A 99,705-nucleotide genomic window follows, 5' to 3' on the forward strand; every position below is an offset into this window, starting at 1 on the left:
CGAAGAAGAACAGCGGCCCCAGCCAGAAGCGCCGGTCGCGCACGTGCACGCGCACGCCCGGCCAGCCGCGCGCCGCTGCAATCCCGGCCGGGATCAGCAGCAGCAGCGCGATGATGCCAACGCCCTTGGTGATCACGCCCAACCCGGCGGCGAACCAGCCCAGCGTCCACCAGCGCCAGGCAGGGCCCATCAGCAGATGCCGCAGCAAGCCGTAATTGGCCAGGGTGATCCAGAACACCACCAGCGGGTCGATCTGCGCCTTCTTGGCCTGGAAGGTGAAGTGCAGCGTAAACAGCAGCATCCAGGCCGCATACACGCCCACGCGCCGTGTCCACAGCCGCCGGCCCAGATCGTAAACGCAGGCCAGCGTGCCCAACGCGGCCAGCAACGACGGCAGCAGGAACGCCACCCGCCAATTGCCCAGCAGCGTGTAGAACAGCGCCTGCAGCCACATCAGCATCGGTGGCTTGTCCGAATACAGCTCGTTGCCGCGATGCGGGAACAACCAGTCGCCGCTCAACACCATCTGCTTGGCCACCAGCGCAAAGCGCGGCTCGTCCGCCGGCCACGGGTCACGCAAACCCAGGCCGGCTCCAATCACCAGCACGGCGGTCATGGCCAGCAACCAGACATCGGTGGAAGCGCGATTCTTGAACATGTCGGGCGGCAGTCGGACGCAGAGGGTGGAGCGCTGGACTTCGCGCGATCAGGAGGCTTTTAGCAAAAGCGCGTAGAAAAATCCGTCGCAGTGCGCTTCGCCTGGAAACCGCTGACGTCCGGCGCCGGCGGCATGCCCGAACTGCGCACCCAAAGGCTGCGCCTGTGCATCGGGAGTGCGCTGCAGGAATGCCTCGACCTGCGCCTGGTTCTCGCGCGCCAACAGCGAGCAGGTGGTGTACAGCAATTGTCCGCCCGGGCGCAGCGTGCGCCAGGTCGCATCCAGTAGCCGCGCCTGCAGCGCGCACAGCGCATCGATATCGTCGGCGCGCCGGTGCAGCAGCACATCCGGTTGACGACGCACCACGCCGGTGGCCGAACATGGCGCGTCCAGCAGCACCGCATCGAACGGCCGGCCGTCCCACCACGCGTCCGGATCGGCGGCGTCGGCCGCCTGCAATGCAACCTGCGCGTCGGGGACTGTGCGCTGCAAGGTCTGCTGCACGCGCTCCAGGCGGCGCGCATCCACATCCAGCGCAGTGAGCTGCAAGCCGGGGTGGCGCTCCAGCAGATGCGCCGCCTTGCCGCCCGGCGCCGCGCAGGCATCGAGCACGCGTGCCGACGGCGCCAGGGTCAACGCATCGGCCACCTGCTGGGCAGAGCCGTCCTGCACCGAAACATCGCCTTCGGCAAAGCCCGGCAACTGGCTCACCGGCACGGCGTTGTGCAGGCGCACCGCATCCGGCAGTACCGCGTCGGTGTGCGCGACGATATCCAGTTCGGCCAGTCGCGCGACATACCTCGCAGGGTCGGTGCGCGAACGCTGCACGCGAAGCCACATCGGCGCCATCTGCGCACTGGCGGTAAAAATGGCTTCGGCACGATCGCCCCAGTCCGCGCGCAGCTGCTTGCGCAGCCACGACGGCCAACCGGCATCGTCGGCCACCGCCGGAAATCCTTCGCGCTGGGCGCGCCGCAAGATCGCGTTGACCATGCCGGCCTGACGGGGCCGGCCCAATGCGCGGCACGCATCCACCGTGGCCGACAACGCGGCGTGCGCGGGCAGCTGCAGCACGTCGAGTTGGGCGAAACCGACCATCAGCAGCGCCTTGAGTTCGGCATCGCGGGGCGGCAACGCACGTTCCAGCCATTGCCGCAACGCGACGTCATAGGCCGGACGCCGGCGAATGACCGCAAAGCAGATCGCCTCCACCAGCGCACGATCGCGCGGATCGCCGATGCCGGGCAAGGTGGCGGCAAGTTCGGCCTTCAACGACCGGCCCCGATCGAACACCGCCGTCAGCACGCGTGCGGCGGCCAGACGCGAGGCAACGCCGGCGGTTGCGGTATCGGCCGACATCAGCGCAGCGCCGGCAGGTCGCGTCGCGCGTTGAGGTAATCGGCGGCGGTGATCGCCTTGCCGCCCTCGCGCTGGAGCACGCGCACCCGCAGCGCACCCTCACCGCAGGCGATATCGATGCCCTGCTTGCTGGCCGCCAGCAGGGTGCCCGGGGGGTGTTGATGGGCCAGTTCAAGCGCCACCGCGCCATGCAGGCGCACGCGCTCGCCAGCCAGGATCGCCTCGGCCACCGGCCACGGGTTGAACGCCCGCACGCGCCGCGCCAGTTCCTGTGCCGGCTGCGCCCAATCCAGCCGCGCCTGCGCCTTGTCCAGCTTGTGCGCATAGGTCACCCCGTCGGCCGGCTGCGGTTGCGCCACCGGACGGATGCCGGCGCGCAACAGACCCAGGCCATCGGACAGCACCTGCGCGCCCAGCGCGGCCAGCCGGTCGTGCAGCTGCCCGCCGGTTTCCTGCTCGCCAATTTCGATGCGCTGCGACAGCAGCACCGGGCCGGTGTCCAACCCGGCTTCCATCTGCATCAGGCACACCCCGGTCTCGGTGTCGCCGGCCTCGATCGCACGCTGGATCGGCGCGGCGCCACGCCAGCGCGGCAGCAACGAGGCATGCACGTTCCAGCAGCCGTGCGTCGGCGCGGCCAGCACTGCCTTTGGCAGGATCAACCCGTAAGCCACCACCACCATCAGGTCCGCATCCAGCTTGCGCAACGTCGCCAATGCTTCGGGCGAACGCAGCGTCTGCGGCTGGAACACGGGAATGCCGCGCGCGATCGCCTCCAGCTTGACCGGCGAGGGCGTCAACCCGCGGCCACGCCCGGCGGGGCGATCCGGCTGCGTGTACACCGCCACCACCTCATGCCGCTGCGCGGCGGCGCGTAGCGACGGAACGGCAAAATCCGGCGTACCGGCGAAGATGATTCTCATAAGGCTGGGAGTCGGGATTCGGGATTTGGGATTCGCAACGGCAGGTGTGCTGGCCGGGGCGCGAATGGCGTGGAGCTGAGAGGTAGGAGCAGATTTGTGGGGGATTTGGAAACCTGGCGCCAGAACCGGCGTTACCCGTCACCATCGAGCGCGAGGCGGGAATCGCAGCCGGCAATTCGATGCCTGCTACGGCAGTGCCTTATCCAATCCCGAATCCCGATCTTTAAGACCATCCGTCTACAGACGGGCCGGTATCGCGATGCGCGGGCAAAGCCCACGAGCCAGATCGCAGCAGACTTCGCATTCGAGGATTCGACACCAGCAGATTCAAAACACTGCAAAAACCCGCTTTTGCCAATCCAGAATCCGCAATTCCCAATCCCGGCCCTCAAGCCACATGCTTGCGCTGTTTGGCCAGCTTCTTGCGCACCATTTCGCGCTTGAGCGGCGAGAGATAATCCACGAACAGCTTGCCGTCCAGGTGGTCCATCTCGTGCTGGATGCACACGGCCAGCAGCCCGTCGGCCTGCAGTTCCTGCGCCTGGCCCTGGCGGTCGAGATAACGCACGGTAATCGCGTCGGCGCGGCTGACATCGGCATAGATGCCGGGCACCGACAGGCAGCCTTCCTGATACAGCTGCTCGCCCTGTTTGCTCACGATCTCGGGGTTGACGAACACCTGCGGCAGGTTTTTCTCGTCGCTGATGTCGATCACCATGAATCGCTTGTGCACGTCCACCTGACTGGCGGCCAGGCCAATGCCGGGCGCCTCGTACATGGTCTGGAACATGTCGTCCAGCAGCGTCTGGAACGCCTGGCTGGTGACCTCGGCAGCATCGACCGGCACCGCCTTGGTGCGCAGCCGCGGGTCGGGAAACTCAAGAATTGGGAGCAAAGCCATGGGGTTACCCGTCTGGAAACACCGGCGCGGCGCCGGCAAGACGCTGTCATTCTAGCGCAATGCTTGCGTGACGCCCCGGTTTCTAGACTATAGTGCGCAGACCTGTTGGGGAATCAGGCAAGAAGGCACCTATGTTGAACCGACTTCGTACGGTCGTCGCTGCGGCGATGCTGACCGTCGCGACCTACGCTGCCGCGCAAGCGGTGGGCGAGCATCCAGACACCTATGTGGTCCGCAAGGGCGATACCTTGTGGGACATCGCTGGGCGTTTCCTGCAAAAACCATGGCTGTGGCCGGAAATCTGGCAAGCCAATCCGCAGATTCAGAATCCGCACCTGATCTATCCGGGTGACGTGATCAGCCTGGCCTATCTGGACCGGGTCGGCAAAGGCACGATCCAGCCCGGCCCGCGCCAGGAAGCGCCGATCAACGCCATTCCGCTGGCAGACGTCGAGCCGTTCCTGAAGAACCTGCGCGTGGTCGACGATTTCGACCAGTTGCCGTATGTGGTGGGTCTGGAAGGCGGTCGCACGCGTGCCACCACCGGCCAGGTCGCCTACGTGGTCGGCCTGGAAAACGCGCAGCCGGGCCAGCGCTTCGCGGTGGTTCGCCCGACCGTGAAGTTCAGCCTGCCCAAGCACAACGAAGATCTGGACATGGCCGGCAACATCACCGCCGGCTCGGGCAACATCTGGAAGAACTTCATCGCGCCGAGCACGCGCCGCGAGTTCCTCGGCTACGAGATGGCGCAGGTCAATGTCGGCACCATCACCCGCAGCGCGGCAGGCGGCAACTCCAAGGCGGCGACCCTGCTGTTGCAGGACAGCGGCCGCGAAGTGCGCGCTGGCGATCGCATCGTTGCGGTCGAAGCGCAGCCGTACGATCTGCAGTTCATCCCGCATCCGCCGTCGGAACAGGCGCTGCAGACCGAACTGCGCGTGCTGGCCATCTCCGATGCCTTCATCGTCGGCGGCACGCGCGATGTGATCGCCATCTCCGGCGGCGCCCGCGAAGGCATCAACAACGGCACGGTGTTCTCGATCTGGCGCAAGGGGCGCACGGTCAGCGACCGCGTCAAGCACTCGCGCTTCTCGCGGACCGACGACGATTTCAGCGGCCCGTCCGGCTCCACCGTCGGCCTGCCCGACGAGTACGCCTCGCATGCGATGGTGTTCCGCACCTTCGACAAGGTCAGCTATGCGCTGGTGATGGAAAGCGTCAAGCCGACCGGCCTGGGCTATTTCGTCAAGCATCCTGACGCGCAATAAGCGAAAGATCCGATGCACCAACGCGACGGCGCCCGAGGGCGCCGTCGTCGTTTGCGGCCTAGCCTGGGTGTATGGCCCAAACCGCTCCCGACCTGCGCGCACTGCTGATCCTGCTGCTGGCAGGCGGCCGCAGCCCGCCGCGCCGAAAATTGCTGACCTCGTACGGGTCAGCGTCCGAAATGCTGGCAGCCGGGCCTGGGGCGTGGCGCGCCGCTGGTTGCGATGAGGTGCAGGCTGCGCTGCTGCAGGGCCCCGATCCACAGGCGCTGGAGGCCGCGCTGCGCTGGTGCGAACAGCCCGGCCACCACCTGATCGGCTGGTGCGATCCGGATTACCCGGCCCTGTTGCGGCATATCGCCAATCCGCCGATGGCCTTGTTCGTGGACGGCGACCCCAATGTCCTCTGGCACCCGGGCGTGGCGGTGGTCGGCAGCCGCTCGGCCACTGCCGGCGGCCGCGACCATACCCGCGCATTCGCCTCCAGCCTGGCCTGCGCCGGGCTGAGCATCGTCAGCGGCATGGCCGCCGGCGTGGATGCGATCGCACACGAGGCCGCATTGGCCCAGCACGACGGCATCACCGTGGCGGTGGTCGGCACAGGTGTCGATGTCGCCTATCCCGAGCGGCACCAAGGCTTGCGCGATCGCATCGCCGAACGCGGCGCGGTGGTCAGCGAATATCTGCCGGGCACTGCTCCGGTCGCGGCGCACTTTCCGGCCCGCAACCGGATCATTGCCGGGCTGGCACTGGGGACGCTGGTGGTCGAAGCGGCGATGCGTTCGGGCGCACTGATTACCGCCCGGCTGGCGGCCGAAGCAGGGCGCGAGGTGTTCGCCCTCCCCGGCTCGCTGCACAATCCGCTCGCGCGCGGCTGCCATCACCTGATCCGGCAGGGCGCCACGCTGGCGCAGGAGCCTGCACAGGTCATCGAAGGACTGGGCCAGCTGTCTGGCGAATTGGCCAGCGCCTTGCGCGAGCGCCTGGCCGCCCCCACTGAATTGCCCAGCAAGGCAACCACCAGTGCTGGCGCCGGTCCCGCCCGCTCCGATCCCGACTACCAGCGCTTGTGGCAAGCGCTGGGCCACGACCCAACCCCTATGGATTCATTGGTGCAGCGCACCGGATTGACGGCCGCCGCGCTGTCCTCCATGCTGCTCATCATGGAACTGGAGGGAGACGTGGTCACCGAGCACGGTCGCTATACCCGCAATCCTTAGTTTCTTCACCTCCACAGCGTCGCGCGACGCAGGCCGAGGGCAATGAAAGAGAGCATTCTCGATGTACTGCTGTACCTGTTTGAACATTACTTCAGCGAAGACGCGGACCTGGTCCGTGACCGTGACTCGCTTCAAAATGGCCTGATCCAGGCCGGTTTCAGTCCCGCAGAAATCAGCAAGGCCTTCGATTGGCTGGACGCGCTTTCCGAGCAGCGGCCCAGCGTCGCGCGCCCGCATGTCGATGGACCGGTGCGTATCTATCACGGGCCGGAGCTGGACAAGCTCGATGTCGACTGCCGCGGGTTTCTGCTGTTCCTCGAGCAACACCGCATTCTCGACGCCGACCAGCGCGAGTTGGTGCTGGACCGCGCCATGGCGCTGGATCAGGACGAACTGGATCTGGACGACCTCAAGTGGGTGGTGCTGATGGTGTTGTTCAACCAGCCCGGGGCGGAAGCGGCCTACGCCTGGATGGAAACCCAGATGTTCCTGGACGAGCCTGAACCCGTACACTGAGCGTTGAAGCCGCCACGGATGTGCGTGCAGGGGAACGGGGATGCGCAGTTGGTATTACGCCGATGGCCACCGCCATCGGCATGGTCCGGTGGCCGACGACGTCTTGCTGGGCCTGTATCGCGATCGCGTGATCGCCCTGGATACGCTGGTCTGGCGCGAAGGCCTGGACAACTGGTTGCCGCTGTCAGCGTGCGCCGACACCCTGGGCCCGCCAGTCTCCACGGATGTGCGTGCGGGCGCGGTTCCGCCGCCGTTGCCGCCTGCCGCGGCGCACATTGCGCCTGCCCAGTCGTCTGTCGCGCCACCAGTGCAGCCGCGTCGCAATGGCCCCGGCTGGCCGCTGGTTGCAGTGCTGGGTGCGCTGGCCGGTGTTTTCGTGATGGTGGGCGTCATCGGCATCCTCGCTGCGATCGCGTTCCCGGCCTACAACGATTACCTGAGTCGCGCCAAGGTCGCCGAGGCGGTCGGCGAGCTGGCCGCATTGAAGCCGCAGATCACCGAATTCCTGGCCAGTGAGGGCCGCTGCCCGGTCAATGACGACGCGGGGTTCAAGCCACCCGAGCATTACGCGAGCGAGCGGCTGAGCAGCGTGCGCATCGGCCGTTTCGAGGGCAGCGAATGCGGCATCGAAGCCGTGCTCCATGCACCCAAGTCGGCCCGAATCGACGGCAAGGCCGTGTGGCTGGAGCTGGATGCGGATGCCGGCAGCTGGCACTGCAGTTCCGAAATCGACGACACCCAACTTCCACCGGATTGCCGCGGCTGACTGCCTGCTGCATGCCGATCGCTACACGTTAAGGGGACAACATGACGCAGTGGTACTACGCCGACGCACAGCGGCAGCGCCAGGGGCCGGTGGACACGGACACGCTTCGCGCGCGCTTGTCGCAGGGCATCATCGACCGTTCCAGTCTGGTCTGGCGCGAAGGTCTGGCGCAGTGGGTGGCACTGCACGAGATCGAGCGCGAGCTGGGCTTGGATAGCGCGGCGGCGTCCGCGGCCCCGGAAGCCGGCGGGCAGATGCCGGCGGATGCGGCAAGCCATGCACCATTGTCGGCTGCGCACCCGGGCCACGACGCGCCGGCGACAGGTTCGCCTACCGCGACCCTGCCGATCGATGACCACGCCAGGGGGACATCGCACTGGCAACCGGCAGCTGCCGATGGCGGCATTGCCGGTGCGGGTGCGGATGCAGGCACCAGCGCCAGCGATACCGGCGCGGCTGCCGGTGCCGATCACCGCCCGGCAATCGCCTCATTACACCGGCCACACGATCAATCCCCTTCATCAGACACCTCAGCATGGTCCAACACGCCGCTGGCGTCAGATCCAAGCCCGACCACGCCCTCGGGCACCACGTCGCCACCGGGTTACACCGCGGCAGCGGCGACCACGCCACTTCCAGGGGCCTGGGATGCCCCGGCCCTCGCCGCGCCCGCCGCAGACACGGCGCTGCGGGATGCGCCAGTGGTCTACGCCGGGCTCTGGCGGCGCGTGGCCGCCAGCATTCTCGATAGCCTGATCACCACCTTTGCGGTGTACCTGATCGTGATTCCGCTGGTGTTCGTGGTGGCGCTGGTCACCACGCGCGGCGATTCGGGTTCGGCGCTGGACGACGGCAGTGCGCTCGGCATCGCCATCGTGGTGATGTCCTACGGCATCGGCCTGGCCATCCCGACGCTGTATTTCGCCTGGATGCAGTCCAGCCGGCATCAGGCCAGCCTGGGCAAGCTCGCCTGCGGCATCAAGCTGGTGCGCGCCGACAGCAACGGCGGGCGGGTCGGATTCTGGCGCAATGTGCTGCGCTATCTGGCCTACATGCTGATCAGCGTGCTCACCCTGGGCATCGGCGTGATCGTGGCGGCCTTCATGGCCGGCATGACCGCGCGCAAGCAGGCTCCGCACGACAAGGTCTGCGACACCCTGGTGGTGGACCGTTGGGCATTCACCGAGCATCCGGAGCGGCAATCCAGGGGTCTGGATACCGTGTCCATCGTGGTTCTGGCCATTTACGCGGTGATCCTGGTGCTCTCGGTGGTGGCCGTCGCCTTCATGCTGGCGGCGATCGGAATGAGCCAGCGCTAGCAATTCGCGGCGCCGGCCGCTTGACACGGCGGCGTCCGCCGTGATCTTTCTAATAAGAGAACTGAACGCCCGGGAGTCCTTCCCGGGCGTTAACGCGTGGGAAACGGTCGATCTGCTTCCCTCGACCGGCCAATTAGGCCACGCTACCCGCCCCCCGGGCTCCGCCCCAAGAAGTTGCCACCATGCCCAAGCACCTGCTCATCGTCGAATCGCCCGCCAAGGCCAAGACGATCAATAAATACCTCGGCAAGGACTTCACCGTCCTGGCCTCGTATGGGCACGTGCGCGACCTGGTCCCCAAGGAAGGCGCGGTTGATCCGGACAACGGCTTTGCGATGCGTTACGACCTGATCGAGAAGAACGAGAAGCACGTCGAAGCCATTGCGCGTGCCGCCAAGAGTGCCGACGACATCTTTCTGGCGACCGACCCGGACCGCGAGGGCGAGGCGATTAGCTGGCATATCGCCGAGATCCTGAAAGAGCGCGGCCTGCTCAAGGACAAGCCGATGCAGCGGGTGGTGTTCACCGAGATCACCCCGCGCGCGATCAAGGAGGCGATGGCCAAGCCACGCATGATCGCCGGCGACCTGGTGGATGCGCAGCAGGCGCGCCGCGCGCTCGATTACCTGGTCGGCTTCAACCTCTCGCCGGTGCTGTGGCGCAAGGTGCAGCGCGGCCTGTCCGCTGGCCGCGTGCAATCGCCGGCGCTGCGCATGATCGTCGAGCGCGAAGAAGAGATCGAAGCCTTCATCCCGCGCGAATACTGGTCCATCGATGCGCACTGCCGCCATCCCTCGCAGGCGTTCAATGCGCGGCTGATCAAGCTGGACGGGCAGAAGTTCGAGCAGTTCACCGTGACCGACGGCGACACCGCCGAGGCGGCGCGCCTGCGCATCCAGCAGGCCGCGCAAGGCGTGCTGCATGTCACCGACGTGGCCAGCAAGGAGCGCAAGCGCCGCCCCGCCCCGCCGTTCACCACCTCCACGCTGCAGCAGGAAGCCTCGCGCAAGCTCGGCTTCACCACCCGCAAGACCATGCAGGTGGCGCAGAAGTTGTACGAAGGCGTGGCGCTCGGCGACGAAGGCTCGGTCGGTCTGATCAGCTACATGCGTACCGACTCGGTGAACCTGTCGCAGGACGCGCTGGCGGAAATCCGCGATGTGATCGCGCGCGATTTCGGCACCGCTTCGCTGCCCGACCAGCCCAACGCCTACACCACCAAGTCCAAGAACGCGCAGGAAGCCCACGAAGCGGTGCGCCCGACCTCCGCACTGCGCACGCCTGCGCAAGTGGCGCGCTTCCTGTCCGAGGACGAGCGCCGCCTGTACGAGCTGATCTGGCGCCGCGCAGTGGCCTGCCAGATGATTCCGGCCACGCTCAATACGGTCAGCGTGGACCTGTCGGCCGGCAGCGAGCACGTGTTCCGCGCCAGCGGCACCACCGTGGTCGTCCCGGGCTTTCTGGCCGTGTACGAAGAAGGCAAGGACACCAAGAGCAGCGAGGACGAGGACGAAGGCCGCAAGCTGCCGCTGATGAAGGCCGGCGACAACGTCCCGCTGGACCGCATCGTCACCGATCAGCACTTCACCCAGCCGCCGCCGCGCTTCACCGAAGCGGCGCTGGTCAAGGCGCTGGAGGAATACGGCATCGGCCGTCCTTCCACCTATGCCTCGATCATCCAGACCCTGCAGTTCCGCAAATACGTCGAGATGGAAGGCCGCAGCTTCCGCCCCACCGACGTCGGCCGGGCGGTGTCCAAGTTCCTGTCCGGGCATTTCACCCGCTATGTCGATTACGACTTCACCGCCAATCTGGAAGACGACCTGGATGCGGTGTCGCGCGGCGAAGCCGAGTGGATCCCGTTGATGGAGAAGTTCTGGGGCCCGTTCAAGGAATTGGTCGAAGATAAGAAAGACTCGCTGGACAAGACCGATGCCGGCAGCGTGCGCGTGCTCGGCACCGACCCGAAAAGCGGCAAGGAAGTCAGCGCGCGCATCGGCCGCTTCGGCCCGATGGTGCAAATCGGCACAGTCGAAGACGAGGACAAGCCCACCTTCGCGTCGCTGCGTCCTGGCCAGAGCATCTATTCGATCTCGCTGGAAGACGCGCTGGAACTGTTCAAGATGCCGCGCCTGCTCGGCCAGGACCAGGACCAGGACGTCAGCGTGGGCATCGGCCGTTTCGGCCCGTTCGCGCGCCGCGGCAGCACCTATGCCTCGCTGAAGAAGGAAGACGACCCCTACACCATCGACCTGGCGCGCGCGGTCTTCCTGATCGAAGAGAAGGAAGAGATCGCACGCAACCGGGTGATCAAGGAATTCGACGGCAGCGACATCCAGGTACTCAACGGACGCTTCGGCCCGTACATCAGCGACGGCAAGCTCAATGGCAAGATCCCCAAGGATCGTGAGCCGGCGTCGTTGACGTTCGAAGAAGTGCAGCAGCTGCTGGCCGACACCGGCAAGCCCGTGCGCAAGGGCTTTGGCGCCAAGAAGGCCACCCTGAAGAAGAATACGGTCAAGGATTCGGCGCCGAAGAAGCCTGCCGTCAAGAAGACCGCGACCAAGACCGCAGCCAGCAAGACCGCCGTCAAGAAGGCGCCGGCCAAGAAGACCGCTGCCAAGAAGGCCGCCAAGCGCGTGGTCAAGAAAGTCGTGAGCAAGGCCGCAGGCTGAGAGGCGCAGCATGACCGACACACTCGACCTGGATCGCGCCGTCGCCGCACTGACGCAGGGCGGCGTGATCGCCTACCCGACCGAAGCGGTGTGGGGACTGGGATGCGACCCGCGCCAGGAGGCGGCCGTACTGCGGCTGCTGGAGATCAAGCGGCGCCCGGTGGAGAAAGGCGTGATCGTGGTGGCGTCGAGCGTGGACCTGCTGCGCGACTGGGTCGACATCGACGCACTGGAGCCGGCACGCCGGCAGGACGTGCTGGCCAGCTGGCCCGGCCCGCACACCTGGATCCTGCCGGTCACCGCTCGGGCGCCGCGATGGGTCACCGGCGAGCATGATGGGCTGGCGGTACGCATCAGCGCGCATCCCGTGGTGGCAGCGCTGTGCGCGGCCTGGGGGGCGCCGCTGGTGTCGACCAGCGCCAACCTGGCCGGCGAGCCGCCAGCGCGCAGCCGTGCCGCCCTGGATCCGGCATTGCTGGCGACAATCGACGGCGTGGTGGATGGCGAGACCGGCGCCCTGGCGCAGCCGACCCAGATCCGCGACGCACGCAGCGGGCAGATCCTGCGCGACTGAGTGCGGCCGAGAAACGGCCGCGCAGCCATGAGGCGCGCGCGGCGGGTCCATTGGTCGTCTATCCCCACGCCGAATGTTCCGGGCCGTCGCCCTTGGCGGCCTACCCGGCCACTGCTGGCATTCCGGAAGCAGGCCGCAGCCATCCGGCGCGTTGTCGCCTCGCCCCTGCACAGCGTTCGTTCAGCCGCACCCCCTTTGCGGCGGCCGCACAGACGCGCACACTGCAGCCATGCGTACCGTCCTGACTCTTCTGCTGCTCGCCGCGGCGCTGCCGGCGTCGGCCGCCACCACCGCGAGCAAACCCGACCCGAATGTGCGGGTCTATCGCTGCGTGAGCAGCACCGGCACTGTCGCCCTGCAGGATGCACCCTGCAGCAGCGGTCGCCAGCAGGTGCTGGATCTGCAACGGCCGCAAGACCCGCCGCCGCGTCCAGCGCGCGTGGAGCCGCCGGCACCGGTCGCCGCAGCGCCCACGCATGAGGTCCGCATCGTTACCGTGCAACCGCCACAGCCGATGTACGAGTGCACCACCGAAGACGGCAACCGCTACACAAGCGACAGCCCGGAAGGCAATCCGCGCTGGGTGCCGACCTGGGGGCCCGCCTATGTGGGCAACACCATTGCTCCCCCGGTCCGCGGCGGTGGCGGCATCCAGCGTCCACCGATCTCGGTGAGCCCGCGTCCGGCGATCTCGGTGCAGGGTGGCTCCGGACGAGGAAGCGTCCGCGGCAGCGCAAGCTTCGGCGTAGATAGCTACCAAAGCGGCTATCAGGGCGGTTACAACGGCGGCGGATACGGCGGCACGGTCATCGTGCCGTACGGCAACGTGCAGATCCGCGACGAATGCCACGCCCTGCCCGCACAGGAAGTCTGCGCGCGGCTGGCCGACCGCCGTTGGGAGCTGATCCGCCGCTACAACAGCGCGCTGCAGAGCGAGCGCGAGGATCTCAGCCGCGAACAGCGCGGCATCGAGGCACGCCAGCAACGCGACTGCGGCGGCGCATGAGGCGCTGGCCGTTATTGGGCGCAATGACGCTCAGCATGATGGCGCTCGGTTCGCTGGCCGGCGCGCAGGAAGTGGCCATCTATCGCTGTACCGATCCGACTGGCGCACTGACGGTGCAGAACATGCCGTGCCCAAAGGGCATGCAACAACAGAAGAAGCTGATGACCGCACCGGCGGCGGTGCCATTCGCGCCCGGCGGCGCTACCAACCCAGCGCCTGCACCTGCGATGCCAGCGGCGCAACCACGGGCTGCTGCGCAGGCGGCTGCATCGGCACCCGCCGCACCGGCCACGCCCGCCGCACCGCCAGCACCGACGGTTACCTCGACATCGACCCTGCCACCGCCGCCGCTGTTCGAATGCACCGCACACGACAACGGACGTTACTTTACCGAAGACCGCGAACCGGCCACGCGCTGCCTGCCGATGCAGACCACCAACCTGGCCGGCGGCCCGGCCACCGGGGGCGGCAGCGCCTGTGAGGTGGTCACCGACCGCTGCGCGCCGGTGCCGGACCAGAGCCTGTGCGAGGCCTGGCGAAAACGCGCCGAGCAGGCCGAATCCACCTGGCGCTTCTCCGATGAAGCGCAGTCGGCCGAACGCAAACAACGCTATGAGCAGATGCGCCGGGTTCTCGACGAGAGCCGTTGCGCCAATCCGGCCGCCACGCCCTGAGCACGCCTGTCGTGCGATGAGCCAACGGGTCTGGACGGTTGGCGGGCAATCGCCATTTGGCTGAAAGACGACGCGCAGCATGGGCGGGTGCATGAGCATGGTGCATGAACATGCCGGCTCTGCGTCCATGCGCATCCACTCGGAACCAGGCGGTATGTGTCGCCTGCGCTAGAACCCGTAGCGCAAGAAGCCGCCGTCCACCGCGATGCATTCGCCGGTGATGTAACTGGCAGCCGGCAGACATAAAAAACCCACCGCCGCGGCAACTTCTTCCGGTTCGCCAATGCGGCGCATCGGCGTGCGTTCGATGACCTGTTCGTAGTAGTCCGGATCCGACAACGGACCGGAGGTGCGGCGGGTACGGATGTACCACGGCGCCACCGCGTTGACGCGGATGCCGTCTTCGGCCCACTCCACCGCCAGGTTGCGCGTCATTTGCTGCAACGCCGCCTTGGTCATGCCGTACGGCGCGCCGCTGCGCACATGGGTGATGCCCGAGACGCTGCCGACGTTGACGATGGCCGAGGCTGCGTGTTGCGCCAACAACGGGTGCGCATAACGCGACAGTTCGAATGCGGAAAACACATTGGTTTCGAAGATGCCGCGCCACTCGTCTTCGGTGTAATCGATCGCGGCGCGGGTCACGTTGCCGCCGGCGTTGTTGATCAGCAGATGCAGGCCGTCGGCGTGGTCTTCCACCCAATCCAGGATCGCGCGGCGCTCTTCATCGTCGGAGACATCGGCGGCCAGCCCGTGCAGTTCGCGCTCGGGAAACTCGTCGGCAAGCTCATCGCGCGCCTGCGCCAGGGCATCGGCATCGCGCGCCACCATCAGCAGGTCGGCACCGAAGCCGAGCAGCTCGCGCGCGATGGCAAGACCAATCCCGGCACTGGCGCCGGTGATGAGGGCGGTCTGTCCATCCAGCCGCCAACGGTGCGTTGTCACGTGGTAATCCTCTTCAAAGCGCAGGAAACGGCCGCTGCAACGCAGTTGACGCGCATGCGTGGCCCGGGCGTTAGAGCGTGGTATGCACGTTGAGATGAGATGCGTTGGCCGTCAGCGGTGCGGAGCGGGTGCTGCACGGCGCCGACCTGGCTGGCGCCAAGGCAAGCCGCGCGGCGCCTGCTCCGTGCCGCTGGCGGCCAACCCGCCGGGAAGCGTCCTGTGGCGCACCGATACCGCGTTGCGCGCCTTGTCGCGACGCGCCAGGACGCTTCGCACTCACCTCAACGTACATAACACGCTCTAGGATAACGCCACCCCAAGCGAGGTCACGACGATGAAGATGCATTGGATGCTTGCGGTTGGTCTGGCGTTGTCGCTGGGCGCCTGTCAGCGGCCGCAGCCCGCGCCCACCGATCAGAAGCCCGATCCGCAAGCCACCGCCTTGCGCGACCACATCCAGCAACCGTTGAACAAGGCGCACGCGGTGCAGGCCGCAACCGACCAGGCGGCCGACGATCAGCGCAAGGCGATCGATGCCGCCACGCAGTAGCAAAACCTCGGCAACCGGTGAACTGGCGCCCTGAAGCGCCTGCAGTTGGTGCCAATCAGCGCACGGATGTGCCAATAGCCACCGGTGAACGCCTGCCAAGGCTGTAACTGCACTCAGCACGACATGCGCGATACGAGTGGCCGATGGTTGCGCGCTCGACGATTGCTGCGTGGGTCTTGCCGCCTGCTTCGTTCGTTCGGCCGTTCAAATCACCGCATCATCCGCGCGCACACAACAACGCCGGCACATCGCCGGCGTTGTCGATGCATCAAGTGCGCACTGAGCGCAACGCGTCAGAACCCGCAGAAGCAGTAGGCCAGCGACTTGACCGGCGTGCCGCCTGCCTTGCTGTCGTGCACGGCGCTTTCGACAAAGCGCAGCTGCGTATCCACTTCCGGCAACGAGCGGGCCAGCAGCGCGCGCGCCATGCCCGAGTCGCCCAGCATCCAGGCGCCCATGCGGCTGCCGGCAAACCCGCTCATGAACTGCGAGAACGGCGTGGCCGGCTTTTCCACATAGCGCACGCGGAACTTGCCGCGGCTCAGCTTGGCGCGGTCGGCCGCATCGGCCACCGCTTCGGACATGCCGCCGAACGCATCCACCAATCCACGCTCCTTGGCCTGCGCGCCGCTCCACACACGGCCACGCGCCACCTTGTCGATCGCCTCCACCGACTGGTGACGCGCCTGCGCCACCTTGCCGGTGAAGTCGGCGTAGCCCTTGTTGATCACCGCCTGGATGACCTGGCCGGCAGCCGGATCCAGCGGACGGGTGATGTCGAACGCACCGGCGAACCGCGTGGTGGCCACGCCGTCGGTGTGCACGCCGATCTTGTCCAGCGCGCGGGTCAGGTTCGGCACCATGCCGAAGATGCCGATGGAGCCGCTGATGGTCGACGGGTCGGCGTAGATGCGATCGGCATTCATGCTGATCCAGTAACCGCCGGACGCGGCCAGATCGCCCATCGACACCACCACCGGCTTGCCGGCCTGCTTGAGCGCAACCACTTCGCGGCGGATCTGCTCGGAGGCGAAGACTTCGCCACCGGGCGAATCCACGCGCAGCACCACCGCCTTCACTTCCTCGTCGTCGCGCGCCTGGCGCAGCAGCGCCGCCGTGGACTCGCCACCGATGCGTCCGGCCGGCTGTTCGCCACCGCTGATCTCGCCCGCCGCCACCACCACCGCCACCTGCGGGCGACTGTCCATCGGCGAACGCTGCGCCTGCAGCTGGCTCAGATAATCGTTGAACCCGATATTGCGGAAACCGCTGTCGGCATCGCTGTCGGCCACACCGCGCTTGACCAGCAGCGCATCGACTTCTTCGCGCGTCTTGAGCCCGTCCACCAGCTTCTGTTGCAGCGCGAACTTGGCCAGGTCGCCACCGGCGGCGGCCACGCCTTCGGGCAGCGTGTCGATGCCGGCAGCCAGCTGCGCCGGGCTCAGCTTGCGCGCGGTGCCCACGTCGGCCAGATAGCGCTGCCACACATCGTTCATCCAGAACAAATCCGCTTCCTTGGCATCGGCCGAGGCCGCGTCCAGGATGTACGGCTCGGCTGCAGACTTGTACTCGCCGACGCGGAACAGATGCACGTCCACGCCGAGCTTGTCCTGCAGGCCTTCGCGGAAGTACTGGCGATAGCGGCCAAGGCCTTCCAGCAACACGCTGCCCATCGGGTCCAGATACACCTCGTTGGCCTGTGCGGCGAGCAGGTACTGGCCCTGGCTCATGCTCTCGCTGAAGGCCACGATCTGCTTGCCGGAGGCGCGCAACTTCTGCAATGCGACGGCCACTTCGCGTTGGGAAGCAAATCCGGACGGTTGCAGCTTGTCCAGGTTCAACAGCACGCGCTCGATCTTGCGGTCCTTGCCCGCCGCCTCGATCACGCGCACCAGGTCGCGCAGTTGCACTTCTTCGGCGCTCTTGTCGCCGACCGCCTTGGCCAGCGACCGGCTGACCGGGTCTGCACTGAATTGTTCGACCAGCGTACCTTCCGGGTTGATCACCAGGGTGGTGCGCTCGGCCAACGGCTTGGTGCCATCGCCACGCGCCAGCGCCACCACGAACACCAGCAACAGCAGGAACAGGAACCCGAAGAACACCAGGTTGAAAATCAGGCGCCGGGTGAAATTCATCACATCCCACAGGCCGACGAAGAAGCTGGCGATGGGATTGCGACGCACGGGGTGGTTCATGGAAAGCTCCGTCGAAAGACGCTGCATACAGATCGATGGTGCCCAGCATACCGGCTGCGCAGCGCGCGCGGCATGCGCTGGAAGTCAGGGTGTCACGGTGGCGGTCAGCCGCCGGCTGGTCTGGCGGAAGCGCAGCCCCATCAGGATCGAGGCCACCGTCAGGCCCAGGATCAGGCCCACCCACATGCCCTTCGGTCCCCAGCCCAGCCCCAGGCCGAGCCCGGCGCCGATCGGCATGCCCACGCCCCAGTACGAAAACATCGCCAGGAACATCGGCACGCGGGTGTCCTTGAGCCCGCGCAGCGCGCCGGCCGACAGCACCTGGATGCCGTCGGGAAACTGGAACGTGGCGGCAAACAGCAGCAACACCGACGCCAGCGCGGCCACGGCCACGTCGTCGGTATAGACGCCGACGATGGCATCGTGGCCCAGCAACAGTGCGCTGGCCGACAGCGCTTGGGTGCCCAGCACGATCGCATAGCCGGCCCAGGCCGCGCGCCGCATCGCCAGCGGGTCGCCGCGGCCCACTGCGTGGCCCACGCGCACGGTGGTGGCCTCGGCCACGCCCATCGGGATCATGAAACACAACTGCGCGACGTTGATCGCGATCTGGTGCGCGGCCGCTTCGGTGGAGCCCAGCCGGCCGATCAACAACGCAGTGACGATGAACAACCCGCCTTCCATCAACACGGTGATGCCGATCGGCAAGCCGGTGCGTAGCAACTCGCCGATGGCGCGCCAGCGCGGTCCTTCCAGATGGGCAAACAAGTGCAGATGCGCAAACCGCCGTGCGCGCCACAGATACAGCGCAAACACGCTCGCCTGCACCCACATGGTGATGGCCGAGGCGATGCCCAGACCTTCGGCGCCGTGTTCGGCGAAGCCGAACTTGCCATAGGTCAGCGCATAGCCCACCGGTGCCAGCACCAGCAGGCCGCCAAAGCCCAGCAGCATGGTCGGCAGCGTCCAGTGCATGCCCTCGCTGAGATAGCGCATGCAGAAGTAGAAGGTCAGCGCCGGCACGCCCCAGCGCACCGCGTGCAGGAACGCGGTGGCGCCGGGCACGATGTCCGCTGCAATCCCGAAGGTGGGCAGCAACGGCGGCACCACGCTCAGGAACACGAACATCAGCGCACTCAGCCCCAGCGACAGCCACAGCGCCTGCCGGAACAGCGGCCCGATCTCGCGCTCGCGGCCGGCGCCGAGCAATTGCGAGACCGAGGCAGTCAACGAGATCAAGGTGCCGATCGGCACCAGCATCGGCAGCCACAGCAGCGAGGTGCCGATGGTGACTGCAGCCAGCGTGGCGGTGCCGTGGTGGCCGGCGATGACGTTGTCGACAAAACCGATCAGGCCGGTGGAAACGTGGCCGAGCACCAGCGGCAACGCAAGCAGGCCGGTGGTGCGCACTTCCGAGGCGAAGCCTGGCGTCGCGGACGGGGGTGCAGAAGAAACAGACATGACAACCGATCGCTGCGCGGACTACGGCCGTGCCGGGAGGCGCTGGCACCGGGTCGCGCGGGCCGGCTATCTTACGCCTACTTTCCGACTGCGGCCTTGCCGCGCAGCTGGGTAGAGCCCGCTGCGCGACTGCGCGCGCGGGCAAAACGCGAAGGCTGCTGCAACCGGGCCGGCGCGGGAGACAGTTGTACGCGTGCGCCAACGCCGTTCTTTCGGGATCAGGTCGACGGCAACGCGCCTTCCCCGACTCGCCAACCGGACCTGGCTCATGTCACCGCATTCGACCGCGCACCCTCCCACAGACTGCAAAAATTGTGCCTCTGCCTTGCAGGGGGCGTACTGCCACGCCTGCGGGCAAAGCGCGCACAACCCGGTGCGCAGCGTCGCCCATGCGGTGGAAGAAGTGTTCGAGTCGTTCTGGCATCTGGATGGGCGCATTTTCCGCACCCTGCGCGACCTGCTGGTGCCCGGACGCGTGGCCCAACGCTTCCTGGGCGGCCAACGCGTGCGGTACGTGGCGCCGATGCGGCTGTTCCTGGTACTGAGCCTGTTGACGTTCTTCATCGCGCGCATCGCCGTGCATGCGTCCGCCGCAGACAGCGATATCGCCGCCGCGCCCGGCACCAGCCAGACCACGGTTCCCAAGGATTTCGCACAGGCACGCACGCCGGCGCAGGTGGAAGCGGTACGCAGGCAGTTGGTCGACGCGCTGACGCAGACGCGCGCGGCCGTGCCGAGCGGCATCGCACGCGAGCGCGTGGACGCCGGCATCGCGCGTGCCAATGCGCAAGCGCAACGTCGTCTGACGCAGCTGCAGGCCGACGCGCGTCCGACCAGCGCCGTGCCCACCGCAGAGGCAGACAGCGATAGCACGTTCTTTTCGGTCATGGGCAAGCCGTGGGACCCGGTGAGCAACCCACTGCACTATGCGGCACTACCGCAGTTCGCCAACCGCTGGATCAATACCCAACTTCGCCATATCCGCGACAACCTGCCGCGGCTGCGCAGCGACCCGCAACTGCTCTACAACGCATTCTTCGCAGCGGTGCCGTCTGCATTGCTGGTGCTGGTGCCGCTGTTTGCACTGCTGTTGCGGGTGTTCTACGTGCGCAGCGGGCAGGTGTATCTGGAGCATCTGGTGGTGGCACTGTATAGCCACGCCTTCCTGTGCCTGAACCTGCTCACGCAACTGCTGTTGTCGCTGCTCAGCGATGCGCTGGCGCACGTCGCCAGCCCGATCACCTGGAGTATCGGAGTCGCGCAGTTCGGGCTGACGCTCTGGATGCCGGTGTATCTGCTGTGGATGCAGCGGCGTGTGTACGCGCAGTCCTGGCTGGTCACCGTGCTCAAGTACATCGGTCTGAGCGGGGTGTATCTGGTGTTGGTGACGGTGGCCGCTGCGCTGTTGATGGTGGCCAGTCTGGCGCGTCTTTGACGCGCTGACTGCGCAGACGGTTGCGCGAAGACAGCCGCATTGCAGCGCGACGCAGCGATGCCGGGCCTGGGTGCGGCGCGTCTGAAGCGGCGCTATGGGGCAGGCACCGCTAGAACGGATAACCGGCGCAACACTGAAAGGCATTGCGCGCGCCGACGGCACGCGAGCGATCAACGCGCCAGTTGGCGCTTCAACCAGATGCTGCGCGTGGCCGGCGCTTCGGCCAGGAAGGCCTCGCGCAGGCCGTCGCGCTCCTGGGGCGGGGTGCGCTGCGCCAGCACCGCCAGTTGCTCCAGCTGGCCGGCGTCCAGGCTGCGCAGCGCGGCCAGCATGGCCTCGCGCTGGGCGGGCTGCACGTAGCCGATCAACGGCTGCAACTGGGCATAGAACGCCCCCACCTGCGAGCCCAGGCGCCAGCCGTCGCGATGCAGGCGATCCATCGCGCCGAACTGGGTGCGCAGCGCGCGTTGCTGATCCTCGGGCAAGGCCTGCAGCCGCTCGCGTGCCTGGCGCAACACCACGCGGTCTGTGGCCGTCAGCCCCTTCCAGGCGGCATAGCGGGCACGCAGCTCGGCTTGCTGCGCAGGCGTCATCGCCGCCCAGCGTGTGCGTTGCTGCGCGGCGCTCGGCGATGTATTCGGCACTGCGGCAGCGGAGGTGGACGCGGCCGGCGCAGCGGCCGATTCTTCCAGCGGCGTCGGCAAGCGCTGCGCGCCGGCGACGCCGGCAAACGCGCAGAGCACCAGGCCGCACCAGTCAGTTGGTTTCATCATCGACCGTCTCCAGAGGGGCGGAAGGTTGCTCGGCTGCGGTGGCATGCGCACCGGATTCATCAACCGGCACCGGGTGGCCGGCGGCATACCAGGCGTAGAAGTCCGCAGCGCGGGCCAGCTCCAGATCCGGGTCGGCCAGCATCGCCTGGTCGCGCGGATCCAGGCCCGGCGTGGCCACGGCATCCGGCAGGTCGGCCGCCGGGAGTTCCTCCACCAGCACCGGCGCCGCGTCGGTCACGTGCAACACGCCGGCAGGCGCCTGCGAGACAGGCTCGGGAGGAAGCGCGGGCCGGCGGTGGGCCCACCACCAGCCCAACCCCGCCAGCAGCAGTGCCACCGCCAGCACGCCCAGCGCCATGCCGGCGTGGCGGCGCTCCAGCTGCGGCCACCGCCATTGCCGTCGGGCCCGGGCAGCGGCAGGACGGCGCGGCGCCGGTGCCGGCTCGGCCGGCGCGGCAGTGAGCGGCATTCCGGCCAGGGCCGAATCGCGGAGCTGGCTCAGCCGGGTCAACTGGGCCGGGCTCAGGTCGCGCAGTTCCACTTGCGCCGCTTCTGCCAGGGCCCGCCAGGCCTGGGCATCCGGATTGCCGGCGGCATCGCGCGGGCAGGCACGCGCCAGCGACTGCCGGTAGTCCGCCGCTTCGACGCCTTGCACCTCGCTGGCCACGCCTTCTTCCAGCCCGGCCACGATCCGCAGCAGCAGCGCCAGGCGGTCGGCAGTCTGCATCCGGCCCAAGACAGTGAATGGGGGCAGCCACGTGCCCGGCATCGGCTCGCGCCGCAGCGGGGGCGCGGTGGCCAGCAGGCTCCAGAAGCGCATCGGCCAGCCTGCCATCGGCCGACCTGCCGCCTGGCTGCTGAAGGCGCGCAAGGCCGCTGCGAGGGCGCGCTCGGCGGCGGCCACGTCGCCGCATTGCAATTGTGCGAGCACCAGACCCCGGCGTTCGACACCGCGCAAGAAGGCAGATAGCGCGGCAGGGGTCACGGGGGCGTCGGGGACTACGGTCATGAGAACTCCAGCATCGGCCGGCATGATACCGACGCGATTGGCCCCCGCCGACGGCTTGACAGATCGGCCCGGCCCCGCTCCGCCTTCACACCGGCCGTGCCTGCCGCCGCGGCGGGTTGTGCACAGCGGCAGACATACCGATACGCAAGCGTCTGTCAACTGTTGTTTTTTCTTTGTTGCATTCGTGTTTCACGCCTAAGTGATTGAAATTTATTGACTTATGCATGTTGGCTAAAAAATGTCCAAGAGGTTGCAGAGGCTAGTGAATCCATCGTCACAGCGTGGAGCACGACACTAATTCACAGGTTTATCCACAGCCAGTGTGGATAAACCCGTTTCCTTAACCCTCACATAGGTTTACGTCGTATTTATCACTTCCGTCACAGAACCGCGGCCGCTGGCTCGGGTTGGATTCGGGCCGATTTGGGGGCGGCCGCCGGCCTCTGGACAGGGTCGGTAGACTGGTCGGATGACTTCGACCGTCGCCACCCTGCGCGTCGCCTTGCCGGTGCCGCTGCCCCAATTGTTCGACTATCTGCCTCCGACCGATGCGCCGTTGACGGACCCGGCGCGGGTCGGCTGCCGGGTGCGGGTGCCGTTCGGGCCGCGCGAGTTGGTCGGGGTGGTGGTGGAGATCGGGCAACTGCCCGCGGCCGACGGCTTGCGCCCGGCACTGGCGTGGTGCGACCAGGCCCCGCTGCTGGTGGATGAACTGGCCCGCTCGCTGCACTGGCTGGCCCGCTACACCCACGCTCCGCTCGGCGAGGCCCAGACCAGCGCCCTGCCCGGCCCGCTGCGCCGCGGCGAACCGCTGGCCGACACCCACGCCTGGGCCTGGCAGCTGACCGAAGCCGGCCACAGCGGTGCCGCCAGCCTGCGCGCGGGCAGCCGTCCCGCCCTGTTGGCGACCCTGCTGCTCACCGGCGCAGTGGGCGAAGAGCAACTGGATCCACTACTGCCGCAATGGCGGCAGGCAGCGCGCAGCCTGGCCAAACGCCACTACGCCGAGCGCGTGGCGGTGCCGGCCGACAGCATCCCGCCCCGTCCCGGCAGCGGCCCGCCGCTCAACGACGAACAGCAGGCCGCCGCCACCGCGATCCGCGCGCATAGTGGCTTTGCCACCTACCTGCTCGACGGCGTCACCGGCAGCGGCAAGACCGAGGTCTACCTGCAGGCGATCGCCGACTGCCTGGCCGCCGGCAAGCAGGCGTTGGTGCTGGTACCGGAGATCGGCCTGACCCCGCAGACCCTGGGCCGCTTCCGTACCCGCCTGGGCGTGCCGGTGCACGCACTGCACTCGGGTCTGTCCGATGGCGAACGCGCGCGGGTGTGGGCGGCGGCCTGGCGCGGCGAGGCAAAGCTGATCGTCGGCACCCGCTCGGCGGTGTTCACCCCGCTGCCCAACGCCGGGCTGATCGTGATCGACGAAGAGCACGACGGCAGCTACAAGCAGCAGGACGGCATCCGCTATCACGCGCGCGATTTCGCCTTGGTACGCGGCAAGGCGCTGGATGTGCCGGTGATACTGGGCAGTGCAACGCCATCGCTGGAAAGCCTGCACAACGCCTATTCCGGCCGCTACCAGCATCTGCGCCTGTCGCGGCGCGCCGGCGAAGCGCGCCCGCCGCGCGTACGCGTGCTCGACGTGCGCAAGCGCCCGCTCAAGGACGGCCTGTCGCCCGAGGTGCTGGCCGGTATCGGCGCCACCCTGGCGCGCGGCGAACAGGTCCTGGTGTTCAAGAACCGCCGCGGCTATGCACCGGTGCTGCTGTGCCACGACTGCGGCTGGACCGCGGCCTGCCAGCGCTGCAGCACGCCGCTGCACCAGACCCCGATGACCGTGCATGCCGGCGGCCGCCGTCTGCAGTGCCACCATTGCGGCGCGCGCCAACCTGCACCGCTGGCCTGCCCGGCCTGCGCCAGCCTCGCGCTGCAGCCGCAGGGCATCGGCACCGAGCGACTGGAAGAACGCCTGACCGAGGCGTTTCCGGACGTCCCGGTGGTGCGCATCGACCGCAGCACCACCCAGCGTCGCGACGCACTGGAGACCCAGCTGGCGCGCCTGGGCAGCGAGGCCGGCATCCTGGTGGGCACGCAAATCCTGGCCAAGGGCCACGACCTGCCACGGCTGACCATGGTGGTGGTGGTCGGCATCGACGAAGGCCTGTTCTCGGCCGACTTCCGCGCCGCCGAAAAACTGGCCCAGCAGTTGATCCAGGTGGCCGGACGCGCCGGGCGTGCCGACCGGCCGGGCGAAGTCTGGTTGCAGACCCATCACCCCGAACACCCGTTGCTGCAGACCCTGGTCAATGGCGGCTACCACGCCTTCGCCGACGCCGAACTGCAGCAGCGCGAAGCGGCCGGATTCCCTCCCTTCGCGCACCTGGCCTTGTTCCGTGCCGAAGCCAAGGATGTGGCCGCAGCCAATCAATTCCTGCTGGCGGTGCGCGGTTTGACCAGCGCCGACCCCGGCACGCAATCGCCGGCGTTTGCCGCAGTGGAATGCTACGGCCCGATGCCGGCACCGATGCCGCGCCGCGCCGGTTTCCAGCGCACGCAGCTGCTGTTGTCGGCGCAACAACGCGCGGCATTGCATCGCCTGCTCGACACCCAACTGCCGGCCATCTATGCGCTACCGCAAGCCCGCCGTGTGCGCTGGTCGCTGGATGTGGACCCGATCGACTTGTATTAGCGCACGGCGTATCGACCATGGAGCAGAAGCCAGACCCACGTCTTGCGCGCTGTGCCCAGGTCATTGAGCGCACGTGGCGTGATCCTTGGTAGGAGCGCACCCGGGCGCGATGCGGCATGACGGGAATGCCCTCGCGCCCGGGTGCGCTCCTACAGCACTGCAGGCTACCTGTCTGCGTGATGTACAAGGCCCACTTGCTTGCAGCAACGTGCCGGGTCGGCAGCTCAGGCGGTGCCTGTCATGAATCGCATTGACTCAGCGTCGGCGCGACACTCAGGTCAGCGCGGTCATTACCGCGCGCCGGTACGCCGGCCGCGCACGCAGGCGCGCATACCACGCCTGCAGATGCGGCAATTCCGGTCGCTCGATCGGCATTTCGAACCACGCGTAGATGAAGCTGCCCAGCGGAATATCGCCCATCGCGAACTGCTCGCCGGACAGGTACGGCTGTTGCGCCAATGCCGCATCGGCACGTGCCAGCAACTCACCCGAGTGGGTCAACGCCGCAGCGATGCGTGCGTGATCGCGCTCGGCCTCGGGCGTGCGCAAAACGCCCCAGAACAGGTCGCGAAACACTCCAGCGAAAGTGGAAGTGGTCCAATCCATCCAGCGGTCGCCCAGCGCGCGCTCGGCCGGCGCATGCGGATACAACGCCGGCGCATATTGCGCGGCCAGATAGCGCACGATCGCGTTGGATTCCCACAACACCAGCGCGCCATCCTGCAGTGTCGGCACCAGCCCGTTCGGGTTCAGCGCGCGATATTCCGGCGTGGTGTTGCCCCCGAACGCGCCGCCCACTTCGATCGAGGCGTAGGCCACGCCGGCTTCTTCGGCGCACCACAGCACCTTGCGTACATTGCTGGAATTGCGCCGCCCCCACAGCGTGATCGTCGGCGGTGTGTGGTCGCTGGCTGCATGCGTCATCGTCATTTCCCCGGAGCAGGCTTGGCGGGTGCGCGCGCCGCGCGCTTGTTGGCCGGTGACGGCGCCGCTGCGGCAGGCACTGCGGTTTTCGCGCCGCTGCGTCCACCCTTGGGCGCGTCGCGCACCCACAACGCCTGTTCGTCCTGCCTGATCTCGAACAAGCCGATCGCGCGTACCAGATCGCTGAGTTTGCGATAGCCATAGTTGCGTGGATCGAACGAGGCCTGGTTGGCCACCTGCTTGCCGACCGCACTCAGCAGCGCCCAACCATCGTCTTCGCAGGCGCTGACGATCGCATTGCGTAGCATTTGGACCAGACGCGTATCGCTGCGTAATGCGGTGGCGTCCTTGCGACCGGCAGCCGTTTCGCTGGCCGCTGCAGCCTGTTGCCCGAGCGCCTCGACATAGGTGAACTTGGAGCACGCATTGACGAATGGCGCCGGTGTCTTCTTCTCGCCGAAGCCATAGACCTTCATGCCGTCGGTCAGCAGCCGCATCACCAGCGGCGTGAAATCGGCATCGCTGGAGACGATCGCAAATCCATCCAGATTGCGCGCGTACAACAGGTCCATCGCATCGATCACCATCGCCATGTCCGAGGCGTTCTTGCCGGAACTGTAGGCAAATTGCTGGATCGGCCGGATCGCGTAGTCGTGCAATGCCGCCTCCCAACCTTTCAAGTGCGGGCTCTTCCAGTTGCCGTAGGCGCGGCGCACGTTGGCCACGCCGTAGCGCGCCACTTCGGCCAGCACCACGTCGATCTTGCCGGCCGGCGCATTGTCCGCGTCGATCAGCAGCGCGATGCGTTTGTCGGGGTTGTCGATCATGCTCATTGCTCCAGGGAGTTCGCAGATTCGGTCTTGAAGTCGGTGTCGGTGTCCATCTCACTCTCCTCCACGTCGGTCTCGGCCGGCAATGTGTACTCGGTACCATCGCGCAGCGTGAGCACGCCCGTACTCAGGATCTCGCGTTCGGCACCGTCGCTGACCCAGGTGGCGTGCACGCGCCCGGTGCCGCGATCGCCTTGCACATCGAACACGAACTCATCGCTCCCCGGTGCCAGACTGGTGCGATACAGATCCACCCGCATGTCGCGGATCTGCCCGATATGTTCCTGCACCACGGCATCGGCCTGTAGCGCACTGCGCGCCTGATCGGCAAACAACGACCAACCGGTCGACATCAGCCAGATGAGCGCGCCAAACACCAGCATCGCCATCAGCACCACGCACGTCGCCACGCCAATCAGCCCGATCGCCACACTACTGAGCGACTTTGGGGCGACAGCTGCCGGCGACGGTGCAGCAGGTTGCACAGACGACAACGGCGGCAACGGCGGCGGGAGCGAGGACATGGGCTGGCCGGAAGCGGGAGATGCGACATGATGCCGCAGGCGGGCCGCGCTCACGCGGCATGTTCATTGCCGATGCGGCATCCTGATGGGCCCGCGTCGCACTCCATCGGACCTCACGATGACCTCTCCCCCCTCCCAAGCTCCGCTGCATCTGGTTGTGGTCGGCGGCGGATTCGCCGGCTTATGGGCGACCCGCGCGCTCGACGACCCCGGCATCCGCATCACCCTGGTCGACCGCCAGAACCACCACCTGTTCCAGCCGCTGCTGTACCAGGTGGCCACCGCCGGCCTGTCGGCACCGGACATCGCCGCGCCGCTCCGGCACATCCTGCGCGAGCAACGCAATGTCGAAGTACTGCTCGGCGATGTCACCGATATCGCACCAGACCGCCGCGAGGTGGTATTGGCCGATGGCAGCACGCTCGGCTACGACATGCTGCTGCTGGCCACCGGCGCCACCCATGCCTATTTCGGTAACGACCAGTGGGCCGAACACGCCCCCGGCCTGAAAACGCTGTACGACGCGCTGGTGCTGCGGCGCAAGCTGCTGCTGGCCTTCGAGCGCGCAGAAGCCGAATCCGACCCTGCCGCACGCGCCGCCTGGCTGAGCTTTGCCGTGGTCGGCGGCGGGCCCACCGGCGTCGAACTGGCCGGCACCCTGGCCGAAATCGCCCGCCACACGCTCAAGAACGAGTTCCGCCACATCGACCCGCGGCAGGCGCGCGTGCGCCTGGTCGAAGCCGGTCCGCGCGTGCTGCCCTCGTTTCCGGAAGATCTCACCGCCAAGGCGCGCAAGCAGCTGGAACGTCTGGGCGTGGAGGTGCACACCGGGACTCCGGTCACGCAGATCGATGCGCTGGGCTACCAGCTCGGCGACACCTTCGTGCCGGCACGCACCGTGGTCTGGGCCGCCGGCGTGGCCGCCTCGCCGCTGGCGCGTACGCTGGGCGTGCCGCTGGATCGCGCCGGCCGCGTGCTGGTCGAGGCCGACCTCAGCGTACCGGGCCACCCGGACATCTTCGTCGGCGGCGATCTGGCCTCGGTGCAGCAGGACGGCCGCCCGGTGCCGGGCGTGGCGCCGGCCGCCAAGCAGATGGGCAAGCACATCGCCAAGGCGATCCGGGCGCGGCAGCGCGGCCAGACCGCCCCGGCGTTTCGCTACCAGGACTACGGCAACCTGGCCACGATCGGCCGCATGGCCGCCATCGTGCATGTGGGCAAGCTCAAGTTGTCCGGCATCGTCGCCTGGTGGTTCTGGCTGGCTGCGCACGTGTACTTTCTGATCGGCTTCCGCAACCGGTTCGTGGTGCTGGTGAACTGGGCGATGGCGTACTGGAGCTACCAGCGCGCCGCACGCATCATCTTCGGCGGCGCCGCCGACGACCCGCCGCCCAGCAGCAAGGACGGGTGATAGCGGCGCAGGCCGTGCGATGCTGTGCGGCCTGATTCGACGACCCGATCGTGGCAACTGTCCTGTTCCTGCTGGATCTGCTCGGCACCTTCGTGTTCGCCCTGAGCGGAGCGACCTTGGCGGTGCGCAACCGCCTGGACCTGTTCGGCGTGCTGGTGCTCTCCTGCGCGGCAGCGGTGTCCGGCGGCATCGTGCGCGATGTGCTGATCGGCGCCACCCCGCCGGCCGCGCTGGTGCAGCCGCAGTATCTGCTGGTGGCCTGCCTGGCCGGCGTGGCCGGGTTCTATTGGCATGCAGCGGTGGAGCGGCTGCGCAACCCGGTGCAACTCTTCGATGCGGCCGGATTGGCGCTGTTTGCGGTCTACGGCACCAGCAAGGCGCTGGACTATCACCTCAGCCCACTCAGCGCGACGCTGCTGGGCATGCTCAGCGGCATCGGCGGAGGCATCGCGCGCGATCTGCTGGTGGCACGCACGCCGGTGGTGTTGCAGGCCGAACTGTATGCGGTCGCCGCGCTCGCCGGTGGCGGGCTGGTCGCGATCGGGCACGTCCTGGATGTGCCGCAGGCCTGGTCGTTGGCGACCGGCGCCGGCGTGTGTTTCGGCCTGCGCTTCATGGCCATCCGCTACGGCTGGCATCTGCCGGTGGCGCGCCCGCCGGAGTAGCAATCGCGTAACACCACATATGCAAACGGCCCGGAAAACCGGGCCGTCTGTACAACCACTCGCGCAAGACCGACAGGGTCAGGCGACGAACAGCGCCTTCATCTTCTTCAGCGCATTGGCTTCGATCTGGCGGATACGCTCGGCCGAGACGCCGTATTCGTCTGCCAGTTCCTGCAGCGTCACTTTCGAATCGGAATCCAGCCAACGGCGCTTGACGATGTCGCGCGAACGCACATCCAGTCCAGCCATGCCTTCGCGCAGCAGCTGCAGCTGGTTGTCTTCGCTGTCGTGACGCTCGTACGCCTGCGACGGGTCTTCTTCATTGGCGACCAGATAGCTCACCGGCGACGGCGGGCCGTGATCGTCGTCTTCGTCCGACGACGCGTCGAAACCGATATCGCGACCGGACAGGCGCGACTCCATCTCCATCACTTCACGCTCGGAGACGTTCAGGTCCTTGGCAACCGCAGTCACTTCCGACGCATTGAGCCAACCCAGACGGGTCTTGGACTTGCGCAGGTTGAAGAACAGCTTGCGCTGCGCCTTGGTGGTAGCGACCTTGACGATGCGCCAGTTCTTCAGGATGAACTCGTGCATCTCGGCACGGATCCAGTGCACCGCGAAGCTGACCAGGCGCACGCCCATGTCCGGGTCGAAGCGCTTGACCGCCTTCATCAGGCCGATATTGCCTTCCTGGATCAGGTCGCCCAGCGGCAGGCCGTAGCCGTTGTAGCCGCGGGCCACGTGCACCACGAAGCGCAGGTGGGAATGGACCAGTTCGCGCGCGGCGTCCAGGTCCAGCTCGTCGCGGAAGCGACGGGCCAGATCCTGCTCCTCATCGACCGACAGCACCGGGATCTGGTGCACGGCACCGATGTAGGCGTCCAGCGAACCGAGCGCACTGGGAATCGGGAGATTGTTTGCCACAAGGGCAGTCGAGGTAGTCTGGTTCATAGGCACCATCTTAGCAGTCGAACTATTGGACTGCCGGGTACAGAAAGAGTTCCCAGCATTCCATTTATAGAACGTTCGGGTCTTTGGCATCACCGGTGTTCTACAGCCCGGCACCCCAAATTCGAGGCTTACGGTATCACCAAGCCCCTGTGCAAACCGTGACAAATTGGTTGCGCACCAGGATGCCGCCAGCGTCGTTCAGGCGCCGGTGGAGGTGGTGTCCAGTGCGCTGCGCGGTGGCAGCGACCAGTCGATCGGGCTCAGACCACGCCGCCGCAAATGGTCGTTGGTCTTGGAAAAATGCCGGCAGCCCAGGAAGCCGCGGTGCGCCGACAGCGGCGAAGGATGCGGCGCCTTCAAGACCCGATGGCGTGCCTGGTCGATGACCTTGCCCTTGGACTGCGCATAGCTGCCCCACAGCAGAAACACCAGCCCTTCGCGCTCGCGATTGAGGGTGTCCACCACATGATCGGTGAAGCCTTCCCAGCCCTTGTTCTGGTGGGCGCCGGCGCGCCCCTGCTCCACCGTCAGCACGGCATTGAGCAGCAGCAGGCCCTGGCGCGCCCAGGGCATCAGGTAGCCGTGATCCGGCCGCGCGATCCCCAGGTCGTCCTGGATCTCTTTGTAGATGTTGAGCAGCGACGGCGGCACCGGCACGCCGGGCAATACCGAGAAGCACAGGCCATGCGCCTGACCTTCGCCGTGATACGGGTCCTGGCCCAGGATCACTACCTTGACCTGCTCGAACGGGGTGGCGTCGAAGGCGGCGAAGATCTGCGGGCCGGGCGGAAACACCCGCGCTCCGGCCGCCTTGCGCTGGCGCAGGAATGCCGACAACTCCTGCATCTGCGGGCGCAGCAGCCAGTCGCCCACTTTTGCCTTCCACGACGGTTCCAGCTGGATGCGTCCCTCCCCTTCAGTCATAGCGTGACAGCCTGATCCTCCAGGCGTGCCAGGCGCAGCTGGAACAACACCTTGGTCACCAGCAGGCGCTCTTCGATCGGTTTTTGCACCAGATCGTTGGCACCGGCGCGCAGCAAGTCGGATTGATTGCGCGGGTTGGTGTCGCCGGTCATCACCAGCACCGGCAGGCGGCGCTTGCCGTAGGCGAAATCGATGCGGATACGCTCGACCACGTCGCGGCCGTTGAGCTCGCCTTTCAGGGTCACGTCGGTCAGCACCACGTCGATGCGGCGCTCGGTGCGGCCCAGCGATTCGGCAGTGAGCAGCGCAAAGGCATCTTCGGCGGTGAGCACGTGCACCACTTTCAGGCTCTGGCGTTCGAGCATGCGCTTGGTCGCCTCGGCCACCACGCGGCTGTCTTCGATGTAGAGCACGGTCGCCCCCACCACCGGCTCGGGCTGCACGTAGCCGCGGATGAAGGTCGCCAGGGCTTCATGGCCCAGCGCCTTGTCGAAATAATCGGTGACGTACTCGGTGAATCGGCGCTCCACCAGATGCTGCTGCGCATCGCCGGAGACCACGATTACCGGTACATAGGCCTGCCCGGCGGTTTCGCGCACGCTGCGCGCCAGGGTCAGGCCGTCGCCATCGGGCAGCGACAGCGAGGTGGTGACCAGATCCACGGCGCCGGCTTCCAGCGCCTGCCGCGCTTCGGCAATGTTGGAACAGCCGATCACCTGCACATTGGGCAGGTCGCGCTTGAGCACGTCGGCAATCAGCTTGCGCACCAACTTGGAACCATCGACCACCATCACGCGCGGTGCGTCGCTGATCAGGTGTTTGAGATCTGGTGGATGCATGGCAGGCCTCAGGTCTCGGTAGGACGGGTCTGGCGAAGGAAATGGCCGGTCACCAGCCAGGCACCCAACCAACCCAGGACTAAGGTGCCGACCAGCACCATCGCAGAATGCAACAGATCCAGCCCGTGCAGGGTAAAAGAACTGCCGTAACTGTCGGCCAATGTCGCCAACGGCGCACGCAATGCCAGGCCCGAGGCGGCGATCAGAGCGAGCGCGACAGCACCGGCGCCGAGTCCGTACCACGCGCCCAGATACAAAAACGGGCGACGGATGAAGCCATCGCTGGCGCCGAGCAACTGCAGCACGCCGATTTCCTCGCGCCGCGACTGAATGTCCAGCCGTACGGTGTTGCCGACCACCAGCACCGCACCGATCCCGAGCAGGGCAGACAACACCTGGACCAGGCGCTCGCCGAAGTGCAACCAGCCATCCAGGCGCTTGCGCCACAGCGCATCGTGCTGCACCTGATCGGTCTGCGGCAGCGCCTGCAGCGCATTGGCCAGCTGCGCGTCGTCGGTCGCATCGGCGGGAGTGACGATCAGCAAGGTGGGCAGCGGGTTGTCGCCCAGCGCATCGGCCGCTTCATCGAGCTTGGCGCTCTCGCGCAGCTCGGCCAAGCCCTGCTCCGGCGTGCGCAGCGTGACCTTGGCGACATCCGGGCGTGCACGCAGCTCGCCGGCCAGCGCCTGCGCCGCCTCGGCAGCCACGTCGACCTTCAGAAACAGATTGATCTCGCGCGACTGCTGCACGCTGCCGGCCAGCAGCTTGACGTTATCCAGCGCGATCGACAGCCCCAGCGGCAGGGCCAGGGCCAGGGCCATCACCACGATGGTCAGCAACGTGGCCCACGGCTTGCGCATCGCACGGCCCAGGCTGAAGGCAATGCTGTGCAGATGGTGGTCGATCCAGACGCCGAGCCGCGACGGCGCGACGGTTTCGGTATTGGCGGGCTTGCTCATTCGGCCAGGTCCTGCGGCGAGATGTCGTCGACCAGGCGGCCGTGATCCAGGATCAGCACGCGCTTGCGCATCTGCTTGAGCAGCGCCAGGTCGTGGCTGACCACCAGCACGCTGGTGCCACGGGCCGGAAGTTCGGCGAACAACTGCATGATTTCCGCGGCCAGTGCCGGGTCGAGATTGCCGGTGGGCTCGTCGGCCACCAGCAGCCGCGGTTCGCCGACGATGGCGCGCGCGATGCCCACGCGTTGCTGCTCGCCGGCAGACAATTGCGACGGCAGGGCTTTCTCGCGATGGGCCAGACCGATGCGCTCCAATGCCGAGCGCACGCGCTTGCCGATCTCGGCACGCCGGGTGCCGCGCAAGATCAGCGGCAGGGCCACGTTCTCGGCGATGCTGCGGTCGTTGAGCAGACGGTGGTCCTGATAGACCGCACCCACCTGGCGCCGATGCAGCGGAATCTGCCGGCCACGTACCTTGAGCAGGTTACGTTCGCCCAGCAGTACCGCGCCCTGACTCGGGCGTTCGCTGAGGTGGATCAATTTGAGCAAGGTACTTTTGCCGGCGCCGGAGTGGCCGGTCACGAACAGCATCTCGCCATCGGCCACTTCGAAGCTGACATCGGTCAGCGCCTGGTGGCCACCGGCGTAGTGCTTGCTGACGTTGTCGAAACGCAGAACGGTCATTCAGCGATTATGCCGGAGCGTCAGTGCTTGCGTCGCATCGCCGATGCGCGGCGATGCGATCAGTGCCGCAAACGGTCAGTTGCCTGAGACCAGCGAACGCAGTCGGCGGCCGATCCGGCTGAGCAGCGAGGGGCTGCCCGACGGCTTGGCGGCGGCACGCACCGGCTTGGCAACCACCTGGGTGGGCTTGCGCGGTGCGGCAGGTGCGGGAACCGGCGTGGATGCCACTGCCGGCTCGGCACCCTCGACCGGACGACCGTTACGACGACGCCGACGCTTGCGTGGCGCGCGCTCGGCATCGGCCACGCCCGCGGAAGGTGCCTGTCCCGCCGCTGCGGCAACGACCGGATGTTCGGTCGACGCCGCAGTTGCAGGCGCCTGGCCTTCCACCCGTGGCTTGCGACGCGGACGCGGCTTGCCATCGGCACCGGCGCCTTCGCGGCGACCACCGCCACTGCCGCTGCGCGACCCGCCCGAGCCACTGCGCCCGCCACCGCGACGCTGTTCTTCGGCGGCGCGCTGCTCGCGCGCTTCGCGGAAGATCGTGCCCACGCTGTCGCCAGCGTCGTCGTCGGCCTCTTCGCCTTCCACCGGCACGCGTGGCGCACGCGGCAGCGGCGTCAACAGTTCGGACGTCACCGGCTCGACCGGGATCTTCTGCTCGATATAGGCCTCGATGTCCGGCAGGCTCATCGCATAGCGTTCGCAGGCGAAGCTGATCGCATCGCCTTCTTCGCCCAGGCGCGCGGTGCGGCCGATGCGATGGACGTAGTCTTCGGCGTCGAACGGCAGGTCGTAGTTGTAGACGTACTTGACGCCATCGATATGCAGACCGCGCGCAGCCACGTCGGTGGCGACCAGGATTTCGAGCTGGCCTTTCTGGAAGCGGTTGAGCAGCGACTCGCGCTTCTTCTGCGGCACATCGCCCGACAGCACGCCGACCCGGTAGCCGTGCCGCTCCAGGGTGCGCGCCACGCGCTCCACGAACGCCTTGGTATTGACGAACACCATGGTGCGCGCGCCTTCGCTGCGCGACAGCAAGCCCAACAGCAGCGTCTGCTTCTCTTCGTCGGAGGGGAAATAGATGCGCTGGCGCACCCGCGCAGCGGTGATGCTTTCGGTTTCGACGACCAGCTTTTCCGGCTCGTTCATGTGCTCGTAGGCCAGCTCCAGCACGCGGTGGCTGAGCGTGGCCGAGAACAACAACGTCTGCCGGGTGCCGCGCTCGGGCATGCGCCGCAGCAGGAAGCGGATGTCCTTGATGAAGCCCAGGTCGAACATGCGGTCGGCCTCGTCCAGCACGCAGATCTCGCAGGCGTGCAGCGAGACCACCTTGTGCTGCTTGACGTAGTCGATCAGGCGGCCCGGGGTGGCGATGATCACGTCCACGCCCTGCTGCAACAGTTCGCGCTGTTTGTCGTAATCCACCCCGCCATAGACCAGCGCAAAGCGCAGGCCAAGGTCGGCGCCGAACTTCACTGCGTCCTTGTGGATCTGGATCGCCAGCTCGCGGGTCGGCGCCAGGATCAGCGCGCGCGGGTCTTCCGGCTTGCGGTCGGCCAGGGCCGGGCGGATCAGCAGCCGATTCATCACCGCGACCAGGAACGCCAAGGTCTTGCCGGTACCGGTCTGGGCCTGGCCGGCGACATCGCCGCCCGGCAGCGCGACCGGCAAGGTCAGCGCCTGGATCGGGGTACAGCGGGTAAACCCGGCGCTCTCCAGCCCGGCGATCAAGGCCGGATGCAGATCGAACGAGGAAAAGGTCACATCGGTCAGCGGTTTGTCGCTCATTATTCCGTCTTCGTGAGGCGCCCTGGGCAGCCCGGGCGCGGCTTGCATCGATGCCGACAGCGTCGCAAACTGCGGCTGTTGTGGCGGACAGCGCGGCTTCAGGACTGACACTTGATTCAGTCGCGCAATGCCCCAGTTTAGCGCAATGTAGCGGCCTGCCCGTTCGGGTGGGCCGTTTTGGTTTCCAGGAGACCCAAGGTGAGCGATAAGGTTCAACATGTCGGCGATGCCGACTTCGACACAGCTGTACTGCAATCGGGCGAACCGGTTCTGGTGGATTTCTGGGCCGAGTGGTGCGGCCCGTGCAAGATGATCGCCCCGGTGCTGGACGATCTGGCCGACACCTATCAGGGCCGCCTCAAGGTCGCCAAGGTGAATGTGGACCAGAACCGTGCGCTGGCCATCAAGTACCATGTGCGCTCGATCCCGATGCTGTTGCTGTTCAAGGACGGGCAGGTGCAGGCGACCCAGATCGGTGCCGTCGGCAAGGGCCAGCTGACCCAGATGATCGACAAGACCCTGGGTGGCGCGGCCGCCTGAGCAAGCGGGCGTCCAGCAATGGGCGCCCGATGATGCGCCGGCAGTTAAATCATGCCCGGGAAGACGCTTGCGCGGTCACGCGCGGCGGTGATAGTGTCAGTTGGTCCGGCACACGTTCGTGCGCCGCCGCACCCCTCTAGAAGCTCTTCTAGACTCCCATCTACCACCAGTTCGCCCCCTAGTTGGGCGCTCGCACCTTAGCGAGGAATCACGCACTTGTCCGATCATCCTTCCTCCGATACCGGGAGCAGCGTCGACGCTCCCGTCGAGAAGCGCGTGCGCAAGCCGCGCGTGAGCAAGACCGCCGCCGCCACTGAAGAGGCTGGCGCACAGCAGCCCAACCTGCCCTTGCCCACCAGTCCCGCACCCGAAGCACCCCGTGCCCCGCAGGCACCGTCGCGCGCTGCCGATCCGGCACCGGCGCAGACGTCCAGCGATGGCGCACACGCCGGTCAGGCGCCCAGCGCCAGCCACGGCGGCGACACCCACGGCGAGCCCCGCGAGGGTGGCCAGTCGCAGCAGCAGCGCTTCAACCAGGCGCAGCAACAGCAGAACCAGAATCAAGGCCAGAACCAGGGCCAAGGTCAGCAGCAGGGCCAGAACCAGAACGCCGGCCAGAATCAGCAAGGCCAGGGCGGTCAGGGTCAGGGACAAAACCAGCAAGGCCAGAACCAGCAGGGCAACCGCCGTGACCGGTTCCGCAACCGCCGCGACCGCGGCCCGCGCGACCGCTTCGGCAACGACGGCGGCATGCCCTCGTCCGACGGCAACAACGAGCCGTTCATCGCGCGTCCGCATCCGGCCGTGCCGGAAGGTTTTCCGGTGTATTCGCTGAGCGACCTCAAGCGGATGCCGGCGCAGAAGCTGCTGGACATCGCCGACCAACTCAACATCCAGGAAGGCGTGGCGCGTGCGCGCAAGCAGGACGTGATCTTCGCCCTGCTCAAGGTGCTGACCCGTCACGGTGAAGGCGTTGCCGCCGATGGCGTGCTGGAAATCCTGCCCGACGGCTTCGGTTTCCTGCGTGCGGCAGAAGCCAGCTACCTGGCCGGCCCGGACGATACCTATATCTCGCCCAGCCAGATCCGTCGCTTCAACCTGCGCACCGGCGACCACCTGTCCGGCCGCATCCGCTTCCCCAAGGACGGCGAACGCTATTTCGCGCTGTCGATCGTCGACACCATCAACGGCGAGCCTCTGGAAGCGAGCAAGAACAAGGTCCTGTTCGAGAACCTGACCCCGCTGTTCCCGCGCCGCCGCTTCCGTCTGGAGCGTGGCGATGGCTCCACCGAGGACATCACCGGCCGCATCCTGGATCTGATGGCACCGCAGGGCAAGGGTCAGCGTGCGCTGATCGTCTCCCCGCCCAAGGCCGGTAAGACGATGATGATGCAGCAGGTGGCCACGGCCATCACCACCAATCATCCCGAAGTGCACATGATCGTGCTGCTCATCGACGAGCGTCCGGAAGAAGTGACCGAAATGCAGCGCACCGTGCGCGGCGAAGTCATCTCCTCCACGTTCGACGAGCCGGCTGCGCGTCACGTGCAGGTCGCCGAGATGGTGATCGAGCGGGCCAAGCGCCTGGTCGAGCACAAGAAGGACGTGGTGATCCTGCTGGACTCCATCACCCGCCTGGCGCGCGCTTACAACAACGTGGTGCCCAGCTCCGGCAAGGTGCTCACCGGCGGTGTGGACGCCAACGCCCTGCACCGCCCGAAGCGTTTCTTCGGTGCGGCGCGTAACGTGGAAGAAGGTGGCTCGCTGACCATCATCGCCACGGCGCTGGTGGAAACCGGCAGCAAGATGGACGAGGTGATCTACGAAGAGTTCAAGGGCACCGGCAACAGCGAAGTGCACCTGAACCGTCGCATCACCGAAAAGCGCGTGTACCCGGCAATCGACATCAACCGTTCGGGCACGCGCCGCGAAGATCTGTTGATCGAGCCGGAACTGCTGCAGAAGATCTGGATCCTGCGCAAGCTGCTGCACCCGATGGACGAAATCGCGGCAATGGAATTCCTGTTGGACAAGATGAAGACCACCAAGTCCAACGACGAGTTCTTCAGTTCGATGAAGCGCTGAGTCCAGTCGGTTCATCGAGACGAAAAAGCCCCGCATTGCGGGGCTTTTTTGTGCGAGGCGACCGTTGCGCAGGCTTTAGCCTTCTCTGTCAGCTCTGTGAGCCGCGCTCAACTTCCTTGCAGCGGCGTGACCAGGCGAACACCTTCCCCGCGTGCGGAGAACAACCCGCTGGCAGGCAGGGCATCCGGGCTGTCGCTCGATGTCGCTGCGCCGCGCTGTTCATCCCATGGGGCGGCCTGACGGGGGCCAGGCAGATACGAACGCCATTTCTGGGCCTGTTGTGCGGCGATCAGATCGGGTGGCGACGTTCCGATGTCGAAGCTGACCGGAACACGCATGACCCAGTACGGCGCCTTGACGTCCGGACCCTCTGTCGGCGGCAGAAACGTCCATGCACGCGCCTTCGTCGAGGCCGCATCGGCAAACGCCTGGCGCAACCGTGCACGTTTGGATTCCGGCACGAGGGATGTCAGGTTGACTTGCTCTGCGATCAGATCCTGGACCTTGCCGTCGCGCCCGATCTTGAGCATCAGATAGACCACGCCGGTGGCACCGGCCCGAAACGCCGCTTCGGGGTAGCGCGGCGGCCGCATGTCGTTGGTGCGCACACTCGTCGCGTCCTGCGCCTGGCCGCCAAAATGCGCGCTACGGATCGACACCAGATAATTTTCCCCTTCCCCCTGTTTGGCGACCAGCAGCAGGCTCATCGGCAACTGCGCGGGCAAGGCGCTTCCGTTGTCGCGCACAGGGTCGAAGCGCCACGATGCGACCGAACGCTTGATCCGCTCGCGCACTGCCGGCGGCAAACTCGCTTCGTCGGCAAGCTTCACTGCCGTGACCGTGCCGTCCGGGGTCAGGGTCAACTCGCCTGCCACATTCATGCTGGCCTCAATCTGCATGTGCGCCTGTTCTGCGCCTGGACTTGCGCGGGTCGCTGCGATGCTGCTCAATGCCAGCAAGATGCCAAGACTGAAACGCTGCTTCCATTGCATGACCGCACTCCCTGATGATGTAGCGTGCGTTGTACCAGTGTTGCCGCTGCCGGTAAATCACTAGAGCGTGTCATGCATGTTGAGAAGAGATGCGTTGGCCGCCCGCGGTGCGGAGCGGGTGCTGCGTAGCGCCGGCTTGGCTGGCGCCAAGGCAAGCTGCGCGGTGCGCGCTGCCGCTGACGACCAACCCTTCGGGAAGCGCCCGGTGGCGCGCCGATACCGCGTGGCGCGCCTTGTCTCGACGCGCCACGGGACGCTTCGCACTCATCTCAACGTACATCACACGCTCTAGGCCAGCCTGCGCGACTCCGCATAGGGCGGGGTGTCGGGATAATCGTCTTCGCGCAGCCGGCTCTGCAGGTCGCGCCACCAGCGTGGGTCGAACAGTTCCGGGTGCTGGTGCTTGACCGCTTCCAGTTGCGAGGCGGGCAGGCCCATGAACAAGGCGAAGCGCTCGGGAAAGACGTCGCGCGGGCCGACATGGAACCAGGGTTCTGCGGCCATCTGTTCTTCGTAAGTGGCGGGTACTGGCCAATCGCGGAAGTTGCATTCGGTGATCAGGCACAGCTCGTCGTAGTCGTAGAACACCGCGCGCTGATGGCGGGTAATGCCGAAATTCTTCAGCAACATGTCGCCGGGAAAGATGTTGTTGCGCGCCATGTCCTTGATGGCCTGGCCGTAGTCCAGCGCTGCGGCATGCGCGGCTTCGGGCAATTGTTCGCGCAGGTACAAATTCAACGGGCGCAACCGGCGCTGCACATAGCACAGTGCGATCAGGACATCGTCGCCGTCTTCGCTCAGGCTCATCGCGCAGCTGGTCTGCAGTTCCTGCAGCAACGCCGGTGAAAAGCGCGCCTTGGGGAAGCGCAGGAAGCGATACGGCTGCGCGTCGAGCAGGCGGCCGATGCGGTCGAGCTGGAAGACCAGTTCGTACTTGCCCTCTACCTGCGCGCGGCTCATGGTTTTGGGATACGCAAAGCGGTCGCGAATGAGTTTGAAGACCAGCGGATAACTGGGCAGCGTAAACACCACCATGACCATGCCGGGAGTGCCATCGGCGTGCACCAGCTGTTCGGACGGATGCGCCTGAAAATGGCTGAAAAACGTGCGGTAACGCTCGGTCTTGCCCTGCTTGGCGCGACCCAGCATCGTGTATAGCTCATCGACCGGCTTGTGGGTGAGCAGGCTGCGCAGGAACACCACCGCGTCGCCGACAGTGGACAGGTCGGCTTGAAAATAGCTACGCGAGTTACTGAACAATTGCGCGACATCGCTGCGCCGGGTCAACACCGCTTCGGCGCGCAGGCCTGCCTCGTCGTTGATCAGCGCGATCACGCACGGCGAAAAGCGATGTTCGCCGAACACGCGTCCGACCAGATACGCGCGCCGCTCGCGATAGAACACCGTCTCCAGTAATTCCACGCTGCGCACCGGATGCTCGCCCCAATGCGCAAGGTCGTCGAGCAGACGCACCGCGATGGCGGCCGCGCAGCGGGTGCGGTGCGCATACGGTACGGCGAACGCGTAGTCGCCGAGCACCCGCACCAGCATGTCGGTCAGGCGGCCGGGCGAGACCGCATAGGTGTGGCGCGCAACAGGCACGGTGATGGCGTCGGTCGGTTCGATATCCAGGGCGATGAATTCGATATCGGCATCGACGCCGTGGGTACCGAAGTAGCGCCGGGTCAGGGTGTTGTAGAACGTCTTGTACAACTCCTGGTCGATCAACCCGCTCAGCAAGGCGGCGTAATGATCGCGCGCGCGCATCCACAGCGCGCGATCGTGCGCCTGACCCAGCAGTACTGCGCGCAGGCGCAACATGCATTCGGCGATGTATTGGTCGTACAGCGCGATGCGCGCTACTGCGTCTTCGCGCGCGCCGCTCCAGTCACGTGTTTCGAACCGCTGTTTGGCGCGTGCGGTAATTTCGGAAAAGCGCGCGTGATAGTCCTCGAACGCTTCGTACACGGCCTGGGCGATCGCCAGCGCGCGGCGCTCGGATTGTGGTGGCAAGGGTGGATGACTCATGGCGGCAGTGTCCCGGAGCGCTTGCGGCGCGCGGCAAGTGGCATGGCGGTCGCCTGCTGCGCATGCGCGGCGTGTTCGCGCGCCTGGCCCTGCAGCCAGGTGCGAAACGCAAGAAACCCGCCATGCGTGCTGGAACGTGGCGGATACACCAGGTAATGCGACCAACTGGTCTTGAGCCGTTGCGTGGACAACGCCACCAGCTGGCCGGACGCCAGCAACAGACGTGCGCGCGTCACGCGGCCCAGTGCGACGCCGACGCCATCCAGGGCGGCACGGTGGTGTGCCTCCGATTCGTCGAGTACGGCGACATAGCGTCGCGGCACATCGCCGCCGAACGCGGCAAACCAGCGCAACCAGGCGTCATCCGGGTCGCCCAGCAATGGCCACTGATGCAATGGTGGCGCCTCCACGCCGCCCATGCGGGCGATCAGGGCCGGGCTTGCCATCGGCACCAGCCATTCGTCGAACAAGGGCTCGGCGATGACGCCAGGCCATTGCCCGGCGCCGATGCGCATGGCGGCATCCACCTGCTGCTGGCGCTCGAAATCCACCAGCCGCTCGCTCGACAGCAGGTTGATTTCGATGGTGGGATGAATGGCCAGAAATTCGCCCAGGCGTGGCACCAGCCAGGCCGATGCCATCGACGGCGTGAGACTCAGGGTCAGGGTATCTTCGCGACGCGCACCGAATGGCTCGAATGCCTCGGCGATGGCGTCCAGGTGCGGTGCGATGCGGTCGAGCAGTTGCTGGCCCTGCGGCGTGGCGGTGACGCCGCGCGCATGCCGTTGCAGCAGCGGATACCCCAGCCGTTGTTCGAGCGCGCGCATCTGGTGACTAAGTGCGCTGACGGTCAGATGCATCGCGCCAGCAGCGCGCGACAGGTTGCCCAGGCGTACCGCACTGACGAAGCCTTGCAATGCGTGAAGCGGCGGACGCGACATGGCCAACCCTTGAATGGATTTCAAGACTCACTTGTAAAAGTCTCGCTTTTACGTCCCCTAGCCTGCGCCTACCGTGGATTCCACTCAAGTGGAGGTGGGTCATGCGCATCTTTAGCGAACTGTTGTTTCAGCACGGCCACATTGCCGATGTGGCACTGGCCCAGCGCCTGTCGGAACCGGACACGGCAGTGGACGCGATGCAAGGGCAGACCTCAATGGAATCGCCGGAATCTCCCGCGGAGCCACGGCAAGACGTTCAGACAATGACCGATCCGCCTTCGCAACGCCGGCGCGAGCGACGCATGGCGCGGCTCAGCCGACGCCTGCTGCGTGGCGTGACGGCATTGTCGCCGTTTCGCTGAAACGACAAGGCCCGCCTCTTGCGAGACGGGCCTTGAACACGCCATGCGGAACCGCAGGCGGTGCGGCGACTCAGGCTTTCAGCGTGGCCAGGATGTCGTTGAAGGTCTTGCTCGGCCGCATCGCCTCGCTGACCTTGGCCAGGTCGGGATGGTAGTAACCGCCAATTTCCACCGGCCTGCCCTGCGCGCCGTTGAGTTCGCCCACGATGGTGGCTTCGTTCTCGGTCAGGGCCTTGGCCAGCGGCGCGAACTTGGCCTGCAACGCCGTGTCTTCGGTCTGCGCGGCCAGGGCCTGCGCCCAGTACATGGCCAGATAGAAGTGGCTGCCGCGGTTGTCGAGCTCGCCGACCTTGCGCGCAGGCGACTTGTTGTTGTCCAGGAACTGACCATTGGCGACATCCAACGCCTTGGCCAGCACCGTGGCCGACGGATTGTCGTAACGGTTGCCCAGATGCTCGAGCGACGCGGCCAGGGCCAGGAATTCACCCAGCGAATCCCAGCGCAGGCAGTTCTCTTCGACGAACTGCTGCACATGCTTGGGCGCCGAACCACCGGCACCGGTTTCGAACAGGCCGCCACCGGCCATCAGCGGCACGATGGAGAGCATCTTGGCGCTGGTGCCGAGCTCCATGATCGGGAACAAATCGGTGAGGTAGTCGCGCAGCACGTTGCCGGTGACCGAGATGGTGTCCTGACCCTTGCGGATGCGCTCCAGCGAGAACGTGGTCGCTTCCACCGGCGGCAGGATGCGGATATCCAGGCCGTTGGTGTCGTGATCCTTCAGATACTGCTCGACCTTGGCGATCACCTGCGCATCGTGTGCGCGCGCCTTGTCCAGCCAGAACACGGCCGGCGTCTCGCTCAGGCGGGCGCGCTCCACGGCCAGCTTCACCCAGTCCCGGATCGGCGCGTCCTTGACCTGGCACATGCGCCACAGATCGCCGGCTTCCACGGCGTGCTCGAACACCGTCTTGCCGTTGCCATCGGTGACCTTGACGGTGCCGGCAGCGGCCAGCTGGAAGGTCTTGTCGTGCGAGCCGTATTCTTCGGCCTTCTGCGCCATCAGCCCCACGTTGGGCACCGAACCCATCGTGGCCGGATCGAACGCACCATGCACCTTGCAGTCGTCGATCACCGCCTGGTACACGCCGGCATAGCAGCGGTCCGGAATCACCGCCTTGGTGTCCTGCAACTTGCCTTGGGTATTCCACATCTGGCCGGAGTCGCGAATCATCGCCGGCATGGAAGCATCGACGATCACGTCGCTGGGCACATGCAGGTTGGTGATGCCCTTGTCCGAATTGACCATCGCCAGGCCCGGGCGCTGCGCGTATTCGGCCTGGATATCGGCCTTGATTTCGGTTTGCTTCGCTTCCGGCAGCGACGTGATACGTGCGTACAGATCGCCGATGCCGTTGTTGGGATCGAAGCCGACCGACTTGAGCGCATCGGCATGCTTGCTCAGCGTGTCCTTGTAGAACTCGCCGACCACCACGCCGAACAGCACCGGATCGGAGACCTTCATCATGGTGGCTTTCAGATGCACCGAGAACAGCACGTCGCGGGCCTTGGCATCGGCAATCTGCGCGTCGATGAAGCTGGCCAGCGCACGCTTGCTCAATACGGCAGCGTCGACGATTTCGCCCGCCTTCACCGCCACCTTGTCTTTCAGCACGGTGCTGCTGCCATCGTTGTCCACGAACTCGATCTTCAGCGTGCCGGCGTCGGCCAGCGTGGTGGACTGTTCGCTACCGAAGAAATCGCCAGACTCCATGTGCGACACGTGCGACTTGGAATCGCGGCTCCACTTGCCCATGCGGTGCGGATGCTTGCGCGCATAGTTTTTTACCGACAGCGGTGCACGACGATCGGAATTGCCCTCGCGCAGCACCGGATTCACCGCGCTGCCCTTGACCTTGTCGTAGCGCGCCTTGATGTCTTTTTCCGCGGCATCCTTGGGTTCATCCGGATACGCCGGCAATGCATAGCCCTGGCCCTGCAGTTCCTTGATCGCGGCCTTGAGCTGCGGCACCGAGGCGCTGATGTTGGGCAGCTTGATGATGTTGGCTTCCGGCGTGGTGGCCAGCTCACCCAGTTCGGCCAGGTCGTCGGCGATCTTCTGCGTGTCGCTCAAATGCTCGGGAAACAGCGCCAGAATGCGGCCGGCCAGCGAGATATCGCGCGTTTCGACCACGATGCCGGCGGTATCGGTGTAGGCATCGATGATCGGCAGCAGCGACTGCGTGGCCAGGTAGGGTGCTTCGTCGGTGAGCGTGTACAGGATCTTCGGTGTCTTCGACATGAGGTGCGATGGCTCTTGTGGTCGGGAGGAGCGCCGGCATTCACGGACGATGGCAGTGGTGCGCGCGACGGGGTCGTTGATGCACACCGGTTAACCAGCGCGTTGGATGCGGCTATGGATCAGCACGGCATTGTCGCGTCTGAGCCGCGTCCGGGTAAAGCGACCACAGGCGGATGCTTCATCCCGTCACCAGGGCAATCGACATGGATGCAGCTGTAACAAATGCGATGCAACAAAAAGGCGCGACGTCATCGGTCGCGCCCTGCTTGGGTAGCTCGGTGCAACGTCGAGCCACTCGTTGACTGAAGCAGTGGCGACGCGCGGCCGAGGCTGCACATCGCCATTGCATCACCCATCCTTACTTGACGGTGATGGTCTGCGGATTACCTGCAGGCTTGCCGTCCACCATCACCTGCGCGGTGTAGGTGCCGGCCGGCCAGCCATCGGGCTTGCTGAAGCTCAGGTTGGTGGTTTCCGCACCGGTGGTATTCAACGTCGCATTCTGTTCGCCGGCCACCTGGCCATCCTGGTAGGTCAGCTTCGCCGACACGGCCACGTTGCTGGCGCTGCCGTCGGTCTTGACCGAGACGATGATGGTGTCCTTGCTGCCGACACTGGTGGCCGGCGTCACCGTCTTGTCCGCCGCGGCCTGGGTGCCGACCGCCACGCTGGACACCGTCACTGCGCTGCCCATCGCAGTACCGCCATCGGTGCTGGCCGCACCGGTGGAGCTACCCTGGGCGGCCTGATCGCTCGCCGGCGGGGTGGCAGCCGGGCCCGGCATCGCGTCGGTTGCGGCACCGGACGTGGGGTCCTTGGAAACGCTGTCGTCGTCGGCCTTCTTGCTGCAGCCGGACACTGCGAGAACGCCGGCCAGGGCAAGGGCCAAGCTGCTCGAAACAGAGGTGATACGCATAAATCGATTCTCCGGTAGCCAGAACATCTGCAGTCGCAGTGCTCGAGTGGGTGTCTAGGTGTGTTGAATCGTGCCGCCGCCAGCGAGACTGGACGCCGACCTGCGATTACGACTTTGCAGGCAGGCGCAGTACCTGCCCGGGAAAGATCTTGTCCGGATCCTGCAGCGTTTCGCGGTTGGCTTCGAAAATACGTGGCCACAGATTGCCGTCGCCCCGATGGCGCTTGGCAATACTGGAGAGGCTGTCGCCGGCCTGGACGGTGACCGATTCTTCAACAAGCTGCGCGGTGCTTTGCACACTGATGCGCACGTTGGAAAAATCCGGCGCAGGCGTCACTTTAGCGGTGCTATCGACCGATGAGGTGACGTTGGAGAAATCTGCTTTCTTGTCGACACTCATTGCTGCAATCCCTGTGCATCGCGGTGTCAGCAGGGTGCGCGGGGCGCTGTTAAGCGTGGATCGCGCCGCCGTGAAGCCCGCGCGATCCCGCATGGGCGCGATCTACTGGCGCAGGTCGCGGAAGATCGACAGCGGCGTCGGCACGCTGGCCGAACTGCGCAGCGGGTTGATGTCCAGGCCGCCACGACGTGTGTAGCGCGCTTCCACCACCAGCCACTGCGGCGCGCACTGGGTCAGCACGTCGTTGAAAATGCGCTCGACGCATTGCTCATGAAACTCGGCGTGGTCGCGGAAACTCACCAGATAACGCAGCAATCCCTCGCGATCGATCGGTGCGCCGCGGTAACGCAAGGTGACGCTGGCCCAATCCGGCTGACCAGTCACCGGGCAATTGGATTTGAGCAAGGCCGAGGTCAGCACTTCTTCCACCGCTGGCTGCGCGCGTGCGCAGAGATAGGCCGCGTTCGGCGGGCCGTAATCGTCGATGCTGACATCCAGCGCATCGATCGATTCGCCCTCGCCGACCGCATCGATCGGCGGCAGGCCGAACTCCACCGCCACATCGGCGCCGGCGCGCGTGGACAGGTCGGTGGCAATGCGCGCGCGTACCGCTTCGGCGCTGTTGAAGCGGGTGGCGTTGAGCGAGTTGAGATACAGCTTGAGCGACTTGGATTCGATCAGCGAAGGCGAATCGCAGGGCACATGCAAGGTGGCGGTGGCCACGCAGGGCTTGCCTTGTGCATCGAGCCAGCTGAGTTCGTAGGCGTGCCAGCGATCGCGGCCGATAAACGGCAGGTCGCCGGTCAGCCCGATGGCCTGGCGCCCGGCCGCACGCGGAATCGGAAACAGCAACGACGGGTCGTAGCCGCTCGGATAGGCGACCTCACGACCGAGGGTGGAATCTTCTGGGGTATTCATGCCGCCATTTTAGGCCGCACGGGCTGGCCGTGAGGTGTATGGCGAGGCGTATCACGGGCCAAGGGAGCACTCGCAGAGCATCGCTCGTGCCCAATCACCCCGCACCGCCGCCGGAAGCGAGAATCGCCCAGCCGCAGACGATTCCCGATTCCCCATTCCCGATTCCCAATTCACCCCTGCTGCAGATAATCCAGCGACACCTGCAACAGCGCGCGCAAGCCCACATCCAGCGACGACTCGTCCAGCAGGAACTGCGGCGAATGGTTGCTGGGTGCGGTGGCCGGATCGATACCCTTGGCGGTGGAGCCGACGAAGAAGAACATCGACGGCACCTGCTGGGCGTAGAAGGAGAAATCTTCCGCGCCCATCTGCAACGGCGGCTCGTACACATTGTCGGCACCCACCACGGCCTGCAGGCTGGGCAGCATCTTCGCAGTCAATGCAGGGTCGTTGACGGTAGCCGGGTTGCCTGGCTGATCCGGCACCTGCGCCTGGACCTTGGCCCCGTGCGCGGCGGCGGTGTGTTCGGCCACGTTCTTGAGATCGGCAAAGATCTGCTGCCGCATGCCCTCGTCGAAGGTGCGGATGGTGCCGACCATTTCCACATCGTCGGGGATGATGTTGTAGCGGATGCCGCCCTTGATCGCGCCGAAGCTGAGCACCGCCGGCTGCTTGGAGAGGTTGGCGCGGCGGCTGATCACCGTCTGCGCGGCGCCGATCAGGTCGGCGCTGGCCACGATCGGGTCGATGCCGTTCCACGGCGCCGAGCCGTGGGTCTGGCGGCCGATCATCTTGATCGCGAAGCGGTCCGAGGCCGCCATCAGCGGGCCGCTGCGCACCGCGATCTTGCCGGCCTGCACGCTGGAGAACACATGCAGGCCAAACACCGCCTGCGGCTTGAAATCGGCAAACAGGCCTTCCTTGAGCATCAGCGAGGCGCCGCCCTCTTCGTTGCCGGGCGCGCCTTCTTCGGAGGGCTGGAAGATCAGCATCACTTCGCCGGGCAACTGCTCGCGCATGCCCACCAGCGCTTCGGCCACGCCGAGCAAGATCGCGGTATGCGCATCGTGGCCGCAGGCGTGCATCACCCCGACCTGCTCGCCGCGGTATTCGGCGGTGGCCTTGGAAGCGAACGGCAGCCCGGTCTGTTCTTTCACCGGCAGCGCGTCCATGTCGGCACGCAGCGCGATCTTCGGCCCCGGCTTACCGCCCTTGATGATGGCCACCACGCCGTGATGGGCGATGCCGGTGCGCGGCTTGAGGCCCAGCTTGCGCAGCTGCGCGGCCACGGTGGCGGCAGTGCGCTCCTCGCGGTTGGACAACTCCGGATGCTGGTGGAAGTCGCGGCGCCATTGCACCAGCTTGGCCTGCAGCGGGGCGGCAGCGGCCTGAACTTCGGGCCGCTGCGCGGTCTGCGCGGTGGCGAGCGTGGGCAGGGCGAGCAGCAGCGCACTGGTCAGCAGGCGGGAGGGGCGCATCGGCAATCCTCGATAGATGGTTGCTTAATGTAGTGCAGGCGCGCGCCGGATGGGCTGCAGTGGGGCCCGATTCAGCCCGGCGGTCAACCGCGGCAGCCGTGGCGCGTTGCCGCTGCAGTGCACCTGTGACCGTTGCGGTCATTTCGCCAGCCGAGCCGTTACTTCAGTAACGCTCAATTGGCAGAGCGCAACGATATGCTTTGCACCGCCGCCCCCACGGTCGCATCCACGCGCCCGGCCCGCCCTCAGGAGTTGTCGCATGTCGCGTTTTTGGAAGATCACACTGCTGGTTGTCGCGGTGCTTGTCGTGGTGTTCGTCGCAATGCGGATGATGGGTGGGGGCAATCACGGCAAGCGCGCGGGCGCACCGGACGGCAATGACCCGGACAACAGCGGCCCGGTACCGGTGACGGTGGTGGCGGCCACCACGCAGGATGTTCCGGTCTATGCCAGCGCGCTGGGTACGGTCACCGCGCTCAATACGGTCACCGTCAGCCCGCAGGTGGGCGGCCAGCTGATGAGCCTGAACTTCAAGGAAGGCCAGGAAGTGAAGAAAGGCGATCTGCTCGCGCAGATCGATCCGCGCACGCTGCAGGCCAGCTACGACCAGGCGCTGGCGGCCAAACGCCAGAACCAGGCGCTGCTGGCGACCTCGCGGGTGAATTACCAGCGTTCCAACGACCCGGCCTACAAGCAGTACGTCTCGCGCACGGACCTGGATACCCAACGCAACCAGGTTGCCCAATACGAGGCCGCGGTTGCGGCCAACGATGCGCAGATGCGCTCGGCGCAGGTGCAATTGCAGTTCACTCGCGTCACTGCGCCGATCGACGGCATCGCTGGCATCCGTGGCGTGGACGTGGGCAACATCGTCACCAGCAGCTCCACGATCGTCACCCTGACCCAGATCCGCCCGATCTACGTGTCTTTCAACCTGCCCGAGCGTGAGTTGCAGGCAGTGCGTACCGGTCAGACGGCGGCGCCACTGGCCGTGGCGGCATTGGATCGTGGCGATGCGCATGTGATCAGCAGCGACGGCAAGCTGGATGTGATCGACAACCGCATCTCCGCCGACAGCGGCACGTTCGGCGCACGCGCGATCTTCAACAACACCGACAACGCGCTGTGGCCGGGCCAGTTCGTCAATGTGCGCCTGCAGCTGCGCACCATCGCCGGCGGCACCGTGGTGCCGTCCCAGTCGGTGCAGCGCGGCCCCGACGGCGATTACGTGTACGTGGTGGGCAGCGACAACACCGCACAGATGCGCACCGTGGTGCAGGGCGTGGAGGTGGACGACAGCCATGTGCAGATCACCAAGGGCCTCAAGCCCGGCGAGCGCGTGGTGACCGAAGGCCAGTTCCGCCTGAAACCGGGCAGCAAGGTCAGCGCGCTCAAGCCGGGCGAGACGCCGCCGGAACCGACCGAGGCCGAACTCAAGGCCGCGAAGGACAAACAGAGCCGTGGTGGTGGCCCAGGCGGCCGTCGTGGCGGCGGTCCGCGCTAATCCTCGATCACCGGCGGCGGAACCTCCGTCGCCGATGTGCGCCGGCGCTGCATGCGCCGGCTTCGCTTGACGTCTTCAGCAAGGACACCCCCCGTGGGCTTTTCGACCATTTTCATCCGCCGCCCGATCGCCACTTCGTTGTTGATGGCCGGCGTCCTGCTGCTGGGCATCCTGGGCTACCGTCAATTGCCGGTCTCGGCATTGCCGGAAATCGACGCGCCCAGCCTGGTCGTCACCACCCAGTACCCCGGCGCCAATGCGACCACCATGGCCTCGCTGGTGACCACGCCGCTGGAGCGCCAGTTCGGGCAGATTTCCGGCCTGCAGATGATGACCTCCGATTCGTCGGCGGGCCTGTCCACGATCATTCTGCAGTTCTCGATGGAGCGCGATATCGATATCGCCTCGCAGGACGTACAGGCGGCGATCCGCCAGGCCACCCTGCCCTCTTCGCTGCCGTACCAACCGGTCTATAACCGGGTCAATCCGGCCGATGCGGCCATTCTCACGCTCAAGCTCACCTCCGATTCGCTGCCGCTGCGCGAGGTCAACCGCTATGCGGATGCGATCCTGGCCCAGCGCCTGTCGCAGGTGCCCGGCGTGGGCCTGGTGTCGATCGCCGGCAACGTGCGCCCTGCGGTGCGCATCCAGGTCAACCCGGCGCAGCTGTCGAACATGGGCCTGACCATGGAGTCGCTGCGCAGCGCGCTGACCCAGACCAACGTCAGTGCGCCCAAGGGCTCGCTCAACGGCAAGACCCAGTCCTACAGCATCGGCACCAACGACCAGCTCACCGACGCGGCGCAGTACCGCGAGACCATCGTCAGCTACAAGGACGGCCGCCCGGTGCGGCTTGCCGACGTGGCCAACGTGGTCGATGGGGTGGAGAACGATCAGCTGGCCGCCTGGGCCGACGGCAAACAGGCGGTGCTGCTGGAGATCCGCCGCCAGCCCGGCGCCAACATCGTGCAGACGGTGGAGCAGATCCGCAACATCCTGCCGCAACTGCGATCGGTGTTGCCGGCCGATGTGCATCTGGAGGTGTTTTCCGACCGCACCGAAACCATCCGCGCCTCGGTGCATGAGGTGAAGTTCACCCTGGTGCTGACCATCGCCCTGGTGGTGGCGGTGATCTTCGTGTTCCTGCGCCGGTTGTGGGCCACCATCATTCCCTCGGTGGCGGTGCCGTTGTCGCTGGCAGGCACCTTCGGGGTGATGGCCTTCGCCGGCATGTCGCTGGACAACCTCTCGTTGATGGCGCTGGTGGTGGCCACCGGGTTCGTGGTCGACGATGCGATCGTGATGATCGAAAACATCGTGCGCTACATCGAACAGGGCAAGAGCGGGCCGGAAGCGGCCGAAATCGGCGCCAGGCAGATCGGCTTCACCGTGTTGTCGCTGACCGTGTCGCTGGTGGCGGTGTTCCTGCCGCTGCTGCTGATGCCGGGCGTCACCGGGCGGTTATTCCACGAGTTTGCCTGGGTGCTGTCGATCGCGGTGGTCATCTCGATGCTGGTGTCGCTGACGCTGACGCCGATGATGTGCGCCTACCTGCTCAAGCCCGATGCCTTGCCCGAAGGCGAAGACGCGCACGAGCGCGCAACCGCCGCCGGCAAGACCAATCTGTGGACGCGCACCGTGGGCGCCTATGAGCGCAGCCTGGACTGGGTGCTTGCCCATCAACCGCTGACCCTGGGCGTGGCGATCGCTGCGGTGGCGTTGACGGTGGTGCTGTATGTGGCCATTCCCAAGGGTTTGCTGCCCGAGCAGGACACCGGCCTGATCACCGGGGTGGTGCAGGCCGACCAGAACGTGGCGTTCCCGCAGATGGAGCAACGCACCCAGGCGGTGGCCGCCGCGTTGCGCAAGGACCCGGCGGTGACCGGCGTGGCAGCCTTCATCGGCGCCGGCACCATGAACCCCACGCTCAACCAGGGCCAGCTGTCGATCGTGCTGAAGACGCGCGGCGACCGCGAGGGCCTGGACGAGGTGCTGCCGCGGCTGCAGAACGCCGTGGCCGGCATTCCGGGCGTGGCCTTGTTCCTCAAGCCGGTGCAGGACGTCACCCTGGACACGCGGGTGGCCGCCACCGAATACCAGTATTCGATCTCGGACGTGGACAGCAGCGAGCTGGCCACCTGGGCCGGGCGCATGACCGAGGCAATGCGCAAGCTGCCCGAGCTGGCGGATGTGGACAACAACTTGGCCAACCAGGGACGTGCGCTGGAACTGAGCATCGACCGCGACAAGGCCAGCATGCTCGGCGTGCCGATGCAGACCATCGACGACACGCTGTACGACTCCTTCGGCCAGCGCCAGATCTCCACCATCTTCACCGAGCTCAACCAGTACCGCGTCGTACTGGAAGTGGCGCCGGAATTCCGCACCAGCACCGCCCTGATGAACCAGCTGGCCGTGGCCAGCAACGGCAGCGGCGCGCTCACCGGCACCAACGCCACCAGCTTCGGCCAGGTCACCTCGTCCAACTCGTCCACCGCCACCGGCGTGGGCGCGCAGAACACCGGCATCGTGGTCGGTGCCGGCAGCATCATTCCGCTGGCCGCGCTGGCCGAAGCCAAGGTCACCAATACACCGTTGGTGGTGAGCCACCAGCAGCAGCTGCCGGCCGTCACCATCTCGTTCAACCTGGCGCCGGGGCATTCGTTGTCGCAGGCGGTGGCGGCAATCGAGAAGGCGCGCGAAGAACTCAAGATTCCGACCCAGGTGCATGCGCAGTTCGTCGGCAAGGCCGCCGAATTCACCGGCAGCCAGACCGATATCGTGTGGCTGCTGCTGGCCTCGATCGTGGTGATCTACATCGTGCTGGGCGTGTTGTACGAAAGCTATATCCACCCGTTGACCATCATCTCCACGCTGCCGCCGGCCGGTGTCGGTGCGTTGCTGGCGCTGATGCTGTGCGGGCTGAGCCTGTCGGTGGACGGTATCGTCGGCATCGTGCTGCTGATCGGCATCGTCAAGAAGAACGCCATCATGATGATCGACTTCGCCATCGACGCACGCCGCGAAGGGGTGAGCGCGCACGATGCGATCCGGCGCGCCTGCCTGCTGCGCTTCCGCCCGATCATGATGACCACCGCTGCCGCCATGCTGGGCGCGTTGCCGCTGGCGCTGGGCACCGGCATCGGTTCGGAACTGCGCCGCCCGCTGGGCATCGCGATCGTCGGCGGGCTGCTGCTGTCGCAGCTGGTCACGCTGTACACCACCCCGGTGATCTACCTGTACATGGAACGCGCCGGCGAGCGGCTGCGCGCCTGGCGCGCGCGCCGCGCAGCGCGCCATGACGGCGCAACCCCGGCATCTACCTCGGAGCGATCGGCATGACGACTGCTGACGTCTTCGCTGATCGCTCTGCCTGCCCACGGCATCGCCTGCGCGCACGCACGCGTGGAGGCCGCGCTGGCTGTTGCCTTTACCGATTCCCGAATCCCGAATCCCGATTCCCGGCAGTCACCCGATGAACATCTCCGCGCCCTTCATCAAGCGCCCGATCGGCACCTCGCTGCTGGCGATCGGTTTGTTCGTGATCGGATTGATGTGCTACCTGCGGCTGGGCGTGGCGGCGCTGCCGAACATCCAGATTCCGATCATCTTCGTGCACGCCACCCAATCCGGTGCCGACGCCAGCACCATGGCCTCCACCGTCACCGCGCCGCTGGAACGTCACCTGGGCCAATTGCCCGGGATCGACCGCATGCGCTCGTCCAGTTCGGAGAGCAGCAGCCTGGTCGTGCTGGTGTTCCAGAGCAGCCGCAACATCGATTCGGCCGCGCAGGACATCCAGACCGCCATCAACGCATCGCAATCGGACCTGCCTTCCGGGCTCGGGACGCCGATGTACTCCAAGGCCAACCCGAACGACGACCCGGTGATCGCCATCGCGTTGACCTCGGAGACGCAATCGGCCGATGAGCTCTACAACGTGGCCGATTCGCTGCTGGCGCAGCGGCTGCGCCAGATCACCGGCATCAGCTCGGTGGACATCGCCGGTGCGTCCACCCCGGCAGTCCGCGTGGACGTGGACCTGCGCGCACTCAATGCGCTGGGCCTGACCCCGGACGATCTGCGCAATGCGGTGCGCGCGGCCAATGTGACCTCGCCGACCGGATTCCTGTCCGACGGCAACACCACCATGGCCATCATCTCCAACGATTCGGTGTCCAAGGCCGCCGATTTTGCGCAGCTGGCCATCTCCACCCAGTCCAACGGACGCATCGTGCGGCTGGGCGATGTGGCCACCGTTTACGACGGCCAGCAGGACGCCTATCAAGCCGCCTGGTTCGACGGCAAACCGGCGGTGGTGATGTACGCCTTCACCCGCGCCGGCGCCAACATCGTCGAAACCGTCGACCAGGTGAAGGCGCAGATTCCCGAACTGCGCAGCTATCTGCAGCCCGGCACCACGCTCACGCCCTATTTCGACCGCACGCCCACCATTCGCGCCTCGCTGCACGAGGTGCAGGCCACGCTGATGATCAGCCTGGCGATGGTGATCCTGACCATGGCGCTGTTCCTGCGCCGGCTGGCGCCCACCCTAATCGCCGCAGTCACCGTGCCGCTGTCGCTGGCCGGCTCGGCGCTGGTGATGTACGTGCTCGGCTTCACCTTGAATAACCTCAGCCTGCTGGCGTTGGTCATTGCGATTGGCTTTGTCGTCGACGATGCGATCGTGGTGATCGAAAACGTCATGCGGCATCTGGACGAAGGCATGTCGCGCCTGGACGCGGCGTTGGCCGGTGCGCGCGAGATCGGGTTCACCATCGTGTCGATCACCGCCTCGCTGGTGGCGGTGTTCATCCCGATGCTGTTCGCCAGCGGCATGATCGGTGCGTTCTTCCGCGAGTTCACCGTGACGTTGGTGGCGGCGATCGTGGTGTCGATGCTGGTGTCGCTGACCTTGACGCCGGCGCTGTGCAGCCGTTTCCTGTCGCCGCACACCGAGCCTGAAAAACCCGGCCGTTTCGGCGCCTGGCTGGACCGCATGCACGAACGCATGCTGCGCGTGTACACGGTGGCGCTGGATTTCTCGCTGCGCCATGCACTCCTGCTGTCGTTGACGCCGTTGTTGCTGATTGCCGCCACCCTCTTCCTGGGCAGTGCGGTCAAGAAGGGCTCGTTTCCCGCGCAGGACACCGGCCTGATCTGGGGCCGCGCCAATTCCAGCGCCACGGTGTCCTTCGCCGATATGGTCAGCCGCCAGCGCCGCATCACCGACATGCTGATGGCAGACCCGGCGGTGAAAACCGTCGGCGCACGCCTGGGCTCCGGCCGTCAGGGCTCCAGCGCATCGTTCAATATCGAGCTCAAAAAGCGCGATGAGGGCCGTCGCGACACCACCGCCGAAGTGGTCGCGCGCCTGAGCGCCAAGGCCGACCGTTACCCGGACCTGGACCTGCGCCTGCGTGCGATCCAGGACCTGCCCAGCGACGGCGGCGGCGGCACCAGCCAGGGCGCGCAATACCGCGTGTCGCTGCAGGGCAACGACCTGGCGCAACTGCAGGAATGGCTTCCCAAACTGCAGGCCGCGCTGAAAAAGAACCCGCACCTGCGCGATGTCGGTACCGACGTGGATACCGCCGGCCTGCGCCAGAACATCGTGATCGACCGTGCCAAGGCGGCGCGCCTGGGCATCTCGGTGGGCGCCATCGATGGTGCGCTGTATGGCGCGTTCGGCCAGCGCTCCATTTCCACCATCTATTCCGACCTCAATCAGTACAGCGTGGTGGTCAATGCATTGCCGTCGCAGACGGCCACCCCCAAGGCGCTGGATCAGATCTTCGTGCCCAACCGTGCCGGCCAGATGGTGCCGATCACCGCGGTCGCCACCCAGGTACCGGGCCTGGCGCCGCCGCAGATCATCCACGAAAACCAGTACACCACGATGGATCTGAGCTACAACCTGGCGCCGGGCGTCAGCACGGGCGAGGCGGATCTGATCATCAAATCCACCGTGGAGGGCCTGCGCATGCCCGACGGCATCCGCCTCAGTGGCGATGACAGCTTCAACGTGCAGCTCAGTCCCAATTCGATGGGCATCCTGCTGCTGGCCGCGGTCCTCACGGTCTACATCGTGCTGGGCATGCTCTACGAGAGCCTGATCCATCCGGTGACCATCCTGTCCACCTTGCCGGCCGCCGGCGTGGGCGCGCTGCTGGCGTTGTTCATCACCAACACCGAATTGTCGGTCATCTCGATGATTGCGCTGGTGCTGCTGATCGGCATCGTCAAGAAGAACGCCATCATGATGATCGACTTCGCGCTGGTGGCGCAGCGCGTGCACGGCATGGATGCGCGCGCAGCCGCACGCGAGGCCTCGATCGTGCGCTTCCGCCCGATCATGATGACCACGATGGTGGCGATCCTGGCCGCCGTGCCGCTGGCGGTGGGCCTGGGTGAAGGCTCGGAGCTGCGTCGTCCGCTGGGCATCGCGATGATCGGCGGGCTGGTGTTCTCGCAGAGCCTGACCCTGCTCAGCACCCCGGCGCTGTACGTGATCTTCTCGTGCCTGAGCGAGCGCTGGAAGGCGCGTCGCGCCCGTGCGCGCGCACGCCGTGCAGAACGCGCGGCAGCGCGTCGCCCGGCCACCCCGGCGCATTGAGGTTTCGCCTCGACTGACCCACCCGGCCCGGCAGCGAAGCAACCGGAAAACACGCAGGCGCTCGTCTGCGTGTGGACCCATGCCGTGGGGCGAGGACACCTGCGCAAAGCAAGCACGGACGCATGCGCTGAGCCCGGCTTGATACCGCCGACGCATGCGGCATGCGGCATGCCGCGATGCTACGCAAGCAACCCCTGCAAGGACTCCCGCTCCAGCTGCGCATACAGCGCGAATTCGTCGTGCACCTGCGCACCGAGCGCCTGCTCGAAACTGCGCTTGCTCGAATGGGCGGCATAGGCGCGTTGCTCGTCACCACCGAGGTTGGATTGGAAGATGCCGGCCGCGCTGACCGGCAAAAAATCTTCGTAAATGATCGGGTCGGCACTGACCAGGCCGAGCGCGATCGCGGTTTCTGCCGGCATGGCGGCCACCTGCGCGGGGTCGGCGCGGCCGGCATCGGTGAGCGCATAGCGGAAATAGCCCAGCCCTTCCTGCCGCAGCAACGCCTCGTCGTCGGGGAAGGCCACGAAGGCGGTCTGCAGCCGGGTGGCGTAATCGGTTCCGGTGCTGCCGGCGCCATCGGCATCGCGCGCCTGCGCCAGCAGCGCGTCGTACAGCGCGCGACCCTTTGGCGTGAGGGCAAGGCCGCGCTGCTCGATCTCGCCGAAGCGTGCGGTATGCGTGCCGTGTTCCGGTTGCCCGCCATCGCCGACAAAACGCACCGGCTCTTCCAGCGCCTTGAAACTGGTCTGCCGCAACAGGATCGGTACGCGTCGACGCGGCGGCCCCTCGATCACCGCCTTGGCATCGATACCGGCGCGCTGCATCTGTTCCTGCGCGGCATCGATATCCAGCGTGCGTGGCGTGAGGTGATTGATGTGCGGGCCGTGGAAGCTCACCACATCGGCAATCAACTTATGCGCCTGGCTCAGCGCGCGATAGGTCGGCAACGACACCGTGGCATCGCCATGCCAGCGGAAGGTTTCCAGCGCTTGGGCCACGAACTGCCGTGCCTGATCGGCATCCAGCCCGCCCTGCTGTTCGTAGCGCTCGATCAACTGCAAGGCGCCGGCGGTAAAGATCTGCCGCTGCTGCAGGATCTGCTCGGCCTGTGCGCGCAGGGCGGCGTCTTCGATCAGTTCCAGCCGCAGCAGCGAGGTGAACACGCGAAACGGATTTGCCGACAGCGCCGCCTCGTCGATCGGGCGGAATGCGGTGGAATGCACCGGCACGCCGGCCACCGACAGGTCGTAATAGCCCACCGGCTGCATGCCCATCACTGCGAACAACCGACGCAAGGTCGCCAGTTCGGCCGCCGTGCCGACGCGGATGGCGCCGTGCCGTTCCAGATCCAGCCGCGCGCGCTCGTCGTTGCGCTGCAGCCGTTGCGCCAGCGCCGGATTGGCTTGCAGCGTCTGCGCGTTGACCTGCGCCACCAGCGACATCAGGTCGCCATACAACGGCACCTCGGTGCGATACATGTCCGACATCGCCTGGGCGAACCAGCTGCGGATCTGATCGGGAGAGACAAAGGCGGTATCGCGCATGGGCTGGTCTTGGGCAGGTGCCGGCCGAACGCCAGCGGTAGCGCATTCTCGCCGACCGCGGCCTGGGTCGACCAGCGGCACGGCAGCATCGCAGGCGACGTGTTGTTGCGCAGACAGCCGCGCCATGCCGGCAAGTGCATGGCGCGACGACGCAGCGACCGCGTCAGAGCCCGGCCTGCACCGCCGCTTCGGCCGCTTCGCTCGCCTGGCGCGCCGCTTCCAGGCGCTGCGCATGATCGCCGAGCTGGCGCCGCAGCAATGCGTCCAGGGTGATCGGACGTTCCCAGCGGTCGTAGCTGGCCACGATGGCATGCCGCAGTGCGCGCATGTGCAGGTTGTCCGGTGCCACCGACAGCCGCGTGACCACACCCTCCCAGCCATCGCGATGGTCGCGGCTGTAAGCGCGTATCGTGTCCCGGCACGACAGCTGCACGGTCTGCGCCCAGAAGCACGCGAAATAGATGTCCCCGGCATGCCAGCCGTGCACCTGCAGCAGCGCCTGCACATACGCGCGCGGCGTGCCGGTATAGCGCGCCACCTCGTCGATGAAGCTGGCCGGATAGCGCTGCGCATAACTGCCCATATCGGCCAGATGCTGATCCACCCAGGCGTCGCCGGTGCCTGGCGTCACCGCTGGCGCCGCTTCTTCCGTTGCAGCTGCGGTCGCCGATGCCGGCGAGGCCTGCGCTGCGCACAGCGCCGGCCACAGCGAGGCCACCAGCAATGGCACGGAGCGCAACACGGATGAGCGGGTGACAGGCATGCAGCGATGATGCCGCATGCGTGCGGTGCTGTCAGGCGGGCGCCGGGTCAAGCGCCGCCGCTGGGCGCCTGGCACACCCGCGTATCAACGGCCCACGCCTGGCGAGGAAGCGCAGCGCAGTGCCCCAGGTGCACTATCGGGCATAGATCAGCGCGTCGGCCGCAGCGGCCCCGTGCGCACTGATTTCAACCAGCCATTGCAGTGGTCGTCAGCCGCGGCGCGCAGTCCAAGGTCCGGCGAAAGATCGGCCACGGCGATCTGCGCGGCAATGACACGGTACGTCCAATGGATGGCGTGGGCCGCGCCCTGACTCCTAGCGCAGCTCGTAAAACCCGAACTGGTGAACCTCGCGGCAACCGCTCAGATCGCAGGAACCGATGTAGCCGGGGCCGATGTAACGCTGGCGTGCGTCGCGATTGTGCGGACTGCTGTACGGATCCGGACCATACAGACCATTGCCATAATACATCTGGCCGTAGGGGCGGTTGCGCGAGGCACCAAGGCGAAGTGGGCCACCACCGGCCCGATATCCGCCATCGCCCACATACCGGTCGTCGTACCCGGCGCCGACAAACCCGTCGCTGCGATCGCGCTCGCTCGGTCGAGCCTGCAACCTGGCGACACTCTCGCCGTGCGCATCCACATAGCCCTGCTCGCGATCGAAGCGCACCTTACGGAAATACACCAGCTCACCGCCCACACGGCGCGTTTGCAGGCGTACGTAATCGCCGCCGTCGTCGTAGTAGTAAGGCTGCCCGTCGCGAAAGGTGACTTCGCTCGGGTTGATGATTTCCTCTTCCAGCTCAGCGGCAGCCAGCGGTGCGGCGCTCGCTAGCAGCCCGAGCAACAAGGCCAAACCGGCGCGCTGGGCAACGGACACCATGGTCATCGGCACTCCCTCCAAGCTCCGGCCGCGCACGCATGCACAGCCGTAAACATCCTGTCGTTAGGCGTGTGAGGCGCCCGCGCGTTGATGCATCAACTTACCAAATCAGCATAGCCGCAACAACGGCGCCCCACCCCAGCTTAGCCCTGCCGCCGCGCCAACGCATCCAGCGCCTGCACCGCTGCCGGCCAGCCGGCGGCGTCGGGCACTTCGCGCATGCGCGGTTCGTCGGCCGCGACCCCGTGCTCTTGTTCGTGCGCCCAGGTCACCGCGTACGGGGTGTAGATGCCCCAACCACCGATGGCCAGTACCGGTTCCACATCCGAACGCAGCGAATTGCCGATCATTGCAAACTGCTGCGCCGGCAAACCGAATTCGCCGAGCACGCGCGCATAAGTCCGGGGATCCTTTTCGGACACCACTTCCACCCGCGGGAACAGATCGGCCAAGCCAGATTGCTCGATCTTCTGCTCCTGGTGAAACAGGTCGCCCTTGGTGATCAGCACCACTTGGTACTCGGCGGCAATCGCACTGACTGCCTCGCGCACCCCGGCAATCACTTCCACCGGATGCTGCAGCGTGGCGCGGCCGATCTCGACGATGCGCTGGATATCGTGCGCGGCAATGCGCGCCTGGGTCAGTTCGATCGCGGTTTCGATCATCGACAGCGTCATGCCCTTGGCGCCATACCCGAAGACCTTGAGGTTGCGCCGCTCCACCGCCAGCAAATGCTGCTGCATGCGGCTGTCGCCCAGATCCAGGTACCCGGCCAGGACCGCTTCGAAATCCGCTTCGGCAGTGCGGTAATAGTCCTCGCTTTTCCAGAGGGTATCGTCGCCGTCGAAGCCGACCAGTTGGATCGCCTGGCCGTCGCGCTGTGCAAGTGAGCTCATCGGGCAAGTTTAGCAGCGCACCGGTATGGCGCCGTGCTCAATCGCCTGCAGCATCGCCCGGGCCAGGCTGATAGCTGGCGAATTCCTCGCGCGACAGACGCCCGTCGCCATTGCTGTCGAAGCTGGCGAAGTTTTCGCGCAACACCGGGTCGGCGCTTGCTTCGGCCAGCGTCAGCGATCCGTCGGCGTCTGTATCCAGGCTACGGAAACTGCGCGGTGCCAGGCTGCCGGCGGCGGCAGCGGACGCCTCGGCACCGCTCGTGGACTTGGCGGGCCCGGGTGCCGTCGGCAGCAGGGGCGTGGTGGCCGGAGCCGGCGGATCGATCGGCAACGGCGACATCGCCGGTGTGGTGCTGCCAGCGGTTGCCGGCACCGACGTCGTCGGGGTGGCGGGCGGCAACACCGGCGGTGCGGCGAGCGCAAGCACGGGATTCGCCAACCCGAGCAGAAGGGCAAGACGTAAGTGCGACATGATCGATGAGCGCTCGACACGGAACGGCTCACCCTAACGCGGCAGACGTCAACAAAACGGGAGCGACCCTGGCAGATCGCTCCCGCGTTTCCATCCTGTTGCTGGTGCAGGTCAAGCTGGTCGCTGAGCGCCGACGGGACTCTGTGCCGGCGCATTGCTTGCCTTACTTCCTCAAACCAGCGCTATGTTGAACGTGGCTTAGTTGCCCTGCGAACCGGTGGCACCGCCACCCTGCTGCTTGGCGACGAAGGCCTTGTACTCATCCGGGGTCAGCTTGCCATCGGTGTTGCCGTCGGCCTGATCGAAGATCTGCGCGAGGCCGGCGTTGACCTGCGCTTCCTGCTTGCTGATGGCGCCATCGCTGTCGGTGTCCACGCTGGCCCAGGTCTGGCCGCCACCGGAGCTTGCACCGCTCGATTGTGCGGAGGTGGCCGAACTGCCCGATTGCGCCGCTGCGTCCTGAGAAGTGCTTTGCGCCATCGCCGGCAGCGCCAGGGCGGCAGCAAGAGCGGCGGTAGCGGCGAGCAGCGAGGTGCGGTTGCGATTCTTCATTGGGGTGGTCTCCTTATGCTTGGGAATGCGCGGGTGTCGCCGCACATGGCACCACCCTAACCATCGCAAATGAACGCCCAACCCGGCGCAATTTCGCGCAAAACAGGCTTTTAACCACCGCCTGAATATTTGCGGCTAAGCGCCTGTTAGGCGTAAGTGAGTCAAACCGAAGCGCCTCATTCAATGCATGGAATTTTGCGACCTGCCCCGCACTTTATGCCGCACGCTCAGGCACTCGGCGGGTCGTTTTCCCAGCTCCCGGAACTGAACAGTTTCCAACCCAGCACCACGCCAGCGAGCGCGCCGGCCACTTCCAGCACCACGCGCGAGCCCAGTTCGTTGGGGTCGTGGATCTTGGCCAGCGCCAGGCGCGCATACAACGGCGATTCCAGCCGCACGATGCTGGTGTAGACGAGATGCCAGATGTCGTATCCGGCACCGATGGCCACGGCCAGCAGGCACGCAATGCCCAGCGTGTGGCCATGGTTGAACTGCAACCGTCGCCCGCCCCGCTCCACTGCCGCAAAGACCACCACGCCCAGGACGAGCGCAATCAGCCCGGCCTCCAGTGAACCGAGCAGGCCGAAATGCAGGGGCAGATTCATTGTGACGATCCAGGCAGCAGGCGCACCAGTCTAGCGGCTGCAGCGCCTGGATCCGCGCGCCTTGCAACGCGGGTGCCCTGAACGAACCGGAGGCTGCCAGGCCCATGGCGCGGCCGTGACGACCTGCAGATGACAGGCGATTGCCGGCATACGCATGCCACCGGGCGCGCTACTGTCGCGTATCACAATCACAGGCGGGCCAGATGCGGCCGCCCGCACAATGGCTCAGGCGTCGTCCTGACCACGCGCAGTCACCTGCGCTTCGCCTTCTTCGTCCCAGCGCACGCTTACCGCAATCGGCTTGCAGCAGACCTGGCAATCTTCGATGTAATGCTGATCGCCGCCCGTCAGGTCCAGCGCCAGCGTGATCCACTCCCCGCAGTACGGGCACGCGATATCGACAAAGCGTTCCGGGTCGGACATGACGGTTCCTTGGATCTATCGAAGCCAGTGACCGGACGTGGCGGGCGACCCCGGCCGATGCTGCTGGCGGACATCGGAGTGTACGACCGGCGCTGCGCTGGTGCTTGCGCCGTGCCGGTGAGGTGACCGATGCCAGCACGATCTGCATGAGGCGAGCGCGCGCCCGACCATGTAAGTGCGGCCGACGTCGACACGCTGCCTGCCTCCACGGCTCTCGCGAGCGGCCAACCGATCGCGAGCACGACCAGATCGATCAGCGACCAAGAGCGTGTTGCCTGGTCGCTGTCAGTCTACCGGAACATCGTAGGCCGTCTCGGGCGTGGGTTCGGGACGCAACGTGAAATGCCACCATTCCATCGGATAGTTGGAAAATCCTTCGGCCGCCATCGCCTGCAACAGGCGCTGGCGGTGCGCGCGTTGCGCTGCGCTGATGTCGGGCGCGTGGGTGTGCGCCCGCGCATCGAAGAAGTCGAATCCTGTGCCCATGTCCACTGCACGGCACCCGCCCGGCCGGCACTCCAGCAAGCCCAGGTCCAGCGTCGCGCCACGGCTGTGCCCGGAGGTGGGCGCAATGTAATCGCCCAGCAGTGCGCGCTTGTCCACCCGCGGGTAGTACTGCGCCTTGGTCGATTGATCCTGCAGATCCGCAGCCCAGGTGACGAATGCCTTCACCGACCGCACCGGCCGATAGCAATCGAACACCTGTAGCCGATAGCCCTCGGCCTTGAGCGTCTGCGCTACTCGCGCCAATGCGTCGGCAGCCGGCCGCAACAGGTAACACCGCGGCGCGTCATAGCCCGGTACCATCCGCCCAGTGAAGTTGTTGCTGCTCGCATACCGCATGTCCAATGCGATATCCGGCGCGAGGGCGTGCACGTCCACAAGGCCGGCCTCTGCCGCGGTCCTTGCCGAGGACATATGCACCTGGCCGGCGACCAGCGCAAATGGCGCCACGGCGCTCATCAGCAAAGCGCCTTGAACAAAGCACTGACGCCAGCAGCGCCCATTCCGGAACAGCAGGTTGTCGGTCATTTCGGTTCCCTTGCAAGAGGCCGCGTTTGCGCGGTAGATCAAGCCGCGCGTCTTTCGCCACCGGCTACAGCATGGCGCGATCCCCGCGGGCCTAGTGGTCGTCGCCTTCAGTTGGCTCAAGCGCCGGTCGCGGGCTGGAAGGTCTCGCGTGGTGGGTCAACGCAGACAAGATGCGCAGGTCTTCGGCATCCAGGGTGGTGGCGCTGTTGCCGCGATAGTGGTGGTGAAACGCCTGCAGGGTGGCGGCCGGATCGTCGATGCTGTAGCCGATCAGGGCAAGCGCCTGCCACGGATCGAAACCTTCTGGGGCAGCGGGCGCGTCGGCAGCGGGCCAGCGGCCGAAACCGGCGTCGGCCAGGCGCTTCCAGGGGAACAACGGTCCGGGGTCGTTCTTGCGCGTCGGGGCCACGTCTTCATGGCCGACGATCTGCGTGCGCGGGATACGCAGGCGCTGACACAGATCGTCCAGCAACACCAGCAGGCTGTCGATCTGCGCCGGCGCGAACGGCTCGCTACCGTCGTTGTCCAGTTCGATGCCGATCGAGGCCGAATTGATGTCGGTGATGGTGCCCCAGCGACCGGCCCCGCCGTGCCAGGCGCGCTGCCCATCGCTGACCAATTGGTAGCGCTGCCCGTCCTCCCCGATCAGGTAGTGCGCACTGACGCGCCCGCCACTGTTGCGGCCGCGCAGGGTACTCAGGCTTTGCCGGACTGACTGCTGGTCGGTGAAATGCAACACGATCAGGATCGGTCGCCGCGTGTCGTAGTTGGGCGATGGCACCCACTGCGCCAGCGGATTGCGCTGCGGTGCGTGGGCACAGGCGCCCAGCGACAGCGCGGCCAGGCAAACGGCTGCACGCAGCCAGGCCGATGACGAGAGAGAAAAGCTGGGCAGCACGGATTACTCCTGGGAAGGCCGGACGACCTGCGCAGCACCATTATCGGCCGAGTCGTGCTTGCGCGGCCGTCTGCCGATGGGACCGTCGGCAGCGCGGTGCCTTACGCGCTGCCATCGGTGAGTCGCAGGTGGTGTCTCCCAGCTTGGCAAGCATCGCCGTTGCGGAGACGGCAGTAGCGGCCACTCGCGTATCTACGGCTGCGGCAAGGAGGGTCATGGGCTTCCCGCACGCTCTGCACCAACGCGCCCCCAAACGTCCCCTGCCGGCAAGAGTCGCCACGCAGTTAGGACATGTGGATACGCTCTGCGCCGCATGCCACTATCGGCCTTGCCTCGCAGCGCGCCAGCGGCTGCCTTCCTCCCGAGCCCTGCATGCCATTGTCGCGCCACCTGCTGATGTTGCTGCTGATCGCGCTTGCCCGTTCCAGCGGCGCCGCACCAGCGCCTGCTGCCACGCCGGCCGCGCAAGCACCGCCCTTTGTCGTCAGCGATGCACAGCTCACCGCAGAGTATTGGATCCGGCGCAGCCGCAACGCGCAGATGCCGCGGATCGACCCCGCGCAGATTGCCGACGTCAATACACGCCTGCTGCGCGACGATGCATCGATGCATGACATCGCGCAACTTCCCCAGACGCTGCCCGCAGCCGATGTGAGAGCGCGTATCGACGCGTTATCGGCAATACCGACGCGTCCGCTCTACGACGCAGACGGGCGGCGTCTGGATACCGCACGCTTGGCGACATTGCGCACGGCCTTGGCATTGGATGCGATACCCGCACAGGTGCCACTGCGCTTTGCGCTGGTCGTCACACGTGGCGCATTGCGCACCTTCCCCACTGCGCAGCGTGTGTTCACCAGTACCGACGACCGCGATATCGACCGCTTCCAGGAATCGGCGCTATACCCCGGCACGCCGGTGGCGGTCCTGCACAGCAGTGCCGATGGCGCGTGGAAGTTCGTGATCGCCGCCAACTACGCTGCCTGGATCGCAAGCACGCAGCTTGCCGAAGGCAGCCGCACCGAGGTGCTGAATTACGCACAGCGCAGCCCGCGCCTGATCGTCACCGCAGCCCGCGGGCAGACCGTCTACACACCCGAACGTCCGGCAATTTCTGCACTGACCCTGGACATGGGCACCAGCCTGCCCTTGCTCGGCGACTGGCCGCCGCAGCAGCCAGTCAACGGACAGTTGCCGCTAGCGGCCCACGTGGTGCAATTGCCGGTGCGCAGTGCCGATGGGCGTCTGCAGCTGGTGCCCGCATTGATGCCGCGCGGTGCCGATGTGCGCATCGGCGCATTGCCCGCCACCGACGCCGCATTGCTCCGGCAGGCCTTCAAATTCCTTGGCGAACGCTATGGCTGGGGCAACGACTACGATGCGCGCGATTGCAGCGGCTTCGTGCTGGATGTCTATCGCAGCCTCGGTCTCGCGCTGCCTCGCAATACCGGCGATCAGGCGCGCAGCGCGGTGTTGCACGGTGTTGCGTTCGACGCTGGCGCGCCGTTGGCGCACCGCCTGCAACGGCTCGCACAGCTGCAGGTTGGCGATCTGATCTACATTCCAGGCCATGTGATGCTGGTCATCGGGCATGCAGATGGCACGCCATGGGTGATCCATGATGTGGCCGGGGCCAGTTACCGCGTCGTCGATGGCAGCGTGCAGCGCGCGCGTTTGAATGGTGTGTCGGTCACCCCGTTGCTGCCGTTGCTTGCCAGCGATGGCACTGCATTCATCGACCACATCACCCGCATTCAACGCGTTTTTCCAACGGCCACCTTATGAAGATCACCGGCTTTCGGCTTGGCATGCTGCGCGTGCCCTTGAAAACACCATTCAAGACCGCCGTGCGCACGGTGCAGGCAATCGAGGACGTGGTGGTGCTGTTGCAGACCGACAGCGGCCATATCGGGTACGGCGCCGCGCCCGCCACCGCGCCCATCACCGGCGACACCCATGGCAGCATCATTGCCGCGATCGAACACTGCATCGGCCCCAAGCTGATCGACCAGGACGTGGCCGATCTCAACCGGCTATGCGGGCGCGTTCAACACGCGATCGAACGCAATACCAGCGCCAAGGCCGCCGTGGAAATCGCACTGTACGACCTGTGGGCGCAGGCGTTTGGTGCGCCGCTGTACCGGTTACTCGGTGGCGGCACGCCGCGTATCACCACCGACATCACCATCAGTGCCGATGCGATCGACACCATGGTGGCGCAGGCGCAGGCCGCGCTCGCACGTGGCTATCGCGCACTGAAGATCAAGGTCGGCAAGGACATCGAGTCGGATGTCGAACGCGTCACGGCAATTCATGCGGCAGTGGCCGGGCGCGCATCGCTGCGGCTGGATGCCAATCAAGGTTGGACGCCCAAACAAGCGGTGCGCACCATGCGCACGCTGGAAGATGGCGGCATCGCGCTGGAGCTGCTGGAGCAGCCGGTCAAGGCCGCCGACCTCGACGGGCTCGCCTTCGTCACCGCACGCATCGACACGCCGGTGATGGCCGACGAGAGCGTCTTCTCGCCCACGCAGGTGATCGAGCTGATTCAGCGTCGCGCCGCCGACATCATCAACATCAAACTGATGAAGACCGGCGGGCTGTCCAATGCCATCCGCATCGCCGACACCGCCGGGGTGTACGGGCTGCCATGCATGATCGGCTGCATGATCGAATCCAGCATCAGCGTGGCTGCCGCGGTGCATCTGGCGGTGGCCAAGGCCGACAGCATCACCCTGGCCGATCTGGATGCACCTGCGCTCGGGCAGTTCGACCCCACCGAGGGCGGCGCGCATTTCGACGAGGCGCAGATACACATCGACGATTCGCCGGGACTGGGCATCCGCCGCATTCGTGGGCTGGAGCTGTTGCCGGCGTGAAAGCGGCGGACGCGGTGCAGCGCACGGCTCCCAAGTGGAGCAGACCGCGCTGAAACGTTGGTATGACCAGCGTTACTCGCCGATTCCGGGCAACGGACGCGCCTGCCTGCTGCGCGGCACGCATATGCACCACCGGGCGGCATTGCTGAGTACAGTAACGACAAGGCGGTGCGATCACGCGACACCAGCGTGGCCCCCGTCTTCAGCAACGTGTGTCGCCCCTAGATTCATCCCGCTCGACCCAACACCCGGAGCCTGCATGCGCCTTGCCACCGTGTTTCGATCCCTTGTGCTGTTGGCGCTGACAAGCTGTAGCAGTCTCTCCATTGCGGCCAGCCCGGTCGATGCGTTGAATCAGGCACGCACGTTGATCGTGGTGACCACCGCGGACTGGAACAGCACCCAGGCGCGTCTGCACACCTTCACCCGTGTGGATGGCAAATGGCAACCGGCTGCCCGGAGCTTTACCGTCGCGCTCGGGCGGCATGGCAGTGCCTGGGGCGAGGGCCTGCATCCGGCGCAGACGCAAGGCCCGCAGAAGCGCGAAGGCGATGGCCGCAGCCCTGCCGGCGTCTTCGCCATCGGCCCGGCGTTCGGCTATGCCTCGAAGATCGACAGCGCGATGCCGTACCAGGCGATGAGCGCCACCCACTACTGCATGGATGTGCCCAGCTCGCCGCTGTACAACCGCATCGTCGATGCCGCGCAAGTGGGCGAGGCCGCCGTCGCCGGCTCGACCGAGCCGATGCGTCTGGATCTGCGCCACCCAGGCGATGCGCGCTACAGCGAGGGTTTCGTGATCGCGCACAACCCCAAGGCCATTCCCGGGCGCGGCAGCTGCATCTTCGCGCACTTGTGGCGCACGCCGGGCCAGTTCACCGCCGGCTGCACTGCGATGGCGGCGGCCGACATGCAACGCCTGCTCGCCTGGCTGAAGCCGGAAGATCGCCCGTTGTTCGTGCTGCTGCCACGCACCGAATACGCACGCCTGCACACTGCATGGCAATTGCCTGCACTGACCGAGGACGCGCCATGAGCACGCCGCAACCTGCGCCGGACGCGACGGGGTTGGTCCGTGTCGTCAGCCGATGGCAGATCGTCGGCCTGTCGATCAACGATGTCATCGGCAGCGGCATCTACCTGCTGCCTGCCGCAACCGCCGCGCTGCTCGGGCCGATGAGCCTGTGGGCCGTGATGCTGGCCGGCCTCGCGGTCGCCTTGCTGGTGCTGTGCTACGCGCAGGCGGGCAGCTACTTCGATACGCCGGGCGGCAGCTATCTCTATACGCGCGAAGCATTCGGCCCGTTCGTCGGTTTTCAGATTGGCTGGATGATCTGGCTTACCCGCATCAGCTCGGCCGCTGCCTTGAGTAATGGCCTGGCCGACGCAGTGGCGCGGTTCTGGCCCACCGCCTCCACCGATCCCTGGGCGCGCTTGCTGGTCGTCGTCGGCTCGCTGGGACTGCTCACCGCCATCAACGTGATCGGCGTGAAGTCGGCCGCGCGCACCGGCATCGCGCTGGTCATCGGCAAGCTGGTGCCGTTGTTGCTGTTCGTGGCGATCGGCCTGTTCTATGTCGATTGGTCGTGGGCCTTTGCCGGCACCGCGCCCGATCTGCGCGACCTGGGCAATCTCGGTGAAGCGGCCTTGCTGCTGCTGTTCGCCTACGCAGGTTTCGAAAACATTCCGGCGGCCGCTGGCGAATACCGCAACCCGCGGCGCGATGTGCCATTTGCGTTGATCACCATGATCGTCACCGTCACCCTGATCTACGCCGCCGTGCAGGTGGTGGCGCAAGGCACCCTGCCCAACCTTGCGGCCTCGCCGACGCCGCTGGCAGATGCCGCAAGCCGATTCGGTGGCGAAGCGTTGGCACTGATCCTCACCGTGGGTGCCACCATTTCCATCCTCGGCACCACCAGCAACACCGTGATGCTCGGCCCGCGCTTTCTGTTTGCGCTTGCGCGCGATGGCTATGGCCCTGCGTTTCTCGCACGCGTGCATCCGCGCTTCCACACGCCCGCCGCGGCAGTGCTGACGCAGGGTGCGTTGTCGCTTGCATTGGCGTTGTCGGGATCGTTTACGCAGCTGGCATTGCTGTCGATGGTCACCCGCCTGTTCGCCTACATCGGCACCGCCGCAGCAGTGATCGTGCTGGCGCGCAGGTACCGGCAGCGCACCGACACGTTGCGCCTGCCCGGCGGCCCGGCCATCCCCATTGCCGCCTTGGTGCTGTCGCTGGGCCTGCTGGCCAGCGCCAGTTGGCAGAATCTGGCCGCAGCAGGCGTCGCACTTCTGGTCGGCTGGGTGTTTTATCTGTTTCCGCGCAAGCAGGTCGAAAGCGGCTGAGGGCACGACGAACTGCGGTTGAGCAGCCTTCGAGGCGGCATGCGCGCACGAACGCATGTTTGCTGCACGTTCCCGTCCATCGGGCAGTGAGCCGCGCGCCCGGCGATGACCTGCGATTTCGCGGCATGCTCGCGCAGCGCTCACGCACGCCTAACCGCGCGCACCCAACGCTGCGCTTCTACTTGCATGGGAGCTTGCGATGAAACTGCGCCATGTCTACAGCACCGTCGATCTCGACAGCGCCCAGCGCGTGCTGCAGGCCGCGCGCAGTACCGGCATCGACAATGATACGCTGTCGTTGATTGCCCGCTCCGATATCGAGCTGCAGGAGGTGCCGGACGAACGTAAGGACGTCAAGACCGACTTCCTTCCCGCTGCCGCACGCGGCGCCGCCACCGGCGGTGCCGCCGGCCTGGTGGCTGGCCTGGTCGCCATTGCAGTACCGCCGATCGGGCTGACCTTGGCCGGCGCGGGCGTCATGGCACTGGCTGGTGCGCTGGTCGGCAGTTGGTCGTCGGCGTTGATCGGCGCCACGGTGCCCGATCCGGTGCGTCGTCAGTTCGAAGATCAAATCCAGGCCGGGCGCGTGCTGGTGATCATCGACGCAGAGCAGCCGGCGCTCCAGGACGCCGAGGCCGCCATGGTGGCGGCAGGTGCCACCCCATTGCCGTATGAAGCGGCCTCAGCGACCACGTGAAGCGATCGACCAGAATCTGCCACGCAACGCTGCAGCGATAGCGCGTTGAAAAGCGTGGCCGACGCCGCCCTTTGAGCATGCTGCATTGATGTACTCCTCACCTGCCCTGGCAATGAAATTAACGGCGATCGGCCTAGGGTAACCCGCACATCCACCACGGAGACAGGCATGAACGTGCCGTATCAGATTCCGGGCCGGGCACCGGACGAAGACCGCAGTCAGAACGTATCGACGTATTGGCGCGAACGCTTCACCGAAGAGCCGTATTACACCGAAGGCGATCGCTACGAAGACTACGAAGGTGCTTATCTGGCAGGCCATGAAGCGCGTATCCGCGACAACGCGCGCGCGTACGATCAGGTCGAAGCCGAGTTGCATCGCGATTGGGAAGCCAAGCGCGGCACCTCGTCGCTGAGTTGGAGCAAGGCGCGACATGCCGTCAAGCGCGCCTGGGAAAACGCAGCCGATTTCGTCACCGGCGACGATACGCATAAGCGCTGAGACGACAACGCCACCGTCAAGGTGGCGTTGTTGCATCTTACGATCTGCAATGGTTCAGTCGAGTTCTGGCGGTACGCTACGCGCACTGCGCGGCGCGTCGGTGATCTCCATCGCATCGCGGGTATTGTTCTGCACCGCAACCGCACCGAACAGGCTCAAAGCATATGCCATGGCATAAAAGCTTTTTCGCTCAGCAACAGCGTGGCATTGATCAGGCCGATGGTCAGCAGCACCAATGCGACGATCAGCGAAAACCAGCAAATGGCGTAGTACAAGCCAGTGACCGGAATCCCATCGGCACGGTCACGCACGCTCTTCTGCAATGATACCGATGCGAATAAACCGAACAGTAGCAGCGTGAAGTAGTAACCCTTTTCGTTGAGCAACCTCTCGGCATTCCACAACTCGATCAGATATGCCGCACTGCCTAGCAACAAGGCGGTCCAGGATGCAGCGATAAAAGCAGGCGAGGTTTTTTGCGTGGCTATGGAAACGTCTTTCCATGGTGAAACGATGCACGACATACAACGATGTGAGACGCGGGCGTCGTGCAGACAGTGATCTGCAACAAGGGTGCCCCCGGCGACGTCGTGTAAGGTACTTGAAAACCCGACGCGGGACACGTTGCGGGAGGGCTGCAACGTACCGCGCCCATCCCCAGGAGGACCCCATGTCTGTCCGTCGTGTGCTTGCCCTGGCCTGCTCGGCCACCCTGTTTACTGCCGGCACTGCAGTTGCTGCGCCCGCAGCCGCCCCCGCGGCCTCCATTCCCAAGGCACAGTGGCCATTTCAGGCCACCACGGTCGCCGATTTCGACGAACCGTGGGCAATGACCTTTCTGCCCGATGGCAGCTTGCTGGTCAGCGAAAAGCGCGGCGCCTTGATGCGACTGGACTTAAAGACCAAGCGCAAGAGCGCCATTACCGGTATTCCGGCCGTTGCTTATGGTGGCCAGGGCGGTTTCGGCGATGTGCTGGCGCATCCGCGCTTCGCCAAGAACGGGCTGGTCTACGTGAGTTATGCCGAGCCCGGCGAGGGCGACACGCGGGGCGCCGCGGTGGCGCGCGCCAAACTCACGCTGGATGCAACCGGCGGCGGCACGCTGTCGGACCTGAAGGTGATCTGGCGCCAGGATCCCAAGGTCACCGGCAATGGCCACTTCGGGCATCGGCTCGCGTTCGGGCCCGATGGCAAACTGTGGATCAGCTCCAGCGAACGGCAGAAATTCACTCCTGCCCAGGACATGAAAGCCAACCTCGGCAAGCTGATCCGGCTCAACGACGACGGCAGCGTACCGACCGACAACCCGTTCGTTGCGCAAGGCGGCGTTGCTGCGCAGGTGTGGTCGTTGGGTCACCGCAATATTCTTGGCCTGGCCTTCGACAGCAGGGGCCGCCTGTGGGAACACGAAATGGGCCCGCTCGGCGGCGATGAGTTGAACCTGATCCAGCGTGGCGCCAACTATGGCTACCCGATCGTCTCCAACGGCGACAACTATGACGGCACGCCGATCCCCGACCACTACACGCGCCCGGAGTTCGCCGCGCCCAAGATCAGCTGGACACCGGTGATTTCGCCGGCAGGCTTTGTGATCTACAGCGGCAAGCAGTTCCCGGCGTGGCGCGGCAATGGCTTCGTCGGTGGGCTGTCGTCGATGGCGCTGGTGCAGGTGTCGCTGGGCGACCAGCCGCGCGAAGTGGCGCGTTACGACATGGGCGCACGCATCCGCGAAGTGGAACAAGGTCCGGACGGCGCGCTCTGGCTACTGGAAGACGAAGCCAGTGGCAGCACCGGACGTCTGCTGAAGCTGACGCCCAAGAGCAAGGCCGCGGTCGAGAACGACGCCTGATCGATTCCGCAGCATGAGCCGGTGTAGCTGACGCAGCGCACCGGCAGACGCGATGACGACATGAACAGTCGTCATCGCGTCTGAGCACCGCATCAGCGGGGGCTTCGTGTTGTAGCCGTGGTCATCCGTTCGCACGATAGCCGCTGGCTGTCGGTGCCAAGCGCGCCGCTATCAGCGTTCCAGCAGCTCGAAGCTGACGGCCTCGCCGCTCTTGGCCGACGCGCACACCCATAGATCGAACAGACCCGGCTCCGCACCGAAGATGCCCTTGTGGTTGGTGAATGCCAGCGCGTCGCGCTCCAGTGTGAACACCACCTCCTGGCTCTCGCCGGGCTGCAGCAACACCTTGCGAAATCCCTTGAGTTCGCGCACCGGGCGCACGCGGCTGGCCACGCGATCGTGCACATACAACTGCACCACTTCCTCGCCGGCGACCTTGCCGGTGTTGGTGACGCGCGTGGTAATGGTCAGTGTCTCATCCCAGCGCAGTTGCGCCGCGCTCAACTGCGGCTGCGCATACGCAAAGGTGGTGTAACTCAATCCATGTCCGAACGGATACAACGGTTCGTTTGGCATCTCGCGCCAACGCGCCTTGTACTCGGACAGGGCCGGCAATTCCGGGCGTCCGGTGCGCAGATGGTTATAGAAATACGGCTGTTGCCCGGTCACCTGCGGGAAGCTGATCGGCAGACGCGCCGACGGGTTGTAGTCGCCGAACAGCACATCGGCCACGCCGGTCCCGGTTTGCGTGCCCAGATACCAGGTCACGGCAATCGCGTCGGCATCGCGCACCGCACCACTCAAGGCCAGCGCGCGGCCATTGCGCAACAACACCACCATCGGGGTACCGGTCGCTGCAATCGCTTCGGCCAGTGCCTGTTGCGCCGGCGGCAAGGTGATCTCGGTGCGCGATTGTGCCTCGCCGCTGAAACGCTGCGGCTCGCCCAACGCCAGCACCACCACATCGGCCGCCTGCGCTGCATCGATCGCAGCGGAAATGCCACCCGGCAGCGCCTCTTCCAGTCCGCAACCGGCCACCACGCTCAGATCTTCGGTGCCGACCACCGCACGCACGCCCTGCTCCAGGGTCACGTAGCGTTCCTTGTCGCCGAACAAGGTCCAGCAGCCCTCGATGTTCTCGCGGTCCTGCACGAATGGGCCGATCAACGCGATGCGCTGGCCGCTCTTCTTCAGCGGCAACACGCCGCCTTCGTTTTTCAACAGCACGATCGAGCGCCGCGCCGCATCGCGCGACAGCGCATCGTGCGCCGGCAGGTGCGTGGTGTCGGCTTCGCGCGCCGGGTCCAGCGAGCGGTACGGATTGTCGAACAGCCCGATCGCGTCCTTCAGCTGCAGGATGCGCCGCACGCTGGCATCCAACGTGGCCATCGGCACCTCGCCGCTTTCCACCAGCGCAGGCAGATGCGCGGCATAAAAGCCGCTCTGCATGCTCAGGTCCAACCCGGCCAGGAAGGCTTTCTTGGTCGCGTCGCGCTCATCGGCGGCATAGCCATGGGCGATCAATTCCATGTCGGCGGTGTAATCGGAAATCACCACGCCTGGGAATTGCCATTCCCCGCGCAGGATCTCGGTCAGCAACTCATGGTTGGCGCTGGCCGGCACGCCGTTGATGTCGTTGAAGGACGACATCACGGTCAAGGCACCGGCCTCGAAAGCGGCCTTGAACGGCGGCAAGTGCACATCGCGCAGCGTCTGCGGCGCGATGTCGACGGTGTTGTATTCCATGCCCGCCGCCACTGCGCCATAGGCGGCGAAATGCTTGGGCGTGGCCAGCAGGCAATCGTGGGCGGTCAGGTCGCTGCCCTGAAACCCGCGCACACGGGCAGCGGCAAAGGCGGCGCCCAGCATCACGTCTTCGCCGGCACCCTCGGCACCACGGCCCCAGCGCTGGTCGCGGGCGATGTCCACGGCCGGCGCGTAGGTCCAGTGCAGGCCGGCAGCGGTGGCCTCGATCGCGGTGGCGCGCGCGGTGCGCTCGGCCAACGCCGGCTCGAAACTGGCCGCCTCGCCCAGCGGGATCGGGAACACCGTGCGCATGCCGTGGATCACGTCGGCGGCCAGGATCACCGGGATCCCCAGGCGACTCTCTTCCACCGCGACTTTCTGGATCTGCACGCCCAGCGCGGCGCCCACCCCGTTGAACAGCGAGCCGACCCGACCCAGGCGCACTTGCTGCAACACCTCGTCGGCATTGAGCACGTTGGCCTCGGGATTCACGTCCGGCGCGAACGGCCGCACCATGTCGGCGAACACACCCAACTGTCCGACCTTCTCTTCGACGGTCATCCGGGCAATCAGGGTTTCGATGCGATCAGCAGCCATGAGATCCTTGAGAAAACGTTTACATGGCCGTCAATTCTAGCCTGACGCACCTGCGCGCAGGCAAGTTTCGAGGGCCGGGAGTGGGATTTGGTGATTTGTAGAGGCCGGTTGCAACGCACAGTGCGCGCCAGAATGCCGCAGCGGCGCAGCCCTCTCCGCCAGGCGCCTCCAGCCCTCCCGGCTTCCGCCATGGAGTGAATGGCCGGCAGGCGGGTGCGCAGGCGGCGATCAGACCGCTCGTTCCCGTTCGATGATCACGCCCACCGCCTGCGCGCCGCGCACCGCCCCCGGCTTGCTCAGCTTCAAACGCAGCCAGTGCACGCCGAATTCGTCCAGCACGAGCGCCGCGCAGCGCTCGGCCAGCGTCTCCACCAGCCCGAAGTCCGAGGTTTGCACGAACTCGATCAAGCGCTTGCTCACCGCCTTGTAGTTCAGCGTATCGGCGATGTCGTCGCTGGCCGCCGGAATGCGGTTGTCGAACCCCATTTCCAGATCGAACCGCAAGGTCTGCCGGATGCGCCGTTCCCAATCGTAGATGCCGATCAGCGCATCGATATCGAGACCTTCAATAAACACTTTATCCATGGGGAATCGGGAGTCGGGAATAGGCAATGGGGAGGAGCAAAGGCAACAGCGCACGTACGGACAGGATCGGCGTAAAGATCTTCACTATTCCCGATTCCCCACTCCCGATTCCCGCGCCGCCGCCAGCGGCGGCAAGCACGCCATATCCCACCGCGGCGTCACATGCACCGCCGCATCCGCATGCTCGCCGGCCTGCAGCCGCAGCGCGCCGGCGAAGGCGATCATCGCGCCGTTGTCGGTGCACAACGCCGGGCGCGGGAAGCAGACCCGGCCGCCGCGGCGCTGGGCGGCCTCTTGCAGGCGCGCGCGCAAGCGCTTGTTTGCGCCCACGCCGCCGGCCACCACCAAGGTGTTGCAGCCGGCCGCGTCCAGCGCGCGCAGGCACTTGATGGCCAGGGTTTCCACCACCGCGTCTTCGAAGCCGCGCGCGATGTCCGCGCGGGTGGTGTCGGACTGGTCGCTGGACCGCCAGGCCAGCAGCACCTGGGTCTTGAGCCCGCTGAAACTGAAATCCAGGCCGGGCCGGTCGGTCATCGGACGCGCGAACTTATAGCGCCCCGGCGTACCGGTTTCGGCCAAGGCCGCCAGCTGCGGGCCGCCCGGGTACGGCAGGCCCATCATCTTGGCGGTCTTGTCGAAGGCTTCCCCGGCCGCGTCGTCCAGCGTCTCGCCCAGCACTTCGTAGCTGCCCAGCGCCTTCACCGACACCAATTGGGTATGCCCGCCGGAGACCAGCAAGGCCACGAACGGCGCCTGCGGCGGGTCGTCCTCCATCAACGGCGCCAGCAGGTGGCCTTCCATGTGATGCACGCCGATCGCCGGCACATCCAGTGCCCAGGCCAGCGAACGCGCCACCCCGGCACCGACCAGCAAGGCCCCGACCAGGCCCGGACCGGCGGTGTAGGCCACGCCATCGAGTTCGTCGATCCTCAACCCGGCTTCGCCCAGGGTCTGGCGGATCAGCGGCAGCAGTTTGCGCACATGGTCGCGGCTGGCCAGCTCGGGCACTACGCCGCCGTATTCGGCATGCAGCGCAATCTGGCTGTACACCGCGTGGGCGCGCAGCGCCGGCACGCCCGACAATGCGGTGTCGTAGACCGCCACACCGGTCTCATCGCACGATGATTCGATCCCAAGGACTTTCACGGCAGCTCGGCATGCAGGGAGATGCCACTATTTTCGCAGCTTTTGCACTGCGCAGATCGGCCGATTCCCAGATGCTGCTCGGCCCTGCCGTGCCGGCCGCATATGGCCCGGGCGCACGCTTTATCAGTGTCGCGGCGGGAAATTCTGCCGGGGGCTTGCAGGTCGTCGGCAAGTCGTTATAATGCGCGGCTCGCCGGGGCAACCCGGAAATTCCGTCACGCGAGTCCGCTCGCACCCGCCCGGGGCTCCCGGACGGAAATCCCATTTCTGGAGAACACATGCCCAGCGTTAAAGTCCGCGAGAACGAGCCCTTCGAATTTGCGCTCCGTCGTTTCAAGCGCACCTGCGAAAAGGCCGGCGTGCTGGCCGAAACCCGCAAGCGCGAGTTCTATGAAAAGCCGACCCAGGAGCGTAAGCGTAAGGCTGCCGCTGCCGTGAAGCGTCAGCTGCGTCGTTCCTCGCGCGACGTCACCAAGCGCCAGCGCTTGTACTGATCGAACGCGGTTCCTTGCCGGTAGGTCTGCGCTGAAGGCGCGACCTGGCGGGAGCGAACCCAAGAGCCGGCACGCGCAAGCGTTGCCGGCTTTTTGTGTTGGCCTGCCACAAGGCATTGCGCTGGAGACATCAGGCAGTCTGCGCCACGCGCGAGGCGCTGCAAGACATCTCTCCACGCACGCCCTGCCCCCGTTCGGCCGAGTACCCAGCCCGCTTGGGCGCCTTGGCCACCACTCGATCCCTACACTCAGGAGTTACCGCATGTCCCTGAAGCAGCAACTCACCGATGACATGAAGGCCGCGATGAAGTCCGGCGACAAGCACAGCCTGGGCGTGATCCGGCTGATCAACGCCGCCATCAAGCAGAAGGAAGTGGACGAGCGCATCGAGATGGACGATGCCGCCGTGATCGCCGTGCTGGACAAGATGGTCAAGCAGCGCAAGGACTCGGTCACCCAGTTCCAAGCCGCCGCGCGCGACGACCTGGCGCAGATCGAGCGCGAGGAGATCGTGGTGATCGAGCGCTATCTGCCGGCCAAGATGGGCGAAGCCGAGATCGTGGCCGCCATCCGGGCCGCGATCTCCGAGACCGGGGCAAGCAGCCCGGCCGATATCGGCAAGCTGATGGGCGCACTCAAGCCCAAGCTGGCCGGTCAGGCCGACATGGGCTTGGTCTCGACCCTGGTCAAGCAGCAGCTGGCAGGCTGATGGATCGCCGCAGCGCCCTGCCACGGCCAGGGCGCTGCGACCGGTGCGCAGCGCGCGCTGCGGCACTGCCTGCCGCATCACCGAGCGGCTTTTTCAGTGGAAGGCGGACCTTCCAACGAACAGTGATGGTGCAAGACGCCGCTGGAGCGCCACGGCCGTTGCACATCTGCCACACGCAACGCATCAGGCAAGGCGCAATGCCGTCTTCAGACGCGTCTGGCCCAGCATGCGGACCAAGCGCTCTGCACAGTGTGCGCTCTCGTCATCGCGTGGACAGCTGGCAGTGCCAGGCACGGACTGATACAGGTAGATCGGCATCTGGCGCACATTGAATGCGCTGACAGACACACCGCGCACCTTGCTCCCGACGAGCAACAGGACTGCGCCTACCAGATGCGCCGCCTCCTGCTTTACCCACACCGCGTGCGCGCTTTCACCCGTCCTTCGATCCGGCCCTGCTAGAACGGGTGCGCCAGCGCAGGCATGGGCAAGGTCCTTCCGCATACCGACCTTGCCCTGACGTCGCCTGCGCGCCAACGGTATGCGCCAAGGATTCTCCCGCCGGTGACGACGCTTTCCTCCGCCTATCTGCACAAGCATCTGAGCCGTCTGCAGCGCAGCGTGCCGATGGCGCTGCTGAACCGCTTCATCGAGATCGACGTGATGACGCAGGCAGCGTCGCTGTCGTTCTATGCGCTGCTGTCGCTGGCCCCGTTGCTGGTGCTGCTGTTGTGGCTGACCGCCTCGCTCTATCCGCCAGCGCAAGAAGCGTTGGTGCAGCAAATCGGGCAATTGGCCGGCGGCAGCGCGGCCGAAGTCGCCCAGACCATCATTCGCAATGCCACCGATCAACCTGGCGTTGGCTCGCTGGCCGGCGTGTGGAGCACGCTACTGCTGTTCATCGGCGCCACGGCGGTGTTTGCGCAGTTGCAGAACGCCTTGAACCTGATCTTTCGCACCGACAAGCAACGCCTGGACGGCTTGATGGCCTGGCTGCAGAAGCGGGTGTTCTCGTTCGGGGTGATCCTGGCGCTGGGCTTCTTGCTGATCGTGTCGATGATCGCCACCACCGCACTACAGGTGGTTTTTGCGCGCTTGCCCTCGGTCCTGCCGGCGGTCGGCTACGTGACCACGCTGGCCCTGTATTCGCTGGCGTTCGCGTTCCTGTATCGCTACCTGCCCGATCGCACCGTCGACTGGCGCCAGGCATTTTTGGGCGGCGTCATCACCGCGGTGTTGTTCGCGCTGGGCCGCTACGCCATCGGCGTGTACATCGCCACCGCAGCGCCGGGTAGCGCCTACGGTTCGATGGGGACATTGGTCATTTTGCTGGTGTGGATGTACTACGCCTCGGTGGTGTTCTTCGTCGGCGCCTTGATCACTGCGGTGATCGACGAGCGGGTGCGCTCGCATCGCAAGCTGCGCGAGGCGGGCGTGGACCCGGAGCATCCGCCGGTGATCGTGCCGCCTGCCGATGCGGCGCCTGCATCTTCAACGTCGGACTCGCACGCACTGCCACGCGGCTGAGGACTGCTGCAAAGCCTGTCTCGCCGGCCTCGTCAGCGAGGGCGACGAAGTGCTGGCAGGCCGCTGGGATATCCTATCGGGATGGCCCGCATCCCCGACGCGTTTATTGACGAACTGCTAGCACGCACCGACATCGTCGAGGTGGTGGGCGGTCGTGTGCCGCTCAAGCGTCAGGGCAAGGAATATTCGGCGCGCTGCCCGTTCCATGACGAGCGCTCGGCCTCGTTCACGGTCTCGCCGACCAAGCAGTTCTATCACTGCTTCGGCTGCGGTGCGCACGGTACCGCCATCAGTTTCCTGATGAATTACGACCGCCTCGAATTTCTCGATGCGGTCGACGAGCTGGCCAAGCGCGCCGGCATGGACATCCCGCGCGAGACCCAGCAACGCACCCCGCAACAGCAGGACGACAGCCGCGAGCTGTATTCGGCACTGGACGCGGCGACCAAGTTTTTCCAGCGCCAGCTCGAGGGCAGCGAACGCGCCCGCGACTATCTGGACGGTCGCGGCGTGGATGCCGACAACCGCGCGCGCTTCCAGATCGGTTACGCGCCCGATGGCTACAGCGCACTGAAGGACACCCTGGGCACCGATGCGCGCCGCATGAGCGTGCTCGAACGCGCCGGGCTGTTTTCCAAGAACGATCGCGGCCATGTGTACGACAAGTTCCGCGACCGGGTGATGTTCCCGATCTTCGACCGCCGCGGCCGCGTGATCGCCTTCGGCGGGCGCATCATGGGCGCGCCGGCCGATGGCCGCGACCCGGGTCCGAAGTATCTCAATTCGCCGGAAACCGCGCTGTTCCACAAGGGCCGCGAGCTGTATGGCCTGTGGCAGGTGCGCCAGGCCAATCAGAAGATCGAGCGGCTGATCGTGGTGGAGGGCTACATGGATGTGGTCTCACTATTCCAGTTCGGCGTGACCCAGGCGGTGGCCACGCTGGGCACCGCCACCACGCCCGAACATGCCGAGCTGCTGTTTCGCAACGCGCCGGATGTGTATTTCTGTTTCGATGGCGATAACGCCGGGCGCAAGGCCGGCTGGCGCGCGCTCGAATCGGTGCTGCCGCGCATGAAGGACGGCCGCCAGGCGTTTTTCCTGTTCCTGCCCGATGGCGAGGACCCGGACACCATCGTGCGCAAGGAAGGCGCGCAGGCCTTCGATCAGCGCCTGAAGCAGGCCACGCCGCTGTCGCAGTTCTTCTTCGACGAGATGTCGCGTGAGATCAACCTGCACACGCTCGACGGCAAGGCGCGCCTGGCCGAACGTGCGCGCCCGCTGTTGGCGCAGATCCCCGAAGGTGCGTTCGGCGATCTGATGAAACAGGAACTGGCGCGCCTGACCGGGGTCGGTGCCACCGCGTCTGCGCAGCAGTCCGCACCCAGGCCACGGCCGCCCGCGCGCATGGGTGCGCCCACGCAGAAACGCAGCCTGGTGCGTGCGTCCATCGCCATCCTGCTGCAACGGCCGTCCTTGGCGATGAGCCTGGAGGGCGTGCATGATTTTTCCGGGCTGCGCCTGCCCGGGATCGACTTGTTGATGGAGTTGCTGGACCTGGTGCGGCAACGCCCGGAAATCAGCACCGGCGCGCTGCTGGAGCACTTCGCCGAGCGCCAGGAGCTTGCTGCCTTGCAGAAGCTGGCGGCGCAGGAGCTTCCCGGCGACGAGCACAGTTGGACGCTTGAACTGCATGACGTCGTCGCGCAACTCGACAAGCAGTTGCTGCGTCAACGCGTGGAGGAGCTGCAGGCCAAACAGCGCGCGCAAGGGCTGGACGACACCGACAAATACGAAATGCGCGAACTGCTCAAGGCGCTCGCAGCGTTGTGATGCAGTGCTGCCTGGCCGAAGGCCGCGCAGGCCATCGCGCACTGCCGTGCCGTTTCAGGCCTGACCGGTGACGTCGATGCCACAGCCAGGGCCTGCACGCATCGTAGAATGGCCCATACCAGGCGCAAGATCGCGCGCTACCGTTGGACCTCGATGAAGAAGCTGCTGGCGCGGTTGCGCATTGACCCCTTCACCCTCGCGCTGCTGTGCACAGTTGCACTGGCCTCGTTTCTCCCGGTCACGGGCACGGCGGCGGCGGTCATGGACGATGTCACCGACGTGGCGATCGCGGCGCTGTTCTTCCTGCACGGCGCGCGGCTGTCGCGCGAAGCGGTGAAGGCCGGCGCGTTGCACTGGCGCCTGCATCTGGTGATTCTGGGCTGCACCTTCGTGCTGTTCCCGCTACTGGGGCTGTTGTTCAAACCACTGGCGCATCTGGCACTGACGCCGGAGCTGTATGTCGGCGTGCTGTTCCTGTGCGCGTTGCCGTCCACGGTGCAGTCCTCGATCGCGTTCACCTCGATGGCGCGCGGCAATGTGCCGGCCGCAGTCTGCGCCGCTTCGCTTTCCAGCCTGCTGGGCGTGTTTTTCACCCCGTTGCTGATGGGCGCACTGGTCGGCAGTCAGGGCGCCATGGCGCATCCGGCCGAAGCGATCGGCAAGATCCTGCTGCAGTTGCTGGTGCCGTTTCTGGCCGGCCATTTCATGCGTCCGTGGATCGGTGGCTGGGTCGAACGTCACCGCGCCGTGCTGCGTTACACCGATCAAGGCACCATCCTGCTGGTGGTCTATACCGCCTTCAGTGCATCGGTGAATGAAGGGCTGTGGCAGAAGACGCCGCTGCCTGCACTGCTGGCGGTACTCGGCGCTGCAGCGTTGTTGCTGGCCATGGCGATGCTTTCGATCACCTTCATCGCCCGGCGCCTGCACTTCAGCCGCGCCGATGAAATCGCCATCGTCTTCTGCGGCTCGAAAAAGAGTTTGGCCACCGGCGTGCCGATGGCCAAGGTGATGTTTGCCGGCGGCGGGCTGGGCGCGATCGTGTTGCCGATCATGCTGTATCACCAGTTGCAGCTGATCGTCTGCGCCGTTGTGGCCGCACGGTATGCGCGCAGTGCATCCGGCCAGCCGCAAGGCGCAGCCGAGCGTCATTGACGCTGCGCCACGCCAGCACCTGCCCGCTGCGTATCGCGTAACAGCAGTTCGCATCGCCGCACATCCAGGTTGTAAGCAGATGTACAACGGTGATGACGCACGCCCGCCCAGGTCCGCCAGCGGCCGCTAGAGTGCGCGATCGACCTTCTGCCGCCCCACGGTGATTTGCCATGACGCTGTCGCTGCCACGCCCTTCCCCTTCCTTGATCGCGCTGCTGGCCGTGCTGGCTGCGCTGACTGCCTGCGACAAGCCAGCACCGCCTGCGGCGCCCGCACCACCCAAGACGGCGTCCACGCCGGCACCCGTTGCCGGCATCGCCTGGCGCGAGGGCGACGTGGAAGATGCCTTTGCCGAAGCCAAGGACAGCGGCAAGCCGATCCTGTTGTATTGGGGCGCAGCCTGGTGCCCGCCCTGCAATCGCCTCAAGGCCACGCTGTTCAAGGATCCGGCCTTCATCGCGCGCACCCAGCAGTTCGTCGCCGTGCACCTGGACGGCGATTCGGAGGGCGCGCAGGCCTGGGGCGAGCGCTTCGGGGTCAAGGCGTATCCCACCATCATCGTGCTGCGCCCGGACCGCAGCGAAATCACCCGACTGGCCGGCAATGCCGATAACGCGCGCCTGGCCGAGGTGTTGCGGGTTGCGGCCAAGAGCACCAGTACCGCCCAGCAATTGCTCGACAAGGCGCTGCACACACCACAACAGCTCAGCGCGGACGATTGGGCCGTGCTCGGCAACTACGCCTGGGGCACCGACGATACGCTGGTCAAACCCGATGCCGCCGCCGACGTGCTCACCCGGCTCTCCACCTCGGCGCCACAGCCGGCACTGCAACGCAGCTTCGCCCTGGCCGCCATCAGTGCCGCCAGACACCCACCGGCTGCCAGCAGCGCCAACCGCACGCTGTTGGAAGCGGTGTTGGCCGACCCGGCAGAAGTGCGCGCCAATCTCGGCACGCTGAACTATGTGCCGGCACGCCTGGTCACCGCCGCCAGCAACGAGGCCGACGTGCGCAGCACGCTCTCCGACGCACTGAATCAGGCCTTGGACAAGGTCTACGCCGATCCTTCATTGCCGATCTCCGACCGGCTTGGCACCGCATACGCGCGCATCCAGCTGGCACGCCTGGCACAAGGCCAGCCCACCGAAACCGAAGCCGAAGGCCCGCAACCACCGTTGCCCAAAGACGTGGTGGAGGTGGTGCACCAGCGCGTGCAGTGGGCCACCGACACCGCCAAGACCGACGAGGAGCGGCAATCCACCATCAGCATGGCTGCCGCGTTGCTGAGCGAGGCGGGCGATCGCAGCGCGGCAGAGCAATTGCTGCTGGCCGAGTTGTCGCGCAGCAAGACGCCGTACTACTACATGCCCGAATTGGCGGATCTGGCCGAACAACGCGGCGACAAGAAGACCGCCCTGTTGTGGCTCAAACGGGCCTACGACAGCGCGCAAGGTCCCGCCACACGCGTGCAGTGGGGCGTGATGTACGTGGATGGGCTCATCCGGCTCAGCCCCGATGACAGCGCCGGCATCGAGGGCGCCGCCACCCAGGTGATCGGCGAGTTGGCCGGTCAACCGGATGGTTACCGGCAACGGACCCGTCAGCGCTTCGCCACCCTCGGCACCGCATTGAAGACCTGGAGCAAGCAGCATCGCCGCGAAGGCAGCGCAGTGCTGGCGCGTCTGCAACAGAAAATGCAGTCCAGCTGCGACAGCAAAGCTACCAGCGAGTGCGCCAGTTGGCTGAGTTGAGTCGACACAGTGCCGTGTGCCGGCAACGCATGATGATCAGAGCGTGGCAAGCCGCAAACCGCGGCGTCTGCTGACATGGACGCCGCTGGTGACCTCGACGCGGCGCACGCGGCACGCATCCGGCACCTTTCGCCACACGCGGCAGGCGCTGCAGGCGTGATCCATCCATCCGCCTGATTGCCACGCAAGTCATCGGGCAGAGCTACCGCATTGCCGCTCGTCTCGCTGCGGCGACTAGCGCACCCACGGCAGCAGCAGATGGTCGACCATCAGGAAGGCGAACAACGCCATCAGGTACACGATGGAGTACCCGAACATCTTCATTGAAAACAGTTCGTCCGGCGGGTTCAGCATGCGCCACGCGTACCAGAGGAACACCGCATTGAGCACGATCGCACCGCCCAGATAGAACACCCCGCTCATGCCCACCGCCACCGGCGCCAAGGTCACGATCGCCAGCAATACGGTGTACACCAGGATCTGCTTGCGCGTATGCGGCACGCCATGGGTCACCGGCAACATCGGGATCGCGGCCTTGGCGTAATCGGCACGGCGGAAGATCGCCAGCGCCCAGAAATGCGGCGGCGTCCAGATGAAGATGATCAGCACCAGCAGCGAGGCATTGATCCAGTCGGCGCTGGTCGGCAGCCCGGTCACCGCGGCCCAGCCCAGCATCGGCGGGGTGGCGCCGGCCAGGCCGCCAATCACGATGTTCTGCGAGGTCGCACGCTTCAGGTACACGGTGTAAATCACCGCGTACCCGATCAGCGAGGCGAAGGTCAGCACCGCGGTGATGACATTCACCCACACCACCAGAATGGTCATGGAGATCACGATCAGCGCGCCGGCGAACACCAGCACCTGCCAGGGCCGCACCTTGCCCACCACCAGCGGGCGCCATGAGGTGCGCGCCATCTGTGCGTCGATCTTGGCGTCGAGCAGTTGGTTGATCGCTGCCGCCGCTGAAGCCGCCAGCCAGATACCCAGGAAGCCCAGCGCGCCGGTGCGTACCTGCAGCCAGGTCGGCATGTCGGGAATGGCCAGGAACATGCCCACCAACGCGGTGAACACGATCAGTGCCACCACCTTGGGTTTGGTCAGATCCCAATAATCGCGTGCGCTGACAGCCATGCTCACTCCGGCGCGCGCAGCCGCGCCAGCAGCGAGACCAGCACGAACAGCAACGCCACCGCCCCGCCGTTATGCATGACCGAGACCTCCAGCGGCAGCGCCAGCTTCACGTTGAGCATGCCCAGGGTCACCTGCACGGCCACCAGCAGCGCCAATGCGCCGGCCCACACCCGCATGCCCGGCGAGCGCGACAAGCGCCAGGCCAGCCACCACAAGTACAGCGCGGTCGCAATTGCCCATAGCCGATGCGCCATCTGGATCGCGATACGCGCCGCACCGTCCAGCACGCCACCTTCGTAATCCACTCCGATGCCGCGCCACAGCGTGAAACCTTCACGGAAATCGTGCGGCGGCCACCACTGGCTGACACAGCGCGGGAAGTTGTCGGCCGACCAGCTGCCGCCGCCACACGCCAGCGCGGCGTAGTTGGCGCTGACCCAGCCACCAAGCGCGATCTGCAGGCCCAGCACCGCCACTCCCAGGCGCAGCAGCCACTTCAAGCGCGATGCATCGGCCAGGGTGATCGGCAAATGCGTCGCGCGCCAGGCCATCCACACCAGCAGCGAGAACATCAGCATGCCGCCCAGCAGGTGTCCCATCACCACGATCGGCTTGAGCAGCAACGTCACCGTCCACATGCCCAGCAACGCCTGGAAGATCACCACCGCCAGCGTCAGCACCGCTGCACGCGCCAGATCGATGTTGCTCCAGCGCAATGCCGCCAGCAGCAGGATGGCCTCGCCGGCGATCGCCACGCCGAAGGCCATGGCGTGCCAGCCGGACATATAGAGCGGGATCGACAACGCCACTAGCACCGCGGCCGACACCACCTGGGCAATGCCCATGCGACGGCGACGCACCGCCAGCAACGACAGCACCAGCACTTCCACGCCCAACGCACCGGCCAGGAAGCGGTGGACCTGTTCGCGCCAGGCCTTGTGCGATTCCAGCGGGCGGATCTTGCTGGCCACGTGCGTGTTGGCTTCGTCGCTGGTCTGCGGCCAGGTCACGCGGCCGTAGCAGGTCGGCCAGTCCGGGCAGCTCATGCCGGCATCGGACAAACGGACGAACGACCCGAACAGGATCGTGCTTGCAGTGAACAACGCGGCCAGCCAGGCCATGCGATGGAAGTGACGGAACAACGCCGGTGGCGCAAACAGGTTCATCGAAACGGGCTCACATCAGTTTCAGCAGCTTGACCAGATCCGACCGCAGGCCGGCCGGGTCGAAACCCGGGGCATACCGCAGGATCACAAAGCCATTGGGGTCGATCACATACACCGGCACGCCGGCCGCATCGGTGCCGCGCGGCAATGCCTGGCGCAGGCGGGCATCGTCGCGTAGCACGCGCAATGCAGGCATCGGCGGCAGCCCGGCCGGCGGCGGGCCGATCCACAGCACCTCCACCTTGTCGGCGCGGTGCCCGAGCAACTGCCACACCTTGTCCAGTTCCGCGGCCAACGCCACGCACTGCTGCGTGCAATCGGCCGGCGGCGCCACTGCAATGCGCCAGATGCGCTCGCTCGGGGCCCATGCATACGGTTGCCCGTTCGCACGGACCGGCACCAGCGCCCGCAGATCCGCGGGCGGCTTCAGCAGCTCGCCGTGATTGCGCATCGACGCCGGCTGCCATCCGGAGAAGCGCAGCACGCCGGCCAGCAACATCGAGCCGAAGAACAGCACCGCCAGGGCAATCAGCATCCTGCGGCCGCGTTTGACCGAATGCGGCGTGGCCGATGTGGAGGAGGTCATGCCGGCGATTTTCTCATGCCGCAGGCGTCAGTGCCCGCGGTCGCGGCGGCGCGCACGCCATGTCAGCAGCATTGCGGTCGCCAGGACCGCGACGGCCAACCCGAACCATTGCACCGCGTAACCCAAGTGCCGCGCGGGTGGTAGCGTGTTTGGCAGCATGTCCAGATCGCGCGCGTAGCCAACCGGCAGTGCAGGGTCCAGGCGCAGGACCTGCGACGAAATGTCGCGCCTGCCCAGCGTGCTGCGTAAGGCCTGCAGATCCAGTCGCGTGGCCAGCCAGGTCTGCGCCGCAGCCCCCGGCGCCAGCGCCGGTCCGATCGCCAGCCCCGCCGACGGCGGAGCGCTCAAGAGCCCCTGCACGGTCTGCACGCCTTTCAGCGCAACGATGCCGGGCAACTGCCGATCGGCCGGTAATGGCAGCCAGCCCAGATCCACCAGCACGTCTGTCGATCCACCTTCCGGCGCTGCCAGTTGATACACGCGCACACCGGCACGCCCGTCATGCAGCTGATTGTCCAGCAAGACCAGTTGCGGCAAAAAACGCACTTGCCCACGTACCCATGCCAACTCATTCTGCGTCGCCAGCGCCGGTGCCAAGGGCAGCGTGGTGTCGCGCACATGTGCGGCACGGTCCAGCAAGGCTTGCTTGCTCTGCATGCGCTGCAACTGCCAATGCCCAAGCGCCGCGAAACCCGCGCTCACCAGCAGCGCCAGACACCAGCCAAACACCGCCGTGTGCTTGCGCGTCATGACAAGCGGCGCAAAAAAGCGTGCAATGCCATGACCACGCCGACTGCACCCGGGGCTGTTGTGAACGATTCGCTCAAGACGCTGCTGATTGTCGCCTTCCTGATCGTGATCCTATGGAACCTGGGCGCTGGCCTCTACTACCTGCTGACCGACCGTGGCCAGACCAAGCGCACCGTCAACGCCCTGACCTGGCGCATCGGTCTATCGGTGGCATTGATCGCCATCGTGATCCTCGGCATCTACACCGGCTGGATCAAGCCGCATGGGCTTGGCCGCTGAGGAGCCGGGATTGGGGATTCGGCATTGGGGATTCGTGAAAACTAAAGCCTTCCGCTTTTACGAATCCCAAATCACCAATCCCGAATCCCCGCCTCAAAGGACATACACGAACAAAAACAGCGCCAGCCACACCACGTCGACGAAGTGCCAGTACCACGCGGCCGCTTCGAAAGCGAAGTGGTTGTCGCGGCTGAAATGCCCCTTCGCCGCGCGCAGCCACATCACCGCCAGCATGATGGTGCCCAGCAGCACATGCATGCCGTGGAAGCCGGTCAGCATGAAGAAGGTCGAACCATAGATGCCCGAGCCCAGGGTGAGATTGAGCTCGGTATAGGCGTGGATATATTCCTCGGCCTGCAGGAACAGGAACACGCAGCCCAGCAGCACGGTCAACCCCAGCCACAACAGCAGCGCGCCACGGCGCCCGCCCTTGAGCGCGTGGTGGGCGATGGTCAAGGTCACGCCGGAACTGAGCAGGATCAGCGTGTTGATCAGCGGCAGGCCCCAGGCCGGAATGGTCTGGAACTGCCCACCGATGGTGCCCGGGCCATTGGTCGGCCACGCAGCGGAATAACCATTCCATAGCAGCTCGTTGGTCATCACGCCGTCGCCTTCCCCGCCCAGCCAGGGCAGCGTCAGCACACGCGTGTAAAACAGCGCACCGAAGAAAGCGCAGAAAAACATCACCTCGGAGAAGATGAACCACACCATCCCCATGCGGAACGAGCCATCCACCTGGCGGTTGTAATGCCCGGCATTGGATTCGCGGATGACATCGCCAAACCACATGAACAACGTCGCCAGCAGCATCGCCACGCCGGCGAAGAAGGTCCAGCGCCCCCATGCCGCGTCGTTGAGCCAGCTGGCCACGCCGATCATCATCACGAACATCGCAATCGACCCGACAAAGGGCCATTTGCTCTGGCTCGGGACGAAATACGCATCGGCGTTGGGACTGTGATCGGCCATGGCGTTGCTTCCGTGTCGTGGTACGGGTGGATGGAAGGTTACGGCGCAGCGCGTGGCGCGCCAGCTGCGCCTCCGCCCTGCAGTTCGGAGGTCAGCGCGTCGTTGCGATAGAACGTGTAGGACAGGGTGATCGTAGTGACTTCCGGCGGCAGTGCCGGGTCGACGATGAAACGCAGCGGCATGTCGCGCGTTTCGCCGGCCTGCAAGGTCTGCGCGGTAAAGCAGAAGCACTCGGTTTTATTGAAGTAGCCCGACGCACGCGCAGGTGCAACCGAAGGCACCGCACTGCCCACCACCGCACGTGCACCATCGTTGCGCGCGAAATACAGCGCCTCGTTGAGCTCGCCCGGCACCACATCCATCGTCATCTGTTCCGGATGGAAGGTCCACGGCAGTTTGGAATTGACCCCTCCATCGAACTCCACGCGCACCGTGCGCTTGCCGGCGGCAGGCGGCGCGCCCGCGTTTGTGCGATTGCTCCCAGGCGCACGCTCCATGCGGATGCCAAACACTTTCTCGCAGGCGATGCGGTAGAGCGGCACCAGGGAAAACGTCAGCACGAACACGCCCAGCACCACGCCCAGCAGCTTGAACAAGCCGGCTGTGGGTGCGTGTGCGCGCGCGCGTGCACTCACCGCCCGATGACTCCCGAGGCGATGAAGCCCGCATAGATCAGCAACGCGATGATGCCGACCGTGATCGCGGTGCGGCGTACCGCACGGCGCTGCTGCGCCTGCCGTTCCGCAGCAGATAACAGACGCGTCACCGCCGGCTCCGAGGCGGACTCAGTGGCCGATGTCTTCATGTGCAAGATCTCCAGGCTTGATCACCGGCGGCACGGTGAAGGTATGCGCCGGGGCAGGTGACGGCACCGTCCATTCCAGACCCTTGGCACCTTCCCAGGAGCGGGCCTGTGCACGCGCGCCACTGCGCAGCGAGGACAGCAGGATCGCGGCCATCAGGAACGGCGTGACGAACATGCCGAACGCACCGATCGAACTGACCAGATTCCAGTCGGCAAACACCACGTTGTAGTCGGGAATGCGCCGCGGCATGCCGGCCAAGCCAAGGAAGTGCTGCGGGAAGAACAGCAGGTTGACGAACACCATCGTCCACCAGAAGTGCACCTTGGCCCAGGTCTCGTTGTACATCCGCCCGGTCCACTTGGGCCACCAGTAGTACACCGCCGCGATCAGCGCGAACACCGCACCGGTCACCAGCACGTAGTGGAAGTGCGCCACCACGAAGTAGGTGTCGTGGTACTGGAAGTCGGCCGGCACGATCGCCAGCATCAGGCCGGAGAACCCACCGATGCTGAAGAGGATCACGAACGCCACCGCCCACAACATCGGCGATTCGAAGGTCAGCGAGCCCTTCCACATCGTGCTGACCCAGTTGAACACCTTCACCCCGGTCGGGATGGAGATCAGCATGGTGGCGAACATGAAATAAATTTCGCCGCCCAGCGGCATGCCCACGGTGAACATGTGGTGGGCCCAGACGATGAAGCTCAGGAAGGCGATCGCGGCAATGGCGTAGACCATCGCCTGGTAACCGAACAGCGGCTTGCGGCTGAAGGTCGGAATGATCTCGCTGACCACGCCGAACGCCGGCAGGATCATGATGTACACCTCCGGGTGCCCGAAGAACCAGAAGATGTGCTGGTACATCACCGGGTCGCCGCCGCCGGCCGCGTTGAAGAAGCTGGTACCGAAGAACTTGTCGGTCAGCAGCATGGTCACCGCGCCGGCCAGCACCGGCATCACCGCGATCAGCAGGAACGCGGTGATCAGCCAGGCCCAGCAGAAGATCGGCATCTTGAGCAGATCGATGCCTGGCGCGCGCATGTTCAGCACGGTGGCGATGATGTTGATCGCGCCCATGATCGAGCTGACGCCGGCCACGTGGATCGCAAACACGCTGAAGGCGACGTTGTAGCCGCCCTGCAGCGACAGCGGCGGGTACAGCGTCCAGCCGCCTGCCGGCGCGCCGCCCGGCAGGAACAGCGTCAGCAGCAGCAGGGTAAAGGCGACCGGCAACAACCAGAACGACCAGTTGTTCATGCGCGGCAACGCCATGTCCGGCGCACCGATCTGCAACGGAATCATCCAGTTGGCCAGGCCGACGAAAGCCGGCATCACGCCGCCGAAGATCATCACCAGTGCATGCACGGTGGTCATCTGGTTGAAGAACTCCGGTTTGACGAACTGCAAGCCGGGCTGCATCAATTCGGCGCGAATCACCACGCTCATCGCCGCGCCGATGATGAACATCACGAAGGAAAACAGCAGATACAACGTGCCGATATCCTTGTGATTGGTCGAAAAGAACCAGCGCTCGACGAAACCGGGCTGGTGGTGTCCGTGGTGATCGACTGCGGTATGCGCCATGACGGAACGACCTCTGCGAAGCGAGCGGTTGCGGGCGATTAAAGAGCGGCGGTCGGTGTCGCGGCCTGGGCCGGTGCCGCCGCAGGCACGGCGTCACCTTGCGGAGCGGCCTGTGCACTGGTCGGCGTCGGTGCGGCCGCTGGCGCCGCTGCTGGAGCAGTGCCTGACGCACTACGACGCGACGCCAGCCAGCGCTGGAAGTCAGCCTTGGGCAGCGCCTCCACCACGATCGGCATGAAGCCATGATCCTTGCCGCACAACTCGGCGCACTGCCCGCGATACACGCCCGGTTGTTCGATGTTGGTCCAGGCTTCGTTGACGATGCCGGGAATGGCATCTTGCTTCCATCCCAGCGCCGGCACCCACCAGGCGTGGATCACATCGTCGGCGGTAATCACGAAGCGGATCTTGGTGTTGACCGGCAGCACCAGGCGGTTATCGACATCCAGCAGATAGTGCGGCTGCGAGGCCGCGGTGGGGCGCTCGCCGCTTTGGCGGATACGATCGGATTCGCGTGCCAGGCGGCTGGTGAATTCCACGCCCTGGCCCAGATATTCGTACTTCCACATCCACTGATAGCCGGTCACCTTGACCGTCATTTCCGATTCGCGGGTGTCGTACATCGCGATCAGTTTTGCCGTCGCCGGCCACGCCATCGCAATCAGCACCAGGACCGGAATCACCGTCCACAGCACTTCCGCGGTGGTGTTGTGACTGAATTGTGCGGCCACCGCGCCCTTGGACTTGCGGAACTTGAACATCGCATAGCCCATCGCCGAGAACACCAGCGCGCCAATCACCACGCACACCCACAGCGCCACCATGTGCGCCTCGTAGGCCATCCGCGCGGTCTGGGTCACTCCGCGCCCCATGTTGAGCTGCCATTCCTTGGGATCGGCCGATTGCGCCCAGGCCACCGGCGCGCTCAGCAGCGCCGCCATCGCCAGGCCCACGTGTGTGCAGGTGTTGATCGACTTCCAGCTGCTGCGTTGCGTCATTGCCTAGACCCTTACGTCATCGGTGACGGCCATTGGCGGCCGCGAGCAAGCGTTTGAGCGTTATTGCCAGTTCCACACGTTCGGCCGGCCCGAGAAAACTTCCGATCTCGATCTGCTTGCCGCTGCTGACCAGCAACACCCTGTCATCGCGTTCTATGCAAAGCCGCACCCAGTGCGGATGTGCCTGAAACGCTGGTGGCGCATGCCCGGACGGAAACACCTCGACAACGGCTTCCCCCACCCGGATCGCTTCTTCGCGCTCGCCACTTCGCCACAACTGCCGTAGCGCCAGCGCCACCACACCACTGTGCACCAGGGCAAAGACCGGCGCGAACGCATTGCCGGTCCACCACCCCAGGCCTGCAAATAACCACATCGTTCCCGCCAGCACTGCGAACAGCTGCACGAATTGCCTGGCCGACAGTGCCCGCGGAGGCCGCAACCGCAGCTGCGTCCCAACCCCTTCGGACATCAACGGCAGCACTTCGATCATAAACGGCACGCAGCGCACTGCGGGAATAGCCCGATGGTAGACCCGCGCCAACGCATGCGGCAAGCATTTCCGGCGATCAAGAATTTGCTGCAGTGCAGCTAAAAGTGCGCACAAATCAATCACTTCCGCGTTGTTCGCCAATGGCCGTGCCGTCACTCTGCGCGATGGCGGCATGCACAAAACGGCGGGAAAGCCGCCGCTTCCACACAAGTGCGCAAGCCGTCTGGCTCACTAGAATGAGCACGGAATCCAAGGCACCTTTCGCATGAACGCACAGCTCGACCCGCTTGCCTCCACCTCAGTTGCGCGCCCGCTGTTGGCGCCCGAACTGCCCGCCGCACCTGGCGCGTTGCGTGCCGCCATCACCGCGGCCTGGCTCAAGGACGAAGCCGAACACGTGCGCGAATTGCTCGACCAGGCACGCCTGCCCGCCGCTGAGCAAGCCAAGGTGCAGGCGGTCGCGGCCGACCTGGTTACCCGTGTGCGGGCACGCGCGCAGGACCAGGGCGCCATCGAAGCCTTCATGCGCCAATACGACCTGGGCAGCGAAGAAGGCGTGCTGCTGATGTGCGTGGCCGAGGCACTGCTGCGCATTCCCGACCAGGACACCGCCGACAAGCTGATCCGCGACAAGCTCGGCGATGCGGATTGGAAGAAGCATATGGGCGGCAGCGATTCGGTGCTGGTCAACGCCTCCACCTGGGGCCTGATGCTGACCGGCCAGCTAGTGCAGCTCAACGACCTCACCCGCGCCGATGTGCCGGGCGCCTTCAAACGCCTGATCGGCCGCGTCGGCGAGCCGGTGATTCGCCTGGCCGTGCGCCAGGCCATGAAGATCATGGGCCATCAGTTCGTCATGGGCCGCACCATCGGCGAAGCGCTGTCGCGTTCGCGCAAGGGCGACAACGCCAACTACCGTTATTCGTTCGACATGCTGGGCGAAGGCGCGCTCACCATGAAGGATGCGCAGCGCTATCTGCAGGCGTATCGGGATGCGATTCATGCGATCGGCCGCAGCGGCAACTTCGTCGGTACCGATGTATTTGCCGCGCCCAGCATCTCGATCAAGTTGTCGGCGCTGTATCCGCGCTACGAACATGCCAAGCGTGCGCGAGTGATGGCCGAGCTAGTTCCGGGCGTACTGGAGTTGGCGCAGCTAGCCAAGTCCTATGGCATCGGCTACACCGTCGACGCCGAGGAAGCCGACCGGCTGGAACTGTCGCTAGACATCATCGAGGCCACCTTCTCCGACCCGTCATTGGATGGCTGGGAAGGCTATGGCCTGGCCGTGCAGGCCTATCAAAAACGCACGCCGTACACGATCGATTTTCTTGCCGATCTGGCGCGCCGTGTCGGGCGACGCATTCCGGTGCGCCTGGTCAAAGGCGCGTACTGGGACGCAGAGATCAAGCGCGCGCAGATCGAAGGGCATCCCGGCTACCCGGTGTTTACGCGTAAGCAGAACACCGACGTGTCGTACCTGGCATGCGCACGTCGCATGTTCGCGCACAGCGACGCGCTTTACCCGATGTTCGCCACGCACAACGCGCAGACCATTGCGGCGGTACGTGCGATTGCGGCAGGCAAGACCTACGAGCACCAGAAACTGCACGGCATGGGCGACGACCTGTATGCCGAGGTGATTCCTGCCGATCGTCTCGATCTGCCGTGCCGCGTCTATGCACCGGTCGGCTCGCACGAAGATCTGCTGCCGTATCTGGTACGTCGCCTGCTCGAAAACGGCGCCAATTCCAGCTTCGTCAATCGCATCACCGACGAGGATGTCGCCATCGAGGACCTCATCCGCGACCCGGTCGAGGCAGTGACGTCATTTACTTCCATCCCGCATCCCAAGATTCCGCTGCCAGCCGATTTGCTGCGTAGCCAGAACCAGAACAGGAAAAACTCCATGGGCGCCAATCTCGCCAACGACAACGATCTGCGCCAGCTGGCCGAGCAACTCAACGCCGCGATCAAGCCGTGGAAGGCCACGCCCCTGGTACCCGGTGCGCTGATCAGCACGCCCGGCCAGGCGGTGTTGAATCCGGCAGATCGTCGCGAGACGGTTGGACAGTGGCACCCGGCCGATCCGGATACCGTCCAGAAGTCGCTGGTCAGCGCTGCGGCCGCGCAACCGGCCTGGAACCGCACGCCTGCAGCGAGCCGCGCCACCATCCTTGAACATGCAGCCGATCTGCTCGAAACGCGCATGCCCGACTTCATGGCGATCTGCGTCAAGGAAGCCGGCAAGACGCTGCCCGACGCAGTGGCCGAAGTCCGCGAGGCCGTCGATTTCCTGCGCTACTACGCCGGCCAGGCACGTGCGCAGTTCGGTGCGCCGGAGCGTCTGCCCGGACCGACCGGCGAATCCAACGAGCTGCAGCTGCACGGGCGCGGCGTCTTTGTCTGCATCAGCCCGTGGAACTTCCCGTTGGCGATCTTCCTCGGTCAGGTCGCCGCAGCGCTGGCGGCCGGCAATACGGTCATCGCCAAGCCGGCCGAGCAGACCAACCTGATCGGCTTTGCAGCGGTCAAGCTGCTGCATGAAGCCGGCGTACCGGAAGCGGTCGTGCAGTTCCTGCCAGGCGATGGCGCTACCGTTGGCGCTGCGCTGACCAACAACCCGCGCGTTGCCGGCGTAGCCTTCACCGGCTCTACCGAAACCGCACGCATCATCAACCGCACCCTGGCCGCACGCGATGCTGCCATCGGCGTCTTGATCGCCGAAACCGGCGGCCAGAATGCCTTCATCGCCGACTCGTCCTCGCTGCCCGAAGCAGTGGTCAAAGACGCCATTTCCAGTGCCTTCATCTCGGCCGGGCAGCGCTGCTCCGCGGCGCGCGTCCTGTTCGTCCAGGACGACATCGCCGACAAGGTCATGACGATGCTGGCCGGCGCGATGGGCGAGTTGAAGATCGGCGATCCGGGCCTGCTCTCGACCGACGTTGGCCCCGTCATAGATGCTGATGCACTCAGGATTCTCGACGATCATGCGGCACGCATGGATCGCCAAGCGCGTCTGATCGGCAGCACCAACCTGGACGCCAGCACCGCGCATGGCAGCTTTTTCGCTCCACGCGCCTATGAGCTGACATCGCTGTCCCAGCTGCAGCGCGAGATTTTCGGGCCGGTGCTGCACGTGATTCGCTGGAAAGCCAATCAGCTCGATGCCGTCATCGAGCAGATCAACGCGACCGGTTACGGCCTCACGTTGGGTGTCCACTCGCGTATCGATGAGACGATCGACCGCATCACCTCGCGCGTGGCGGTAGGCAACGTCTACGTCAATCGCAACCAGATCGGCGCCGTGGTCGGCGTACAACCGTTCGGCGGGCAGGGCCTGTCCGGCACCGGTCCCAAGGCGGGCGGCCCGCATTACTTGCTGCGCTTCGCAACCGAGAAGGTCGTCACCGTCAACACTACCGCGGCAGGCGGCAACGCCTCGCTATTGACGTTGGGTGACTGATACCGGCCAGCAGATAGCGGCGTCCGCCCGCTGGTCGGTCCGTCATGACCCGATTGCAGCCAGATGTACCGGCAGTACCAACAAAAACCCCGCTCAGGCGGGGGTTTTTGTTGGTTGGGCGCAATGTTTCAAGCCGTCAATCGTGGTGAGTATCCCAACGACATAAATCATCGCCCCCAACCTGGCGACAACGGCGCGCCTTCGCGGTGCGCTTCGCCGGCTGTTCGAGTCGACGGCTTCGGGCGTGCGCCCCGCGATACACATCGCTGGCTTCGAACCGAGATTTATCGAACGCCTTCACCGCGCCTGGCGCTGCCACTGGTCTTGCATTTGGTCTCAACAGAGATGTGTGAAACATCTGCCTCGCATCTTGTCTCACCAAGGATGTGGGACCCATCACTGATGCCGTGATCGACCGCTCCAGGCCGTTCTTTGTATCGAGGATATGCGCACTAGGACGTCGGCCGAGCGAGGCTGTCATGGGCGATGTCTGTTATCGGCTTCAGCCACTACCGCACCCGTGCATCTGGCATTGGCCAGGCAGGTTTTTGGCCAACAGATGGATCGCGCCCTTTTCTCCAAGAGATGGGCGCGTGGCGTGTGTGGCGAGGCTTGGTGCCAGCGTCCTGACGGGCTACCGGCTCCGGCGGTACTGCACGCACAGCACGACATCGGTACCGGTCGGCAAGCGGCGCAGATGCGCCAGCGCCTTGCGTGGTAACGCGGGGCGGATGCAAGGCGCGTTTGCGCGCGGCGCTATGCAGCGCTTGCGCAAAAAAGAAACCCTCAGTCCGTTTGGACTGAGGGTTTCGGGGTAAAGCCCCTGGCGATGACCTACTCTCGCATGGCTTGAGCCACACTACCATCGGCGCAGCTGCGTTTCACTTCCGAGTTCGGGATGGGATCGGGTGGTTCCACAGCGCTAATTTCACCAGGGAGACGGTTGGAGCGTCGCCATCCAAGAAACGGATTAAGGCGCCCAGTCTCGCAGAGTTAACTTGTGACGTAGCTTGCATTTGATGATCTACCAACGTTCGTTGGGACCAAGGCAACTTGAGGTTATATGGTCAAGCCGCACGGATCATTAGTATCAGTTAGCTCAATACATTGCTGTACTTACACACCTGACCTATCAACCACGTAGTCTACATGGTTCCTTTAGGGGGCTTGTGCCCCGGGAAGTCTCATCTTGAGGCGCGCTTCCCGCTTAGATGCTTTCAGCGGTTATCGCTTCCGAACATAGCTACCCGGCAATGCCACTGGCGTGACAACCGGAACACCAGAGGTTCGTCCACTCCGGTCCTCTCGTACTAGGAGCAGCCCCTCTCAAACTTCCAACGCCCATGGCAGATAGGGACCGAACTGTCTCACGACGTTCTGAACCCAGCTCGCGTACCACTTTAAATGGCGAACAGCCATACCCTTGGGACCGACTACAGCCCCAGGATGTGATGAGCCGACATCGAGGTGCCAAACACCGCCGTCGATATGAACTCTTGGGCGGTATCAGCCTGTTATCCCCGGAGTACCTTTTATCCGTTGAGCGATGGCCCTTCCATACAGAACCACCGGATCACTAAGACCTACTTTCGTACCTGCTTGATCCGTCGATCTTGCAGTCAAGCACGCTTATGCCTTTGCACACAGTGCGCGATGTCCGACCGCGCTGAGCGTACCTTCGTGCTCCTCCGTTACTCTTTAGGAGGAGACCGCCCCAGTCAAACTACCCACCATACACGGTCCCTGATCCGGATAACGGACCTAGGTTAGAACGTCAAGCACGACAGGGTGGTATTTCAAGGATGGCTCCACTGCAGCTAGCGCCACAGTTTCATAGCCTCCCACCTATCCTACACAGACGAACTCAACGTTCAGTGTAAAGCTATAGTAAAGGTTCACGGGGTCTTTCCGTCTTGCCACGGGAACGCTGCATCTTCACAGCGATTTCAATTTCACTGAGTCTCGGGTGGAGACAGCGCCGCTGTCGTTACGCCATTCGTGCAGGTCGGAACTTACCCGACAAGGAATTTCGCTACCTTAGGACCGTTATAGTTACGGCCGCCGTTTACTGGGGCTTCGATCAAGAGCTTCGCCTTGCGGCTGACCCCATCAATTAACCTTCCAGCACCGGGCAGGCGTCACACCCTATACGTCCACTTTCGTGTTTGCAGAGTGCTGTGTTTTTGATAAACAGTCGCAGCGGCCTGGTTTCTGCGACCCTCTTCAGCTATAGCTCGCACGAGCCACCAAAAAGGGTGCACCTTCTCCCGAAGTTACGGTGCCATGTTGCCTAGTTCCTTCACCCGAGTTCTCTCAAGCGCCTGAGAATTCTCATCCTACCCACCTGTGTCGGTTTACGGTACGGTCTTCGTGAGCTGAAGCTTAGGAGCTTTTCCTGGAAGCGTGGTATCAGTGACTTCGCCATAAAGGCTCGTCTCGGTGCTCGGTCTTAAAGGATCCCGGATTTGCCAAAGATCCAAACCTACCGCCTTTCCCCGGGACAACCAACGCCCGGTACACCTAACCTTCTCCGTCCCTCCATCGCACTCACGCGAGGTGCAGGAATATTAACCTGCTTCCCATCGACTACGGCTTTCGCCCTCGCCTTAGGGACCGACTAACCCTGCGTCGATTAACGTTGCGCAAGGAAACCTTGGGCTTTCGGCGTGCGGGCTTTTCACCCGCATTATCGTTACTCATGTCAGCATTCGCACTTCCGATACCTCCAGCAGACTTCTCAATCCACCTTCGCAGGCTTACGGAACGCTCCTCTACCGCGCATAAAACAAGTTTTATGCACCCCAAGCTTCGGTTCACTGCTTAGCCCCGTTAAATCTTCCGCGCAGACCGACTCGACCAGTGAGCTATTACGCTTTCTTTAAAGGGTGGCTGCTTCTAAGCCAACCTCCTGGCTGTCTATGCCTTTCCACATCGTTTTCCACTTAGCAGTGAATTTGGGACCTTAGCTGTGGGTCTGGGTTGTTTCCCTTTTCACGACGGACGTTAGCACCCGCCGTGTGTCTCCCATACAGTCCGTCTCGGTATTCGGAGTTTGCAATGGTTTGGTAAGTCGCGATGACCCCCTAGCC

At 65.6% G+C, this 99,705-nt stretch carries 84 protein-coding genes, 2 rRNA genes and 1 pseudogene (2 of these 87 running past the window's edge); 35 read left to right on the forward strand and 52 right to left on the reverse strand.

The window, feature by feature from the left end; genetic code table 11:
* The 4 genes from ACCQ16_RS18145 to def form a co-directional block, all read right to left on the reverse strand.
* Positions 1-658, reverse strand: partial view of an ArnT family glycosyltransferase gene (locus ACCQ16_RS18145; protein ID WP_127165553.1) — the 5' end (the start) only. It extends 1,064 nt beyond the left edge of the window; only the first 658 of its 1,722 coding nucleotides appear in the window; it begins with the start codon at positions 656-658; the stop codon falls past the left edge of the window.
* A gap of 48 nt (positions 659-706) precedes the next feature.
* Entirely contained in the window at positions 707-2,017 is a 1,311-nt protein-coding gene (gene rsmB, locus ACCQ16_RS18150) for a 16S rRNA (cytosine(967)-C(5))-methyltransferase RsmB (RefSeq protein WP_277573231.1), read from the reverse strand.
* Positions 2,017-2,940, reverse strand: a complete 924-nt coding sequence (fmt, locus tag ACCQ16_RS18155; RefSeq protein ID WP_014091217.1) for a methionyl-tRNA formyltransferase — start codon at positions 2,938-2,940, stop codon at positions 2,017-2,019. Before fmt ends, rsmB begins: the two co-directional genes overlap by 1 nt.
* A 388-nt stretch (positions 2,941-3,328) precedes the next feature.
* Positions 3,329-3,841: a peptide deformylase gene (def, locus tag ACCQ16_RS18160; protein WP_008572823.1), complete on the reverse strand. Its 513-nt coding sequence runs from the start codon at positions 3,839-3,841 to the stop codon at positions 3,329-3,331.
* A 131-nt stretch (positions 3,842-3,972) separates the two neighbouring features.
* On the opposite strand from def, the gene ACCQ16_RS18165 reads away from it, so the two are divergent.
* From ACCQ16_RS18165 to ACCQ16_RS18205, 9 genes are all read left to right on the forward strand, one after another.
* Positions 3,973-5,109, forward strand: coding sequence for a LysM peptidoglycan-binding domain-containing protein (locus tag ACCQ16_RS18165; RefSeq protein WP_029820474.1), 1,137 nt, complete (start codon positions 3,973-3,975; stop codon positions 5,107-5,109).
* A 71-nt stretch (positions 5,110-5,180) separates the two neighbouring features.
* The gene (dprA, locus tag ACCQ16_RS18170; RefSeq protein ID WP_029820475.1) at positions 5,181-6,326 is read left to right on the forward strand and encodes a DNA-processing protein DprA; all 1,146 of its coding nucleotides are present in this window, start codon (positions 5,181-5,183) and stop codon (positions 6,324-6,326) included.
* A gap of 42 nt (positions 6,327-6,368) precedes the next feature.
* Complete coding sequence (locus ACCQ16_RS18175) at positions 6,369-6,842, forward strand: DUF494 family protein (RefSeq protein ID WP_003484452.1); 474 nt, start codon at positions 6,369-6,371, stop codon at positions 6,840-6,842.
* A 40-nt stretch (positions 6,843-6,882) separates the two neighbouring features.
* The gene (locus ACCQ16_RS18180; RefSeq protein WP_372380064.1) at positions 6,883-7,608 is read left to right on the forward strand and encodes a pilin; all 726 of its coding nucleotides are present in this window, start codon (positions 6,883-6,885) and stop codon (positions 7,606-7,608) included.
* 41 nt (positions 7,609-7,649) lie between these two features.
* Positions 7,650-8,927, forward strand: a complete 1,278-nt coding sequence (locus tag ACCQ16_RS18185; RefSeq protein WP_029820478.1) for an RDD family protein — start codon at positions 7,650-7,652, stop codon at positions 8,925-8,927.
* A 182-nt stretch (positions 8,928-9,109) separates the two neighbouring features.
* Positions 9,110-11,602, forward strand: coding sequence for a DNA topoisomerase I (locus tag ACCQ16_RS18190; RefSeq protein WP_014091221.1), 2,493 nt, complete (start codon positions 9,110-9,112; stop codon positions 11,600-11,602).
* Positions 11,603-11,612: 10 nt separating this feature from the next.
* Positions 11,613-12,176: an L-threonylcarbamoyladenylate synthase type 1 TsaC gene (gene tsaC / locus ACCQ16_RS18195; RefSeq protein ID WP_014091222.1), complete on the forward strand. Its 564-nt coding sequence runs from the start codon at positions 11,613-11,615 to the stop codon at positions 12,174-12,176.
* Between the two features lie 229 nt (positions 12,177-12,405).
* On the forward strand, positions 12,406-13,182 hold the full coding sequence (locus tag ACCQ16_RS18200; protein ID WP_039418756.1) for a hypothetical protein: 777 nt from the start codon (positions 12,406-12,408) through the stop codon (positions 13,180-13,182).
* A gap of 23 nt (positions 13,183-13,205) precedes the next feature.
* Positions 13,206-13,856 carry a DUF4124 domain-containing protein gene (locus tag ACCQ16_RS18205; protein WP_170922849.1) on the forward strand — a complete coding sequence of 217 codons (651 nt, stop codon included), beginning with the start codon at positions 13,206-13,208 and terminating at the stop codon, positions 13,854-13,856.
* Between the two features lie 168 nt (positions 13,857-14,024).
* Here ACCQ16_RS18205 and ACCQ16_RS18210 read toward each other — a convergent pair whose 3' ends face one another.
* Positions 14,025-14,801 carry an SDR family oxidoreductase gene (locus ACCQ16_RS18210; protein WP_005911403.1) on the reverse strand — a complete coding sequence of 259 codons (777 nt, stop codon included), beginning with the start codon at positions 14,799-14,801 and terminating at the stop codon, positions 14,025-14,027.
* A 334-nt stretch (positions 14,802-15,135) separates the two neighbouring features.
* Here ACCQ16_RS18210 and ACCQ16_RS18215 point away from each other — a divergent pair, with 334 nt between their 5' ends.
* Complete coding sequence (locus ACCQ16_RS18215; protein ID WP_003484467.1) at positions 15,136-15,351, forward strand: hypothetical protein; 216 nt, start codon at positions 15,136-15,138, stop codon at positions 15,349-15,351.
* A gap of 293 nt (positions 15,352-15,644) precedes the next feature.
* Here the strand turns inward: ACCQ16_RS18215 and sppA are convergent, their stop codons facing one another.
* Complete coding sequence (gene sppA, locus ACCQ16_RS18220; RefSeq protein ID WP_014091225.1) at positions 15,645-17,546, reverse strand: signal peptide peptidase SppA; 1,902 nt, start codon at positions 17,544-17,546, stop codon at positions 15,645-15,647.
* 84 nt (positions 17,547-17,630) lie between these two features.
* On the reverse strand, positions 17,631-19,007 hold the full coding sequence (locus tag ACCQ16_RS18225; protein ID WP_029820482.1) for an MATE family efflux transporter: 1,377 nt from the start codon (positions 19,005-19,007) through the stop codon (positions 17,631-17,633).
* 268 nt (positions 19,008-19,275) lie between these two features.
* Between ACCQ16_RS18225 and ACCQ16_RS18230 the strand changes: the two genes are divergently transcribed.
* Entirely contained in the window at positions 19,276-20,442 is a 1,167-nt protein-coding gene (locus ACCQ16_RS18230) for a DUF3667 domain-containing protein (protein ID WP_228735551.1), read from the forward strand.
* 170 nt (positions 20,443-20,612) lie between these two features.
* On the opposite strand, the gene ACCQ16_RS18235 is transcribed toward ACCQ16_RS18230, so the two are convergent.
* Both ACCQ16_RS18235 and ACCQ16_RS18240 read right to left on the reverse strand, forming a co-directional pair.
* Positions 20,613-21,215, reverse strand: coding sequence for a DUF3106 domain-containing protein (locus tag ACCQ16_RS18235; protein WP_122272257.1), 603 nt, complete (start codon positions 21,213-21,215; stop codon positions 20,613-20,615).
* On the reverse strand, positions 21,199-22,224 hold the full coding sequence (locus ACCQ16_RS18240) for a hypothetical protein (protein ID WP_057680854.1): 1,026 nt from the start codon (positions 22,222-22,224) through the stop codon (positions 21,199-21,201). The genes ACCQ16_RS18235 and ACCQ16_RS18240 overlap by 17 nt, the downstream gene beginning before the upstream one ends.
* A gap of 469 nt (positions 22,225-22,693) precedes the next feature.
* Between ACCQ16_RS18240 and ACCQ16_RS18245 the strand changes: the two genes are divergently transcribed.
* Complete coding sequence (locus tag ACCQ16_RS18245; protein ID WP_008577170.1) at positions 22,694-24,916, forward strand: primosomal protein N'; 2,223 nt, start codon at positions 22,694-22,696, stop codon at positions 24,914-24,916.
* Between the two features lie 273 nt (positions 24,917-25,189).
* Here the strand turns inward: ACCQ16_RS18245 and ACCQ16_RS18250 are convergent, their stop codons facing one another.
* From ACCQ16_RS18250 to ACCQ16_RS18260, 3 genes are read right to left on the reverse strand one after another with little or no spacing between them, the layout of a single operon-like run.
* Positions 25,190-25,846 carry a glutathione S-transferase family protein gene (locus tag ACCQ16_RS18250; protein ID WP_008577169.1) on the reverse strand — a complete coding sequence of 219 codons (657 nt, stop codon included), beginning with the start codon at positions 25,844-25,846 and terminating at the stop codon, positions 25,190-25,192.
* Positions 25,843-26,673: an NYN domain-containing protein gene (locus ACCQ16_RS18255; protein ID WP_031425101.1), complete on the reverse strand. Its 831-nt coding sequence runs from the start codon at positions 26,671-26,673 to the stop codon at positions 25,843-25,845. Before ACCQ16_RS18255 ends, ACCQ16_RS18250 begins: the two co-directional genes overlap by 4 nt.
* Complete coding sequence (locus tag ACCQ16_RS18260) at positions 26,670-27,194, reverse strand: hypothetical protein (protein ID WP_041469847.1); 525 nt, start codon at positions 27,192-27,194, stop codon at positions 26,670-26,672. Before ACCQ16_RS18260 ends, ACCQ16_RS18255 begins: the two co-directional genes overlap by 4 nt.
* 118 nt (positions 27,195-27,312) lie before the next feature.
* Here ACCQ16_RS18260 and ACCQ16_RS18265 point away from each other — a divergent pair, with 118 nt between their 5' ends.
* Both ACCQ16_RS18265 and ACCQ16_RS18270 read left to right on the forward strand, forming a co-directional pair.
* A complete protein-coding gene (locus ACCQ16_RS18265) occupies positions 27,313-28,605 on the forward strand; it encodes an NAD(P)/FAD-dependent oxidoreductase (protein ID WP_008577165.1) in 1,293 nt (430 codons plus the stop codon).
* A gap of 50 nt (positions 28,606-28,655) precedes the next feature.
* Complete coding sequence (locus tag ACCQ16_RS18270) at positions 28,656-29,270, forward strand: trimeric intracellular cation channel family protein (RefSeq protein ID WP_011348802.1); 615 nt, start codon at positions 28,656-28,658, stop codon at positions 29,268-29,270.
* A 78-nt stretch (positions 29,271-29,348) separates the two neighbouring features.
* Here the strand turns inward: ACCQ16_RS18270 and rpoH are convergent, their stop codons facing one another.
* From rpoH to rhlB, 6 genes are all read right to left on the reverse strand, one after another.
* Complete coding sequence (gene rpoH / locus ACCQ16_RS18275; RefSeq protein WP_014091236.1) at positions 29,349-30,224, reverse strand: RNA polymerase sigma factor RpoH; 876 nt, start codon at positions 30,222-30,224, stop codon at positions 29,349-29,351.
* A gap of 198 nt (positions 30,225-30,422) precedes the next feature.
* Entirely contained in the window at positions 30,423-31,148 is a 726-nt protein-coding gene (gene ung / locus ACCQ16_RS18280) for a uracil-DNA glycosylase (RefSeq protein WP_277573232.1), read from the reverse strand.
* Complete coding sequence (locus tag ACCQ16_RS18285; RefSeq protein WP_003484494.1) at positions 31,145-31,987, reverse strand: response regulator; 843 nt, start codon at positions 31,985-31,987, stop codon at positions 31,145-31,147. Before ACCQ16_RS18285 ends, ung begins: the two co-directional genes overlap by 4 nt.
* Before the next feature lie 8 nt (positions 31,988-31,995).
* Positions 31,996-32,946 (reverse strand): permease-like cell division protein FtsX, encoded by a 951-nt coding sequence (ftsX, locus tag ACCQ16_RS18290; RefSeq protein WP_029820491.1) that lies wholly within the window; start codon positions 32,944-32,946, stop codon positions 31,996-31,998.
* The gene (gene ftsE / locus ACCQ16_RS18295; RefSeq protein ID WP_003484499.1) at positions 32,943-33,629 is read right to left on the reverse strand and encodes a cell division ATP-binding protein FtsE; all 687 of its coding nucleotides are present in this window, start codon (positions 33,627-33,629) and stop codon (positions 32,943-32,945) included. The genes ftsX and ftsE overlap by 4 nt, the downstream gene beginning before the upstream one ends.
* Before the next feature lie 75 nt (positions 33,630-33,704).
* Entirely contained in the window at positions 33,705-35,420 is a 1,716-nt protein-coding gene (gene rhlB / locus ACCQ16_RS18300; RefSeq protein ID WP_008577362.1) for an ATP-dependent RNA helicase RhlB, read from the reverse strand.
* 198 nt (positions 35,421-35,618) lie between these two features.
* Here rhlB and trxA point away from each other — a divergent pair, with 198 nt between their 5' ends.
* Together trxA and rho are read left to right on the forward strand one after the other, a co-directional pair.
* Positions 35,619-35,960, forward strand: a complete 342-nt coding sequence (gene trxA / locus ACCQ16_RS18305; protein ID WP_005923050.1) for a thioredoxin TrxA — start codon at positions 35,619-35,621, stop codon at positions 35,958-35,960.
* Between the two features lie 216 nt (positions 35,961-36,176).
* Positions 36,177-38,045, forward strand: coding sequence for a transcription termination factor Rho (rho, locus tag ACCQ16_RS18310; RefSeq protein ID WP_031425112.1), 1,869 nt, complete (start codon positions 36,177-36,179; stop codon positions 38,043-38,045).
* Positions 38,046-38,152: 107 nt separating this feature from the next.
* Here rho and ACCQ16_RS18315 read toward each other — a convergent pair whose 3' ends face one another.
* The 3 genes from ACCQ16_RS18315 to ACCQ16_RS18325 all read right to left on the reverse strand — a co-directional run bounded on the left by ACCQ16_RS18315 (position 38,153) and on the right by ACCQ16_RS18325 (position 42,006).
* The gene (locus ACCQ16_RS18315) at positions 38,153-39,037 is read right to left on the reverse strand and encodes a TonB C-terminal domain-containing protein (protein WP_277573233.1); all 885 of its coding nucleotides are present in this window, start codon (positions 39,035-39,037) and stop codon (positions 38,153-38,155) included.
* A 288-nt stretch (positions 39,038-39,325) separates the two neighbouring features.
* A complete protein-coding gene (aceK, locus tag ACCQ16_RS18320) occupies positions 39,326-41,065 on the reverse strand; it encodes a bifunctional isocitrate dehydrogenase kinase/phosphatase (protein WP_209261743.1) in 1,740 nt (579 codons plus the stop codon).
* On the reverse strand, positions 41,062-42,006 hold the full coding sequence (locus tag ACCQ16_RS18325) for a LysR substrate-binding domain-containing protein (RefSeq protein WP_218489110.1): 945 nt from the start codon (positions 42,004-42,006) through the stop codon (positions 41,062-41,064). Before ACCQ16_RS18325 ends, aceK begins: the two co-directional genes overlap by 4 nt.
* 101 nt (positions 42,007-42,107) lie before the next feature.
* Here ACCQ16_RS18325 and ACCQ16_RS18330 point away from each other — a divergent pair, with 101 nt between their 5' ends.
* Positions 42,108-42,368, forward strand: coding sequence for a hypothetical protein (locus tag ACCQ16_RS18330; RefSeq protein WP_372380066.1), 261 nt, complete (start codon positions 42,108-42,110; stop codon positions 42,366-42,368).
* Positions 42,369-42,438: 70 nt separating this feature from the next.
* Here ACCQ16_RS18330 and ACCQ16_RS18335 read toward each other — a convergent pair whose 3' ends face one another.
* The 5 genes from ACCQ16_RS18335 to ACCQ16_RS18355 form a co-directional block, all read right to left on the reverse strand.
* Entirely contained in the window at positions 42,439-44,670 is a 2,232-nt protein-coding gene (locus ACCQ16_RS18335) for an NADP-dependent isocitrate dehydrogenase (RefSeq protein ID WP_218489108.1), read from the reverse strand.
* 358 nt (positions 44,671-45,028) lie between these two features.
* Positions 45,029-45,586 carry a hypothetical protein gene (locus ACCQ16_RS18340; protein ID WP_136733299.1) on the reverse strand — a complete coding sequence of 186 codons (558 nt, stop codon included), beginning with the start codon at positions 45,584-45,586 and terminating at the stop codon, positions 45,029-45,031.
* 106 nt (positions 45,587-45,692) lie between these two features.
* Entirely contained in the window at positions 45,693-45,986 is a 294-nt protein-coding gene (locus ACCQ16_RS18345; protein ID WP_372380361.1) for a LysM peptidoglycan-binding domain-containing protein, read from the reverse strand.
* A gap of 102 nt (positions 45,987-46,088) precedes the next feature.
* Positions 46,089-46,904, reverse strand: coding sequence for an NADPH-dependent 7-cyano-7-deazaguanine reductase QueF (queF, locus tag ACCQ16_RS18350; RefSeq protein WP_372380067.1), 816 nt, complete (start codon positions 46,902-46,904; stop codon positions 46,089-46,091).
* A 170-nt stretch (positions 46,905-47,074) separates the two neighbouring features.
* Positions 47,075-48,382: a M20 family metallopeptidase gene (locus ACCQ16_RS18355; RefSeq protein ID WP_277573235.1), complete on the reverse strand. Its 1,308-nt coding sequence runs from the start codon at positions 48,380-48,382 to the stop codon at positions 47,075-47,077.
* A gap of 259 nt (positions 48,383-48,641) precedes the next feature.
* Between ACCQ16_RS18355 and ACCQ16_RS18360 the strand changes: the two genes are divergently transcribed.
* The 3 genes from ACCQ16_RS18360 (at position 48,642) to ACCQ16_RS18370 (ending at position 56,502) form a co-directional block, all read left to right on the forward strand.
* On the forward strand, positions 48,642-49,886 hold the full coding sequence (locus ACCQ16_RS18360) for an efflux RND transporter periplasmic adaptor subunit (protein ID WP_008577384.1): 1,245 nt from the start codon (positions 48,642-48,644) through the stop codon (positions 49,884-49,886).
* Between the two features lie 93 nt (positions 49,887-49,979).
* Positions 49,980-53,228: an efflux RND transporter permease subunit gene (locus ACCQ16_RS18365; protein WP_277573236.1), complete on the forward strand. Its 3,249-nt coding sequence runs from the start codon at positions 49,980-49,982 to the stop codon at positions 53,226-53,228.
* A 133-nt stretch (positions 53,229-53,361) separates the two neighbouring features.
* Positions 53,362-56,502 (forward strand): efflux RND transporter permease subunit, encoded by a 3,141-nt coding sequence (locus tag ACCQ16_RS18370; protein WP_277573237.1) that lies wholly within the window; start codon positions 53,362-53,364, stop codon positions 56,500-56,502.
* Between the two features lie 179 nt (positions 56,503-56,681).
* On the opposite strand, the gene hglS is transcribed toward ACCQ16_RS18370, so the two are convergent.
* The 10 genes from hglS to ACCQ16_RS18420 form a co-directional block, all read right to left on the reverse strand.
* Positions 56,682-58,049: a 2-oxoadipate dioxygenase/decarboxylase HglS gene (gene hglS, locus ACCQ16_RS18375; protein ID WP_372380069.1), complete on the reverse strand. Its 1,368-nt coding sequence runs from the start codon at positions 58,047-58,049 to the stop codon at positions 56,682-56,684.
* A 163-nt stretch (positions 58,050-58,212) separates the two neighbouring features.
* Positions 58,213-58,830, reverse strand: coding sequence for a hypothetical protein (locus ACCQ16_RS18380; protein ID WP_277573238.1), 618 nt, complete (start codon positions 58,828-58,830; stop codon positions 58,213-58,215).
* 295 nt (positions 58,831-59,125) lie between these two features.
* Complete coding sequence (locus tag ACCQ16_RS18385; protein ID WP_127166317.1) at positions 59,126-59,701, reverse strand: hypothetical protein; 576 nt, start codon at positions 59,699-59,701, stop codon at positions 59,126-59,128.
* A gap of 137 nt (positions 59,702-59,838) precedes the next feature.
* Entirely contained in the window at positions 59,839-60,591 is a 753-nt protein-coding gene (locus ACCQ16_RS18390) for an HAD family hydrolase (protein ID WP_071117254.1), read from the reverse strand.
* A gap of 37 nt (positions 60,592-60,628) precedes the next feature.
* Positions 60,629-61,030 (reverse strand): EF-hand domain-containing protein, encoded by a 402-nt coding sequence (locus tag ACCQ16_RS18395; protein ID WP_029820509.1) that lies wholly within the window; start codon positions 61,028-61,030, stop codon positions 60,629-60,631.
* Positions 61,031-61,261: 231 nt separating this feature from the next.
* Positions 61,262-61,615: an EF-hand domain-containing protein gene (locus ACCQ16_RS18400; protein WP_005911460.1), complete on the reverse strand. Its 354-nt coding sequence runs from the start codon at positions 61,613-61,615 to the stop codon at positions 61,262-61,264.
* 227 nt (positions 61,616-61,842) lie between these two features.
* Entirely contained in the window at positions 61,843-62,220 is a 378-nt protein-coding gene (locus tag ACCQ16_RS18405; RefSeq protein ID WP_031425131.1) for a hypothetical protein, read from the reverse strand.
* A gap of 225 nt (positions 62,221-62,445) precedes the next feature.
* Positions 62,446-62,643 carry a CPXCG motif-containing cysteine-rich protein gene (locus ACCQ16_RS18410; protein WP_008577403.1) on the reverse strand — a complete coding sequence of 66 codons (198 nt, stop codon included), beginning with the start codon at positions 62,641-62,643 and terminating at the stop codon, positions 62,446-62,448.
* Between the two features lie 285 nt (positions 62,644-62,928).
* Positions 62,929-63,675, reverse strand: coding sequence for a M15 family metallopeptidase (locus ACCQ16_RS18415; RefSeq protein ID WP_031425132.1), 747 nt, complete (start codon positions 63,673-63,675; stop codon positions 62,929-62,931).
* Positions 63,676-63,766: 91 nt separating this feature from the next.
* Entirely contained in the window at positions 63,767-64,573 is an 807-nt protein-coding gene (locus ACCQ16_RS18420) for an N-acetylmuramoyl-L-alanine amidase (protein WP_011348821.1), read from the reverse strand.
* 372 nt (positions 64,574-64,945) lie between these two features.
* Between ACCQ16_RS18420 and ACCQ16_RS18425 the strand changes: the two genes are divergently transcribed.
* The 6 genes from ACCQ16_RS18425 (at position 64,946) to ACCQ16_RS18450 (ending at position 70,999) form a co-directional block, all read left to right on the forward strand.
* Positions 64,946-66,358 (forward strand): C40 family peptidase, encoded by a 1,413-nt coding sequence (locus ACCQ16_RS18425; protein WP_372380070.1) that lies wholly within the window; start codon positions 64,946-64,948, stop codon positions 66,356-66,358.
* Positions 66,355-67,452, forward strand: coding sequence for a dipeptide epimerase (locus ACCQ16_RS18430; protein WP_372167025.1), 1,098 nt, complete (start codon positions 66,355-66,357; stop codon positions 67,450-67,452). Before ACCQ16_RS18425 ends, ACCQ16_RS18430 begins: the two co-directional genes overlap by 4 nt.
* Positions 67,453-67,711: 259 nt before the next feature.
* Complete coding sequence (locus tag ACCQ16_RS18435; RefSeq protein WP_218502695.1) at positions 67,712-68,488, forward strand: L,D-transpeptidase family protein; 777 nt, start codon at positions 67,712-67,714, stop codon at positions 68,486-68,488.
* A complete protein-coding gene (locus ACCQ16_RS18440) occupies positions 68,485-69,801 on the forward strand; it encodes an APC family permease (protein ID WP_014091259.1) in 1,317 nt (438 codons plus the stop codon). The genes ACCQ16_RS18435 and ACCQ16_RS18440 overlap by 4 nt, the downstream gene beginning before the upstream one ends.
* Positions 69,802-70,000: 199 nt before the next feature.
* Entirely contained in the window at positions 70,001-70,498 is a 498-nt protein-coding gene (locus tag ACCQ16_RS18445; RefSeq protein ID WP_372380071.1) for a hypothetical protein, read from the forward strand.
* A 168-nt stretch (positions 70,499-70,666) separates the two neighbouring features.
* Positions 70,667-70,999 carry a hypothetical protein gene (locus tag ACCQ16_RS18450; protein WP_003484585.1) on the forward strand — a complete coding sequence of 111 codons (333 nt, stop codon included), beginning with the start codon at positions 70,667-70,669 and terminating at the stop codon, positions 70,997-70,999.
* Between the two features lie 54 nt (positions 71,000-71,053).
* Here ACCQ16_RS18450 and yiaA read toward each other — a convergent pair.
* Positions 71,054-71,487: pseudogene (yiaA, locus tag ACCQ16_RS18455) on the reverse strand (inner membrane protein YiaA).
* 182 nt (positions 71,488-71,669) lie between these two features.
* On the opposite strand from yiaA, the gene ACCQ16_RS18460 reads away from it, so the two are divergent.
* Positions 71,670-72,848, forward strand: a complete 1,179-nt coding sequence (locus tag ACCQ16_RS18460; protein ID WP_372380072.1) for a PQQ-dependent sugar dehydrogenase — start codon at positions 71,670-71,672, stop codon at positions 72,846-72,848.
* Between the two features lie 171 nt (positions 72,849-73,019).
* Here ACCQ16_RS18460 and ACCQ16_RS18465 read toward each other — a convergent pair whose 3' ends face one another.
* The 3 genes from ACCQ16_RS18465 to tsaD all read right to left on the reverse strand — a co-directional run bounded on the left by ACCQ16_RS18465 (position 73,020) and on the right by tsaD (position 76,922).
* Positions 73,020-75,191: a glycoside hydrolase family 3 N-terminal domain-containing protein gene (locus ACCQ16_RS18465; RefSeq protein ID WP_071117261.1), complete on the reverse strand. Its 2,172-nt coding sequence runs from the start codon at positions 75,189-75,191 to the stop codon at positions 73,020-73,022.
* 228 nt (positions 75,192-75,419) lie between these two features.
* Entirely contained in the window at positions 75,420-75,776 is a 357-nt protein-coding gene (gene folB / locus ACCQ16_RS18470) for a dihydroneopterin aldolase (RefSeq protein WP_008577426.1), read from the reverse strand.
* A gap of 84 nt (positions 75,777-75,860) precedes the next feature.
* Positions 75,861-76,922: a tRNA (adenosine(37)-N6)-threonylcarbamoyltransferase complex transferase subunit TsaD gene (gene tsaD, locus ACCQ16_RS18475; RefSeq protein WP_011348831.1), complete on the reverse strand. Its 1,062-nt coding sequence runs from the start codon at positions 76,920-76,922 to the stop codon at positions 75,861-75,863.
* 278 nt (positions 76,923-77,200) lie between these two features.
* Between tsaD and rpsU the strand changes: the two genes are divergently transcribed.
* The 6 genes from rpsU to ACCQ16_RS18505 all read left to right on the forward strand — a co-directional run bounded on the left by rpsU (position 77,201) and on the right by ACCQ16_RS18505 (position 84,388).
* Entirely contained in the window at positions 77,201-77,416 is a 216-nt protein-coding gene (gene rpsU, locus ACCQ16_RS18480) for a 30S ribosomal protein S21 (RefSeq protein WP_002808376.1), read from the forward strand.
* 262 nt (positions 77,417-77,678) lie between these two features.
* Positions 77,679-78,125, forward strand: a complete 447-nt coding sequence (locus ACCQ16_RS18485) for a GatB/YqeY domain-containing protein (RefSeq protein ID WP_011348832.1) — start codon at positions 77,679-77,681, stop codon at positions 78,123-78,125.
* A 564-nt stretch (positions 78,126-78,689) separates the two neighbouring features.
* A complete protein-coding gene (locus ACCQ16_RS18490; RefSeq protein ID WP_033479312.1) occupies positions 78,690-79,652 on the forward strand; it encodes a YihY/virulence factor BrkB family protein in 963 nt (320 codons plus the stop codon).
* A gap of 81 nt (positions 79,653-79,733) precedes the next feature.
* The gene (gene dnaG / locus ACCQ16_RS18495) at positions 79,734-81,482 is read left to right on the forward strand and encodes a DNA primase (protein ID WP_008577436.1); all 1,749 of its coding nucleotides are present in this window, start codon (positions 79,734-79,736) and stop codon (positions 81,480-81,482) included.
* Between the two features lie 108 nt (positions 81,483-81,590).
* A complete protein-coding gene (locus ACCQ16_RS18500) occupies positions 81,591-82,637 on the forward strand; it encodes a bile acid:sodium symporter family protein (protein WP_057680838.1) in 1,047 nt (348 codons plus the stop codon).
* A gap of 170 nt (positions 82,638-82,807) precedes the next feature.
* A complete protein-coding gene (locus ACCQ16_RS18505) occupies positions 82,808-84,388 on the forward strand; it encodes a thioredoxin family protein (RefSeq protein WP_209261733.1) in 1,581 nt (526 codons plus the stop codon).
* 234 nt (positions 84,389-84,622) lie between these two features.
* On the opposite strand, the gene cyoE is transcribed toward ACCQ16_RS18505, so the two are convergent.
* From cyoE to ACCQ16_RS18525, 4 genes are read right to left on the reverse strand one after another with little or no spacing between them, the layout of a single operon-like run.
* Entirely contained in the window at positions 84,623-85,519 is an 897-nt protein-coding gene (gene cyoE, locus ACCQ16_RS18510; protein ID WP_011348837.1) for a heme o synthase, read from the reverse strand.
* Positions 85,520-85,521: 2 nt separating this feature from the next.
* Entirely contained in the window at positions 85,522-86,685 is a 1,164-nt protein-coding gene (locus tag ACCQ16_RS18515) for a COX15/CtaA family protein (RefSeq protein WP_011348838.1), read from the reverse strand.
* Positions 86,686-86,695: 10 nt separating this feature from the next.
* The gene (locus ACCQ16_RS18520; protein WP_011348839.1) at positions 86,696-87,271 is read right to left on the reverse strand and encodes a redox-active disulfide-containing membrane protein; all 576 of its coding nucleotides are present in this window, start codon (positions 87,269-87,271) and stop codon (positions 86,696-86,698) included.
* A 27-nt stretch (positions 87,272-87,298) separates the two neighbouring features.
* Positions 87,299-88,021 carry an SURF1 family protein gene (locus ACCQ16_RS18525; RefSeq protein WP_071117266.1) on the reverse strand — a complete coding sequence of 241 codons (723 nt, stop codon included), beginning with the start codon at positions 88,019-88,021 and terminating at the stop codon, positions 87,299-87,301.
* A 60-nt stretch (positions 88,022-88,081) separates the two neighbouring features.
* Here ACCQ16_RS18525 and ACCQ16_RS18530 point away from each other — a divergent pair, with 60 nt between their 5' ends.
* The gene (locus ACCQ16_RS18530; RefSeq protein ID WP_003484642.1) at positions 88,082-88,300 is read left to right on the forward strand and encodes a twin transmembrane helix small protein; all 219 of its coding nucleotides are present in this window, start codon (positions 88,082-88,084) and stop codon (positions 88,298-88,300) included.
* A 93-nt stretch (positions 88,301-88,393) separates the two neighbouring features.
* On the opposite strand, the gene ACCQ16_RS18535 is transcribed toward ACCQ16_RS18530, so the two are convergent.
* The 6 genes from ACCQ16_RS18535 to ACCQ16_RS18560 are packed head-to-tail and all read right to left on the reverse strand — an operon-like array spanning position 88,394 to position 93,150.
* On the reverse strand, positions 88,394-89,269 hold the full coding sequence (locus ACCQ16_RS18535) for a cytochrome c oxidase subunit 3 (protein ID WP_005911522.1): 876 nt from the start codon (positions 89,267-89,269) through the stop codon (positions 88,394-88,396).
* 38 nt (positions 89,270-89,307) lie between these two features.
* On the reverse strand, positions 89,308-89,904 hold the full coding sequence (locus ACCQ16_RS18540; RefSeq protein WP_277573241.1) for a cytochrome c oxidase assembly protein: 597 nt from the start codon (positions 89,902-89,904) through the stop codon (positions 89,308-89,310).
* The gene (locus tag ACCQ16_RS18545; protein WP_003484652.1) at positions 89,901-90,074 is read right to left on the reverse strand and encodes a hypothetical protein; all 174 of its coding nucleotides are present in this window, start codon (positions 90,072-90,074) and stop codon (positions 89,901-89,903) included. Before ACCQ16_RS18545 ends, ACCQ16_RS18540 begins: the two co-directional genes overlap by 4 nt.
* On the reverse strand, positions 90,055-91,659 hold the full coding sequence (gene ctaD / locus ACCQ16_RS18550) for a cytochrome c oxidase subunit I (protein WP_005911527.1): 1,605 nt from the start codon (positions 91,657-91,659) through the stop codon (positions 90,055-90,057). The genes ACCQ16_RS18545 and ctaD overlap by 20 nt, the downstream gene beginning before the upstream one ends.
* Before the next feature lie 38 nt (positions 91,660-91,697).
* Positions 91,698-92,657, reverse strand: a complete 960-nt coding sequence (coxB, locus tag ACCQ16_RS18555) for a cytochrome c oxidase subunit II (RefSeq protein ID WP_031425150.1) — start codon at positions 92,655-92,657, stop codon at positions 91,698-91,700.
* A gap of 16 nt (positions 92,658-92,673) precedes the next feature.
* Positions 92,674-93,150, reverse strand: coding sequence for a DUF2244 domain-containing protein (locus tag ACCQ16_RS18560; RefSeq protein WP_039417578.1), 477 nt, complete (start codon positions 93,148-93,150; stop codon positions 92,674-92,676).
* A 265-nt stretch (positions 93,151-93,415) separates the two neighbouring features.
* On the opposite strand from ACCQ16_RS18560, the gene putA reads away from it, so the two are divergent.
* Positions 93,416-96,616, forward strand: coding sequence for a bifunctional proline dehydrogenase/L-glutamate gamma-semialdehyde dehydrogenase PutA (putA, locus tag ACCQ16_RS18565; RefSeq protein WP_372380074.1), 3,201 nt, complete (start codon positions 93,416-93,418; stop codon positions 96,614-96,616).
* A gap of 821 nt (positions 96,617-97,437) precedes the next feature.
* Here the strand turns inward: putA and rrf are convergent.
* Positions 97,438-97,552, reverse strand: a 5S ribosomal RNA gene (rrf, locus tag ACCQ16_RS18570).
* Between the two features lie 127 nt (positions 97,553-97,679).
* Positions 97,680-99,705 (reverse strand): 23S ribosomal RNA (locus ACCQ16_RS18575); it runs 855 nt beyond the window's last position.

It is taken from the genome of Xanthomonas sp. NCPPB 1062, from assembly GCF_041481705.2.
Classification (GTDB): Bacteria; Pseudomonadota; Gammaproteobacteria; order Xanthomonadales; family Xanthomonadaceae; genus Xanthomonas; species Xanthomonas euvesicatoria.

Bases quoted from the DNA above. Each gene is read 5' to 3' on its own strand.
- ftsE (WP_003484499.1), bottom strand. From the start codon at position 33,629: ATGACCGTTCTGCGTTTCGACAACGTCAGCAAGCACTACGCCGGTGGC.
- ACCQ16_RS18185 (WP_029820478.1), top strand. From the start codon at position 7,650: ATGACGCAGTGGTACTACGCCGACGCACAGCGGCAGCGCCAGGGGCCG.
- fmt (WP_014091217.1), bottom strand. From the start codon at position 2,940: ATGAGAATCATCTTCGCCGGTACGCCGGATTTTGCCGTTCCGTCGCTA.
- ACCQ16_RS18355 (WP_277573235.1), bottom strand. From the start codon at position 48,382: ATGCGCCCCTCCCGCCTGCTGACCAGTGCGCTGCTGCTCGCCCTGCCC.
- ACCQ16_RS18535 (WP_005911522.1), bottom strand. From the start codon at position 89,269: ATGGCCGATCACAGTCCCAACGCCGATGCGTATTTCGTCCCGAGCCAG.
- ACCQ16_RS18485 (WP_011348832.1), top strand. From the start codon at position 77,679: ATGTCCCTGAAGCAGCAACTCACCGATGACATGAAGGCCGCGATGAAG.
- ACCQ16_RS18380 (WP_277573238.1), bottom strand. From the start codon at position 58,830: ATGCGGCATCATCGCTGCATGCCTGTCACCCGCTCATCCGTGTTGCGC.
- ACCQ16_RS18390 (WP_071117254.1), bottom strand. From the start codon at position 60,591: ATGAGCTCACTTGCACAGCGCGACGGCCAGGCGATCCAACTGGTCGGC.
- aceK (WP_209261743.1), bottom strand. From the start codon at position 41,065: ATGAGTCATCCACCCTTGCCACCACAATCCGAGCGCCGCGCGCTGGCG.
- ACCQ16_RS18245 (WP_008577170.1), top strand. From the start codon at position 22,694: ATGACTTCGACCGTCGCCACCCTGCGCGTCGCCTTGCCGGTGCCGCTG.
- ACCQ16_RS18175 (WP_003484452.1), top strand. From the start codon at position 6,369: ATGAAAGAGAGCATTCTCGATGTACTGCTGTACCTGTTTGAACATTAC.
- ACCQ16_RS18345 (WP_372380361.1), bottom strand. From the start codon at position 45,986: ATGAGTGTCGACAAGAAAGCAGATTTCTCCAACGTCACCTCATCGGTC.
- ACCQ16_RS18190 (WP_014091221.1), top strand. From the start codon at position 9,110: ATGCCCAAGCACCTGCTCATCGTCGAATCGCCCGCCAAGGCCAAGACG.
- ACCQ16_RS18325 (WP_218489110.1), bottom strand. From the start codon at position 42,006: ATGTCGCGTCCGCCGCTTCACGCATTGCAAGGCTTCGTCAGTGCGGTA.
- ACCQ16_RS18545 (WP_003484652.1), bottom strand. From the start codon at position 90,074: ATGAAGACATCGGCCACTGAGTCCGCCTCGGAGCCGGCGGTGACGCGT.
- rhlB (WP_008577362.1), bottom strand. From the start codon at position 35,420: ATGAGCGACAAACCGCTGACCGATGTGACCTTTTCCTCGTTCGATCTG.
- ACCQ16_RS18265 (WP_008577165.1), top strand. From the start codon at position 27,313: ATGACCTCTCCCCCCTCCCAAGCTCCGCTGCATCTGGTTGTGGTCGGC.
- putA (WP_372380074.1), top strand. From the start codon at position 93,416: ATGAACGCACAGCTCGACCCGCTTGCCTCCACCTCAGTTGCGCGCCCG.
- cyoE (WP_011348837.1), bottom strand. From the start codon at position 85,519: ATGGCTGTCAGCGCACGCGATTATTGGGATCTGACCAAACCCAAGGTG.
- ACCQ16_RS18340 (WP_136733299.1), bottom strand. From the start codon at position 45,586: ATGCGTATCACCTCTGTTTCGAGCAGCTTGGCCCTTGCCCTGGCCGGC.
- ACCQ16_RS18250 (WP_008577169.1), bottom strand. From the start codon at position 25,846: ATGACGATGACGCATGCAGCCAGCGACCACACACCGCCGACGATCACG.
- rsmB (WP_277573231.1), bottom strand. From the start codon at position 2,017: ATGTCGGCCGATACCGCAACCGCCGGCGTTGCCTCGCGTCTGGCCGCC.
- ACCQ16_RS18430 (WP_372167025.1), top strand. From the start codon at position 66,355: ATGAAGATCACCGGCTTTCGGCTTGGCATGCTGCGCGTGCCCTTGAAA.
- queF (WP_372380067.1), bottom strand. From the start codon at position 46,904: ATGAATACCCCAGAAGATTCCACCCTCGGTCGTGAGGTCGCCTATCCG.
- rpoH (WP_014091236.1), bottom strand. From the start codon at position 30,224: ATGAACCAGACTACCTCGACTGCCCTTGTGGCAAACAATCTCCCGATT.
- sppA (WP_014091225.1), bottom strand. From the start codon at position 17,546: ATGAACCACCCCGTGCGTCGCAATCCCATCGCCAGCTTCTTCGTCGGC.
- ACCQ16_RS18525 (WP_071117266.1), bottom strand. From the start codon at position 88,021: ATGACGCGCAAGCACACGGCGGTGTTTGGCTGGTGTCTGGCGCTGCTG.
- ACCQ16_RS18445 (WP_372380071.1), top strand. From the start codon at position 70,001: ATGAAACTGCGCCATGTCTACAGCACCGTCGATCTCGACAGCGCCCAG.
- ACCQ16_RS18335 (WP_218489108.1), bottom strand. From the start codon at position 44,670: ATGTCGAAGACACCGAAGATCCTGTACACGCTCACCGACGAAGCACCC.
- ACCQ16_RS18240 (WP_057680854.1), bottom strand. From the start codon at position 22,224: ATGACCGTAGTCCCCGACGCCCCCGTGACCCCTGCCGCGCTATCTGCC.
- hglS (WP_372380069.1), bottom strand. From the start codon at position 58,049: ATGCGCGATACCGCCTTTGTCTCTCCCGATCAGATCCGCAGCTGGTTC.
- ACCQ16_RS18440 (WP_014091259.1), top strand. From the start codon at position 68,485: ATGAGCACGCCGCAACCTGCGCCGGACGCGACGGGGTTGGTCCGTGTC.
- ACCQ16_RS18415 (WP_031425132.1), bottom strand. From the start codon at position 63,675: ATGACCGACAACCTGCTGTTCCGGAATGGGCGCTGCTGGCGTCAGTGC.
- ACCQ16_RS18465 (WP_071117261.1), bottom strand. From the start codon at position 75,191: ATGGCTGCTGATCGCATCGAAACCCTGATTGCCCGGATGACCGTCGAA.
- ACCQ16_RS18330 (WP_372380066.1), top strand. From the start codon at position 42,108: ATGCGCATCTTTAGCGAACTGTTGTTTCAGCACGGCCACATTGCCGAT.
- ACCQ16_RS18460 (WP_372380072.1), top strand. From the start codon at position 71,670: ATGTCTGTCCGTCGTGTGCTTGCCCTGGCCTGCTCGGCCACCCTGTTT.
- ACCQ16_RS18410 (WP_008577403.1), bottom strand. From the start codon at position 62,643: ATGTCCGACCCGGAACGCTTTGTCGATATCGCGTGCCCGTACTGCGGG.
- ftsX (WP_029820491.1), bottom strand. From the start codon at position 32,946: ATGAGCAAGCCCGCCAATACCGAAACCGTCGCGCCGTCGCGGCTCGGC.
- ACCQ16_RS18215 (WP_003484467.1), top strand. From the start codon at position 15,136: ATGAAGATGCATTGGATGCTTGCGGTTGGTCTGGCGTTGTCGCTGGGC.
- def (WP_008572823.1), bottom strand. From the start codon at position 3,841: ATGGCTTTGCTCCCAATTCTTGAGTTTCCCGACCCGCGGCTGCGCACC.
- ACCQ16_RS18520 (WP_011348839.1), bottom strand. From the start codon at position 87,271: ATGACCTCCTCCACATCGGCCACGCCGCATTCGGTCAAACGCGGCCGC.
- ACCQ16_RS18500 (WP_057680838.1), top strand. From the start codon at position 81,591: ATGGCCCATACCAGGCGCAAGATCGCGCGCTACCGTTGGACCTCGATG.
- ACCQ16_RS18435 (WP_218502695.1), top strand. From the start codon at position 67,712: ATGCGCCTTGCCACCGTGTTTCGATCCCTTGTGCTGTTGGCGCTGACA.
- ACCQ16_RS18260 (WP_041469847.1), bottom strand. From the start codon at position 27,194: ATGTCCTCGCTCCCGCCGCCGTTGCCGCCGTTGTCGTCTGTGCAACCT.
- ACCQ16_RS18285 (WP_003484494.1), bottom strand. From the start codon at position 31,987: ATGCATCCACCAGATCTCAAACACCTGATCAGCGACGCACCGCGCGTG.
- ACCQ16_RS18385 (WP_127166317.1), bottom strand. From the start codon at position 59,701: ATGACCATGGTGTCCGTTGCCCAGCGCGCCGGTTTGGCCTTGTTGCTC.
- ACCQ16_RS18225 (WP_029820482.1), bottom strand. From the start codon at position 19,007: ATGTCTGTTTCTTCTGCACCCCCGTCCGCGACGCCAGGCTTCGCCTCG.
- ACCQ16_RS18165 (WP_029820474.1), top strand. From the start codon at position 3,973: ATGTTGAACCGACTTCGTACGGTCGTCGCTGCGGCGATGCTGACCGTC.
- tsaC (WP_014091222.1), top strand. From the start codon at position 11,613: ATGACCGACACACTCGACCTGGATCGCGCCGTCGCCGCACTGACGCAG.
- ACCQ16_RS18400 (WP_005911460.1), bottom strand. From the start codon at position 61,615: ATGAAGAATCGCAACCGCACCTCGCTGCTCGCCGCTACCGCCGCTCTT.
- ACCQ16_RS18560 (WP_039417578.1), bottom strand. From the start codon at position 93,150: ATGATCGAAGTGCTGCCGTTGATGTCCGAAGGGGTTGGGACGCAGCTG.
- ctaD (WP_005911527.1), bottom strand. From the start codon at position 91,659: ATGGCGCATACCGCAGTCGATCACCACGGACACCACCAGCCCGGTTTC.
- ACCQ16_RS18405 (WP_031425131.1), bottom strand. From the start codon at position 62,220: ATGAATCTGCCCCTGCATTTCGGCCTGCTCGGTTCACTGGAGGCCGGG.
- rpsU (WP_002808376.1), top strand. From the start codon at position 77,201: ATGCCCAGCGTTAAAGTCCGCGAGAACGAGCCCTTCGAATTTGCGCTC.
- dnaG (WP_008577436.1), top strand. From the start codon at position 79,734: ATGGCCCGCATCCCCGACGCGTTTATTGACGAACTGCTAGCACGCACC.
- ung (WP_277573232.1), bottom strand. From the start codon at position 31,148: ATGACTGAAGGGGAGGGACGCATCCAGCTGGAACCGTCGTGGAAGGCA.
- ACCQ16_RS18505 (WP_209261733.1), top strand. From the start codon at position 82,808: ATGACGCTGTCGCTGCCACGCCCTTCCCCTTCCTTGATCGCGCTGCTG.
- ACCQ16_RS18255 (WP_031425101.1), bottom strand. From the start codon at position 26,673: ATGAGCATGATCGACAACCCCGACAAACGCATCGCGCTGCTGATCGAC.
- folB (WP_008577426.1), bottom strand. From the start codon at position 75,776: ATGGATAAAGTGTTTATTGAAGGTCTCGATATCGATGCGCTGATCGGC.
- ACCQ16_RS18230 (WP_228735551.1), top strand. From the start codon at position 19,276: ATGTCACCGCATTCGACCGCGCACCCTCCCACAGACTGCAAAAATTGT.
- ACCQ16_RS18370 (WP_277573237.1), top strand. From the start codon at position 53,362: ATGAACATCTCCGCGCCCTTCATCAAGCGCCCGATCGGCACCTCGCTG.
- ACCQ16_RS18360 (WP_008577384.1), top strand. From the start codon at position 48,642: ATGTCGCGTTTTTGGAAGATCACACTGCTGGTTGTCGCGGTGCTTGTC.
- ACCQ16_RS18315 (WP_277573233.1), bottom strand. From the start codon at position 39,037: ATGCAATGGAAGCAGCGTTTCAGTCTTGGCATCTTGCTGGCATTGAGC.
- ACCQ16_RS18515 (WP_011348838.1), bottom strand. From the start codon at position 86,685: ATGAACCTGTTTGCGCCACCGGCGTTGTTCCGTCACTTCCATCGCATG.
- dprA (WP_029820475.1), top strand. From the start codon at position 5,181: ATGGCCCAAACCGCTCCCGACCTGCGCGCACTGCTGATCCTGCTGCTG.
- ACCQ16_RS18235 (WP_122272257.1), bottom strand. From the start codon at position 21,215: ATGATGAAACCAACTGACTGGTGCGGCCTGGTGCTCTGCGCGTTTGCC.
- ACCQ16_RS18200 (WP_039418756.1), top strand. From the start codon at position 12,406: ATGCGTACCGTCCTGACTCTTCTGCTGCTCGCCGCGGCGCTGCCGGCG.
- ACCQ16_RS18450 (WP_003484585.1), top strand. From the start codon at position 70,667: ATGAACGTGCCGTATCAGATTCCGGGCCGGGCACCGGACGAAGACCGC.
- ACCQ16_RS18180 (WP_372380064.1), top strand. From the start codon at position 6,883: ATGCGCAGTTGGTATTACGCCGATGGCCACCGCCATCGGCATGGTCCG.
- ACCQ16_RS18425 (WP_372380070.1), top strand. From the start codon at position 64,946: ATGCCATTGTCGCGCCACCTGCTGATGTTGCTGCTGATCGCGCTTGCC.
- ACCQ16_RS18205 (WP_170922849.1), top strand. From the start codon at position 13,206: ATGACGCTCAGCATGATGGCGCTCGGTTCGCTGGCCGGCGCGCAGGAA.
- coxB (WP_031425150.1), bottom strand. From the start codon at position 92,657: ATGACGCAACGCAGCAGCTGGAAGTCGATCAACACCTGCACACACGTG.